Raw genomic sequence first — 115,343 nt, 5'->3', positions numbered from 1 at the left:
ACCATGACAGATTCATAAAATTACTTATAACCAAAAAGAGCCGCAGAGCGGCTCTATGGTATGAGTGTCGGTGATAACTAATGGGTTATTTAAACAAACTCAAGAAAAACATCTTGATGTAGTCAATAATTCGGCCGAAGAAACTCCCCTCATCAACCGACTCCAATGCAACCAGCGGTACTTGTGCAATTTCTTTGCCGTCGACTTCATAGAAGATATTGCCGACCACATCCCCCTTATTAATAGGAGCAACCAAATCGCCGTTTAATTCAACGCTTGCATTGAGTTTTTTCGCATCATTTCGTGACAGGGTCACGTATGTGTCGTCCATCGTACCTAGTGAAATCTCACTGGTATTTCCCATCCAAATCTTCTCATTAAGAAGCTCCTCTCCTTTCTTATGCGGTGTCAATGTCTGGTAAAAACGGAAACCATAATTCAATAGCTGTTTACTTTCAGCTTCACGGCTTTTGGTACTGCTTGACCCCATAACGACAGATATCAAACGCATATTGCCTTCAGTCGCCGAGCTGGCCAAACTGTACCCAGCACCACTGGTATAACCGGTTTTCATTCCATCAACATTAAGGCTTCGATCTCCAAGCAAGCCATTGCGGTTACGTTGCGTAATATTGTTATAAGTGAACGAACGCTCGCTATAAAGCTTATAGATATTAGGCAGATCATTGATTAAAGCCTGCCCCAGCAAAGCAATATCATAAGGCGTGGTATATAACTCATTACTATCAAGACCATGAGGGTTGGCAAATGATGTATTATGCATATTCAGCTTTTTGGCCCAAGAATTCATCAAGCTGACGAATGCACCTTCCGAACCAGCCACATGCTCTGCGATAGCAACACTGGCATCATTACCCGATTGAATTATCAGCCCTCTATACAGATCCATCATATTCACTTCGGTGTTTACCTCTATGAACATTTTCGATGAATCAGGAAAATTGCGAGCCCAGGCATTGCGGCTGATGACCACTAAGTCTTCCTCGCTGATATTTCCTTGCTTCATTTCTTGACCGGCCACATAACTGGTCATCAGCTTAGTCAAGCTAGCCGGGTTCAGGCGCTCATGCGCATTCTTTTCTACCAACACCTTACCGGTATGGTAATCCATCAATACATAGCCTTTAGCACCCAATGTTGGCGCATCAGGCACAACAGTAGGCGCCGCAATGGCGGCTTGGCTGGCAATTAAAGCAGAACTGACAGCGAAGGCAGTAACAAGAGAAGTCAATTTCCTTTTCATTTTCTTTAGCCACTAAGGTTCATTACAGCAATTAAACTTAACGCAGTATAACCAAGTAAATGGTTATCTTTTGTTAGCTTTACGAAGTCTTACGATATTGTAAATTCGTTTACATCTACTCTGAGAATAGAACCACGGCCTGAGGTCAATAATATTAATTTATGGGGCGTACTTCACACAAAGAACAGCAACCCTCTTAATGCATTATCATGCGTATATTTTGCTTCTCTATTTATCGGGCTTGTTGAAAAATACCATAAGAAAGGTTTACAGTGGTGTTTTCTGATACAAGTCAACATAAGGATGGGTAATGACTTTTTATCAACAATTAGAACAGCATTATAAAAAGATGGCGAAGCTAGAGCACCTTGCCGCAATATGCCGCTGGGACCAAGCAACAATGATGCCAGAAGGAGGTAACCAAGCCCGTTCTGAAGCATTAGCAGAGTTAGCCGTTCTTCATCATCAACAAGCAACTGATATCAAACTCAAAGTATGGTTCTCGGAAGTTGACAGAGAACCCCTATCGAAAGAGCAACGCGCCAGCGTCATTGAGATGAAACGTCAATGGCAACAAGCTAACTTGCTGCCTAGCGACCTTGTCGAAGCCCAATCGCTTGCCGCAAATAAGTGTGAGCATGCATGGCGCAGTCAACGTGGTAAAAATGATTGGCAGAGTTATAGTACCAACTTAGAAAAAGTCGTAAAACTTGCCCGCCAAGAAGCACAGATACGCGCAGATGCGACAGGACTAAGCCGTTACGATGCCTTGCTTGATCTGTACGAGCCGGGAATGACCAGCAAGCAACTTGATATTCTTTTCGATGAGGTAAAAAGCTGGTTACCTGAGTTGATTGAGCAAATCCAAGAAAAACAAATTCATGATCAGGTTATCCTTCCTCTAGGCCCCTTTCCTGTGGCGCAGCAACAACAGCTAAGTTTAGCGATGATGGAAAAACTCGGTTTCGATTTCAATCATGGAAGGCTGGATATCAGTACTCACCCGTTCTGTGGCGGAGTGCCGACCGATGTACGTATAACAACCCGCTATGATGAAAATGATTTTACTTCAGCGCTTATGGGCGTTATTCATGAAACGGGCCATGCACGCTACGAACAAGGTTTACCCGAAAAATGGTCAGGCTTACCGGTAGGGAAAGCCCGCTCAATGGGAATCCATGAATCACAAAGCCTATTTTTCGAAATGCAAATATCTCGTAGCGAAAACTTCATTGAGCTCATCGCCCCTGCTGCCGCTGAACAGTTTAACCGCATCGATGATCCCGCAATCACAGCCGAAAACCTGACACTGCTCAATACACGAGTCACACCTGGATATATTCGTGTTGATGCCGACGAAGTCACCTATCCAGCTCATGTTATTCTGCGCTATGAAATAGAACGCGATTTAATTAACGGCCATATAAATGTTGCCGATATTCCGGAGTTATGGGACAGGAAAATGTCTGAATACCTCGGATTATCAACTAAAGGAAACTTTACTGATGGCTGTATGCAAGATATCCACTGGAGTTTTGGCAGCTTTGGCTATTTCCCCTCTTATACACTGGGGGCCATGTATGCAGCCCAATTTATGGCTGCCATGTCGAAAGAAATGAATGTTGCTAATTTGATCCGTGAGCGCAATCTTCAACCGATTTTTAACTGGCTCGACCGCCATGTATGGAAACGAGGGTCAACAGTATCAACTGAGCAAATTTTAATAGATGCAACGGGCGAAAGCCTTAATGCTTCGTACTTTAAAGAACATTTAATCGCACGATACCTCAACTGATCTCCTCCCCTGGCCAATCCTTTTTGGTCAGGGATTCTTATGCTCGTCCAATTCAACTCACACTTATACAAGAACGCCCTCGACAATAGCACTCATTTTCGTGACCAATGCCACAGGTTGAGTATCCTTCATGGGTATATACTATTGATGATATAAAAGATATGGCTTAGGAGCGACATCATGAGATACGAAGCAAAAGATTTGAACTACAAAGGGGAATCTTGCGGTGTGCATAACTGGATCACCGATGAAGGCCATAGTTTTTACTGGCACCCAGATTGGCTACACATCGCTGAAGATCAAACCGGACTCCATGCCAAGCAGCAGTTAGATATTACTGATGATGAAAAAGGTACTAAGCAGCATGCCATCACAGCAATTATCAAACATTTGAATAACTGGATGGTTGACGAACTAGAAAAACACACCGAAATTCAAGATCAAGCAAAGCTCTACGATAAAGACTAACAAAAACGCCCTGACAATCTGTCAGGGCGTTCCTTTATTTGCTATTTGCATTCACAATGCAAGGCAAAGAACCCTACGCTTATGCGTAGTTTTTTGCGGTATTTTCAGCCAGCTTCACAATCACTTTTACAGCCTGCTCCATGCCTTCTACTGTAATAAATTCATGAATACCGTGGAAGTTATAACCTCCAGTGAAAATGTTCGGGCACGGTAAGCCTTTGAAAGATAGACGCGCACCATCTGTACCGCCCCGGATTGGTTTAATAACCGGCTTTACATCACACTCAATCATCGCTTGCTTGGCAAATTCAATAATGTGTGGATGTGGCTCAACCATTTCACGCATGTTTGAATAACAATCAACGATTTCTAGGCTAACGCGGCCTTTATCCAAACGAGTATTTAGTGCATCTACTTTCTCTTGGATCAGTGTCTTACGTCTTTCTAAGCCTTCTGAATCAAAATCACGTAGGATATAGTGCAACTTAGTTTTGGCTACGCTTGGCTCCATCGAGACAAGATGGAAGAAACCTTCGTACCCTTCAGTACATTCAGGTGTTTCTTCAGCCGGCATAGTCACTTGGAATTGAGCCGCAATATTCATGGCGTTGATCATTTTGTCTTTGGCTGTGCCTGGGTGCACATTGACACCATGGCAAGTCACATAAGCCGAAGAAGCATTGAAGTTTTCAAACTCTAGCTCACCAACCGGGCCGCCATCAATAGTATAAGCCCACTGCGCATTGAACTTCTCAACATCGAAAAGATTCGCGCCGCGCCCGATTTCCTCATCGGGTGTAAAACCAATACATATATCGCCGTGTTTAATTTCTGGATGGGCAATCAGGTAAGCCGCAGCTGTAATAATTTCAGCAATACCCGCTTTGTTATCAGCACCTAGCAAGGTTGTCCCATCAGTAGTGATGATGTTATGTCCGTGCAGCTTGTTGAGGTCTGGGTATTGAATCGGCGATAGCACTTCATCACCAACACCCAGAGCAATATCACCACCTTGATAATTCTCAACAATTTGTGGTTTCACATTTTTGCCCGATGCATCCATCGCTGTATCCATATGGGCAATAAAACCAATAGCAGGAACGTCATGCTCCACATTCGATGGCAAACGAGCCATCACATAACCGTTGTCATCCAAGCTGACATCAGCCAAACCTAGTTCAATCAACTCATCTTTGAGCTGCTGTGCTAATACACGCTGTCCTTCAGTACTTGGACACTGGGCATTGGCAGAATTTGATTGAGTTTCAAAGCGTACGTATCGTAAAAATCGCTCAATTAGCTGTTCCATATCCCACTCGTAATGTTCGATAAAAATCAATTCGCAGGCAAGTATCATAGCTAAACCGGCAAAATGAATTGCGATGAATCAGTTTTTTTTAAATTCGCAGAAGAAAATACACGTTTTGTTACATGTGCATACCCACCTTCACATTTTGCATGTGCAAGATGACATCATCGGGAGTCATTGATGGATCATTGAAGAAACGGAAGAGTTCACTAGAAACGGCTTTTTCGATCACCGAACTCACTGCCATCGAATCAATAATACTAGGCATTAATGTGCCGGTTTTCTCACTCGCCAAAAAGTCATCTCTCGCTTTTAGCGAACAAGAATTGAACCCCTCGACAGATACATCACGGAAGGCAGGAATTGAACCTTTACGTTGGTTGAATTTAGATAAAAAATGAGGGTCAGAGAGCAGATTTGCAACAGCTAATGCCTGCTCGGCACCAAAGGTGGGTTTCTTGAAAAAGGCAAAACTATCAATATTATAAATAAAGCCAGATTGATATGCAGGGGCAACATGACATTGGATAAACGATGGGAACTCGCCATTTAGAGCCATGAGCTCCCCTGCGACCCAATCGCCAGAGATCTGAAATACACGTTCACCTGCCATCAATGATCGCGTCGCTTCTTCCCAGCGCTGTTTCGTCATGTCAGGCAACACGATTTCACTAATTTGCCTAAATATAGTTAACGCATCGTAGGTTATCTGGCTTGTCAGCGTTGCTTCATCCATTTCAATAAATGCTTTTCGATAATAGCTCGGCCCACCTAAGCCAAAAGCTATGTTTTCAAAAAGTTGAACAACCTGCCAAGGTTCATTGCCCATCGCTAAGGGGGCAATCCCCCGCTGTTTTACTACCTTGAACGTCTTGACGACCTGAGGCCATGTTTGCGGAACAGACAGCCCTAGCCTTTTCAGTAGTGGCGTATGGATCCATAACCAATTCAAACGATGAATTGTCACCGGCAAGGCAACGTATTCATTATTGAGTTTATGAATATCCCTTATTGTTAATGGTAACTTTCGATCCCAATGCGCTTCATTAGCAACAGGGTTAACATTGTGCAGAAACCCCAACGCAGCCCAGGATTTAATAGCGGGCCCTTCTAGCTGTACCATATCTGGCGGGTTACCCGCTATTGCCCTTGCTTGAAGTATCGATTTGGCCATTTTTCCCCCACCGCCAGGCACAGCCACGCTTGCCAGCACAATGTCATGCTTTCCAAGCTGTACAGCCACTTCATTGGCGGCATCAACTTCTCCTTTTGATGTCCACCAATGCAAAAACTGTAGTTCTTGCTGGGCATGTACAACACTTACATACATGGTACTGATTAGAATCAGCCAGCTAATAGTTTTCATTACAGCTCCTTCGATAGCTGGATTGACACTTCGAGTCCGCCTTGCGAATGATTCTTTATCTGCAAATCCCCCCCGTGAGTACGGGCTATGCTTCTTGCTATCGTTAACCCTAACCCACTTCCATTGGCATCATTGGGATGTACCCTGTAATAAGGTTCAAAGACTTTTTCTAGTAACTTTGGATCAATGCCAGGGCCGTAATCTCTAACATTTAAAATCAAGCTTTTAGCCGTCTCATTAAAGGAAACCGATACATTGCGACCATACTTCACGCCATTTTCAATCACATTGTATATACAACGTTTTATCGCAACGGGTTTACCCATGTAGCTAGGGATATTGGCAATATCGTCAGCCAATTCAACAAGCGTCTCCTGCCGATTAAAATGATCCGCACATCCCATAAGAAGCTCTTCAATATCGATATCAATTGGGTCCTCGTGAATGTCTGTTTCCCGGATGCACTGTAGTGCCCCGTTTGTCATCATCTCCACTTCATTGAGCAATTTTTCAAAGCGTTCTTTCACCGCCTCATCCTCTAGCATCTCGGTACGTAGTTTTAATGCCGCTAGCGGTGTCTTCAAATCATGCGATATGGCACTAAAGAGCATTTCCCGATCACGGATATAGGATTTAACGCGATTGTTCATTTTATTGAATGCATGTACGGCGGCGCGCGTTTCCCTGCTACCCGATTCATCAATCGCCATCACCGACAGCTGCGTTCCCATCAACGTTGCAGCTTTGGCCAAAGCACGTATAGGCCGGAACTCACGTTGTAATAACCAGGCGGTACACAACATCAGTAGCAAAGAGGTCAATGCGAGGAATACCAACTGCCTTGCCTCCATAAACGACGTAGACAGCGAGGAAAACGGAATAGGCAGTACTGATGCTATATAGAACCACTCTTGAGGCGAGAGCTGAATTTGAATGACTAAAATCGGCAAGTCTAGCTCTCCAAGCACCAAACTATACTTGGTCCAGATCTCTGGTAGCTCATCAAGTTGAAGCGCAGAATTAAACACCCTAACCGACTCACGTTGGGTCACGGCAACCGCGATATTGGGCGGTGATTTTAGTTTTTCACGCAATGATGCAGCAGCAACATCCGACAGCCAATTAGTCAATGGTAAATCGGTGACGTTTTCATTCGGAATATAGCGATTATTGATCGAAATAAAAAAACGGCTACCGCCGGCATCCATTAATTGATTCAATATCAAATGACGGTAATTAACAGGAAGCAATTGGAAATATTGATAGGTCTCTATAACAGAATCAACCATGGTATGAATGATCTTATTGGCATTATTTTTTTTTACTTCTTCATTATCAAAATACCATACAGCGCCAGCAACAAGCTCGGCAATAACAATCACAATTAAAAGTGTGCTACTCAAACGAAACGTTATTGAATCAAAAAATCCGATTTTACCGCTTCTAAATTTCATAATTCTTGTACATATTCAACCGCCAACATATAGCCTTTATTTCTGATCGTCAGAATAATAGACCGCTGGTGGTCATGAAGATGCTTTCTTATCCGGCTAATTTGTACATCGATCCCACGCTCCATGGGTTCAGCATCCCGCCCCCAGACACATTGCGCTATATGATCACGACTAATTACCTTATTGGGTGATTGAAGAAGTAGTGTTAACAATGAAAAATCAGCCCCTGACAGTTGAACAACCTCGCCTGTGCGGTGTATTAGTTGACGTTTGACGGTATCAAAGGTCCAATCAAGAAAGGCAATCCGACGGCTGATTGCTTGGCTCGTATGATAGTGACTGCGCCTAAGCAGTGCTTTGATACGAGCTAGCAACTCTCGAGGGCTGAACGTTTTCGTTATGTAATCATCGGCTCCTATTTCTAATCCGGCAATTCGATCAGCCTCTTCGCATACGGCTGTTAACATGATAATAGGCACATGGGAATGCTGGCGAAGCTGGCCACATAATGTCAGGCCGTCATCGCCGGGCAACATGATATCTAAAATGATTAAATGCGGAGCTGTTTTACTGATTTTCTGCCACATCTCATCACCATCGGCAGCGGTGATGACCATAAAACCAGAACGACTCAGATAGGCGCTGAGTGCCTCCCTGATTTCTTCGCTATCATCAACAACCAGTATTATTTTCTGATCCATGTAGGTTCTCTTTTATTACCACACTCTATCTATATAAAAGCTCAGCTAAAATATAAAACCTTCAAGTTAATTAATTTGACCGAGATAAAATTTTATCTTCATTTGTAAGCAACCTCTTACAATGCAATAACCAAATGTAACCTTCAGCATTTTATTATTCGGTAGTCTGCATACTGAACATGAATAACCACATAAGGATAATGAATATGTTCAGTACAACTTTCGGTATTCTACAACGCATTGGGCGATCGCTAATGCTCCCCGTGGCCGTGTTACCAATAGCGGGGTTACTGTTGGGGATAGGTTCGGCTAATTTTAGCTGGATGCCCAACCTTGTCTCCGACATTATGGCTATGTCTGGTGATGCGGTATTTAGTAACTTAGCGCTCATTTTCGCAATAGGCGTCGCTCTGGGTCTAAGCGATAACGATGGTGTTGCCGGTTTGGCAGCAACTGTTGGCTTTGCCATCCTGACGGCCACAATGGGGGTAATGGCAAAACTTCACGGTATAGAAACAGCAACGGTCATCGGTATTCCAACCATTAACACTGGCGTATTTGGCGGCATCATTATCGGTGCTATTGCAGCAATGCTCTATAACCGTTTCTTTAATATAAAATTACCCGAATATTTGGGCTTTTTTGCTGGTAAACGCTTTGTACCTATAGTTACGGGTATTGCTGCTATCGCTCTGGGTATCATGATGAGTTATGTTTGGCCACCAATCGGTAATATGATCGATCAATTCTCCCACTGGGCGGCCTACCAAAATCCAACGCTGGCATTTGGTATCTACGGTTTCGTCGAACGCTCTCTGATCCCATTTGGCCTGCACCATATCTGGAATGTCCCCTTCTTTTTCGAAGTTGGTGAATATGTAAACCCAGAAACAGGGGAAGTCATCAAGGGGGAAATTCAACGTTATCTCGCGGGCGACCCAACGGCAGGTAATCTCGCTGGTGGCTATATGTATTCCATGTGGGCGTTACCTGCAATTGGCTTGGCGATTTACCGCTCAGCCCGCCCAGAAAAACGGGCTCTTGTAGGCGGTATAATGGCCTCTGCGGCACTAACATCTTGGCTAACAGGTATCACTGAACCGATGGAATTTTCCTTCCTGTTTGTAGCACCGGTACTGTACGTTATTCACTGTGTTCTCACTGGGATTGGGTTTGCTATCGTAAGTGCTCTCGATATTCATCACAGTGTCACTTTTGCTCATGGCGCCATTGATTTCCTTATCTACTACCCTCTATCAAGCAATGCTTGGCTGTTCATCTTAATTGGTCCGCTATGGGCTGTGATGTACTACGGCATATTCCGCTTCATGATCACTAAGTTCAACCTAATGACACCGGGGCGAGAAAACGAGCAAGATGAAATTAGTCAGGTCGCTGAAATTGGCAACGAGATGGCAGCACAATTGATAAACGCATTGGGTGGTAAGAGTAATATTAAAAATGTTGATGCGTGCATTACCCGCCTACGTGTTAGCCTTCATGACATCAAACAAGCCGATATCAAAAGAATTAAACAACTGGGGGCTCGTGAAGTTTTAGTGATTGGCGATAACCTTCAAGCTATCTTTGGGACTCAATCCGACCATATAAAAACAGAGATCAATCAGGTGCTACTCACGAGTTAGTGCCATTAACAATGGCAATTATTTCCCCCAAATAAAAACCCGAGCATGGCTCGGGTTTTCATAATATGAAGATTAGTCTCTAGGCAACCAAGGGGTTACTTTGACAATCTTTGAGGGAAATGTAATTTGTTCATCAATAGCCAAATCAGACAGCTTAATCACGGCTTTTTTCTCGTTAACCGGAATACGCTGTCCATTTGCTAAAGGAACAAAATCCAATGGCTGTTCGGCAAGGTGAACAACCACACCACTGACTTCTGGCATGAACCAATCTGAAAACATCCCACCGAGATCAGAGAGCAAACTTTGCATCTGAGGAACTAAACGTGTGACATCAGCTTGCGTCATCGTTGTTGAAAAACGGTCTTTTGCTATAACCTGCATTGACATATCACAGGTGATTCCATCATCAATAACAAAAGTCACATCAGGGTTCGCCTGACGCAAATTTTTATCAACAGGAACATCCAGCTCGTAAGAACTCGGAATCACCAACGCTTCATAATGCTCGTCTTTTTGCATCCAGCCACGATGTACTTTACAAACAGAGCCATCTTTTTGGTTTAACAAGAAGAACGCCATTTTGACATCGTCATGCCCTTCTTTAACGTTCTGCTTCAGTTTACCATACAAAGTGCTATAGCGGATCTGGATATCTTGAGCCGAAACATTTCCTGTATATACAATTGCACTCGTCGCTACCAAACCAACCATTAGCCAATGGTGTACTCTCATCCTTTATCCTTGGCGCCAATACTCATTATTATGGCGGATCATTGCCTGTATCTCTTCTACATAGGCACTACCGCGCTCTGAATAGCGAATCAGTCCTTCAGCCAATTTAATTCCAGTCACCGTTTCTCCCATCTGCCTTTGAGAGGCACGAATTTCACGCAACTCTTTATAGGCACGGTTGGTATTCACGTTGCTAAAATAGGCTTGAACAGACAAGTAAGGTGTCGCAAATACCGCTACTTCATGGTCGGCACCGTCATTACGGGCAGAAGGTACTAAACCGCAGCCCTTACGATAACACCATTGACCAAAATAGTTGTTCCCCTGAACTGCAAAGCGTGACGTACCCCAACCTGATTCATTAGCTGCTTGGCTAAGTACCAATTCTTGCGGCAAGGTGTCGACTCGGATCAGAACCTCTGACAACCACTCAGGTGTGACGCTGTCACCTTGAACCGGCAGTTTATATACCGCAGCCAATTTAATGGCATAGGCCAAATCTTCACCATCAACAGGCTTGCCTGCCTCAAGTGCTGTAACCAAACCAAGAAGAAATTGGCGTTCTTTCTCTATGCGTTGATTCTCATGGATAACCGCTGGGCGGAGAAAATCGAAGAAAGCCGCTTTTTTCTGTTTAACATCTTTATAGGCGGAAAAATCAGGTTTGCTACTTGCTGCCTCGGCAGCAAGTGGCAATTCTTCTGAAGGCTGGGACTTGTTTGGAGTGTCCTCACAGGCTGTGAGGCTGGTTAGAAATGCAATAAGAGCTATAGATTTTGTTTTATTATTTTTTATCACGCGTTGAAAACCTTAGGATCCTCCTGTTCGTCAGGAGCATCATCATCGTGACCTTTCTTAACGTTGGTCACTTGTAGTGTTATGCCAAAAAGGTTTCGGTAGATAATGGCCTTTACATTGAAAAAGAATGGAATCGTCCAGATAAGGCCAAGACCTGCCGTAGCAAATGATACAATAAACATTGTCAGGATAACGACAAAAATTGCAGTAAATGGCAGCAACTTACGGATTGTCGCTAGCAAAGAGAACTGAATTGCCTTCAGTGGCGATATTCTTTTCTCACATACCAAAATAATGGCCATGCTAAATGCCATCGTCAAAAATAGCCCTATCGGTGGCAGTAGATTACTTGCGATGCCTTGAATCGACGATGCCAGCAATACCGTTATAATACTAACTAACGTAAAGCTAAATCCTTTCACTAATTGTGTTGGCTTACTCGGCAAACCAACCGCATGATTCAGCGCCATCATGCTAACTCCGGCATACAATGGTGCGCTAAGAACATCAGCCCAAAAATTGGCCATGTAACCGGCATCAATAACATTAACCGGAATCTCTCCCCCGTTAACTACAGCATCGAAGAACACTGAGGCACTCCCAAGCTGTACATGCAGGCCAACCAGCAACAATGCAACTTGTGCCAAGAACAAACCAATCACGGCTGGAACAAACGTAAAATAATTTTTCGCTGTTATTCGCCAGGCTTCTTGCAGGACGTCTAAAGAGCGTAATTCAATCTCACCTTTCAACGCTTTTTCAATCGACCCGCCGATTTTGAATGTTTTGTTGTTCATGGCTTCCACTAAGTTTCATATTCAAGAACAAAAGATTGTACGACACAGAGACAGGATAGATAAATAGTCCGCCGTTCAAACTCTGTTCAACGAGGCGCGAATAATCCCAATCAGTGACAACATCTTATAGCAAGTACACTATGATTAATGAATCGTTATTCCGCAAGGAATACGAATTGGACATTGATTTTTAAGTACTTTTTAGTGTGTATAGGTAACGCTATTTCATGAGGTAATGACAGCCCTTCTTTTAGTGCAAAATTTGTCTAAAAAAAGGGAAAAAAACGCTTTAATTTGAACGTTTAGGGGTCTATCATGCGCCCCCTAAATTCATCCGAACAGTTGGGGGGATTATCTATGAAACCCCTAGGTGGAGAGCACGTAGAATTGAACGCTGCAGAAAACAATAAAGCGCCAGTCATTCAGCTTAAAGGGCTGAGTAAGAGTTTTGATGGTAAACAAATCATCGCTGGCCTAGATTTGAATGTAAACGATGGTGAATTCCTTACCATCCTTGGTCCATCTGGCTGTGGTAAGACAACTGTACTAAGGCTGATTGCAGGTTTTGAAAATGCAGACGCAGGTCAGATCATTATCGCAGGCAAAGATGTAACCGACATTCCTGCCGAGCAACGTAACGTTAATACTGTCTTCCAAAGTTATGCGCTATTCCCGCACATGACAGTGTTTGACAACGTTGCATTTGGTCTACGCATGCAAAAAGTGGCTGAGAGCGAAATTGAACCGCGTGTAATGGAAGCATTGCGTATGGTTCAGCTAGATAAGTTTGCCCCTCGCAAACCGCATCAGCTATCTGGTGGTCAGCAGCAACGTGTTGCGATTGCCCGTGCCGTAGTAAACAAACCAAAAGTTCTGCTACTTGACGAATCACTGTCTGCGCTTGATTACAAACTGCGTAAGCAGATGCAGATCGAACTTAAGCAGCTACAACGTAAACTGGGGATTACTTTCATCTTCGTTACTCACGATCAGGAAGAAGCCCTATCAATGTCTGACCGTATTATTGTTATGCGTTCAGGAAACATTGAGCAGGATGGTTCTCCTCGTGAAATTTACGAAGAGCCAGCTAACCTGTTTGTTGCTCGCTTTATCGGTGAAATCAACGTATTCGATGCCGTCGTTAAAGAACGTTTAGACGAAAGCCGTGTATTGGCTAATGTTGAAGGTCGCCACGCAATGATTCATTGCAAGCTTCCGGTTAATTCTGGCGATAAAGTCAAGGTGATGCTTCGCCCTGAAGATATTCGTCTAGAAGAAATCAACAATGGCGAAGATGGCAATGGCCTAATCGGTTATATCCGTGAACGTACCTATAAGGGCATGACTCTAGATTCTGTTGTTGAACTGGAATCAGGTACTTCAGTCATGGTTAGCGAATTCTTCAACGAAGACGATCCAGATGTGGACCACTCTCTGGGTCAGAAAGTTGCGGTTACTTGGGTAGAAAGCTGGGAAGTGGTGCTGGCAGATGAACAAGAAGCTTAATCTTCAGAACATCATCATTACCATCATCGTAAGTTGGTTGTTGCTGTTTGTCTTCATACCAAACTTGATGATCATCGGTACCAGTTTTCTGACCCGTGATGATGCCAACCTGATCGAAATGACCTTTACACTGGACAACTACATCCGGTTATTCGATCCGCTTTATGCGAAGGTCATGTGGCACTCATTTTATATGGCTCTGGTCGCTACCCTGCTTTGTTTAGCAATTGGCTACCCATTTGCCTACATGATTGCCAAGATGCCTGAAAAATGGCGTCCATTTATGTTGTTTTTGGTGATTGTACCTTTTTGGACTAACTCACTGATCCGTACCTACGGCCTGAAAATCATGCTAGGTACTCAAGGTATCCTTAATAAGAGCCTGATGTACTTGGATATTATCGACAAGCCGCTACGTATCATGTACACCGAATATGCGGTTATGGTTGGTCTGGTTTACATTCTGCTGCCATTTATGGTGTTACCGCTTTACTCGGCGATCGAGAAATTGGATAACAACTACATTGAAGCGGCGCGTGACTTGGGTGCAAACAAGATTCAAACCTTTATCAAGGTTATCTTCCCATTAACCATGCCGGGAATTATTGCAGGCTGTTTGCTGGTACTACTCCCTGCTCTAGGTATGTTCTATGTATCTGACCTTCTTGGTGGTGCGAAGAACCTACTAATCGGTAACGTGATCAAGAGTCAGGTACTGAACGCCCGAGATTGGCCGTTTGGCGCAGCGACAAGTATCGCGTTGACAATCAGCATGGCTATTATGCTCTATGCCTACTACCGTGCTGGCAAGTTGTTGAACCGTAAAGTGGAGCTGGAATAATGGGACGTCTATTTAAATTCAGTTTTATGTCGGTGGTATACGCATTCCTGTATGCCCCTATCATCATCCTGATTGTTAACTCATTTAATGCCAGCAAATTTGGTATGAAATGGGGCGGTTTTACCACCAAGTGGTATCACCAACTAGTCAGCAATGACAGCCTGGTTCAGGCAGCTTGGCACTCGCTAAATATTGCGGTGTTCTCAGCAACGGCAGCGGCAATCATCGGTAGCCTTACGGCAGTCGCCCTCTTCCGCTACCAGTTCCGCGGTAAGCATTTTGTCAACGGGATGCTATTTGTTGTAATGATGTCTCCAGATATCGTGATGGCAATCTCTCTGCTGGCCTTGTTTATCCTTGTTGGTGCTGAGCTTGGCTTCCTAACACTGTTGTTGGCACACATTACATTCTGTCTACCATTTGTTGTGGTAACAGTTTACAGCCGACTAAACGGCTTCGATGTGAAAATGCTTGAAGCAGCACGTGACCTAGGTGCAAGTGAGTGGGTAATCTTAAAGCAGATTATCCTACCATTGGCAAAACCTGCGGTTGCAGCAGGCTGGCTACTGAGCTTCACCCTCTCACTAGATGATGTGATTGTGAGCTCTTTTGTTACCGGTCCAACTTACGAAATCCTACCACTGAAGATTTATTCAATGGTTAAAGTTGGAATTTCACCAGAAGTAAATGCATTGGCTACACTTATGCTAATTGTATCTCTGGTGCTGGTGGTATCCTCTCAGCTATTGGCTCGCGAGAAGATCAAATAATTTAGGCAACATAATGCTTAAATGGCAGAAATGCCAACATGAGCAAGTGGCCTTCGGGCCACTTGTTTTGTATGAATACCCTAAACGGGTTTTGGAGATGATAATCTAATGAAAAAATGGTCCGCTTTTCTAACCGGTACTGCATGTGCAGCAGCTCTTTTCTCAACTGCTGCGATGGCTGAAGACAAGGAATTGGTGTTCATGAACTGGGGTCCGTATATTTCTACGGAGCTACGCGAACAGTTCACTAAAGAAACTGGTATTAAAGTGATTTATTCGACTTACGAGTCGAACGAGACTATGTACGCTAAGCTGAAAGCTCACCCACAGGGTTACGACCTGGTTGTGCCTTCAACTTACTTCGTTGCGAAAATGCGCGATGAAGGCATGTTACAGAAAATCGATAAATCAAAGCTAAACAACTTCAAAGAGCTTGATAAGAACTATCTGGACAAGCCTTTTGACCCAAGCAACGACTACTCCATCCCGCACGTTATTGCGATGACTGGTCTTGCGGTCAATACAGAAATGTACGACCCTGCTGATTTCGACAGCTGGGCTGACCTATGGAATCCTGAGCTGAAAGGCCAGATCATGCTAATGGACGACACTCGTGAAGTGTTCCATATTGCACTTCGCAAACTAGGCTATTCAGGTAACAGCACTGATCCTAAGCAGATTGACGAAGCGAACGAAGAGTTGAAAAAACTAATGCCAAACGTATTGGTATTTAACTCTGATAACCCAGCAGCTCCTTACCTTGCAGGCGAAGTTGGTCTTGGTATGCTTTGGAACGGTTCTGCGGCTGCCGCTCAACGTGAAGGTCTTCCTATTGAGCTGATTTGGCCAAAAGAAGGCGGTATCTTCTGGGTTGATAGCCTAGCGATCGCGAAAAACGCGAAAAACGTTGATGCTGCACACAAGATGATTGACTTCCTACTGCGCCCAGACGTTGCTGCTAAAATTTCTGAAGAGACGGGTTACCTAACAGCGGTTGAGAAATCAAACGCTAAATACAAAGACAACCCTACTCTGTTCCCACCACAAGAAGACCTAGATCGTGGTGAGTGGCAGAACTCTGTTGGCGATATGAACATCCGTTATGAAAACTACTTCCTGGAACTAAAAGCCGGTCAGTAATTTTTCTAAGCGCAACGGCCCTTCGGGGCCGTTTTTCATATCTAGCCTATCTGTTCTTCCTCTCTCCCCTTCCTTTTTTCTACGAGCAATATACAACCAAGCGGTATATAGATAGGGCAATAAAATAGTTTGCACTATTCATACTCAACAATTGATTGCCATAAGACATTGATAGTCTGCTATAATGTTTCACGATTAATTTGTTATCAGTCACAGAAAAGAGCCTAATTCTCTTTTCTTTATTTGTTAGGAGAAGCGGTAAGTATCCAGCCCGGCTCACGCCCCTTTGGTTACATTCGCTAAGAGAACCCTTAAAAATCTTCTTTATTGGAGCATAGAAAATAATGAAAAAATGGTCTTCTTTGATGGCCGGCAGCGTATGCGCAATGGCAATGTTTTCAGGCATGGCTACGGCAGCAGATGACGAGCTGTATTTCTACAACTGGTCTGAGTACATCCCTTCAGATGTACTTGAGCAGTTTACGAAGGAAACAGGCATTAAAGTAATTTATTCGACGTATGAGTCGAATGAAACCATGTACGCAAAACTGAAGACTCACGGTGAAGGTTACGATCTGGTTGTTCCTTCAACGTACTACGTGTCTAAGATGCGTGAAGAAAATATGCTCCAGAAGATCGACAAATCAAAGCTTTCTCACTTTAAAGAAATCGATCCTAACTTCCTGCACAAACCATTTGACCCTAAGAATGACTACTCCATTCCTTACATTTGGGGCGCAACGGGTATTGGCGTAAACACAGAAATGCTAGACAAGAGCAAAGTCTCTTCTTGGGCTGATTTCTGGGACCCTAAATGGGCTGGCCAGCTAATGATGATGGACGACGCTCGCGAATTCTTCCATATCGGTTTGCGTAAACTGGGTTATTCGGCGAACACTAAAAATCCAGAAGAAATCAAAGCTGCGTACGAAGAACTGAAGAAACTAATGCCAAACGTATTGGTATTCAACTCAGACTACCCAGCTAACCCGTACATGGCAGGTGAAACCTCACTGGGTATGCTATGGAATGGTTCAGCATACATGGCCCGTCAAGAAGGTGCTCCGATTGATATCGTATGGCCAAAAGAAGGCGCAATCTTCTGGATGGATAGCATATCTATTCCTGCTAACGCAAAAAATACCGAAGCGGCACACAAGATGATCGACTTCCTACTTCGTCCTGAAAACGCTGCGAAGATCGCTCTTGAAATCGGTTACCCAACACCAGTTGCAACGGCCAAGAAGCTACTTCCAGCTGACTTTGTTAATGATCCAAGCATCTACCCACCTCAAGAAGTGATGGACGCTGGCGAATGGCAGAACAGCGTTGGTAATGCAACACCACTTTACGAAGAGTACTACCAGAAACTAAAAGCTGGTCAGTAATCAAAACAAGCCGGGCTATCAAGCCCGGTTTTTTATTATCATTCAATAGTTTCTTACTTAATCTGGCAACAGGCTATTCAGTGCTTGGTTTAGCCAACTGGCGGCAGGCCCAAGACTCTCCCCTTTCTTTAGCAAGCATTCAATCGGTACCGCCCACTCTTTGTAATCGAAAGTAACGGGTAACAATTTTACTTTGCTGGCAAGAGCCAATTCATCCGCCCTGTGTTTGGGTAAATAAGCCCACCCTAACCCCTGAATCACGTAGTTTTCAAGCAGTCGAAGATCATTGGCGCTCCACTGCCGGGAAGATATCGGTTGGAGCTGGGTCTGATGGTAGCCATTTAAACCCTGGATCAATATTTGCCGATGAGGAACTAAATCTGTCGGGGTTACCTGTGCGAGCGATGACAATGGATGCGAAGGTGCTGCAACCGGCACAAATTTTAGATTACCGATGTAGCGAATATCAACATCGGTAACCAATGACATCTCGCTCAGCATCACCCCTAACAATGCGACACCATCACGTACTAAATGCGGGATATCCACACTTGCTGCCGTGAAGCAACGCAAAGATGTTGACGGAAACTGTTGTTCAAATTCAAAAATGATGTCGTAATAGCGCTGCTTCAGCAGGCTATCATCGACAACAAGACTGATCTGGCTCTCTTGCTGAGCGCTCAGAGCTTTAGCAGTACTGTCGAGTTCCCTTTTCTGCATGAGTATCGCTTCAGCAAACGATAACAAGTGCTTGCCCTGATCTGTGAGAGTCGGCTTACGCGTAGAACGGTCAAACAACTCAACATCAAGGTCAATTTCTAAGTTAGCAATACCCTGACTCACAGCGCTCTGCACTTTGCCTAATTTACGAGCGCAAGCAGAAAACGACCCCAGTTTCGCCGCGGTGACAAACATATTCAGTTGTTCAAGGTTATACATAAGTATCAGTAAAAGTGATGATAACTAACTAGATATAATCATATCTCAAGATATATTTGTTTTCACGATTATCATTAGTTCAGTGATTACCATGACAACAAAAGAACGAATTCTCCATTCTATTTTATTTGAGGTATTTGCCCTACTCATCCTTATGGGGCTCGCCAGCATCTTTACCCAACATAACCCAGCCGTTGTCGGAGGGTTAAGTGTTGCTATGTCTTTGATTGCAATGACTTGGAACTATATTTACAACCTGCTATTCGACAGAGCATTCGGTACAGATCGCCTTTCTCGCAAGCTGGGCCTGCGTATTATTCACGGTATTGGTTTTGAAGGTGGCCTGCTGTTTGTTTCCGTTCCCGTTCTAATGTGGGTGCTGAAAATGGATTTCTGGAGTGTGCTCATCCTCGATTTGGGGCTTGTCGCCTTCTTCTTGTTATACGCCATCATCTACAACTGGCTATACGATCACATTCGAGCCCGATTTTTCACGAAGCAGCCTGCTCAAACGGCCCAAGCCTGACCCATAAAAAAACGCCCGCTTATGCGGGCGTTTTTTATAACCTACTGAAATTCAACTGATTGCCAATAACTCCGCCACATAGGCCGGAACAATATCCGATGCTTGGCCATAACGCTTCTCAGCAAATTCATTTTCTACTTCGCTCGGCTCTAAATTCAATTCTATCGTATGTGCCCCATGCATTGCTGCTTCATGAACAAACCCCGCTGCGGGATATACCGCACCCGATGTACCAATTGAAATAAACAAATCAGCCTCCATCAAGGCTTGATGTATTCTATCCATACCAATTGGCATCTCACCAAACCACACCACATTAGGACGCAACGGTGCCGGGATTTGGCAGCAATGGCAATGGTCATCTAGCGAAATGTCCCCACTCCATTCGACGGTTTGCCCAGTGTTACTACACTGCGCCTTCAGCAGCTCACCATGCATATGGATGATATTCTTACTGCCTGCCATTTCATGAAGATTATCAATATTCTGCGTGACAAGTGTTACCGTGCCATCAAGTTGCTGCTCCAATAACGCCAAAGCTTCGTGGGCTTTATTAGGAAAAACCGAGCCACTCTCTAATTGCTGACGGCGTAAATTATAGAAATTCTGAACTAATACAGGATCACGGTAATACCCTTCCGGAGTCGCAACATCTTCAATACGGTGGCTTTCCCACAATCCATCTTGATCGCGAAACGTTCGAATGCCTGACTCTGCCGAAATACCGGCTCCTGTCAGAATGACAATATTACGATAGGGAAATTGCATGGCCGTGTCCTTTGCTATTCGTATTGACTTGCTTAACTTTATACCATTGTTTTTATACGGTTATAAGTACAGCGACTACGACATTGGTCTAATTCATTTAAAATAATAAAGTTATAGTGCATTAGGATTTGCGTTAATACCACTCACAATAAACAATTCGTCATTAATGCCGTAGGCAAAATGAAATAATGGGCAAGATGACAGATAAAAAAACAGCAGCCTAGGGCTGCTGTTCGTGACTCTTAAAAGCACAACTTACGCATTATTCTGCGAAGCACTGCCTTTTTTATCGGCTTCTTGTGCAGCATCATAACCTGGTTGGTTTTCAGGAAGATCTTTCACTTCGTTGTACCATAGGTCGTGGTGCTCTTTCGCCCATGTTTCGTCAACTTCACCTGTGATCATACCATCTAGCGCCGCTTCCATACCGAACAGACCGATATAGATGTGGAAGATAAAGCCACAAATCAGGATCAGTGCAGAGAACATATGCAGCAGGTTAGACAACTCCATATCACGGCGAGTCTGATCGAAGATAGGGAAATCCAAAACCAAACCAGAGATTGTGATTGCAATACCGAAGAAAATCAATAGCCAGAAAATGGCCTTTTCACCACCGTTAGAGAAACCGGCAGATGGATGCGTACCCTTATGCTTACCTACCATGCCGCCCATTTTCATGAACCACTTGATATCAACCATAGTGAACAGGCTCTTACGCCACCACTTCACCAATACCGCAACAAGTAGGATGCCAAAAATTGGCCCCATGTAGTTATGGTATTGCTTCGCGGCATAAATGATCCATCCCCACACCTCTGTCGGCACAACAGGCTTGATAAAATGTTTACCATAAACGAGTGTCAAACCACTAAATGCCAACGTAAGGAAGGTGAACGCCATACTCCAGTGAAGAGCGCGATCAAAACGGCTCCAGCGTTTGATCTTACGGCCAGTTTTTGGCTTGCTCAGTTTCAATGGGCCAACAACTACGTAAGCCAGTGCCACCATTGCCAAGCTACCGAAAATAGCCAAAGCACCTAGTGGTGACATCCACTTCTCTTTCAAAATGTACCATGTCTGGCCCGGCACACTAATCAATACACCGTGCTCTGGTGATTTTGACGTGGTGTAACCTTCTTGACCATCCTTGACCATGCGCCAATAGTCAGCACCAGCAAAGCCTGTAATTTCTTGCCTTACAACAGACTCGCCTAGACGCTCATTATCAGAATTAGCACTGGTCTCATTACTGGCCACCGCTGACACAGACAGCGTCAGCATAAATGTGGTTACCAGCATCGCAAGCCAATGTTGAATTCGCTTAGTCATAAAACTCCCGACTGTTATCAACAGTGTTTCTCAATCTTGAAATCAACCCACAGTGCGGGATGCAACTGTGGGTTGAAACTACCCCTGCATCAAGCAGGGATAATTAAAGGCTTATGCCTTTTGCTTGTCAGCAGCATCGTAAGCAAGGTCTTCAACACTTGCCCAACCCGCCTCTTTCGCACCACGAGCAACAACACGCTTACGGAAAATGTCAGAGATTTTCTCTGCATCACCCGCTAGTAGTGATTTTGTTGAACACATTGAGGCACACATTGGCAGCTTACCTTCTGCAATACGGTTAGCACCGTACAGTTTGCGTTCCTTCTCTGAACCAGGTTCAGTGTTTGGACCGCCAGAACAGAAAGTACACTTGTCCATCTTGCCACGCTCAGCAAACGCAGTTTGTTTAGGGAACTGCGGCGCACCGAACGGACAAGCAAACAGACAGTAACCACAACCGATACATAGATCTTTGTCGTGCTGAACAATGCCGTCTTCAGTTTGGCTAAAGCAATCTGCAGGACAAACGGCCATACATGGCGCATCACTACAGTGCATACAAGCAACCGAGATAGAGTTTTCGTTTGGTAGACCGTCGTTCAGAGTCACCACACGACGGCGCTGAATACCCCACTCTAGCGCATCGTCATTCGCGTTTTTACAAGCCGTAACACAACCATTGCATTCAATACAACGCTTAGAGTCACAAAGAAATTTCATACGTGCCATCTGATGACTCCTTACGCTTTACTGATTTTACAAAGGGTTACTTTTGTTTCTTGCATCTGGGTAACTGGGTCGTAACCGTAGGTGGTTGCTGTGTTAGCCGCTTCACCTGATACGTATGGTTCACAACCTTCTGGATAACGGTTACGCAGGTTTTCACCCTCGAAGTAGCCACCGAAGTGGAACGGAATGAACGCAAGACCAACTTGAACACGAGGAGTAACCATCGCCTTCACTTTGATGCGACCTTTCTCTGCACCTTCAACCCAAACCATGTCACCATCGCGAATGCCAAGATCGTTGGCATCTTTCAGGTTGATTTCAACAAACATTTCTTGCTGAAGCTCTGCCAGCCATGGGTTTGAACGGGTTTCTTCACCACCACCCTCGTACTCAACCAGACGACCAGATGTCAGGATGATTGGGTATTCGCCAGACATGTCTTTGTCCTGAATTGACTTGTAAAGCGTTGGCAGACGGAACATCGCCTCGCTGTCGTTCCAAGTCTGGTATTCAGGTAGCAGATCACGGCGTGGCGTGTACAGTGGTTCACGGTGTAGTGGCACTTTATCTGGGAATGTCCAAACAACAGTACGCGCTTTTGCGTTACCAAATGGGATACAGCCGTGCTTAATCGCTACGCGCTGGATACCGCCTGACAGGTCAGTCTTCCAGTTCTTGCCTTCAGCAGCCGCTTTTTCTTCTGCTGTCAGGTCATCCCACCAACCAAGCTGCTTCAGCATCTTGTCAGTGAACTCTGGGTAACCATCTTCAAGCTCACAGCCTAGAGAGTAGCTGTCGTCAGCCAATAGGCTTTCACCATTACGCTCAACACCGAAACGAGCACGGAAGTTACCGCCACCCTGTGCAACCGTCTTAGACGTATCGTAAAGAATGTGAGTACCTGGGTGTTGCATCTCTGGCGTACCCCAACATGGCCAAGGCAGACCGTAAGTTTCACCGTTCGCAGGACCACCTACCGCTTCTAGCGAGGTGTTGTCAAACGTATGCCAGTTCTTCTGGTGCGCTTTCAGACGCTCAGGGCTCTGGCCTGTGTAACCGATAGTCCACATACCCTTGTTGAATTCACGGGTGATGTCTTCGATTACTGGGCGGTTATTTTCAATCTTAATGTGCTTGAACAGTTGATCAGCAAGACCTAGCTTCTGAGAAAGCAGGTACATGATCTCGTGGTCAGGCTTAGATTCGAATAGTGGCTCAATAACCTGATCACGCCACTGGATTGAACGGTTAGTTGCCGTTACAGAACCCGTAGTTTCGAACTGAGTTGTCGCCGGTAGCAGGTACACGTTATCGGTACGGCCGTTCATCACAGCTGCAACACCTGGGTACGGGTCAACGATAACCATCATATCCAGCTTACCCATTGCCTTGCGCATTTCTGTACCACGAGTCTGTGAGTTCACAGCGTGGCCCCAGTAGAACATGGCACGGATGTTGTCGTTTTGCTCGATATTCGCCTTGTCTTCCAACACGCCGTCGATCCAGCGAGAAACCGGAATACCCGCGTTGTACATTGGCTTCTTGCCGTGGTATTCGTTTTGGTCAAAACGGCCTTTCAGCCATTCGTAGTCCACATCCCACACTTTTGACCAGTGCTTCCACGCACCTTCAGACAGACCGTAGTAACCAGGCAGGTTATCAGACAGTACGCCGAAGTCAGTTGCACCCTGTACGTTATCGTGACCACGGAAGATGTTTGCACCGCCGCCAGATTTACCCATGTTGCCAAGAGCAAGTTCAAGAATACAGTAAGCACGTGTGTTGTTGTTACCAGTAGTATGCTGAGTACCACCCATACACCAAACTACACAGCCAGGACGGTTTTCAGATAGCATTTTCGCTGTCTGGTATACGTCGGCTTCTTTAACGCCAGTTACGCGCTCAACTTCTGCAGGGTTCCATTTCGCCACTTCTGCGCGAACTTCGTCCATACCCCAAACACGCTGGCGGATAAACTCTTTGTCTTCCCAGCCGTTCTGGAAGATGTGGTATAGCACACCCCAAATGAAGGCAACGTCAGAACCCGGACGTAGAGAAACATAGTGATCAGATTTAGCAGCAGTACGAGTACGACGAGGGTCAACAACGACAATCTTACAGTTGTTACGCTCTTTCGCGATCAGAATGTGCTGCATTGCAACTGGGTGTGCTTCAGCAGGGTTTGAACCAATAAACAGAATCGACTTACAGTTATGCATGTCGTTCAGTGAGTTGGTCATTGCACCGTAACCCCAAGTGTTCGCAACACCGGCCACTGTGGTTGAGTGACAGATACGCGCCTGGTGGTCAACGTTGTTGGTACCCCAAAGTGATACCATTTTACGGAACAGGTAAGCCTGTTCGTTGTTGTGCTTAGCAGAACCTAGGAAGTAAACAGAATCCGGGCCTGACTCTTCACGAATTTTCAGCACTTGCTGACTAACTTCGTTTAGCGCTTGTTCCCAGCTCAGCTTCTGCCACTTACCGTTAACAAGCTTCATTGGGTACTTCACACGACGCTCACCATGGCCGTGTTCACGAAGTGCCGCACCTTTTGCACAGTGGCCACCAGCATTGAAAGGATGGTCAAAAGCAGGTTCCTGGTGGGTCCATACACCATCCTGTACTTCGGCATAAATACCACAGCCAACAGAACAGTGAGAACAAATGGTACGCTTCACTTCTTTTGGTGCATCATGCACGTCTTGAGACGCTGCCTGTGCCTTTTTCATCATGCCCGGTGCAAACATACCTGCACCAGCAATACCACCAGCCGCAGCCAGTGATGAATTACGGATAAAGGAACGACGTGAAATACCTAGCTGGTTCTCGTCCTTGCTCACGTTGTCGGAACGTTTAATCAGTTTCATTTATAGCTCCGCCTTACAAGGTTTCGTAGTAATCGCGAATGTGTTGTGTTTCGCGATAGCCTGTTGTTTTTTCATTTTTCTTCTCATCAGCTTGGACAACTTCGGCATGTACAGCCGTTGTTGCGCCCGCCGCAACAGCACCAGCAGCCACAGTCAGACCAATGTTTTTCAACAATTGGCGACGGCTTTGATCGGGTTTATTGTGCTCACTCATAAAAGCTAGCTCCTTTATCTTGTTCCTGTATTCACTAAGTAGCGGTCAGGAATCACTTTTTATTGCTAAATTTTTCTTAATCAAACAACTAGCCGCTTAAACATCAACGCAATCTAGTTGTGACGTCGTAACAGAAAACAAATTAGGTTGATTTTAGTTCACTTCAACAAAACGTGTTTTTTCGATGGTCAGGAATTGCAGTGCCAATTCACCAACAGCGCTATAAAACACAGCACTATTAGCTGATTTCATATCTAGGCACAGGCGTTCAAACCAAGCCGCAATGTGGCGATTAAAAAACGTTTTCTGCAAATGCGCATCACCCGATTCCACCAGCATTGCCATAACTTCAAGCAAAGCGGCAATGTGATCTTCAGGTTCTTTAACTGACTCATCTCGGGCAAAACCCAATTGAGCAAGATCACGACGAAGGTGAGCCAGAGGCATTTCCATCAATGATCCCGTCAGGTACCAACAACCGTAAGGAACAATTTCTCCACGGCCAATGCCGATAAACAGATCTTGATACTCTTCTTCTACCGAAAGCACAGATGTTTTCTGAGCTGCCAATTTAAGAACAGGCCAAGCACCGGCCATACCTGCAGACGCATTAGCATTGGCATCAACATCCAATTCGCTCAGCCAAGCAAGTACCTCTTGATCAGGGGCACAACGCAGCAAACGAGCTAACAGGGCGTAAATATCAACGCGCAGTACACTTTCTTCTTGTGTGTTCATTTGAGGAGATTCCAATTGCATGTCTTACACTCTTAGCTGGCTTTCTGGATCGTCAATAACTGATGAGAAAATATCTCGTACACGACAGTCTTCACACATTTGCAATCGACGAATTGCATCACCTTGGAAATGTGAGTGACCTTGTAACTTTTCAGTTAGCATTTTCACCATAGAAGCCGGTGCAAAAGCTTTACCGCAACTGGTACAGCAAGCAGCCTCTTCTTCATGAACGGTTTTCGCTTCCTGACGTGCTTTCTGATCCCATGAAATACCAGGAACCAGAGAAATCACTTTTTCAGGACACGCTTTTTCACACATACCACATTGAACACAGTCTTGTTCAATGAATAGCAATCCTGGACGATCACCAATTGCATGCAATGCACGAGTTGGACAAACCGCAACACAGCTCATGCACAATGTGCAATCTTCCGTACGACAATCTACCGAACCATAAGGTGCATTCTCTACAACGTCTGAACGCGCAGGTTTTTCAGGCGCATTAGCGTAAAGGGCATCAAGAACCGTAAAGAGTTTGGCTCGCTTATCCCCTTCTAGGCGGTTTTCCATTGTCAGCAATGCATCGTCAAACGCGGTAAAACGCTCGGCGTCTGCAAAATCAAACAATGTAATCCGTGAAGCATCAAAGCCAAGATCCCCTAGCAATGTTTGCGCAGTTGCCAATTCATTGCGAAGTACACGATCAATCGTTTCAGGAATATAAGACGTATTCGTAGCCAGAAGCACTTGATGCGCACCGTAAGCCAATGCACTAAACCAAGTATCAATACCCACAGTCGCCAATTCTTCCAGAGCAACTGGAATCACAGATGATGGGAAATGAGCCAAAGCACTACAAACAGCAGCTTCATCGCGATTACCGAAGAACAACAATGTCGGTGCTTCACCACCCTCTTGTTGATAACGGGTCAGCAAACGATGAACGAAATGCTGAGTATTGTCCGGATCAGGTAATGCATATGTAATGGCTTCTGTCGGACAAGCTGTTGCACATGTACCCACGCCTTGACAAAGGTATGGATTAATATCAATAGCATGGCCGTTACTGGTCAATGCACCAGCAGGACAAGCATCCAAACAACGATCACAACCTGATACGCCACGAGATGAATGGGCACAAAGATCTGGATTCAGACGGAAATACTTAGGTTTATCAAACGTACCGATCATAGCCGGTAGTTCTTCAATAACCGTCGCCAGTTTCGCTTTACTTGCACCGATGGCGTAATAACCAGGCGCTGGGATTTCAACATCCATAACGCCGTCGGCGGTCAGATCAACGATCAAATCAAAACAATCGCGACCAATAGCCACTTTTGCCAGATTGGCCTTTGTCAGCATGCCTTCTACTTCACATGTTGCCTCAAAGGCACCAAGGTAACCTTTTAGTGCAACATGACTCGCGAAATAAAGATTGTCACGCTTCTCACTGTTTTCTGCTTTTTCTGTGGCAAGTAGGGTTACCGAATTCAAAGCGGAAAATTGTGGAGCCAGTGTTGTAATAGCGTCTTCTGCACCAATGATCAGCAAATTACCACGGCTTTCATAAGAAACCGTAGGTGGGATCAGGTTCGCAAGCTCAACTGTCCCTTTCAGGGCAGCCAAACGAGCCTGACCATTGCGATCATCAATTGCAGTCTGTGCTTCTAGTGTACTATTTAACATTCTTATTCCTGTCTACTCGTCACCGCAAGTCAGTGCCGATTGAAACGAATACTTTTTAAAGTAATTTTTCAGGTACTTAGAAAAAATTTTCGTTTCGTACTCAGTAATAGAGCAATAACCGTTCCAACTTTTTACGGAATAAAATGACCTATAGGGAGCTAAAATAACTAAGAGACATTTTGCCTTAACCGATTAGGGACAATTTGTCCCAGTCAATTTTGCGTCATGCGCCAAAATGTCCCGTCTTTTTTTATGGGTATTATTCCCTTTTTGTCCCATTGTCTGTTTTTTCTGCGCTTCGAGTGAAGGCGGCCTTACTAAACTTATTATTTTTCATTAGCCTATTGGCTTTATCCGCCTTGCTGTCACGCCAATCTCTGCGTTATGCGGATTTACCTGTTGGTGTGGCACGCTCTTCATCAGAGAAATGTTCACTGGCCACCTCAGTAGCATCTGACTGCACAAGAGTATTTGCAGACTGTTCAGCCTCATACACACTCAAATCAGACGGCATAGCAATGCCAGATTCTATTTCTGATGCCAATGCACCCTGTCCACCAGCCAACGCTGTATCGGCTTTACCCTCGCCTTCTAGCATCGACTCCACATTTTCCACAGCCTCATTAACCCAATTACGCAATTGGGCTGTCACCTTGCTATCTAGCACAGGAACATTTGAAAAGTCCTCGGTGTGATCGTCCATATCGCTGACATAGTTAAACTCATCAGAATGGAACAATTTACGAAGTGCTGCTTTCTTTACAGACTTCTCAACACCCTTCTTCATGAAATCTGTCACGCCAGACTCATAACTCACGGCGGCTACATCTGCCAAAGTCAGCGCCGGAGTCTCAGTCTCGCAATCAGAGGCCTCATCTACGGTAGGCTCAGAACGGTGAACAGCATCGCTATGCGCTATAACCTCGTTATCAGCTGAATTATCAACAACCTGTAATGCCGATTCTTCCGTTTCAATAACTGGCTCAATATCCTTATTTTCTTCCCTTGCCTGTAGCTTTCGGCTTGACCAACGCTGGAAGAAATTAGTTGCCACTAGAACGCCCCTTTCTGTTCTTGTCTCTACAACGATTCTTACGGAATTCTATCTGTTCGCCATGTCGGCCAATATAAGCCTCCATCCATGCCTGAACCTGAATTGGTGTTTGGATATGCAGGACTTGGTAGTCACCGTCCATATAACCGCTGGCCAGTCCTTGAGATGCGGTGATCAACAATGGCGATAACTGCTCGTTTTCCTCTTCACACACAATGAAAAGGTGCGGGTCACGAGAGCTAAGATTGAAGCGGTAATCAGAGCGTTCATGGCGATACAACTCTAGAGGTAGAACATAGCCTCCCTCCACGGCAGCCAATGACTCTTTCTCCTCTTCACCATACAAACAAACGTCTTCAATCGACCAAGACAGTGTTGTCCAGCGACCAATCTTTTTTTCTTCAGAAACCAACCGGAAACCAATAGGCCAAATCGATTCATCTTTATGTAGTTCTGGCACGCTCGCTCCTTCTCTCTGGAAATGACGCAACATAGATGCAAAGACCACGCCAACTTTCTACGAATTGAAAAAATTGGAACGATGTTTGCTTACCTAACACCATGCCATCAAGTCGGCATCAGCGACAAATGCAAATCAAGGTGGTGCATTTATGAGATTAGCCCCCTTCTAGCATTTCGCGAATGTAGGCTTGAGACCCTATGGCCATTGTCGACATTGCTGAGTTCTCATCTCCACAAACCACCAGCACGACTTTGCCCTAATCTGGGTTACCCTTATATGTCAGTCTGTAAAAGCAGGAATTCTTTAATGAACCAATTGCCGAAGATCATTAAGACCCAATCGTCCGTCAAGCAAACCATGACCGTAGAAGTGATGGATGAATATGGCGACATGATGGAAAAAGAAATCGCCTGCGAGCACCCGCTAACGGTTTACCTCAACTGGATTGAAGTTGTTACCCTAATGACCTTGGGTGAGCGCCCTTCCGCTTTAGTGCTGGGTTACCTAAAGAACCAAGGGTTTATCGAAGATATATCCGCCATCGAGTCACTTATCATTGACTGGGATACCAATTCCGCCGCCGTGATCACCCGCGAAAATACGGAAGGCGTCAAAAAGCAGCTAGAAAAGAAGACGGTGACGTCTGGCTGCGGTCAGGGCACGATGTTTGGCAACGTCATGAAAAAACTTGAAGGGATCAGTCTTCCTACGCCGACAATTCCCCAGTCTCAGCTTTACGGCCTATTGGAATCCCTCACTCATCATAACGATACCTACAAGGCTGCAGGCGCGGTTCACGGGTGTGCTGTCTGCAAAGGAACCGAAATCCTCTCGTTTGTCGAAGATGTTGGCCGTCACAATGCCGTTGATACGCTGGCAGGCGAAATGTGGCTAAATGGCGAGACAGGATCCGACAAGATTTTCTATACCACAGGTCGCCTGACGTCTGAGATGGTGATCAAAGTCGCCCAAATGGGAATTCCAGTGCTTCTTTCTCGTTCTGGCGCAACTCAAATGGGCTATGAGCTGGCACAAAAACTCGGCATTACCATGATTGCCCGTGCCAAGGGTCATCGTTTCCAGATCTACAACGGCAAGGAAAACCTGATCCTCGATGTGAAAGGCGGCACAAACAACCACCAGCTTGATGATAGCCATAAGCCTACCCACAAAGGTGATACCGACTCTAGGAAAAAGGCTTAAACCATGACGCAGGAAAATAACCAGACGATGCCCAATACCGTGCCCAATGCATTTCCCGAGTTCATGAATGCCAAGCAAGTTGCCGAGTACCTGGATCTCAATGAAAAGAAAGTTTACGCCTTGGCGAATGACGGCTTGCTGCCTGCAACCAAAGTGACGGGGAAATGGCTGTTCCCCAAAGCGATGCTCGACAAATGGCTGCTTGAGTCTTGCCATAATGGCGCCATGAACGATCGGCTGTTGATTGCCGGCTCCGATGATCCTCTGCTTCAGCTCATTATTGGCGACATTGCCAATAAAATCGGCAGTACAGCAATGGTTGGCTATACCTCGACAGGAACCCGTCAAGGACTGGCGATGCTCAGTAAGGGCCACGTTGATATGTGCGCAATTCATTGGGGTCATGCTCACGAAGCCCCTTTGCGCCATCCTGCGCTTGTCCAGCAATATTCAGGGCACCGTAACTGGGTTCTCATTCATGCTTTTGAGCGTCAGCAAGGACTGGTTGTGTCGCAGGAAATCGCAGAGTGCGTCAATAACCGTTCGCTGATGCCCCAAGAGCTGATCGCTGCACGCTGGCGATGGGCGTTACGCCAAGAAGGTGCAGGCAGTATGCGTGCCCTCTCCGAGTGGCTGCACAATCATGCCTATACCATCGATATGCTAAACCATGTCGATACTTGCAATAGCGAACGAGAGCTCGCTTCTATGATTGCCCGCGGGCAGGCCGATGTTGGCTGTGCAAGCCAAAGTACCGCGGGGGAGTTCGGGTTAGGGTTCATTCCCTTGTGTACCGAAGCCTTTGAGCTGGTGATCCCGAAGAACATCTATTTTAGAACGCTACAACAACAGCTGCTAAGTGCATTAACCGATCCTCTTGTACAAGCCAAAGGTGATCAGCTCGGAGGATATAATTTCGAACGTACCGGACAACAAGTCTGGAGCGCAAACTGATCCTCAACTGATACCTAGCAGCATTCCCTTCAACGGCCAAACGTCAGTCTCCCTGACGTTTGGCCGTTACCTACAAACGCCCTAATGCCTAATAAATAAAACGTCCCCAACGCTCATTTCATCTTTTTATCCGAAAAACCAATTTGATTGCATATTTTTGTATCCGTCGTTATAGCCGTGCGGAGGAATACCATCATTTAATCTTTCACGAATATAAAAGTGCGAACATTTGCCATCTAAATAACCATGGCCATATCTAACTCTGCAAAACACTAGCAAAAGCAGCAGAGCATGCCGAGAAGAAATAGAAAAACCTATTAACAACAAGGTTTAATCCCCTTTATACCCTCTTAAATGCCTTTTTCAGCAAGGCAGGAAGCACAGTATTTTAACATCTGGCAGCCTCACGCATGAGATGCAAACTGGTCACTATTGACTATGTTGATGATTGAATAGAAGCAAATCATCGAGACCAGTCGCAAAAACAAATATGAACATAAAGACATATTGCCGATATTTCTCACTGGTCAGATGTGAAAGCTGTAACAGATGTTGAATTTATGTGAGCAAATACTCTAATTGGATAAATTCCCTTTAGGAATCTTGAACGGGAGCACATTTTGACTGGTTTTACTTTGAGTCACTGTGCGACAAGATGCACACTAAAGTTGGTCATCAGACCAGTAAATTACTCTGCACATGAATGTCTAATACCGCGTAAGGAGTGGTCATGAATTATTTCATTACCGGCGCAACTGGATTTATCGGTTCTCAGTTACTGCAAAGGCTGGCTAAGCGTCCTGGGGATATCTACCTTCTCACCTATGATCAACTGTCTGAAGATAGGCTCTCCGCACTAATCGAAAAGCACCAACTACCCAAAAACAAATTTCATTGCATTAAGGGCTCAATTACCGAACCTAACCTCGGTATTTCAGCCGAAGATACAAAGAGACTGACTGGAAAAATCACCCACTTCTTCCATCTTGCTGCCATCTATGATTTGACAGCGAGTGAAGAAGACATGATGCGTGCCAATATCGACGGCACCGAGTACACCCTGCGTTTTGCCGAGCGTATCAATGCAGGTTGCTTCCACTACTTCAGCTCCATCGCTGTTGCCGGACAATTCCGTGGCTGGTTCCGCGAAGACATGCTCAACGAAGCGACTGGGCTTGAGCATCCCTACTTCGCCACCAAGCACAACGCCGAAAAATTGCTGCAGGAAACCGCAACCATTCCTTGGCGTGCTTACCGTCCAGGTATCGTAATCGGTGATTCCAAGACTGGCCTCGCCGATCGTATCGACGGCCCGTACTATTTCTTCAAGGTCATTCAGAAAATTCGTCGTGCGCTCCCTGAGTGGGCTCCGCTACTCGGCCTCGAAGGCGGACGCCTGAATCTGGTTCCCGTGGATTATGTTGCCGATGCAATTGACCATATCTCTCACAAGGAAAACCTCGACAATCAATGTTTCCATATTGTCGACCCTGACCCTTACCGGGCTGGTGAAGTCATCAATATCTTTGCCGAAGCAGGTCACGCACCGCGTATGGCAATGCGCCTTGATATGCGTGTTTTCCGTATGGTGCCTTCACATCTATGGAGCCAACTTGGCCAGATCCCTGTCCTCAAACGCTTTATTGATGCCATCAGCCAAGAGATGGATGTCCCTAAAGACGCGATGAGCTTCTTTAACTATCCAACCCAATTTGATTGCACGAATACCTTGAACGCCTTGTCAGACAGCCAGATCACCTGTCCTCGTCTGCCTGATTATGCCGATAAGATTTGGGATTACTGGGAGCGCAACCTAGACCCTGAGCTATACGTAGAAAAAAGCCTTAAAGGCTGCGTTGACGGGAAAGTCGTTGTGATCACCGGCGCATCATCCGGTATCGGCTATACGACGGCACTTAAACTTGCCTCTACCAAAGCCAAACTGGTACTTGTTGCCCGCGACCTTGAACGCCTGCAACAAACCCGCAATGAAATAGAACGTCTTGGCGGCCAAGCATTTATTTATCAAAGCGATCTCAGCAAAGATGAATCTGCGCAAAAAGCCATTGAACAAATTAAGCGTGATCACGGCAAAGTCGATATTTTGATCAACAATGCAGGCCGTTCTATTCGCCGCTCGGTCAGCAAAGCCACTGACCGCCTGCACGATTACGAACGTACCATGCAGATTAACTACTTCGGCTCGCTACGCATGATCCTCGGCAACCTGCCTGAAATGATTGAGGCCAAACAGGGCCATATCATCAACATTTCGTCGATTGCCGTGTTGACCAACCAACCGCTGTTCTCAGCCTATGCCGCCTCTAAGTCCGCACTGGATACCTTCACCCGTACAGCCAGTATCGAGCTAGGTGGTCAGGGCATTAATTTCACGACGATTAACATGCCGCTGGTTGAAACTCGCATGATCTCCGAGCATTACCGCCATGAGGGGGGCATCCCGCTGCTCAGCCCAGAAGAAGCCGCTGATCTCATTATCAAGGCTATCATCGAGAAGCCGAAGCGTATTGCAACCAAACTCGGCCTGCTCGGCGCCTTCGTTCACGGCGTCTACCCTAAACTCGGTGAACTGCTGATGGCAACAGGTTATAACCCTGACCACGGTAACGCCGATGAAGGTGAAGACAGCGAACGCAAAGAGCCAACTGCAGACGTGGTTGCTTTGAATAGCATCATGCGCGAAATACACATGTAAGGAGCAGATCATGCAAGTTACAGCGATACATGACTACAAAGAAGACCTTGATACCCTGCTCCGGTATTTCAGCGAAGAAGCGCTGATCATCGACAAATACACCAAGCTCGGTGGCAAGCAGGTCAAGGTAGTTGGGCTGGAAGAAACCGAAGACGGCTTTACCGTCACCACCCAACGAGAAATGCCGGCTAATGTTCCACGCGTCCTCAAAAGTTTGCTGGGCAGCTTCAACACCATCAAACAAGATGAAACGTGGCGCTGGCAAGAAAACGGTGGCCTCCAGTGCAATTTCGATGTCGAAATTCTTGGGGTACCGGCAAAAATTCGCGGCAAGATGTGCTTTACCGAGCCGACGGATCGTCCGAATATCGCCACCGTCAACAAAGTCTATGTCGATGTCGATTCATCGGTTCCTTTGGTGGGCGGCACGCTGGTGTCTTTCATCTGTACAGATATCAAAGAACAAATGCAGGCTGAATATGCGTTTCTTTGCCAATCACTCCCTAAGCTGATTGCAGAAGAAGCCTAAACGCCGTATGGCAGTGGACGATAAGGCCGGGGCATCACATGCTCCGGATGTCGACCTCTGCCATTACGTTGGTTCACCATGTACAAGGAAAGCACGATGAAAACCAAAGACAGGATCTTATCGGTTAGCCTAGAACTGTTTAACCGCGACGGCGTCGCCCAGGTCAGCACTCTGATCATTGCGACAGAGATGGGGATCAGCCCGGGCAACCTGTACTACCACTTCCGCGGCAAGGATGAAATTATTGCCACGCTGGTTAGCGAATTGCAGAATTCACTGACAACCTTGAGCAACGAATATGCCGACAAAGTCAAAGATTTCGATGACTACTGGCCATTCATGCACACGGTGATGGCGCTATTCACCCACTACCGCTTTTTGTTTCGTAACTTAGACAACCTCAATGGCCACAACCCTCAGATCAAACGCAAAATTCGCACCTTGATTCTGAAGTTACGCCATATGTGCAATGAAATGCTCAAGCATTTGGTTGTTCTGGGTAAATTGAAATGCGACAGCGAGAGTCTCCCGCTCCTCGCTGATAACCTACTGCTGGTCAGCCTCAATTGGCTAAACTACCAAACACTGCTTGATGACCATTACAGCGAAAGCGAACTGGTACGCTCAGGGGTACTTCGATTGATATCAATGGTAGAACCCTACCTCGCCGAGAGCGCAACTTCGCCTTTCTTTACCCATGAAGATTTGGTGAAAGAGCTGGTAACCTGAGCCACTCGCCCAAAAAATAAATATCAACAAGAAGCCATAAACCAAACAGCCTGCAGATGCAGGCTGTTTCTTTTGGCGTTGATTTAATGCCGCTACACTAGCACGGATAATCTTCGTCTAGCACTCGGCACCTTGTAGACGAAGCCGGTCTTTTTCTGCTTTGGTAAGCTTGGAAGCCACCAGCTTGTAAGAGCGCGATGCCAGATCCTCCAGCATAGGAACAGGTACATCACCAGCGAGCTCGACAGTGATCCAATGCTGCTTATTCATATGGTAACCCGGAATAATCCCCTCAAACTGGCTAACCAGCAGCGAGTTATCAACCGGCATGCCTTTTAGCGTGACTCGCATTTTTCCTTTATGCTCTGCCACCAGCGCGAACATCTTGCCCATCACCTTGAATACCTCGGCATCCGGGCCAAACGGATAGCTACTTTCCGCAGAAGGAAACGAAAGCAAATACTCGACCATTGTCTTAGGCTGCATAATAAAAACCCTGTGAATGAATACACTCAAGATCTGATTTTTACCACAAATGCACCCAACGCGAAATTCTCTTGCCCCCAGAGTGCTTTCAATAACCCAATTCAGATGTAGATCGGAAGGTTATTGCAACGCAAACATGAGGGGCTAAGAAAGCATCAGGTTCCAAGACAACAAAAACTATTAAGGCAAGACTTGCCTGCTCTTAACAACAATTCACAGGCAACAGACTATTACGAACACGAGACATTAAAAACGGAGCAGGACATTTAGAAAATTTGCAGATCACAAAGACAATTCTTCGTAAAGTTAGCATTGCATTCGTAGAACAAAACTAACTCGCCCGCTTGGTATCAACCGCCTTCGCTTGCTTGAATTTCTCTGCAACAAACGCTGTCATCAACTTGATCGCCTCTCTCGCCTCATTCAGTTGATAAAACAGCGGATAGACATGCGGGACACCTTTGACAATATGAACCGTGACATCGTTTCCGGCTTCTCCCATTCGTTCCGCGAGATGGATAGCATCATCCATCAAAAGCTCTTCGGTGCCCGCAGTAATGAAGACCGGCGGTAAATCATGATGATCGGCATAGTAAGGTGAAATATCTGGGATACAGGGATTCTGCAAACCAATGTAGTTGTTACGCATTAACAGCAAAGTACCAAGATCAAAAAACGGATCATCCTTGCTCTTCAAAAATGCCGATTCCCCTGTAACCGCCATATCAGAGACCGGCGACATCATCAAAGCACCAGCAGGCATCGGTAGTTTGGCTTCTCGCAAACGCAGCATAGTAGTGAGAACCAAGTTGCCACCCGCTGAATCGCCCGCAAAGAAGATATTTTGAGGAAGGTACCCTTTCACCAACAAAGCGCGATAAACGGCGTAACAGTCATCAGGAGCGGCAGGATATGGGTTTTCAGGGGCCAGTCGGTAATTGACCATCAAACCACGAGAGTTTGTCGCACCGGCTAGGCGGGCAAGAAAGGCATTATGAATACGGGGGCTATGAAAACAAAAACCTCCGCCATGAAAATACAGGATTATTTTGTTGCCACTACTCGTTGGCATGTCAACCCAGTCACAATCGACATCGGCAAACTTGGTTGGCGTGACTTCCATTCCCTTCGGAGCCGAAATAAACGGCCCGTAATTGTCAATAGACAAAATCAAGCTGCGCATTTCTTCCGTTGAATGGCAATTTGCCAATCTCTGCCGCATGATCCGAAACAAAACCTTGTTGAAAGCCCTATTACGCCAACTATCCATAACTGCCACCTGTGTTACAATTCATTTACAAACTTAGAATTAAACTATGCATTTGGTCAATACCTATCAGAAAATGAATTATCTATTTTCGGTAAAAATACACCAACTTCTGCCAAAAGAGACAAACATGCATGTTTTTATTCTTTTACAATCACGTGACATGTGGCTTTGAAGTCACGTCGTTAAAAACAGTAAAAGCTAAATGGCAAAAAAGTTGCGCGTGCATGGCCCACGCGCAACCTAAACGGTATCACCACCTGCAGACTGGAATTAAGGCAGTAACACCCCAGAGCTACTTATTGTCTGGCTGGCTTAGAACGTAGCTCTGTATTGGCAGTTACTCTGCGGCTGCCAATTTCTCTACAGCATGGGTCAGCTTGTCAATTTTCTCATCCATACGCTCAAGCTTTTCACGATCAACCCCGCTTAGGCGGTAGAACAAATCATTCATACCCGCTTCCACTTCTTCAGAGGCTTTTTCGCTATTACGACCAATGCATTCTTTGGCCTGTACTTCTACTTCCTTACCACGCTCAACCAACTCGTCGAACAATTGGTTAGTTTTGTCATTAAGCTGTTGCGCTTCTTCTAGGCTGCGGCTGTACAAACCCAAACCTGCCAACCAGATGTTACGTGCAACACCTTCCCCGCTTTCAACGACATTCTTGGCCGCTTTTACTACTGTATTGTCACTCATATTCATATCCCCCTGCGTCGCTACGCTGGATTAATGTGTCAGCCCATTTACCGCATAGGTAAGGTGGGTATTCCTCAGCTCTTAAACCGCGATACGGTGCGAGCAATTAATTAGTTGTTTCTTTCTTAACTTCTGCCGCTACTGCTGGCTTTGCCGCTTCAACAGGTTTTGCAACCTCTTTCTGCTCAACCTTAACAGGCTGTGCTACCACTGCTTTTTCAGCCTCAGGTTTTACCGCATCGTTCTTTGGAGCGTCATTCTTTGGTGGTACAGGCTGTGCCGCTTTCACATTTTTACGGCGAGCAACACTTGCTTTTTTCGCCACAGGCTTGCGAACCGGCGTCTTGCCACTTTCTTGAGCTGCTTTTTGCTTCTCTAGCAGCACTTCAATACTGGCAGTGAGTTGATCAATCTTGTCGTCTACGCGATCCAAGCGTTCATTATCGATACCGATACATTTCTGAACCATGCTGTGCATGCGCTCTTCGATGGCTACCGATGTTTGGCTGCGTGATGCATGCACACGCTCCTTGGTCTTGGATTCCAGCGCACGGCCACGTTCGATCAATTCATCGAATAGACTTTTGCCTTTGTCTGATAATTGGTTTACTTCCTCACGACTCTTTGCATAAGCCCCAAGGCCAGCCAACCAAATGTTATAAACCATGGCATCACGAATTTGCTCTTTCTTCGGCTCTGCCTTGTTGATGATTCCCATTGCAGTCCCCTCCATTCATTCACATTCCCAGGCGCTTGATTTACCTAGTCAATCTGTCATTTGTTATAGTTAATGTACGATTTTCGATTAGAATCCTCTCCCTAAATCCCATAAATATCGTGCTCTGGATCAAATTTTAACGCTCTCACCACCAACGCTCTCCAGTAACGAAAACAAACCTTTAATATCAACAATTTAAACACGTAGGTAAGATCATGGACAAAAAAAAGAGGCCCAAAGGCCTCAATAAACATGGGGTTTTTAACTAAACCAAAAGAGAATTTCTGTTATTGCCCAGCCCGTTGGCTGCACACTTACGCTTTTTATTCAATGAACGTCAGCCCACCAGCAACAATTGATCCAACCGTTCGCTGATATTCTGCTCTATTGCTCCAGCAAAAAGACTGGCGGCAAAGCCAAGCTGAAGTTGAATGGTGATCTTACCTTCTTCTGCATGCAGATAGCCTTTCGCCGAAGCATGGTTAATGTGCAAGCGATTCTCTTGCCATACCCAACTTAAGCCAAATTCCTGCTCCAGCTCCCCGGCAATTTTCTCAGTAAGACTCGTAATATCTTGCTGATCTTTATCATGATGTCGTTCGATATAAATTGTCACAAGCTATCCCACAATATCATCCACAAATTAGTGCTTTTACTCAGTCACTATTTATTAACATATATTCATAGTTATGGGATTTCTGTGGCAAAGATCCAACTATTAGTAATTTGATAGGTTACTGCGGCCCTCATTAACTCCATTTTGTGGAGGATGAAACACTAACGGATACGCCTTAGCACAGTTGATATCACTATCGCCGTGCCCGCAACCAATTGTGCCCCCTTGACTGCCCGCTCATACGGACTGTTTTCTACTGAACCAACCAGAGCACCACAAATCAACCCCAAACCTGCCAGTTTCACAACCGGATTCAGCGCACTAACGGTGATATAGCCACCAGCTACGGTAACCAATAACCGCTGTAACTGCGTACACTCCTTCGTCAGGCCATGCGCTTCACGAACGAATTGCTCGCAATTTTGGCTAAACAAATTATAACGACGCCCTATTTGGCTCAGGGCATAATCCAGAGCCTGCTCTGGATCTCGGCCTTGTATGTCGCTCAGCACAATTTGCCGACCTTCCGAGAACTCCGCCTCTGTTTCGCGAGTGACTTGCCGCCACTTTTTGGAATTGTGCACCACATAACCGTGGCCATCCGCCATGCCATAATGCCAATACGTACTACAGCGCACTTTAACTACCGTACCCGGTGCATAATGGGTCATCACACTCTTCCCGATTAATGATCAGTCTATTTTTAAGGCTAGATCAATTTCACAGTTGCGCGATTCTGTCCTTTTCAGCATTGCGATAAGGTTATGCCACGATCTCATGTTGAATACATAACTCATCTAACATGTTGTTTTATTGATTTAATTCTCTTATAGCTGAACGCATTATCAAGTAAACACCTTGTAATAGACGGGGTTGCCACTGGGCTCATTACCACGATTTGGCTCATTTACTGCTACGCTTTTATGAATGGTCAAAATAATGACAAAACAAAAAGCAAATATTTCATAGCTGTATTGTATTTATGAATAAAATTATTATTAGCGCTATTGTCTTGATATTACTAAGCGGTTGTCAGACTACGAAAGTGTCAGAGCCTGTTGCGACAACCAACACCCCCGAGCCTTTAACAATGGACCTGGATCTCTCCTGCTCCATCAGCCCGGAGAGCTTCAAGGGAACATTTATTGCCACAGATTCTATCGAACGCCTTCCTATTGAAAATAGCCACGATGCGCCAAGTTTATGGGATCTCATGGTTAAAGATTTTCAGTTTAGCCAACAGAGCAATGGCCGTATCAACTACTATCGCCGCTGGTATATCAATAACCCCTATCATATTGAGCAAGTCACCCAACGTGCCGAACCTTTCCTTTTCTATATCTACCAACAGGTAGATGCTCGCGATTTTCCGATTGAAATCGCCTTGCTACCCTTCGTTGAAAGTAGCTTCGACCAATTTGCCTTCTCATCGAAAGGGGCATCCGGGCTATGGCAAATCACAGCCCCAACAGGCAGAACCTTCGGGCTAAATATTATTCGTGGCTATGACGGACGCAGAGACATCGTCCAATCAACCGATGCGGCTCTGGATCTACTGGCTTATCTACATGACAAATTCGATGGAAACTGGCTTCATGCCATCGCCGCGTACAACACCGGGGAAGGAAGGGTCAAAAAAGCCATCAAGAAAAACAAAAAGGCAGGTCGGTCGACAGAGTTCTGGGCATTGGAGTTACCAAAAGAAACTCGGATGTATGTGCCAAAACTCCTTGCTATGGCAGAAATCGTCGCCAAACGTCATCAACTCAATCTCCCTTTTTCCGACATCAAAGCACATACGGTTATTGAACCCGTCATCGTAAAAAATAAAATTAAATTAAAAACGATTGCCCAACATTCAGGAGTACCCAGCAAAATGCTATACCAGCTCAATCCCGGTTACACCGCAGGGGTAACTCACAGCAAAGGTGACAATTATATTTTACTGCCATCCGCGAATATCACTGAGTTCTATGCCAACAGCCACGAATCCCGATATGCGAAAGAAAAATTCACCGTTTATGACATCAAACACGGAGATTCACTCAATGAACTGGCATGGCTGAACAATATCTCCGTTGATGAAATTAAACAGCTCAACCGACTCAATGATTCATTCATTCGGGTTGGCCAAAAATTACTCCTTCCGCCATCGCAATAGCCCTGTAGCCAACTCCCATTATGATCGGTTACACCGTCTTTTAACTTAGATTATGACACTATTATGAATAGTGTTCAGTTAGTCACATTTCCGAACACGCCTCAAAACAATTCACTTTTTCCAGTTCTTCCGAAACGTTTTTTGATCTATTCTTAATTATGCTAATTCACTGAATTTTATTATTTCTGTCATAAAAGGATCATATATGCAGCATCAAGAAATGATTAACCCTAATCACTGTGGCATCATCACACGTACGGTTCTCACTGCCCTTGGCGCAATGTTCATCGGCCTAATCCTCATGTAGCAGGCAATACAACAGATAAGCAGACTATGATTATTCAATATCAATCTGTCATCACACTGCAGCATTAAAAAAGGCATGACTCTCATCATGCCTTTTTATTTGCTATCTCAGCCCCAAATCTCGACCACTAAATAGCTTCAAGCTCAAGTGTATCAATTTTATCCCCTAGGGCTTTTTCTGGTAAGAAAACTGAAAATGTCGAGCCTTCGCCTAGCTGTGATTCAACGGTAATTTCACCACCGATACTGGTGATAATCCCCTGGCTCACCGACAGGCCAAGCCCAGTACCACTTCGTCGGGTGGTAAAAAACGGATCGAATATTCGCTTAAGGTTCTCGTCACTAATACCACAGCCATGATCGCTAATCATTACCACGGCCCCCAGTACTTCTCCTTGCTCTCCAATCCAATCGGCTGTTTTTACCACCAGCCGTCCCGAATCATCCATCGCATGAACCCCATTCATCATCAGGTTCACCAATACTTGCAACAACTGATGGCGGTTTACCTCTACGCTGCAACGAGCCTCAAGGTGAGCGTCAATCACAACATCGTACTTTTTAGTACCGGTTCTGACCAACGTCAGGCTTTCCTCGACAATCGGATTGAGATGCTGCCAGGTGATCTCGTCCTGAACGCCCCCTTGGCGACTGTATTGGAGCAGACTGCGGGTTATATTGCGTATGCGGTCAATCTGCTCGTGAATTGCATCCAACTCTTCCCTTACCCGCTCGGTATCCTCTCCCAACTCATACTGAAGTAATTCCACGTTGCCAAGAATCACAGCCGTCGGGTTATTGATTTCATGGGCAATACCTGCGGTAAGCTCACCCAATGCCGCCAACTTTTCACTGTTCACCAACTTGCTACGAGCCAAGTTAAGCAGCTTAATATGCTGTTCCAACTCTTCGGTTTTCTCGCGCAAGCTATGAGTTCGGTCCTTAACTTTATCTTCTAGTTCCAAAGAGGCTTGCTTGATTGTCTCATTGCGCTGGTGGAGCTGATCAAGCATGGTATCAAACTGCTGACCGAGTATTTGCAACTCATGCCCATCGGTTAAATCCAAACAACCGATACGACGGTCAAGCCCCAGCTTCACTGCCATCACCACTTGGTGCATTCGCTCGATAGGCCTGAACAAATCCCGCGAGCCGCGATAAACGATCCCTCCGGAAATCAATAGCACCGCCACGATACCAAAACCTAGCTCTATAATATTAGTCAGATAGATTTTGATCATCGGCCACTCTAAATACCCGGTATAGAGCATGCCGATAATATCGCCTTCTTGATTTTTCAACGGCTCATAGGCTGAGACATACCAATCATCATACACAAAGGCACGGTTAACCCAGGTTTCTCCGTCTTCAAGTACCAATTGATGAACATCTGGCGACACTCTGGTACCGATAGCACGCCCATTAAGCTGACGACTATCCAACGGCACATTGGTACTGACCCGGATATCATCCATAAACAGGGTAACCGTTCCGATCGACCCTTTGGGCAAGGTGTTAGAGGCGTAGACCAAATCGCGGATCCGATCCACCAGCCGCGTACTGTTATTAAGTAGCATGCCTCCGTCGACTATCCACTGAAGCTGGCCCTCTTCGTTAAAGATCGGCAACAAACTTCGACTCACCAAACCCCGAGTGATGATCCCCGGTTCGTTGAGCAACGGGATCTGGGCTCGAATCGGCAAATCCGAATTCAATTTACCAAGCTGATACCCTTCCAAGGTCTGGAAAAATGTCTGTTCGGTTCCTTGGGTCAGCAACCGTCGGCTCGATTTGGAAAATTCCCCTAACGCCGAGGCCGGATGCACTGCCACGAAATCCAAGTCGTAATGCTTTGCCTGCTGGTGGGCCCAATCAATCAACTCGCTTTCGTTATTCCGAAGCAACATCTGAAAATCATAAGATTCAACCAAGGCATGCAATTGCATCCGTTGTTCTTTTTGCAGCAATTCCATGCTGTGATGGGCAACCGCCAGATCGGCCCGGACATTCATCAAGGCGCTCTGCCAGGTATAACGCACGGTCCAGTACATAGTCAGCGCAATCAAGGCCAGCAACGTGATAATGATCGGCACCGAGGTCAACATCAAAAGACGATAACGAACCATAGTGCGAAAACGCCGGATCCACATCAGAATAAACTGCTTCACAGACATGCCCTATTCTTCCGGCGACAATTCAGATTCATCAGCCCACTCCTTGAATTTTCGCTCAAGGGTCTTGCGTGCCACGCCAAGCTGACGGGCAGCTGCTGACTTATTACCACCGTTGTAGTCCACTACCTGCATAATGTGCGCCTTTTCCACCTCTTTTAGAGGCCATTCGCTCGGATAACAGAAAATAACCTCATCGCTATCATGTTCGTGACAGCGGCATGGCCGATCGTCATCGCTATAATTCGATAATGGCAAAGATTGAGATACGCCTGCCTCTGGGGCCTCACTCTCTTCGGCTTTTACCGCCGAATCGGCATCACTGCTTGCTTCCCACTGCGTGACACCGTCACCTAGTTCGCGCCAATAGTCCGCAGGCGGTTTACCCAACAGCAAACAGCGTTCCATCATATTACGCAGCTCACGAATATTACCCGGCCAATCGTATGCCTGCATCGCTGCAATATCTTCATGGGTCCAATTGACTGGCTGTACCCCTAATTCTTTGGAAAGTTGTACCGTAAAGTGATGAGCCAAAGCAGGGATATCTTCTAGTCTGTTCCGAAGTGCAGGCATATCGATGGTGAGCACATTGAGTCGATAGTACAAATCTCGGCGGAAGCGCCCTTCTTCGACTTCTTTTTTAAGATTGCGGTTCGTCGCTGCCACAATACGGACATCGACCTGAACCTCACGCTCCGAGCCAACCGGACGAATCGCCTTCTGCTCAAGGGCGCGCAGCAAAGAGGATTGCATCGACAATGGCATTTCGCCAATTTCATCGAGGAACAAGGTTCCGTTATTGGCAACCCGGAACAGTCCCTCACGGCCTTTCTTTGCTCCGGTAAACGCTCCTGAAACATGGCCGAACAATTCGCTCTCCAGCAGGTCTGGAGCAATCGCCCCGCAGTTTAACGGTACAAACGGCCCGCTCCGCTGACTGAGCTGATGCAACGCACGGGCAACCAACTCTTTCCCGGTCCCAGACTCACCTTCTACCAATACTGCAGCCAATGACGGTGCAAGTTGACCAATAATCTTCTTTAATCTCAATGTACTTTGCGCATCACCAATAATATCTATCGGATAGGTACGCTCAACGTCACGCTGCAAGGCAAAATTCTGGCGTTCCATTAAACGGCGTTCAATACAGCGCTGCACCGACTGCATCATCTGATCAAGATTGAAAGGCTTGAGAATGAAATCAGATGCCCCCGCACGCAACGCTTTAATCGCAGTATCCAAATCCGCATAACCCGTCATGAAAATCACATCACTACGGCGGGTACTCGGATCAAAAGCTTCGTGCCATTCAATACCGGAACGTCCTGGTAAGTTGATATCAACAATCAACAGATCAAAGTGACAACGTTTCCTGAGCTCTTCGGCTTCTTCAATACTGCCGGCGACATCGACCTGAGCAAACTGTTTACTAAGCGCTTTTTTCAATATGGCTCGCATCCCCGGCTCGTCATCAACAACAAGCACGGAAACGGCAGACCAAGAGTTCACGGTATTTTCAGACATAAATTGTATGTTCACTTAAGAAATCTGTGCGACATTTTGTCTCACAGTCATAATCCCTGTCAAAATTGTTTGCAAAAGATTCCGCCTACGTCATAACAATATTTATTTATATTGTTTATAATCATTAATTTAAATGCCTTTCAGCTATCACTACAGGCATCACTTTTAAAGTTGGCACGGCATTTGCTTTTGGATGCTCGATGATGGCGCAACTGTGCGCTTTTTCTTTTAATAGCTATAAATGACTAACCGTCAGGAAGACCTATGAAATTTATAAAAACAACAATTGCAGTTTTGGCACTAGTATCAGCGACAGCATTGCATGCCGCTGAAGATATGACTGTACGTTTGGCGACCACTACCAGCACATACCACTCTGGTTTGCTAGATTACCTACTACCTGAATTTAAGAAAGATACAGGTTACACCGTTGAAGTTCTGGCGGCAGGTACAGGCAAATCTCTACGTATGGGTGAAAACGGCGACGTGGATCTAGTTATGACCCACGCACCAAAAGCTGAGGCCGTTTTCGTTGAGAAAGGTTTTGGTGTTCTGCCTCGTAAACTGATGCACAATGACTTTGTGCTGGTTGGCCCTAAAGCGGATCCAGCCCACATCGACGGTATGACTGATGTTGCCAAAGCTCTAACAACTATCGCCAAAGAAGATGAAGGCTTTGTATCTCGCGGTGACGATTCTGGTACCCACAAGAAAGAGCTAAACCTGTGGGCTCAGGCGAAAATCGAACCTCATTTCACTAACTACAAAGCCGTTGGCCAAGGTATGGGTCCAACATTGAACATGGCATCTGAACTGCAGGCTTACACCCTGACTGACCGCGGTACTTGGCTGGCCTACCAAAACAAGCTTGACCTGAAAATCGTTTTGCAGGGCGACCAACGCCTATTCAACCCTTACCAGGTGATTCTTGTTAACCCTAGCCGTTACCCAGACATCAACTACCAGGGTGCTAAAGTATTCAGCGACTGGTTGGTAAACGCCAAAGCACAACACCTAATCAACGATTACAAGCGACACGGCGAGCAGCTGTTTGTTGCGGATGCTATTGCTCAATAAATGGATATATGGCAAACCACACACCAGGCGATCCAACTGCTGTTTAGCGGGGATACCGCCCTTTGGGGGATCGTCGGTGTTTCATTCTCGGTTTCATTGCTGGCAATAGCGATTGTGCTATTGCCTTCAATGCTGATCGGCTTTGCCCTCGCCTACGGGAAATTCCCGGGGCGATGGCTTATTTTATCTTTGTTCAACACCTTCCAGTCTATTCCAACTGTAGTGATCGGTCTGCTGCTCTATATGCTGCTTTCACGTGCCGGCCCACTCGGTGACTGGAAACTACTGTTTACCCAGCAAGCGATGATCCTCGGTCAGATTCTGATCTGTTTTCCCATTCTTGTCTCTATGATGCACGCCGCTTTTCAAAACAGTGACCGTCGCGCCTGGGAAACCTCACTCACTCTCGGAGCCAGCCTGCCTCGAGCCTTCATGAGCCTGATGTGGGAAAGCCGCTTTCCGCTGCTTGCCGCTGTCGTCACCTCATTCAGCCGAATCATTACCGAGGTCGGTTGTTCTATGATGGTGGGTGGAAATATTTTAAACTCTACCCGAAATATTCCGACGGCCATTGCTCTGGAAAGCTCCAAAGGCGCATTCGCCCAGGGGGTAGCATTAGGGATGGTACTGCTGGTATTGGCATTGGGACTAAACTTCATCTTATCTGTCGCACATGGCAAGGCCCATTTGCGTACTAACTAAGCGGGAATTTTGATGACTCAACTCTCGATACAAGCCAATGATTTGTCTGTTCGGTTTAAAGAGCGGCTGCTGTTTCACATCCCGCACTTGGTACTTGGCCCCAAAGATGCCATCTACCTTACCGGCGACAATGGCGTGGGGAAAACCACCCTGCTCAAAGTGCTGAGCGGATTGCAAAAGCCATCAACCGGCGATATTAACCTAAGCCATAACTCGTGGATCCGCCGTTTGTTCTGTGCCCAAAGCAACAGCGGCGTCATTTACATGCACCAAACACCGTATATGTTCGACGGCAGTGTATTGGATAATGTGTGTTATGGCCTAAAGTTCTCTCTGCGTGATCGCCGAAAGCGCCGCACCGAGGCAATCAATGCCCTGCGGATGGTCGGACTTGAAACGCTGGCAGACGAACATATCTCCGTGTTATCAGGCGGTGAACGCCAGCGGGTTGCTATGGCGCGCGCATGGGTTCTGAACCCAAGCGTGCTACTGATGGATGAATCCAGCGCCAGCCTTGATCAGGAATCCATAGAGCGTATGGTGGTATTATGCAAAGACCTACTTGCGCGCGGTACCAGTTTGGTGATCACCAGCCATCAGAAAAATGCTCTGACCGAACTTTGCCGTCGGCAATGGACAATTACAGATTCGCAATTGATTGAACGCGCCACACTTCAACTTGTAGACGGGGACAACGACACCTATGCCTACGCCTGAACAAACCCATTGGGTTATCCTTGCCGGCGGGCAAGCCAGCCGAATGGGCGGCAACGATAAAGGGCTGGTCACACTGGCCGGCCAAGCCATGATCGAACACGTTATTGGCATCCTCAAGCCGCAAACCAACAACATAACGATAAACGCCAACCGCAATCAGGAAACATACCAGCAGTATGCCCCTGTCTTTGGCGATCATATCCAAAACTACCCCGGCCCACTCGGCGGTATGCATGCAGCCTTACATCACATTGATAGTGAATGGATTGGCTTTGTTCCATGTGACTGCCCGCAGCTTCCCTATGATCTAGTGGATCGAATGAGCCGAGCCTGCGATGAAACAACAGACATCGCCGTTGCCCATGATGGCGACCACATCCAGCCCGTTGTTACCTTAGTCAACCGCCGTATTCTGCCAAAACTCGAACAATTCCTTGCAGACGGTGACCGAAAGATTATTTTGCTATATCGTCAATGCAACATGATCACGGTTGATTTTAGCGATCAGCCCAATGCATTCGTGAACCTCAATACTCCAGAAGAACTAGAAAAATTCGGACAAGCGCTATGAGCCAAATTACTGCAAACCTCCCGCTTCTTGGCTTTGCAGCCTGGAGCGGCACCGGCAAAACTACCCTACTCGAAGCCATGCTGCCTAAACTGGTCGAACGTGGCATTCGTGTTGCTGTGATCAAACATGCCCACCACAATTTCGATATCGATAAAGAAGGCAAAGACAGCTACCGCCTGCGCAAAGCCGGTGCGAACCAGATGCTTATCTCTTCTCGTTACCGCAGCGCAATGGTTACGGAAACGCCCGAGCAAGAAGCTACACTGCCGCAACTCATTAATCAGCTCGACCAAACCCAGCTCGACCTTATCTTGGTTGAAGGATTCAAAAAAATCGATTTTCCTAAAATCGAACTGCACCGCGACGAAATAGGCAAGCCTTGGCTCTTCCCTGAAGACAGCAACATCATTGCCGTTGCCAGCGACAGCCAAGCACAAACCGAACTGCCTACACTAGATATCAATGATCTGGATGCGATTACTGAGTTTGTCATCAACTTCGCCAAGTCCCCCAGCCAACAACAAGAGACATTGAGCTGCAGTGACCTGGACCCGTCTGGCATGCTGTCCGTCGAACAGGGCCGCGCACAGATATTGGCACAAATCGTCGCACCAACCACCAAGGTAACCGTTGATCTGAAAGCTGCATTGGGACAAATTGTCGCAGACGATATTCTTTCGCCGGTTAATGTACCTCAGCACACCAACTCAGCGATGGATGGCTATGCCATTCGCGGCGATGACCTCAACCGAGACAGCTACCAGGTTGTCGGCCAAGTGATGGCAGGTCATAGCTATGACGCCCCACTGGAGCAAGGCCAAGCGGTTAGAATTATGACCGGAGCCCCTGTTCCCGACAATGCCGATACGGTCATTATGCGTGAACAAGCACAACAAGACGGTGACACCGTCACGTTTGACCTTACCATGGGAGCTATTCGCCAAGGGCAAAACGTCCGTCAGGCCGGTGAAGATCTGGCTATAGGCCAAGCTGCCGTCAATGCAGGCAGCCTAATCACCGCTCCTGAGCTGGGTATGATTGCCTCGCTAGGCTTGCCATCGGTTTCTGTTCGCCCACAACTGAAAGTGGCCATCTTCTCAACAGGCGATGAAGTCCAGCACCCTGGCGAAGCCCAAAAACAAAACTGCATTTACGACTCCAACCGCTACACCCTGCATGCCATGCTTAGCAAAGCAGGCTGTGAGGTCGTCGATTTGGGCATTATCGAAGATAACGAGGCTTCACTTGAAGCAACGCTAAAGACAGCCAGTGAACAAGCCGACGTGATTTTGTCATCCGGTGGTGTCTCGGTCGGTGATGCTGATTACATCAAGACCATCCTCAGCAAGCTGGGCCAAATCAACTTCTGGCGCATCAATATGCGTCCGGGCCGCCCACTCGCCTTTGGCCAAATCAACAACAAACCATTCTTTGGCCTACCCGGCAACCCTGTCGCGGTTATGGTGGCCTTCTTGCAATTTGTCGAACCCGCTCTGCGCAAGATGCAAGGTTACACCACTTGGCAGGCACCGGTTATGCTTGCGACGGCAACAGAAAAGTTGCGCTCTCGCCCAGGACGCACCGAGTACAGCCGAGGCTGCTACCAATTCGATGCCAATGGTCGCCTGACTGTTAGTGCGACAGGCAAGCAAGGCTCAGGCATTTTGCGCTCGATGAGTGAAGCAAATTGCCTAATTGAAATCCTACCTGAACAACCTAATGTTGAAATGGGTGAACAGGTCCGAGTTATCCCTCTCATCAATCGGATTTAGATGGATAATCTCTCGCAATGAAAAAAGGCAGCCAATTGGCTGCCTTTTTTCGCTTTACTTATGAGCATTGGGGATTGGGCTGTACTGCTGCTGATTTTTGGCACTCAGCAAACAGCGCGAACGCTGTTTACCGAGTGCCTCTTTTTTTAGTGCAGCTTCCGTGCTACTTATGTTTTCCGAGCTTCTACACGCTAGAAGATGAATGTATCCCCCTTAGGGTATACAACTTTTCCGACACTCAGTTAAAACTAAAGCAACCCCAGCCCTGTTCTTTTAATCAAGAACCTGTCTGTCAAACAGCAAATTCACTTGTAACAATTAGTAATTTTTAAGGTTTTATTGTCACATTTGCCATTATGTCCATGATACTACCAGAGTTTCGAGAAAATTCGCACTGTTAATTTATGACTTAGTTAACAAAAATCACTCTTCGTACAATACGATACACAATAAATGACTAAACCGCTGTTTTTTCCATTCTTGTTTACAAAGCAAGAACAATGCCGTATATCTATTGCTCTGTCAGTACAAACCTGAACACTTATTAAACAAACCACTGGCTAGACCATTTAAACGAAACAGATCAGGTAAAATGTACGTAGTTAATTAATCCCTATCAGAACGTGAGTTATGTTTTTAGATTCTTATTACTCTGAACAGAATGGTGTTTTCTCTTTTAACCGCGAACAGGCAAGCCATTTTGCAAAAAAGATCGCTGGCGACTACAACCCCATTCATGATGTAGACAACAAACGTTTCTGTGTACCGGGCGATTTGCTGTTCTCTGTTGTACTGGCCCGTGCAGGTATCAGCAAGAAGATGCGCTTCGAGTTCGCCGGCATGATTAACGATGGTATCGGTCTTTTCGCCAAACATAGCTGTTTTAATGACTTTGCCGTTATCGACGATGCTGGTAAAGAGTATCTCCACGTGACTCGCGAAGGCGATATCACCACGGATAAAACCCTGATTGAACAGGTCACCAAAAGCTATGTTCAGTTCTCTGGCATGAACTTCCCGCATATCATGGTGCCACTGATGAAATCAAAAGGCATTATGATCAACACAGCTCGCCCATTGGTGATCTATGAAAGTATGGAACTTAACTTCACCCGCTTGGATCTGACTTCACCAACCGTTGAACTGAGTGAGTCAGAAATCGATGTTGATGGTAAACGAGGCAGCGTCACCTTGAACTTCTGCTTCAAAGAAAATGGCGAAGTTGTCGGTACAGGCCGTAAACGCATGCTAATGAGCGGCCTAAAGCCGTACAACCAAGATGATATTGATGATCTGGTTGAACGCTTCAATGCACGCAAGGCTGAATTTGCCAACATTGCGGCCTAATGTTCTATCCCATAAAAAACCGATGCCTACGCATCGGTTTTTTCTTTTTATCAGGACTTTTCTCTCACTCACGTAACAAACATTTTTTCGCGCAAAACAGCCTTTCAAAACAACATCCTCGCTCGGAGTCCGGGATGATTGTCCCCCAGCACCAATGATCCGGAATGACGCTTCACCACCGCATTTACCAACGCCAAACCAAGTCCTTCTCCTTGAGTCGAGCGGCTACTGTCACAACGGTATAACGGTTCGCAAACCCGCATTTTCTCTTCCGCTGCAATGCCATTGCCCTGATCACAAACCACCAACCCAAATGGATCAATAACCACCTCAACCTGTCCCCCTTCAGGGGAATATTTAACGGCATTTTCGACCAGATTATAAATGGCACGAAATAACAAACTCGGCTCTCCCTGTATCACGCAGCGACCATCTTCTCGCATCATTACAACCAGTGACTTCTGCTCGGCAATCGGCTTGATAAAATCCACCACATCGGCACAGACCATAGCCAGATCAACCGCTTGCTTTTCGATCTGCGCCTTACCGCTATTCAAACTGGCAATTTCTAGCATCCCATTAAATAGGCCCAGCAACAGCTCAACATCATCATGACACGCCTCAATCGCCCTTTGCTGTGACGTTGATAATTTCGCCCCATCTTGTGACAACAAGGCATCAAGCCGCAACCGGATACGAGCAATAGGGGTACGCAGATCATGTGCTAAACCTACCGTCAATGATCGCAAGGAGGCTTCTTGTTTCTCCACTTGTTCTATCAAAAAATTCAAATGAATAGCCATTAAATCAAACTCATCGTTGTGACTGCTAACAGGTAGCTTGACCTGTTTCTCACCACACAACACCCGGTTCATCGCCTGATTAACCTCTTGCAACCGCTTGATGATTCTTAGCGCAATAAAAGCAACTATGCCCAACATCAATACCGCAGGCAGCAAAACACCGGATATCATTACCGGTTCCATCTCCTCGCGGTATTTATCCTGAAGCTGGCGGCTAATTCCTATGATCAGCTTATGCTGGTCATCTATCGCTATACCCGTCCTCGGATTCTCAACCACCAGCCCTTGCTTATCCGTCAACCCGGCCAATACCGCTGGATAATTACCGGCCACAGGCTGCAAATACCGATTAGCTTCAATTGAATAGGAAAATGGCGATCCTTGCTGTTGGCGAGAACGGATCAATTGGTGGACAGCATCCTTTCCTCCCAGTGTGAACTGGCGGCTAAATAACTCTCTTTCTGTCACCAACTCACGTTCGAGCTGAGTGCGATAAAAGGCATTCGAACCCAAATACACCAGTTGGACAATCAGCCCATACATCACCGCAATCAGGGTGCACACCAAGAGCAAGGTTTTGAAAATAGACGAACGATAAAGAACATCATGACTGACGAAGGACATACCCAGCCCCCCTTACGGTATGAATCAGCGTTTCACCGCCATTTTCATCCAATTTTCGGCGAAGGTTCGCAATATGAACATCAATCACATTGGTTTTGGGATCAAAGTGGTAACTCCATACCGCCTCAAAGACCTGCATTCTTGAAACCACTTGCTCGGCACGCTCCATCAGGTATTGGAGGATCAAGAACTCTTTCGGCTGCAATAACAGCTGAGTCCCGGCCCGCCACACCCGATGCGTACGCAAGTCCATGCTCAAATCGGCATAGGTATATTCCATTACCACAGATGGCGCGGCCTTATTCCGCTGAGTCAAAATTTGAGCTCTGGCGATCAACTCAGCCAAGGCAAAAGGCTTAATCAAATAGTCATCGCTCCCCGCAGTCAATCCTGTCACTCTGTCATCCACACTATTCAAAGCACTAAGAATCATGACTGGCACTTGATTGCCTGTTGCCCGGATAGCCGCCAGTACCTTGAGACCATCCAGCCCCGGTAACATTCTATCCAGAATGACCAATTGATAGTCACAGCTTGCCGCCATTGTCAGACCTTCTATTCCGTCACGCGCTTCGTCCACAACGAAATACTGCTGACGAAGTCCGGTAGCGACAAAATCCCGCGTAGTATTGTCATCTTCGATAATCAGTACTTTCACCCTGTGCTCCCGCTATCCTTGCCCTGAAAAATCATCCTCTAGTGTATCGAAATTATTTTACGACTCAGATCGTTGCATCTTGCCAGTTTGCACTGCCTCGTAAAACTGCCATTAACTTTCTGTCTTGCGACCTTCTTGACTATCTTTGCCAAATGAAACGCGGCCAGCTTATAGAGCTGGCCGCATACGGTTTAGGGGGAAACCGTATTGTCTACTAAATCGACTTCATCGCACCGGCCAAGGATTCAGCCGCCGTACCGACAACAACCTGTACATTGTTCTCGCCGACATTAATAACGCCTTTGGCTCCTAGCTTGGTCAATAGTGGCTTATTGATTTTGCTAGCATTGACAACCGACAGACGCAATCGCGTAATACAAGCGTCAATATCTGTCAGATTGTCTTTGCCGCCCAATGCTTCAAGATACTGCAATGCCAAATCCGAACCGACAACCGCCGCACTGTCTTCAACGCGATCTTCTTCTCTGCCCGGCGTTTTCAGATCCCACATCCGAATAGCCGCAACAAAAATCACAAAGTAAAGCACGCCAAAGACCAATCCCAATGGTACGAGCATCCATGCATTCTTGGCAGCTGGCGCATTAAAGTTAAGAATGTAATCGATAAGGCCCGCAGAGAAGCTGAACACTAAATGGACATCCAACGCCTGTGCTATAACCAAGCTAATGCCCATCAGCACTGCATGCACCACGAAAAGTGCAGGAGCAAGGAACATAAACAGGAATTCAAGCGGTTCGGTAATCCCTGTCAAAAAGGCCGTGAAGGCAACACTGGCCAGCATACCGGCCACCTTCACTTTGTTCTCAGGTTTGGCTGTCACATAAAACGCGGCAGCTGCGGCAGGAAGGCCAAACATTATCACGGGGAAGAAACCACTGAGCATGACCCCAGCCTCAGGATCATTCGCCCAAAAGCGAGAAATCTCCCCAGTTGCCCCATTGAACTCACCAAATACAAACCAAACCATCGTATTTAAAATGTGGTGCAGGCCAAACGGGATCAACAGGCGGTTAGCAAAGCCATAGGTGAACGTCCCGGCCGGGCCGCTTGACAGCATCCACTCACCTAATTGGTTGATGACAGCTTGAATCGGGGGCCAAACAATACTGAATAGGAAAGCCAGCAACAATGCAGAAAGACCGGTGATAATCGGCACAAAACGCTTGCCGGAAAAAAAGCCCAAGAACTCAGGCAAAGCAATGGTATGGAACCGATTATAAAGGTGGCCAGCCATAATACCTGAAATGATCCCTCCTGCGGCTCCCGTATCGATATCCGCATTCATCACCGTAAGTGATGCATTCATAACAAAAAAACCGACAACGGCGGCAACCGCAGCGGCAGCTGAACCATCTTTCGATAACCCGGCTGCTACCCCCATCGCAAACAAGAGGGGCAAATTATCAAAAATGGCCTGTCCAGCCTGGGCGATAAAGGCAATATCAAGTAGATCTGGTTGGCCAAAACGCAGTAGCAAGCCCGCAACCGGAAGCACCGCGATGGGGAGCATCAAGGCTTTACCTAATTTTTGGAAGTATCCCAATATATTCATCGTAATTCTCCATGAATGACAACATGTCATGGCTATACGATAAGTGATTGAGCGTTAACAATACCTTTTGAAAACATTAAGAATACTTAATGTCGTCCTGCGCCTTCTATACTTACTATGCCTTTTATCAACAATGGGCCGCCCATGATGCCAATTTCAAACAAAGTGGAGAAATAATCATGGTTAATTGTTTTAAACGCTCGTGCCTACTTTCTGCCATCCTCGCTGGCCCGCTGTTCATCACGCCAGCTTTCGCCGACGACAACAAGATGTCCGAAGACTTGATGACAGAAAAAATCGGCCGGGCGAAATCAGCAGCACCAGCCTCTATCAGTGATGATGCGACAGTGATTGTCGATGGCAAGGTCGTCGTCAAAGGCAGTAATGGCTGGACCTGCCTACCGGATACCTTCCCCGGAGACGGGATGCCAATGTGCAACGATGCCGTATGGATGGAAATGCTCGATGCTATGGTCAACAAAAAGGATTTCAAAGCGACCAAAATAGGCATTTCATACATGCTGCAAGGTGATCGCGGTGCGGGTGTCAGCAATTCCGATCCCTATCATCCCGAACCCAAAAAAGCGAAGGACTATGTCGAGACTGGGCCTCACCTGATGATTATCGTCCCCAAAGAAATGCTGGCCGGAATCACCGACGATCCGAGCAGTGGTGGCCCTTACGTAATGTGGAAAGACACGCCTTACGTTCATATTATGGTGCCGGTCGCAGAATAGTGTCTGATATAGCTTAACAGCCCGGTATTGCTATCGGGCTTTCTTATTTTTCTACCAATCATATGTGCGCACTTCGACTTTCATGCCGCCATCAAGAGCACAAAATCCAACAATCTCCATCCTTGAGTAATTGAACAATACCGCAAAGATAAGACATAGCCCTCATCGAAAGCTGAATAAGCTAATGAATGTCCTATTGGATGACTGCATCGAATAACCTTTAGTGTTTGGCTTTGTCAGGGGTGGGCTCTATCTGTGGCGATACTCAAAAAATTCCTATCTCATCAGCTCGTTTTTGTCTTGGGTTCCTTAGGGCTATTCTCCTTGCAGGGATGTGACGAGCAACAAACCACCTCCCCGCAGGCTCCCCAATACGATATCGGCTATATGATTGTCGAATCTCGTCCCGTTGAGCTAAAAGACGAAATGCCCGGACGTACCCTCGCCTCCTACGAAGCGGAAGTCCGCCCTCAAGTCGGGGGCATTATCCTCCGGCAGTTATTCGAAGAAGGAACGATGGTCCAAAAAGGCCAGCCTCTCTATCAAATCGATCCCGCACCGTTCCAACTGGCACTCGACCAAGCACAATCTGACTTGCGAAAAGCCCAAGCTAACCAGTCGACGGCTCGTAACCGGGCCGATCGCTATCGCAGGCTGGTTAAGGAAAGAGCCGTTTCAAGGCAGGACTTCGATGATGCTGTTGCAACCTATCAGGAAGCCCAGTCCGATGTCACCAGTGCCCGGGCTGCGGTAGAAAATGCCAAAATCAACCTCAACTACACCAAGGTCTACGCCCCAATCAATGGCAGGGCTGGTCGCTCAACCGTCACTGCCGGGGCGTTAGTTACCGCTAACCAGGCATCACCGCTGGTCACCGTGCAAACCTATGACCCAATGTATGTTGATCTCACCGCATCCAGTGCTGAACTGCTGCAGTTTCGCCGCGAATTGGCTGCCGGCCAATTTACCCGTACTCAAGCCGAATCCAAAAACATTACGCTCTTCCTCGAAGACGGCACAGCTTATGATCGACGAGGATCAATTCTGTTTTCAGACATCAATATTGATCAAACCACAGGATCATTCGTCCTTAGGGTCAGCTTCCCCAACCCCGATCAAATCCTGTTACCGGGGATGTTTGTCCGTGCCTCACTCCCCCGAGGGATCGTCGATAACGCTATTTTGATACCTGCTAAAGCACTTAGCCGAACCCCGAAAGGCAGTGCCCAATTGAGTGTGATCACCGCCGATAACAAAGTCGAGCTACGGACCGTGGAAACCAGTCGTATGGTCAACAATGAATGGTTAATCACCAAGGGCATCAAGGCGGGAGAGAAAGTTATTGTAGAAGGCCTGCAGTTTGTTCGCCCCGGCAGCCCCGTCGCCAAATCCCATGAAATATCCGGCTCGGCAGCAACTAACGGCAAGACTAACCAGTAGGACGACGATATGGCCCATTTTTTCATTGCACGCCCAGTTTTTGCTTGGGTTCTGGCGATTCTGGTCATGCTAGCTGGCGTCATTGCCATTATTTTGCTGCCTATCGCCCAATACCCGACCATTGCTCCACCCGCGATCCAGATATCGGCAACTTACCCGGGGGCTTCGGCAAAAACCGCTGAAGACTCGGTCACCCAGGTCATTGAACAGCAAATGAACGGGTTAGATAACCTGCTCTATATGTCTTCTACCTCTGATTCTTTCGGTAACATTACTACCACCCTAACCTTCGCCGCCGGAACCGACCCTGATATCGCTCAGGTTCAAGTGCAGAACAAGCTCTCAGCTGCAACCCCGCTGCTTCCACTAGAAGTACAGAATCAAGGGGTAAGAGTTGAAAAGGCAAGCAACTCGATCCTAATGGTGATCGGCTTTGTGTCCGATGATCCTTCCCTCGACAATTCGGATATTTCCGACTACATCGCCAGTAATGTGCTCGATCCTCTCAGCCGAGTTGACGGAGTTGGCCAAACCCAGCTGTTTGGTGCTGAATACGCCATGCGGATCTGGCTCAATCCTTACCAGTTGGAAAATTTTGATTTAATGCCGTCGGATGTCGTCGCTGCTATCGAAGAGCAAAACGCTCAGGTATCCGCGGGCCAGCTCGGCGCGGCGCCAGCCGCAAGGGGGCAGCAGCTTAATGCCACCATTACCGCTCAGTCTCGATTACAATCGGTTGAACAATTTAAGAAGATTCTGCTCAAAGTTAATCCCGATGGATCACAAGTTCTGATGGCAGACGTTGCCGAGGTCCAACTCGGATCAGCGTCATACCAAACCGACTCGTCCTATAACAAACAGCCCGCTTCAGGGATCTCGATTGCCCTCGCGACAGGGAAAAATGCGTTGGAAACCGCCAATGCCGTCAGAGCCAAACTGACCGAGCTCCAACCCTTCTTTCCTGAAGGGATAAAAGTCGTCTACCCATACGACACAACGCCTTTTATTAAAATATCTATAGAGGAAGTGGTAAAGACACTGCTTGAAGCTGTATTTCTGGTTTTCTTAGTAATGTTGCTGTTCTTGCAGAGCTTACGTGCCACCTTGATCCCCACTATTGCCGTGCCCGTTGTGGTACTAGGCACTTTCGCCGTACTGCTCATACTCGGTTACTCCATCAATACTCTGACGATGTTTGCCCTTGTACTGGCTATCGGCCTGCTGGTGGATGACGCCATCGTGGTGGTCGAAAACGTCGAACGAATAATGGAAGAAGAAGGGCTCGAACCACGCGAGGCCACGGAGAAATCAATGCACGAAATCACCAGTGCCCTCATCGGGATCGGGATGGTACTTTGTGCAGTATTTATTCCTATGGCCTTCTTTGCCGGTTCTACCGGGGCAATTTACCGCCAGTTTTCAATCACCATTGTCACAGCCGTCGCCCTATCGGTACTGGTCGCTATCATCTTGACGCCCACGCTGTGCATCAGCTTGCTCAAAACCACCGACGGCCACAAAGACACTGGCTTTGCCGGGTGGTTTAACCGTCATTTCAACAACGCCACGGACAAATATACCAAGGCTGTCACCTTCATTACCCATCGGAGCGTGCGCTTCCTCTTAATCTACTTGGGAATAGGCGCAGTGATGGCCATGCTGTTCCTGCGTTTGCCCAGCGGTTTTCTTCCTGATGAAGATCAGGGGGTAATGATGAGTATGGTGCAATTGCCCAGTGGTTCGACCCAAGAGCAAACCTTGGAGATCCTTGATCAGGTCGAAGATTATTTCCTTGAAGAAGAAAAGAAAAACGTCAAGTCAGTGTTCTCCGTGGCCGGCTTCAGCTTTGCCGGTTCCGGAGCCAATACCGGCATGATGTTTGTGTCTCTGACCGACTGGGACAAACGCACCAGCGACAATGACAAGGTCAATGCCATTGTCAGGCGGGCGATGATGGCCTTTACCCAAATCCCCGAGGCGCTTATTTTTGCTTTTGCCCCTCCGGCTATTATGGAATTGGGTAACGCGACCGGTTTCGATATGTTTTTGCAAGACCGTGCCGGCCTTGGACATGAAAAAATGATTGAGGCTCGCAACCAACTGCTCGGTATGGCGGCACAAAATCCCAAACTAACCGCCGTTCGTCCCAATGGCTTGGATGATACCCCCCAGTACCATCTCAATATAGACCAGCTTAAAGCCCGTGCGCTCGGGGTCTCTATTAACGATATCAACAGCACCCTCGGCACCGCCCTTGGTAGCCGGTATGTCAATGACTTTGTCGATCGCGGCCGAGTCAAGCAAGTCTACGTCCAAGCCAATACCCCTTACCGCATGAACCCCGAAGACATCATGGAGTGGAAAGTCAGAAACAGCGAGGGGCAAATGGTCGCCATGCGCGTTTTCAGCGAGGGCGAATGGACTTATGGCTCACCGCGCTTGGAGCGATATAACGGGATCTCGGCGATGGAAATTTTAGGCGAGCCCGCGCCGGGGGTTAGTACCGGCGATGCGATGCTGGAAATGGAAAATATTGTCAGCCAACTACCCGCCGGTGTAGGACTTGAATGGACTGGCATGTCCTATCAAGAACGTATTTCCAGCGGACAGGCCCCCATGCTCTATGCGCTTTCTATCCTCATTGTCTTTCTGTGTCTTGCCGCACTATACGAGAGCTGGGCTGTGCCATTTTCCGTTATATTGATCATCCCGCTTGGGATCTTGGGGGCAGTTACCGCCACCCTTCTCTTCAATCTCGATAATGATGTCTATTTCCAAGTAGGATTGCTAACAACCATCGGGCTGGCATCAAAAAATGCCATCATGATTGTCGAATTTGCCAAGTCCTACCATGAAGCCGGTGAAGACATGTTCAAAGCCGCTATTCATGCCGCCAAAATTCGACTCCGACCAATATTGATGACCTCACTGGCCTTTGGTATGGGTGTAATCCCTCTTGCTACATCAAACGGTGCAGGCTCTGGGGCACAAAATGCGGTAGGGACTGGTGTGGTCGGCGGCGTATTGACAGCAACTTTCCTCGGTATTTTCTTTGTGCCGCTATTTTTCGTTGTTGTCACCCGCGTTTTCCAAGGCAAAGATCCTGAGCCCGATACGCTGCCTATCACCCCTGATAAGGAGGAGCCTCGCCATGACTAACCACCACGGCTTCACCCTATCCTTTTTGTGTCCAGCCTTGCTCTCTGGCTGTATGAGTTTCATTCCTGATTACCAACGCCCAGCAATGCCCGTAGAGCAAAGCTGGCCAAATCAGTCCGAAACAACTGATAATGCCAATTACTCCATCTATACGCCGGATACCACCACTTATACCGCAGAACCTCTGCTTCTCTCTAGCCATGCTACACCACCAGCCAAGCGAACTACGCCTAATTCGGTAAGCAACAACAAGATAGCAGCTGTTATTCCCGCTGATGACTGGCGATTGTTTGTCAACAGTGACAAAATTCGAGCCATCGTAGAGCTCGCACTGACCAATAACCGAGATGTTCGTATTGCAATCTTAAATATCCAACGAGCGGAAGCCCTGTTTGGTATTCAACGGGCCAACCGCTTTCCGAATCTGGATTTGACGGCAGGAGCGGCTAATCAACGCTTGCCTGAAAATGCCAATAACGGCACTTCGACGATCAGCCGTCAGTACAGTGTGGATCTTGGGGTAACTAGCTATGAAATCGACTTTTGGGGGCGGATTGCCAGCCTTGAAAAACAAGCTCTGGAACAATATCTCGCCACAATCGAAGGGCGTAAGAATACCCAATTGAGCTTAGTCAGTAGTGTGATCGAAACCTATCTGACCCTATTGGCCGATCAGCACCTGCTTCAGCTAGCCAAAGATACGCTCACCGTCCAACAAAGCTCACTGGATTTAACCGAAAAGAGTTTCAACAGCGGTGTTGCTACAGGATTGGATGTTGCCCAGGCACAAACAACTGTCGCCACCGCGCTAAAAGACGTCGCTCGCTTCACCAGCCAAGTCAATGTTGACATCAACGCACTGACAACGCTGGTTGGTACCCGTATTCCTCTACATTTATTGCCACAACGCGCTGAACGTATCCAGTTTGCCCCTATTCAGGTTGGGATGCCGTCACAGGTCCTGCTGCGCCGACCTGATATTGTTGCCGCTGAGCATCAGTTGATTGCGGCTAATGCCAACATTGGTGCAGCCCGAGCCGCATACTTTCCAGCTATATCCCTTACTGCAACGGGTGGCTTACTCAGTGCTTCAGCCAGCGACTTGTTCTCATCTGACAGCCGTAGCTGGGCTTTTACCCCAAGCCTTGTCCTACCCATTTTTCGCTGGGGAGAGCTTGATGCCCAACTAGATGTGGCCCGCGCCGACCAACAAATCGCTCTCAATGAATATGAAAAATCAATACAGACAGCGTTTCGTGAAGTTGCCGATGCACTGGCCAATCAAGAAACGCTCAAAGATCAGGTAGCAGCCCAGCAAATGCTGGTTGATGCCACAGGCGATAGCTTCCGCCTCTCTAATTTACGTTTCGATGAAGGCGTTGATGACTACTTTACGGTGTTGGACTCCCAACGCTCCTACTACACGGCACAACAGGACTTAATCAATACCAAACTCTCCGAACAGCTCAATTTCCTGACCCTGTACAAAGTCCTCGGAGGCGGCTGGGTTGAAACGGATGTTATTTCGCCAGAGCCGGGGAAATATGTCCCCAAAGAAGAGGTAAATACAGCCGCTATCAACGATTAGCCTTCCGGTTGATCTCGTTGTTACGATGAATGTTGGCAATAGGTTGGCGACAAATTAGAAAATAAGCCTATCATCCAATACGAAAAAACCGGCTCTCAACAAAAGAGCCGGTTTAGTATTAGAGCAACAATGAATATGCAGCCTGCATTATGATGACGAGCTGGCTACCTCACCTTGGTGCCATGACTGCTCTTTCACCGCTTCAGATTCATTCGCCTGCGCATGCATTTTCATTACAGCCATTGGACCCGTCAGCAATGTTGCAGCCAGCAATAACGATACAGGTACCGCAGTAATCACGATAAATGACTGCAAGGCATTGAGTCCCCCTTCACCCGCTACGAGCAAAACAGCGGCAATCACACCCATTGCGACAGCCCAGAACAAACGGTTTGCCTTTGACGGCTGCTGATCACCTGTTGTCACCATAGCAATGGAATACGCCATTGAGTCTCCAGTCGTTACTACGAACGTGGTGGTCAGCACCAAAAATGCCGGGATCAACAGATCGCTAAATGGTAACTGAGCCAACGATGCCAACAATACAGCAGGCAGACCGGAATCAGCCAATGGACCAGAAATACTTCCTGGCTGCATCAGCTCGAAATAGATGCCCGTTCCGCCAAGTACGGTAAACCAGAAATTCGTCACAATAGGTGCAGCTATCGCAATCGTCAGCACCAACTCGCGAACAGTTCGGCCAGCAGAAATACGGGCAATAAAAATAGCCATCATCGGGGCAAAACCAATAAACCAGCCCCAGAAGAACCATGTCCACCATTGGCTCCATGCTGGATCAGCCGCATTGACACTCATCGCAGGTAATTGCTGCAAGTAATGACCAAACGCCATACCAAAGTGCTCAAAAATAAATGCCGTAGGACCAAACAGCAACATAATCAGAAGCAGAGCAAATGCCCCGATAACATTGAAGCGGCTTAACCATTGCAGACCCTTGTCCATGCCGGTAAATGCCGAGATCGAATAGATACCCACAACCACAGCCAGAATGATCAACTGAGTGCTAGTACTATTCGTGACACCTGCAACCACTTCCAAACTATAACCCAGCTGCGAAGCCAAGAAGCCAATCGGACCAATCGTACCTGCCGCAACGGCAATGATCGAACACGCATCAATCACAGAACCAAGCCAGTGGTTTTCCAGACGCTTACCAACCAACGGGTACAGCAATGCACGTGGACGTAACTTAACCCCACCCTGATGGTGTGCATGCATCAATACAATGGTCGACAACGTCCCCAATGCCGCCCACGCAAGAAATCCCCAATGCATGAAACTTTGGCTCAGAGCAGGAACGACGGCTGCCTCGCTACTGGCTGCAATACCATCAAAGCTCGGAGGCGTAGTCATGAAATGATAAATTGGCTCAGCCGCTGACCAAAATACACCACCGCCCGCAAGCAAGGTACACATAATCATAGCTAACCAACGAAACGTCGCGATAGTTGGCTTGGCTTGCCCCCCCAAGCGTACTCGGCCGTATTTGCTCAAGGCGATACCAACAGCAAGTACCAAGTTCAAGACCATCAACCACTGCCAAAACTGACCAAACATTTCAGTCGATGCCGCAAACGCGGAATTGATCCATTGGCTAAAGAGGGTTAAATCATAGAAGGAGAAAAGAAGGAAGAGCCCTAAGAAACTAATCGTTAGAACAGAAACTTTTTTGTCGCTACCTTTATGGGGATTGCAGTACATAATTCTCTCACGGTTTGTGTGAGGGGCGGTACTTTACCAGCACATCACCTCCCTTTCCAGTGAAATATCTCTTAATATCCTGCAACTTACGGTAATTAAAACAATCCAGTAACATTGTTCAATATATTTATTCCAGCGATTTTAAGCAGTTAGCTGACGATTATTCCATTACAACTCTTTTGTTTTGAACTCAAAATATAAATAGTAAGAAGGAACAAAATACAACCAAACACGCGTTCACAAAACAACCAGGGCGGATCGATTTCTTCTTTTAGACGATCAAAAAGCCCAAGCATTTGCTTGGGCTTTCTGATCGCTATCGATGGGACATCTCCCCACAATCACTCTAACTGCTGAAGGATATACTGCGCCAGTCGATGGCTACGCAAGTTGCGTTCAGCCAATACCAATGGTAATTCACCGTCCTTCACTACTTGGAGCCAATGCTCAATCATTGCCGAGAAGCCTTTGCTCTCGAGCATCGGCGTCCAATCCGCCTGTTTTAAACGATACTCGACGCCATCTTCCCATTTAATACCATCGCAAAAACTATCAAACCGATAGCTCCTATTGACATAATTGGCGGACACACTCTCCATCGTAGCCCCATGGCAACGGTTCATTGACGCATGAAACAATATGCCCCCTTGCTGCCACTGCACATCTAACCGAGCTAAAAGGGTGTGGCCATCACTGCCGGTGATCCTTTGCTGTGATATATACAGGTCTTGAGGATTGACACAACAAGGTTGATTGACGCTGTCCAATGGGTGGATGAAATCATCGAACACAAAAGTTCGAGCATGTCCCGGTAAATTGTGGCGATGTTTTTCCCACGTTAGTGATCGAAGCCCACTCGCCTCTAGTCCTTCGCCTTGTGCACCTATCGAGTTCAAACCAACCAAATGCTGTTGATATAGAGGAATGTAACGACGATTAAAGCCAACAAACAAAGGCTGCTTCTTTTTCTCGGCCAAGTCATACAGCGCATCGCACTCTTCATAAGTGTCACACAGAGGCTTATCGACGAAGACAGGAATACCGGCATTCAAAAAATAATGAGCAATCTCATAATGAGATACCGTTGCGCTGTGCACCATCACGGCATCAACGCCCATTGATGGCAATTGACGATAGTCCGTTGCAACCTGTGAAATCCGATATTGGCGGGCCAGCAACTCAACCACTTTGGGTTGCCGAGAACACAGAACCCACTCCACATCCATCCGATGCATAAGCACAGGAAGATACGCTTTTTGAGCGATGTCTCCCAACCCGATTAACGCTATTTTCATATATTCCTCTCTCCCAGAGCCATACTGAAAATAGCGGAATATTTTCACGACGAAAATGACATTTTTTTTACGTTGTGAGCCGTATCCTTTGCTAACATCATTCTTTCTTTGAAATTCTTTTAGAGCATGACAACAATGCGTGCATATTTTCACCAAAAAATTCCAGGACTCATCTGTTTACTGACATTCGCCACACTGATGTCTGGTATTTTGATGATTTACCCACAAGCCAACCTAACAGGCTCGGTATCCGATGTTACTGGCAGTCTATTTACAGCTCTAACCCACTCAGCCGGCAACCCCGGATTTTTAATCACCGTTAGCTTACTGCTGCTGATTCCCATTGCCCGAAAAAGCACAAAGCAAGAAGTCATGAAAGTGGCCTGCCAATTTGCCATACTGCTCATCATGAGTTTTGCCACCAAGACAACCCTCAAACATATTACTGAAGTAGCTCGTCCGTATACCTACGAATTGCAAGCATTAAACCTGATTGATTCTCCCGAGTCATTTTACGCCCTAGACCAAGCACAAAAGGATAAAGTCGTAGAATTAGCACAGGCTTCGGTAAGTCATTGGCGTATTGCGCACTGGCAAGGTGAAACCAACTACTCGCTGCCTTCTGGCCACTCTATTTTTGCAGCGGTATGCATTGCATTCTGGGGAGGATATCTTCTGCGTCGCAAACACTGGATTGCAACTGCGGCAATCATTACTTGGGGGATCGGAGTGGGCTTTAGCCGTATCTGGCTAGGTATGCACTGGCCTTCAGATATTATTGCATCCATTTTAGCCGCCGCCCTGCTATATCTATTCACACCTGAGTTCTTAAATACGCCTTTGTTTAATCCCAGGCAAGCACCGGCCGTGAACGGCAATTCATAACACTAAAAAGCCAAAAGCCCTCCATAGAGGGCTTTTTAATGGTAACGCATAAATGCAGGCCATTCATGCGCGGCCAGCCAAATGCTAACTGGCGTTAACATTGTGCACATATTCAACCACAATTTGATTACCGCTATAGTGAACAGACTTAATATCACCATCAACGATAAACTTATTGGTTAATGTAACCGAACCCGGCATATCCCCACCCATCTGGTGGCGCAATGATGGCAGGGTCAGAACCGGATCAACACCAATATACGTACAGAATTGATTCACAAACCGCGACTCCAGCGGCATTTTCCCTCGCAAAATATCGGAAAACACCAACTGGCTAACACCCAGTTTTTTCGCCATTTCAATTTGAGTTACGCGCATTTTTGCCTTGTAGCTCATCCATGTATCATGAAGGACCTGCCGGTCTTGTTCTGTATATTGCATCCCAAAATTTCCTAGCACTTGGTATTTTTTAATTGCATGTATTTAACCTGATTCATCCTATCAAATTGTCAGGGCTCCGTTAGTCTTGATAAAGTCTGAACCCATGTAGCACAAGGCCGTAGACGTGATTGCCTACTAACAAAGGCAAAAAGAATAAACTGGCCTGATAAGATTCATGAAACCATTTTTGTAGAAGTTATTTGCGTAAGTTTTTTGCAATCAGCTAACTCGACCATTGTCGAATATCGCTAACCTTGTCTATAATGTCAGCCTACTACTTCTTAAGGCTTCCTATGTTTTTACATCAAGTTATTGCAAAATCTGTCGCAGTGCTGATTGCAATCACGATGCTATTTACATCGACGACCATTACATCTGTCGCACAACCCTTAGGAAATATGTCGGCAGGAATGCCTTGTCATTCATCGCAGCAACTTCCTATAGCAACGGACTGCTGCGCTTCAGCCAATTCCACCAGCTTTTCTACATGTCATTATCCCGGTATCGATAACTCGTCAGATGTATCGATCTCTTGTTGCAATGATCTGAATTGCCACCAGATTGGAAGTGCCTTTTTGGCCGCTATATTGCCATCTACTCTATCATTCGAGTTACTGCCAACAGGACACACCTTTGACGCTCAAAGCGGAGATCGCATCAGCAACAAGCCGGTGATCTATCGCCCCCCAATGTACGCCTAAACCATTGTCAATCACAACGACGTGACAGGGTCACAAACCGTGCCATTACACGTCTGTCTATCAATGTTTTAAATTTTGTACTTTGAGGAAATCGATATGAAACGCCAAACACAGACTCTGCTTGCCCTATCCCTGCTTACAACTAGTGCATTTGCTTCAGCCACAGCAATCAAAGGGACAAACTACCAATCCCCTTACTGTGGTTGCTGTAAGGAATGGGTCAAACACATGAATGAAAACGGCTTCGAACTGGAAATGGCTTATGAAGAAAACCTAACGCCAACCAAAATCAAGCTAGGTGTTCGCCCTGAATACGCATCATGCCATACCGCTGAAATTAACGGCTATACCTTTGAAGGGCATATTCCGGCCAGCGACATTAAGCGCTTTCTTGATAGCAAGCCGACCCGCATGATCGGCTTGGCTGTGGGTGGAATGCCAATGGGCTCGCCGGGTATGGAATACGGCGATCAGAAAGATCCTTACAATGTGCTCGCTTTCGATAAAAACGGGCGCACAATGGTCTACTCCAAGCACAACCAGTAATACACTATAAAAAACATAAAGCAGGCATTACATATGCCTGCTTTTTTCGAAATCTGATTGCTGATAAACCGATAATCATGAAGAGTCGGCCTATCATCATAAGTAGCGTACTAAGGCTTATTCTAGAATAGACTCAATGATCGCGGCGGGATCAGCCATAAAACACTCCCACGAACCAAGAGTTTTATACTCTTCATGCTCATAATCCAACGTTCCCAGACACCTCTCTCGCACATTCCAAACCAAAAATCCGGTCGAATCAAAATTGTCGACCTCATGAAGCAAATCAATAAGTTGCTCTCCTTCCCACTCAAACTCTTTACAGGTGACAAGGTTGTTGAAAACGACATATCCAACATCATAACTATCATCGATTTCAACTTTACGCGTCATGCCCTTCAAAAATTCAACGCATTCCAGAGAAACGCCCAAAGACAGGAAATAAGCGGATCTTTCACCAATATCATGCCACTGGGCGGGCTCTAGTGATTTTAAATATACCTGCATCTCAGCATTATCATTTTGGCAGGCAATGGTAAAAGGCCTATCTCCGTACACATTCTTTATTGTGACATCTGCACCATGCTTAACTAGCAGCTTAACGAGTGACATATCACCTTGTTCAACGGCAACCTGAACGGGAGTGGAATTATAAGGAAAGATACTATCTGGTTGACTCAGGTTAACATCCACACCGGTTTCAATTAATAATTCCACCGCCTGATGAAATTGCCGGTAAACTGCCAACCTAAGGCTTGACCCATCTGCTTTTAAGTCATAACCGTTCGCAATCACCCACTTCACCAAATCAATTTTGTTGGCATAGATTGCTGCTTTTAGCGCACTCTTTCCAATCGGTTTCGAGATAGCATTAATATCAGCGCCATGTGTTAGTAATATTGACAGGAGCTCTGGCGAGCCATGCTGCGCAGCGATCACCATTGACGGTGAACCCTCATCATTCAAATTCACACCTTGTGAAATAAGCCAGCTAATAACGCTCTTTTTTCCTTCAGATATTGCCAACTGAAGTGGTGTTCCAGCGGTATAATCAGAAAATTTAATGTCATCATTGATATTCAGAGCCGAAAACGCTTTCTCTAGGCCATCAATATCTTCATCCATTATCAATCGCGCGATATTACTCAAGTTTTCACCACTACTTAATATCATTTGTCAGTCTCTAATTAAAATATCCATTTATTGACTAAGTTTGCATCAGAAATCAAACTCACTGAAGTATAACTGACTTCACTACACTAAATTGCTTGTTTCTTATCAACTTAACTCTTTATTGATATAAGGCATAACGATGAGAGATTCACAAAAAAAGCAGGCACATAATGCGCCTGCTTCTTATATTTTTAGTTATTCAATAAAACCACCTGTTTTCAGGTAGCCTTATCAGATCTGTCGTAGCCTTTCTACACTGACATATTTTTGATTGGCATTTTCATGATAAATATCAAACAAATATGATGCTAACACCCCTTCTTCCAACTCAGAGGGAATAATCACATCATAGACCCTAACTCGCATGGATGTATCTGATTCAATGAATAACAACCATTCCCCTTCCTTACGATGCACTGAGATTATCTTGCCAAATACATTAAATTTAATCCCAGCCATAACGTCCCTCGGACAACACAGATTAAACTAAACAGTATTGAGAATATTACATCGAAAACACCGGAGATATACCGTGATCCTGCCCACTCATTAACAATAGGCCAATCACCACCAGCAATACACCCCCTAGAAGCTGAAGGGAATAACCTGCTATTTCCCATCTCCCCTTGCAAGAACGGCTACCTATGATCAGATAACGTTTGACTAAATGCTTACCTGATAATGTCATCATCGCAATAATAGATGTCGTGAGTGCGGTCCCTGCCGCCATCACCACCGCACTCACGACACCCATCCAGTACAGCTCTACCATATTGGCAAACAGAAGTACCATAATGGCCCCAGTACAAGGCCTAGCCCCAATAGACGCAACAATACCAATATACTCTCGCCAAGTAGAAGCCCGATTAATTGCATCAGCATCTGCAACATGCTGATGACCACACCCACATCCATCATGATGGTAATGATGAGAAGATTGCTGTGCGTTAAATGAAATTGCAGACGTAATTTTGGCGTTCAATATTGACGGTTTCATTGTTTCAGATGATTCGGCCATCGGTATCAGCGTTCCCATCTCAGGCTTAAGACTGCATATTGAACGATACATCTGCCGAATCGATTTCCAGCATATCCACCCTCCCAACATAACAACCAACACAAAGCTCAAGGACACAAAAAACATCGCCTTCTGATTTACGATACGCATTGACGCACCGAATCCCCACACCAACACACTCACCAAAGCAATTGCCACCAAGGCCTGGCATAAAGCCGATACGACCGTCAGTATCAAGCTCGCTTTAACCTTGGCTGGATGTGTCGCAAGGTATGTCGTCACAATGACTTTGCCATGGCCAGGCCCCAGCGAATGCAGCATGCCATAAAGAAAACTGAAACCAGCAAGGTACCCACCAGCAACCCATGGATTTGTTTTTGCATCATATAATAAATCAGCTAGCTGGGTATTTACCTCACGCTGCCACTGAATACTGGCAACCACCAGTGATGGCCATATCAGCCACAACTGATACACCTCGAACGCTAAAAGTAACATGGCGATGGTAGCCATACACCAACGTCTTTGCTGTTGATGCCTTTTCCGCTTGTTTCGCTTTGGATCAATCAATCTCGGTTTCATTGTTCTTTACTTGTACCTAACGCGGCAGGAATACTCGCACAGTAAATTTTGACAGTTTGAGTAAATAACTGCCCTAACGCATTATCTGGGTCGGCATCTGCAGGCAGAGACATGGCATAACTCATTTGTTCCGAAGTCGGATTCGGTTCAATCAGTTCTAACTTGCATTGACGGGCGAGAGCGTCAGATAAAACAACATCCGCTTCTTGTTTCCACGCCATATCAACATAATAGCTAGGTTCAAAGATAAGCAGGCGCAACGTATCTCGCGTAACGGCTCTAGGAGTAGAAAGTGGAAGTTCAAAGCTGAGTACTAATCGAGATCTATCTCGAGTGAGTTTCTCGCTGTGAGCGACTCGGTACTTAACGGGGCTATCACCATCATAAAAGTAGGTGAAGTAATGTTCATACTTCATATTTTCCAACACTGATGCCGACAGCTTGCGGAATGTCTCCTGCTCGTTTTCAGGTGAAACATCTTCACCATCTAACATATATGCTGAGGTCATAGCATCAAACGACCACTCCATTCGAAAACCGGTGATCATTCCATCACCTCCCTCAATGTACGTTTTCATCTCAATCCAAGAATGAGGATGCGCCTGAACGGCTGGAGCAAAAAAAGCCACTATCACCCACAGCCAACCTTTTGCACTCAAGCCCCTTGAATGATAATTGGCTATGTGTTGCCAAACATTGCTCACTGGATGAAAGACGTCTTTCGATGTTGGGATACGGTATCGTACTAAATGAACGAGATGCTTTATCATGCTATTAACTGAACACTTCCTTACCTTTGTTGTTATGTTATAACATAATGATGGTTAAAAATAAAAAGTACAATAAATCTGCGGTATCGCTAAGGCCCCTTTCCATACTAAATGATAGGTGTTTCTACGAGCCCTCAACCGCCTCAATGACTGTTTCGCAAACTGCCAGACACAAGGAAAAATAGAACTGTATCTTGATGGGGAAATACTGTCTGTTAATACAATTCAAAACCAACAGCTACCAGAGTTACGCAGGAAGATGAAAGTTGCCTCTCACTCTGAATATTTCGTTAAAGTGTCAGTCTCTTTTCAGCAAACATCTGCTTATAAGACTGGGTTTGAAGTGCCGATTCCGTTAAGCCAAATTGTTTCGCCAGCGCTTCAAGCTGGGACTGGTATTCTACCAACATCGACTCATCGTTTGTCATAATGGCAAATTCAGCAAAATCACCAATGCCCTCTAGTGAATCAACTGTGATATGGAACTCTCCGACAAAGTAGATACTGCGTGTTTTCTCGGCTTTGAGCACAACCTCAAAACCCATCGTTTCCAGCATACTCTTCGCATTAGAGGCATCGGTAATATTCGTTGCCTCACACCTATCCGGCTCTGGGCCTTTTACAATCCAGAGCTTAATGCCCGATGGCTCCATGCTACGAATGCAAAGACTTTTATTTTCAGATTCGAGAGATTTATCGGGCCGGTCAAAGTACCAATCGCTTTCAGTGTTATCTTGCAGCATGACCTCATGGGGCATACTTGCCAATGTTTCCAAGAAGGTAGATTTTGAATGTAAACGATACTTTAGCTCTACTTCATACTTACCTTGGAAATGTTTATTCGTCATAAATAGAATCCCTGTTTAATATCTCAAACGCTATTTGCCAGATGACAGCAACATGATGAGCGTTACGACAATCTCTTCATATAGTGCCCAACGACGGGCACTATCATTATCGTTTCAAACTAACTGTTAACCCGGAATATCGGCGTCCGTTGGACCATCCTGTAATGAACCAGAAATCAGTATTGAATGCCCCAAGAACAAATCACCATCATCATGCCAAAACTCAAACTCACCATCAGGATGAACCGTAATTGAATCCAATCTCATCGCATTGATAAAATCTGTCTCTGTTAATTCGTGCTGATCTTCCATTAGCCAATTATCATTCTTTAGTTCGAGAAGTGACGATACCGCATAATCCGTGATTTTTTTGGACCAATTTCTTGCATCACCACACAAGGCTTCCAGCGTCCTAAGACTCCCCTCCGGAGAACCTGTATCGTCATCAATAGACACGGACACCCTGATACTATCACCTAACCAGTTAACGGTACCGTCAAACCAATCCACTGATTTATCAAGAGTTAAGGTTCCAAATTCAGGGTGCGTGATTTCCACGGGTTCTTTGAATTTTTCAAGGGCCGCTTTTAAGTCAACCTCATCCGGAGCGTCTAAAACAGAAATAAGCTGTGCTCTAGCGTCACCAAACGGGCTTACTTTTGATAGCTTAACGTTGAATTGAACCAAAGACTCTTTCTTAACCCGGATCTGAATCTCTCTTAGCTCATTGTCCGTCACTTTCTTGGATAGAAGAAGTGGCGATTGATGAAGCTCACCGCCAAGCTCCTTCCATGCAATAAGAGAAAAACTTAAGTTCCAATATTTATCTTTAGGATTCCTTCCCGCGCCTGGCCCACTTGCACCAACAACACCAACGATTACCGTTTCAGGTAATTCGAGAAATTCTTTTTCAAGTCTCTCCATTTTTATTACGGCATCTTTATATATATTTTCCATTTTCATTCCTAAAAATAACGACCATCCAGTTAGAGATCAGCAGCGTAATACCAGAACAAATAGTGACTTATAACGTAAAGAGAATTAACAATAGAATACAACTAATTGCCAATCACATTTAAACAATGCATTCTTCATATTCAGAATATAATAAAATAAGACTGTTTCGGTATACACCAACGATAATCAATGGCAATTCTACATAATATAAAATTAAGCTCTAGTATTTTTTACTATTACTAAATACAGGCTAATTACAAATCATGACAGCATCAACAATATCCCGCTAATTGCCGTATATTCATGCTCTATGACAACCGCCAACCAATGCCCCTGAATGATAAAGTGCAACATCGCAATAATCACCAATTTGCACACTGATCACTACTGTACAGTACTGCTCATGAAACTACTGTATAGATACTCATCCTACTGTGTGCTCCATCTCGAAATTATGAATGAATTCATTTACCGATTACAACCACTCACCAACCCAAAAACCATCAACCATCCGATATAAATCTTTTAAAAACAACATCTTAAATAAAAATACAAATGTTTCACTGCCTCATATCTTCCCTAAATCACCAAAAACAGACACTCAAAAAAGTCTTGCATCAATTAGCAAATAAAACTACTGTACACACATACAGCACTGTATATAAAAACACTGTTGAGGATGATGACTTATGGCTACACATTTCGAACACCTACATGCGGTTTCAGCTTCTCAGGCATATAAAGCAACATTCGCCTCTCACGAACATACGCCATCATCTTCAATCAAGGTGCAGTGCCCTATCGAAGTCAGTTTTAGCGATGATACACAGACACAATTGGCCTACTTCCTACGCCTGCTTAAACAAGCAAGCCAGCAAAGCCGCTGGGTAACCTTTATCGGCCACGAAGCACTGGTTGATAAAAATTTACTACAAAGTGCAGGTATTGATCTCAATAAAGTATTGGTCGTGTGTAATAAAAAAGGTCATAGTGTTCAAGAGCTTATGATCCAAGCCCTGCAGAGTGGAAATAGCAGCGCGGTTATCGTAACAGGCGATATTCTAGACTTTACCTCTGGTGCGATTCGTGATGCGGCGATCCTCAGCGAAAGTTTCGCCTTTGTGATCAACCGTCAGGCCAAACAGCAAATGACCATCCATTAATAAAGGCACAATGGCTCCGGAAACCAGCAAAACATCACCTATACTGAATGATGCTTATAAATAAGAAGCATGTGTATCTTGGGTATTTGATGATTTGATGGTTACCCGACAGGTGTCATATTTAGGATAAAATACATTTCACAAGCAGCCACTTAACCCATTTTACCGATGCAATTTTTTCAACGGATAGGTGGTTTATTGATCCAGTACATTTGAATGGTATTTTTATCTATAAATAAAGTGATCGGCATCACTTTGGCCGTGCAATCTACTATAAATCCATCATAATACACCCCAAAACTATAATTATTTAGACACTAAACCGGGTGAAACATGGATAAAAAACTGGGATTAGGCTCTTTAACCGCCTTAGTCATAGGATCAATGATAGGTGCGGGGGTATTCAGCTTGCCGCAAAACATGGCGGCGGTAGCAAGCCCTGCTGCAGTAATAATTGGCTGGACCATCACCGGTATCGGCATGATCTTCCTCGCTCTCTCCTTCCAATACCTCGCCCAACAAAAACCTCAAATTGATACTGGCGTTTTCGGCTATGCTCAGGCTGGATTCGGCGACTTCATCGGATTTTGCTCTGCATGGGGCTACTGGCTCAGCGCTATGCTGGCGAATGTCTCCTATCTCGTTATCGTATTTAGTACGCTAGGCATGCTATTCGATCAGCCAGACATGATTCTGTTTGGTGAGGGCAACACATGGTTGTCCATTATCGGATCATCCGTCTTACTATGGCTTGTCCACGCGTTGGTCATGCGCGGCGTTCAAACCGCGGCAATGATCAATCTCATCACAACCTGCGCCAAAATGATTCCTCTCTGCGTATTCATTATTTGCGCGTTTATTGCGTTTAAGTGGGATACCTTTGTTTTTGATTTCACCGGACTCCACTTCGGTGATGGACACGATCTCGTCGCCCAAGTCAAAAGCACCATGCTTATTACCGTGTGGGTATTCATCGGTATAGAAGGCGCAGTGGTCGTATCTAGTCGTGCCCGCAATCGTCGAGATATCGGCCGAGCAACCATTCTAGGGTTGCTAACAGCGCTAACCATCTACGTATTTGTTACCCTACTTTCTATGGGGGTGATTTCCACCCAAGAACTTGCCCATTACCAGAACCCTTCAATGGCAACGGTACTGACAACTATTTTGGGGCCTTGGGGCAAAATTATCATTGGAGGTGGTTTACTGATCTCTGTCTGTGGTGCATTCCTGAGTTGGACGGTACTGGCAGCCGAAGCGCCTTACCTTGGTGCTCGCAGCAAGATGTTCCCTGCCGTATTTGCCCAGCAAAATGAAGCGGGAAGTCCGATAAAATCCCTATTACTAACTAACTGCTGTATCCAACTTTCTCTTTTGTTTGTAATGGTCGCTGGCAGTACCTATGAAACACTACTGGCAATCGCTTCAGAGATGATTCTGGTGCCCTACTTCCTTGTGGGTGCCTATACACTAAAACTTGCCATTGAGCAGAAAAATCGTGGTGGCCTGCTTATTGTTGGAATGTGTGCAAGCCTGTATGGGCTATGGCTACTTTATGCTTCAGGTTTGAACTACCTGCTGCTCTCTGCGCTGCTTTATCTACCGGGCCTGTATTTCTACATTAAGGCTAAACAAGAGCTTAATACTCGCCCATTTGTAGGGAAGGAAATGACCGCAGCCAGCCTACTCACTGTAGCAGCCTTCTGCGCAGCCGGGATGCTATGGCAAGGTATGCTTTAACCTTTCATCATGATCCACAAATAGAAAAGCCAGCATTATTATGCTGGCTTTTCTATTTTCATACGCCTTCAAAATGTATGCCCTCCCAACTAAAGCAAATGGGCGCGTAACTCTTCACCGTCAGCATCGAGCTGAATAATCTTAGTGCAGGCCCTCGTTTCAATCTCTGACAATTGTTCCTCATCCAGCGCATATGGCAGTCGAATGATCAACTCATCAATATGCTCTGCCCGAGCCAAACGTAACAAGCGTATGATATTGTTTGTATCACTTACACTTGTCGACAACACCTTTAGCGCCTGCAACTGCAACTTCTCTGACCCGCTCATTCCATTTGGCATCGACGAAGACCACGAAATTTCAAAAGCGGGTATTAAGGTCTTCAATGCATCGACCAACGTCACACGTTTTTTGCATGATGCGGATAAAAAAGTCGTGTAATTAAATACAACGCTTTCATCATTTAAAAGTTCAACTGATGTTTCCATAACTATCCCTAAAAGAAACATGATGACAATTGGAAATAACTCATGCATCGAGTTGATTATGCTCTTCCTCTAATCAACTATACGGTGAACTTAATCATGATCTATGTCGAATTAATGAAAGTATGCTCTTGATCTGTTTTTTTCTGTCGAGAACATCAATATGAAAATAACCTCAAAACAATCAATTAACATAGACGCATCCTTGCGAACAACTTGTTCACCAAATGGAAATGCTATATGAATTTGCATATAGCATAAATTTGCTAACATCAAATACACCTGCACGATTAGCTCTATTATTGACAGTTGAAATAATAACGCATAACACCAAACGGTTTATGCGAACTTATCACCATCAGCAACAACAACTACACCTTGGGAAGAAAGCGAAAAATACCGTTTATCTTGTTGGGGATCTTTTCCAATAATTGTTCCTGGCGGAATGTTAACGTTTTTATCAACAATACAATTTTGCAAGATCGCTCCCTCGCCGACAGTTACACCTTCAAATAAAATTGAATTGAGTACAACGGCATTATTATTGATTTTTACTTTGGGAAATAATATTGAATTTTGGGCTGTTCCACCTTCGATAATCACGCCACTCGATACAATAGAATTGATAAATATCCCTTCATTTCCGGCTGGTGATGAAACGGTTCTTGCGGGTGGTAACTGTGGCTCATACGTTCTGATATTCCAGTTACTTTGATAGAGATCCATTGGCGACTGCAATGATAGCAAGTCCATGTTGGCCTGATAATAACTATCAAGCGTACCAACATCCCGCCAATAAGCGTCTTGGCTCACTCGACCAGCTTCGCTACCAAACGCATAGGCGTACACCCGTTTTCCGTCTATCAATCGCGGAATAATATCCTGCCCAAAGTCATGGCACGACGTTTTAGACAAAGCATCTTTTTCCAACTCTGTTTCCAGTGTTTCCATCGAAAAGATATAAATACCCATTGAAGCCAAACATTTATCGGGATTATCAGGTAATGGCTCAGGGTTCTGTGGCTTTTCTTCAAAACTCAATATTTGCTGTGCGCTATTTACCGCCATGACACCGAATGATGATGCCTCTGATTTATTCACCTCCATGCAAGCTACCGTCAGTTGTGCGCCTGTCTCGATATGCTGCTCAAGCATTGGTACATAGTCCATTCGATAAATATGGTCACCAGACAGCACCACTACATACTTGGCCCCACTACGGTTAAGAAGATATAAATTTTGATAAATTGCGTCTGCTGTTCCCTGATACCAACAGTCACCCGTTCGCATCTGTGCAGGCACGGCGGTGATATATTCGCCAAGTTCCGGATTAAAGACCGACCACCCATCCCTAAGGTGCTTCTGCAATGAATGTGACTTGTATTGAGTAAGCACCAGTACTCGCCGTAAACCTGAGTGAAGACAATTTGTTAGGGTAAAATCTATAATTCGATATTTCCCACCAAACGGCACCGCAGGCTTTGCTCTCTCTTTGGTCAAGGGTGCTAAACGCGAACCTACCCCACCCGCCAATATTACAGTAATGACATCATCCATTATTACCTGCTCCATTAAAATCCAGTTAATCTGTTCATAACAGAGCAATATCCAGACCAATAAAGCACAGATGTAAGCCAATGATCCTTATAGAGCCAATATCAAAACCCATCCCGCTCGCACCAAAACAGTGAAAAACAGAAGAAAAGCTGCACCAAAATGCGTCAAGTTCAATTTAACGGATAGGCAGAGACAAACTGAAAGGATCGCCGATGAGAAAAAGCGTGATGATATATTCAGCACGCTTATACCACTAATATAGGGATAGAATCACTCACAGATGCGTCAAAAATGACAGTATGTCTGCGTAATTTCAGTACAAGACGTAAAAGATGTCCCCTCCTGCTGCTCGACTTTGGCATCAAGCTCTGCAAGTTCTTTTTTCATCTGAAGCAACTCACGCTCCATATAGGCAATGTTCCTTATCAAAATCTGTCTGTCCATCCTTCATACCTTCTGTAAAACCATTAGTAACCCTGCTATCAAATCAGCATGGTTATCAATACAACGTACTTATTTTCTGCGACAAAACCGTATCTCGCACAGGCTACAACTATCACCAGTGGGTATAGTTTGTAAAAAACTCTTTTGTTTCTTTTTGTATTAATACCTACCCAACCACAATTATCGGTAAAGTGAATGTTGATTTTGGCATACAAGTGTCAGCCATAGCGTATTTGCTTACCATCAGCTCCCTGTTGCGAAACAACGCACAAAAACATGTGGTTACAAATGCACCATAAACGGCAATTTTACGACAAGCAAACAATTGCCTTGATGCATACATAAAATAGGTGTAAAAATAACTAGCGTATTTGAAAGTTTACTCTTAGAATCCGCTCTGCTTTGGGGAGTAGTCACCATTTAAGATCGTCTGTCGTCATCTCGAAGTCCAAGACTTCCGGCAGCCGAGGGTGGATTTGTTCCTGAGTTGTAGCCAACTCTTCAACACCATTCTGACGAGACCAACGCCATTATTTCATGCACTTATGTGTAGAGTCGTTAATGCGCGAAGGGTCATTGCAGAACACGTTTCCTGCCCCTTTCGCGCGATCGTGAAAGGAGAAAACCATGAGCCTTTTTAGCTATGAAGGGTTCGCTATACTTACCTTGGTAATGCTGGCGCTAGATTTATACCAAACCCGCGGGGGTAAGGTAACTATTAAAAAAGCCGCAATCTGGAGTTTGTTCTGGGTAGTATTGGCATTGGCTTTCAATGTCCTTATTTACATGTACTGGCCACAAATGGCTCCTGATAGCAGCTACACCAACAGTCAAGCTGCTACAGCGTTCCTAACTGGTTACTTGCTTGAAAAATCACTTAGCGTTGATAACCTATTTGTATTTGCCTTAATCTTCGGTCAATTTGCTGTTCCTGAAGCTATTCGTCCACGCGTGTTGATGTTAGGTGTGGTTGGCGCATTGATCCTTCGAGGCATCATGATCGCCGTAGGTGCCGAGCTGCTTACCCAGTTCCACTGGATCCTATATATCTTCGCCGCATTCCTGATGTATACCGGTTACAAACTATGGAGTGAAGACGAAGATGAACAAGAAGACTTTTCTCAGTCACTTCCTGTTCGTCTGGTAAAAAAATGCTTCCGTGTTACTGATGGCTACCGTGAACATAAGTTTTTCGTAAAAGACAGTGCAGGCTGGCTGGCAACACCACTGCTGATTGTTATCGCTGTTATCGCACTAACCGACGTCATGTTTGCTTTGGACTCGATCCCGGCTATTTTCGCCGTGACCAAAGAACCGTTCCTCGTCATGACAGCTAACGTATTTGCCCTACTGGGTCTTCGCTCTCTGTACTTCGTACTGGAAGGTATGCTTACTCGTTTCTGCTACCTACGTCCGGCTTTGGCGTTCATCCTAAGCTTTATCGGTGTGAAGATGCTGCTGATGGAAACAAGCTACGCGATCCCTACCGCTGTATCTCTGGGCGTGATCGTTGTAACGATTACAGTTGCAATTAGCGCATCGCTTTGGAAAACCCGCGAACCTCAGGCTTAATTTCTAGCTTGATCATGCAATAAAAACACCCCGTACCGACTATGCCGATACGGGGTGTTTTTTTATAGTTCAGTCAACTAATAACGATAATTTTTTACCGCAGAGTATTTATCATCCGCCGTGTGACGACTAGGCCGATCATACCCATAAATATCTTCACGCATTTGCAGATTACCCTGACTATCTACCCATGCTGTTACGTATGTCACATCAACATCAATCCGCCTTGGCAGCGATATCGTATCGGTTTCTTGGTTCTTGACTAACTGACTGTAGTTCCGCCAGCGTGGACGCCCTTGATAATCCAACACGTATTCGGCAAGCTCCGCCGCCTTCTCTACCCTGACACAACCAGAGCTTAAATTACGTCTGTCCCGGTTAAACAATCCCCGTGCAGGCGTGTCATGCAGGTATACAGAGTAATCATTCGGCATCAAGAATTTGACATTGCCCAAGGCATTACGGGGGCCTGGCCCCTGCATAAACTCATAAGGAAAGGTATCGGGATCAACATTACTCCATTCCACCAACTCCGGAGAAATTTCGGTTCTATCCCCCCAACTCTTAATCATCGTCAGATTTTTCCTCGATAGATAATCCGTTGACCGCTTCATACCGGGAATAATATCTTTCTTTTTTATCGTCTCAGGAACATTCCAGCGCGGATTAACGACCAATATATTCAGTTCCGACGAGAATAAATTTGTTGGCCGATCGGGACGGCCCACTATCACCTTGGATTCAAATACCACCTTGTCTTGATGTGTGATCACTAACTGATAATTTGGAATATTAACCGTAATGCTCGGCCTGTCTTGATTTTTTGCACCGAGTACACCGCGTTGCAGGTTCAACGCAATAACTCGCGCAATTTCTTGATACGGCAATGCGAGCTGGCGTCGTGTTGCTGGGCCGATGATACCATCACTGTTCAAACCATTACGTGCTTGGAAGCGACGGACAGCTTGATTGACATCACCACTGTTCACCACCCTAGGCTGCATAGACAAAATCTCATACTGTGCTTTGGGCAAATCACCTAAGCGATACATAACCTCCAGCAGCTCATAACCATTATCGACAACCTCCCCCGCTTTGGTTACACCACGTCCCTTAGAAGAAAAATGATGAGCAGGCAACTGATTGAAATACTCTATATAGTCGATAGCCTGTCGTTCGTTGTCGAAATCGGCTTTCGAGGGATAAAGACTGGAAATTAATACCGAGCTATTTAAGTCTGAGGCCATCACCCATGCAGGTAAGGTGGCAACAGTTTGCTCGTCAAGAGGAGGCAGGTACTGATGGCGAAACAAGATACTGGGATGCTCACTAAGCTGCTTTCTGTATACCAGCAGAGCCAAGTAAGAATCCGTCGCCAGCAAATCATAACCACGTTGATCTTGTTGTTCGGCTAGTTGCCCTAACTCGTTCAACCTAGGCCGCATAGTATCAAGCAGACCGGAATAAGATATTGACTTTAAAGCCAATAACAATGCCTCACGAGCTGATTCCTGCCCCCATAATGGCAGATAACCATTAAGAGCATAGACCTGCTCTAACTGCTTGCTAAAACAAAGATTAGACGTTGCACTCGGACACAACCGAGACGTACTGCTTATCTCCACCCCTTTAATTAAACCAAGATCTAATCGGGATGAAACTATCGGCTCTGCTTGTTGCGAAGCGGAAGATATTGGTAGCATATTGGATTGTATATCGGGTAGAGTTTCCACCGAGCCACTGGCTGTAAGCTCTGCAAAACTAGGTACTGATACCACCATCAATGCTGATGCACAGTAACAAGGGACCAATATACGACGTAAACAGTTAAGCATGGTGTCACCATTTTGCTGCACAGCAGCCACCTTAAATGGTTGATTTGCACTCCATCGCAACACAGTAATATTTCCTTGCGGTACCTATTTAATATTTAGTCAATAATGTGACACTATGACAACAAAATTATCATAATGTTGCATCATTGCCGACATGACTTCGATGAATTACCAACCACTTCGCTAAAATAAAAAATGGTGTTAAAAGCCAATAAATATTAATGCGACCTGCTTCGCCGGATTTCCATAATGGAAAAACACACTTAGATTAGTTTCACTTCAAGAAACAAGATATTAGACTTAATCTCTTACCCATATTATAAATATGGTTAATTACAATGACGTCTCAAACCAACTTCTCTAATATCGTTCGTGATCCACACCTGTCTGCAAAGCAAAAAGCCCATTATCTTGCTTTAGAAGCTGAAGCCAGCCTGCCATATATGCCGGTCAGTAAAGCCGTTCAAGATGCGTTGGATAACAATATTATTTGTGACATGTTTGAAGGTCATGCCCCCTACAAACCGCGCTACGTGCTACCGGATTACGCCAAATTTTTGAAAAACGGGTCTGAGTACCTTGAACTGGCACCCGCTCGCGATCTTGATGAAGCACTAAACAGCCTGACCATTCTTTATCATCACGTCCCGTCAGTAACTAGTATCCCAGTTTACCTAGGGCAACTTGATGACGTGCTTTTACCTTATGTCAAAGAAATAGACGAAGAGACGCTATATCGTAAACTTCGCCTGTTCTGGATGATGCTAGACCGCACTCTGCCTGATGCCTTCATGCACGTAAACATCGGCCCATCAGACAATATCGTTTGCCGCACTATCCTGCGCGTTGATGCCGAACTCAAGCAGGTTGCCCCAAACCTGACCTTTATGTACGATCCGGCTATCACGCCAGACAGCCTACTCCAGCAAGCCTGCCAAAATATTTGCGAATGCAGCAAGCCCCATATCGCCAACTACCCTATGCATGCCAATGCCTATGATGCCAAAGGGTTCGGTATTGTCAGCTGCTACAACTCGCTACCTCTTGCTGGTGGTGCCAATACATTAGTGCGGATGAACCTGAAAAAAGTCGCTGAAGACGCTGCCTCATCAGCACACTTCTTCAACGATGTACTGCCTTACTATAGCCAACTGATGTTCGAGCTAATCGACGCCCGTGCCGCCTTCCTGCATGAAGAATCCGGTTTCTTTAACAGCTTCCTCGTCCAAGAAGGCCTCATCGAAGAAGATCGCTTTGCACCTATGTTCGGTATCTACGGGATGGCTGAAGCGGTGAACCTGCTAATGAAAAAAGACGGAAAAGCCGAGCAGCAATATGGCCATGACAGCGAAGCCAACAAACTGGGGCATACGATTTCCCGCACATTAAGTGACATTGTCACCTCAACACCAGTGAAATATGGCTATCAGGAACGGGCTCTGCTCCATGCCCAAGGTGGTATCAGCTTAGATATCGATGTAACCCCTGGCGTTCGAATCCCATATGGTAGCGAACCAGATCCAGTACAACATGTTCAGGCATTGGCAGAACATCACCAATATTACACCTCGGGGATCAGTGACATTCTGACCATCGATGAAACGGTAAAGAGTAACCCTCTGGCCATGTTCCAGCTGTGTAAAGGCGCTCTTAATATCGGATTCCGCGAGTTCACGGCAAACGTGCACTCCAACGATCTTATTCGTGTTACAGGCTACATGATCAAGCTCTCTGATGTCGCCAAATTCAAAGAACAGGGATCACGCACCAACACGACGGGACTGGGTGCCGAAGCAGCAGCAAATACCGGTATTTTGGATCGCCAACCACGAGTAATTAGCCGTGAGCAAACTCCACGCTACTGCAACGGTCAGTAAGATACTCAATTTTTCATGTGTAGACGGGCCTGGCAACAGGCTCGTTATCTTCCTGCAAGGGTGCAATTATCAGTGCAAGAATTGCCATAACCCCCACACTATCGGTCTATGTGACCATTGCGGAGACTGTGCCATTCATTGCCCCACAGGATCGTTGCAATTAATTAATGGCAAAATAGCCTGGCAGGCCAATACATGTACCCATTGTGACAAATGCCTTGCTGTCTGCCCACAGCAGTCAAATCCGAAAACACAAACGGTTAGTGTTACCGACATGCTCTCGCATATCCGACAGCATAGCCCTTTTCTGACAGGCATCACGGTCAGCGGCGGTGAAGCGACATTACAAGCAGGTTTTATCCATGCCCTTTTCAACGCCATAAAGCAAGATCCTGCCCTGTGTCATTTAACCTGCCTGATTGATAGTAATGGCAGCCTGAGCGAAACAGGTTGGGAAAAGCTACTGCCCGTCATGGACGGAGCGATGATTGACCTCAAGGCATGGCAGCAAGAAACCCACCGCTGGATAACAGGACGAAGTAATCATCGTGTCATGCAGTCCATTGCCCTGCTAAAACAACATGACAAATTGGAAGAGTTGCGCCTACTCCATATACCGGGGATCACTGACTACGAACGTGAAATCGACGAGCTGGCATCTTACCTGAGGGAGCTTCCGCGTAGAACCACCATCCGTCTCAACGCTTTTCAACATCATGGTGTCACGGGTGAAGCATTAGAATGGGATACCTGCAGCAATTTGCAGATAGAGCACTTTGCCCACCAGCTTGAAACAAAGGGCGTACGTGTCACTTACCGAATGGGGATATAAAAAAACGGCATTATGCCGTTTTTTCTTCTTCAGAACGTGCCGCTTTAGATACCGCAACAATTTGTTCATAGAGCCAGCGCTGAGCCGGATCATTCATGCTTGGTTGATGCCAGACCACGCTATAGGCCACTTCACCATAATTAAACGGCAACGGCTTAACAACCAACCCCTTAGCCTGCAATGCCACATCGGCCCATTGTCGCGAGCAGGTAAACAGCAAATCACTATGATGGCACATTACCGCCGCACTACCGAAATCGGGTACATTCACGGCGATACGCCGCTTCTGATGATGCTGTGCCAGTTGCATCTCAAAGTAAGGCACATTGAGATCGCTATCCATGATCCCGATATGGCCATAGCTGAGATAGTCGTCGATCCCCAAAGGCTGATCTGCGAGCGGATGACTTTCCCGCATCAGACAAATCATCTCGTCATCAAGCAGAGTTTCCCATACCAAGTTGCTCTGGGCGCTAGGTGGCTGGCTCTTGTCATGGGGCAAAATAATAAAATCGAGCTGCCCTTTCGCCAAACTGTCCAAGCCCATGCTGTCGCGCGACCAGATTTCCAATCGCATCCCCGGCGAGGCTTCCAGTACCCTTGCCGTCAGCTTGGCAGCCAGAAGCTCAAAGGTGCTCTCTCGCATCGCCAAAGAGAAACGCCCCTCGTAGGAAGACGGATCAAACGCCTCCTGCGTCAGCATCTGATTCATCTCGTTAATCATCTGGTGTACTGTCGGTCCCAGACGACGTGCTAATGGCGTTGCAACAAGTTGGTTCCCATGCCGATAAAACAGCTCATCATTGAGGTTCTCACGAAGCTGCGTCAATGTCTTGCTAACCGAAGAAGGGCTCAGACAAAGTCGCTCAGCACTGGCGGTAACGCTCAAGGTATCAAGCATCACATGCAGTGTGATCAAGTGCTTCATGCTAATTCGGGAAAGCTTAATCAGATCCATACCATCTACTAGCGTGCGTGTTGATTAGAACAAATGACAAAAAAGCCAGCAGACAACGCTGCTGGCTTCATAGTATTAATATTGTTTATCACTGACAAACGCTTGTTCAGCGGATGCCGTGCAAAAATTCGGCACGGGTCGCAGGATTACGTTTGAAAATACCACCCAGTGCAGTGGTTGTCGTTTCGCTTGTTGCATCCATAACACCACGAGCCTTCACGCAGTAATGGGTAGCGTCAATCGTCACCGCAACATCCTCGCTTTCCAACAAGGTTTGCAACGCAACCAGAATTTGCTGGGTCATGCGCTCTTGAACCTGTGGACGTTGGGCAAAGAAACGAACAATACGGTTGATCTTGGACAAACCAATAATCTTGCCACGAGGAATATAGGCTACCGTCGCCTTACCGTCGATAGTTACCAAATGATGTTCGCACGTACTAGTCAGAGTAATATCTTTTACCCGTACCATCTCATCACAATTCATCTTGTTTTCGATAACGGTGATCTTCGGAAAATTGGCATAATCCAATCCCGAAAAAATCTCATCGACATACATTTTCGCGATGCGATGTGGCGTTTCAACCAAGCTGTCATCGGTCAGATCCAGCGATAGAAGCTCGAGGATCTCGCGCATATGATGTTCGATCTTCTCTTTTTTCTCTTCACGGCTGATCGACTGTTCAGTCATTGGGGTTTCAAGGCCACGATCTGCCAGTGCTTGGCGTACCTTCAACGCTGATTCGCTATATGTTGTCATTCTACTCCTCCAACTGGCTGGCCATGGATTTCAATGCCCTATTAGATACACAAAATCAATCATCAAATTGCATCTAACTGCCAGTAAACTGTGATGACGAAGGATACCTCTATCACCTTTTTAGCTCAAGCGACTTATTTTCCCTTAAAAAATGCATGGATAATTAAGCCGTGCACCACCGTAAACTCTGCAATCCCTCTGGCTAAAATAGCGACAAAGTCTGATTCAAGTTACAGCAGTTAAACGGATAATCCGTAGTATTCCTATTGGGGATTAGTGAACCTGCCCATTTTTTGTCATAATAATTGCTTACATAAGAACGAAAGACGGATACCTACTATGGGATGTTGTGACACACCGGGATTGATCCCTGTCGAAACTGCGCTAGGCAAAATTCTTGACCAGGTGAGCCCGCTTGAAACGGTACATTCTGTACCGCTAACCGATGTAATGGGCTTGGTACTGGCTGATGACATCTGCTCGCCGATCAACGTACCGCCATTTGCCAATTCGGCAATGGACGGTTATGCCCTTCGTATTACCGATCTCGAGCATACAGATACGCTGGAAATGGTCGGCAAATCCTTTGCAGGTATCCCATTTGAAGGAACCTGCCAGCCAGGTCAATGCATCCGTATTATGACCGGTGCAGAAATCCCCGCAGGGACTGACACCGTTATCATGCAAGAAGAAACGGAAGCCAACGGCAATCAAATCCGTTTTACCGGCCGTGCCAAGCAAGGAGAGAACGTTCGTCCTATTGGTGATGACGTGAAACTGGGTGAAGTCGTTGTGGCTAAAGGCAACCGTATTACGGCACGCGAAATGCCGCTACTGGCCTCACTGGGCATCGCCACCCTGCCGGTTTACCGCCGTCCGGTTGTCGCCTTCTTCTCAACCGGTGATGAGCTGCGCCCTGTTGGCGAAACACTGGATGCAGGACAGATTTACGACAGCAACCGCTACGGCATCCGTGCCCTGCTGGAAAAATTCGGCTGTGATGTGATGGATCTTGGTATCATTCCTGATGATCCAACAAAACTGCGTGACGCATTCAATGCGGCAACCCAAGCCGACGTACTGATCACCTCTGGTGGTGTCAGTGTGGGTGAAGCCGACTACACCAAAGATATTTTGGATCAAGAAGGTGAAATTGGCTTCTGGAAAATCGCAATGAAGCCGGGCAAACCATTCGCTTTTGGTACCATTAAGAACACTTGGTTCTGTGGCCTGCCGGGCAACCCTGTTTCTGCGATGGTTACCCTTTACCAGCTGGTACAACCTATGCTGGCAAAACTTGCCGGTCACAGCCAATACACGCCACCACAGCGTTTGGCAGCCAAGGCAACAACAACCTTCAAGAAACGTCCAGGACGTGCCGACTACCAACGCGGCATCTACCAGATCAATGCCCAAGGCCAAGTAGAAGTCGCCACAACCGGCAACCAAGGCTCAGGCGCATTCAGCTCGATGCACCAAGCAAACTGCTTTGTGGTTCTTGAACAAGAGCGCGGACGTGTCGAGGTAGGCGAAACAGTCACAATCGAACTGTTTAATCACACCATGTACTGATTCCGGGCATATCCGGAAATATCTATGCACACAGCCGCAGCCATTAATATGACGCGGCTGATATAACGAGATAGGATTTACTTCGTGGTAGAACTTTCTGATGCAGAAATGCTGCGCTATAACCGCCAGATCATTCTGCGCCAATTTGACTTCGATGGCCAAGAAGCCCTAAAAGGCGCATCCATGCTGATCCTCGGTGCTGGTGGCCTTGGCTGCGCATCCACCCAATATCTGGCAGCCGCCGGAGTCGGTAAACTGACATTAATCGATGACGATAAGGTCGAGGTATCAAACCTACAGCGTCAAGTCCTGCATTCAGACAGCACAGTGGGAATGCTCAAGGTTGAATCTGCCAAGCAGGCATTGCAGCGAATCAACCCATACCTCGAGGTTGAGACATTGGCACAACGGCTCGATGACGCCGCCCTTATGCCGCTTATCGAGCAGCATGATATTGTGCTGGACTGCAGCGATAACGTTGAGACCCGCAACCAGCTTAACCGTTTGTGTTTTGCAGCCCGTACCCCGCTAGTCTCTGGTGCCGCGATCCGCATGGAAGGCCAAATTAGCGTCTACACCTACCAAGATGGCGAACCTTGCTACCAGTGCCTCAGCGCCCTTTTCGGCCAACAGGCGCTCACCTGCGTAGAAGCGGGGATTATGTCTCCGGTTGTCGGTATTGTTGGTGCCGTGCAAGCAATGGAAGCGATCAAAGTTGTCGCCAATATGGGACAACCGTTAACAGGCAAGATCCTGATGCTCGATGCCATGAGCATGAGCTGGCGGGAAATGAAGCTGGGTAAACAGCCTACCTGCACCGTCTGCAGCGCAGAGTAATAGAAAGCCAGCCACCTCGGTCGCTGGCTTTTTATTTATAGAGGCATTTACGCAACTTTTTGCGCATGACTAAATAAAATAGACCTAAACTCAATACAATAACGCGCTTAGGGGAACCCTCATGCATGATCTCGTTACCGCAGGCTTTTCTGTCTTCATGGGCTTTTTTGCCATTATGAACCCCGTAGCCAACACCGCGGTTTTTATCGGCCTAACCGCCAAACAATCAGCCAGCCAGCAACGTAATACTGCCATCAAAGCAACCTTTACCGCCTTTTGCATCGTCGCCGCCTTCAGCCTGCTCGGCAAAGGGATCTTCCAAGTATTCGGAATCACCCTACCCGCGCTCAGATTGGCAGGTGGGATCTTAGTGTTCGTGGTTGGCTATCATATGCTCCAAGGCAACAGCTCTTCGATGCACAGTAGCGAACCCAGCGACGAAGGGCAGGATGTGTCTATTTCTCCGCTAGCCCTGCCCATTTTGGCTGGTCCCGGTACCATCGCTACCGCAATGAACTATTCAGCCGCCGGAAGTATGCTTCACATCCTGCTAACCATTACGGCCTTTGGCGTGTTGTGTCTAATCACCTTGGTGTGCTTTATCTACGGCCAGAAACTGGTCAACTTCCTCGGCGAGGACGGCATCAGTATCGTTACCCGTTTGATGGGGCTGATCCTTACCGTTATCGCCATGCAAATGGCCATTCAGGGCGTTCACGATGCGACTCTACTTTTCGATCAAGTAAAGCCCTAGCCCATTCATTAGCATTTATTAACTATACAGCGTTAAAAAAACAAGGCCCGCACTGGCGGGCCTTGTTGATCGGAAACTACAGCAATCTATCATCACTTTATAATATAAAGATCACGCGTATAGCGGGCCTCTGCGGCATTAGTCTTCGAGTAGCCCCCCACCTTGGTGCTCTTCAGTACCGAGCGGGTATAGTGATAGAGAGGAATTGCTGGCATTTCATCTGCGAATATTTGTTCAGCCTGCTGATAGAAGGCATTGCGGTTTTCGTTATCGGCCGCCAGTATAGCCTTCCCCATCACCTCGTCATACTCTGCGTTTGACCACTTGGCGTAATTCATCCCTGTTGATTCAAAATATGACAGAAATGTCGATGCCTCGTTGTAGTCCCCCATCCAAGCATAGCGGGCGACAGAAAAATCTTGCTGTACGAGTTTTTGCAAGAATGTCTTCCACTCTTGGTTTGCAAGATTCACATGTGCCCCTAGTGCCTTTTTCCACATAGAAGACATGACTACAGCTAGCTTCTTATGCGACTCCGAAGTGTTATATACAAGCTCAAACTCTAACGGGTTGTCCTTGCCATAACCGGCTTTTTCCAACAGGGCTACCGCCTGTTTCTCTCGTTGTTTCTGCTTAAGCTCCCCCCATGCGAGATCAGGAGCGTTAAAACCATCAACCGATGGCGGTGTCACACCATAAGCGGGCAGCTGCCCCTGCCCAAGGATCACCTTTGTGACAACGTCACGATCTATAGCGTACGCCAAGGCCTTACGCACATCAGCATTATCAAACGGCGGCTTATGAACATTAAACAAATAATAATAAGTACCGAGAGCTGGCATGGTGATCAATTCATCTGGGCGCTGCTTCTTGATGGCGTTGTACTGCTCAAGCGGAAAAGAAGAGGTAATATGAATTTCCCCAGTACGGAAACGGTTATATTCGGCTGTTAAGTCCGCCACAGGCAAATAGGTAACGTTATTAATCACCGTTTTATCGTTGTTCCAGTACTGTGGGTTACGCTCAAGCACAATACGTTCGTTCAATACCCATTCCTTGAGTTTATAGGCACTGCTGGTCACGATATTTTCAGGCTTGGTCCATGCATCGCCATGCGCCTTAATGGCAGGCGCATAGACTGGAAATGTCGACTCGTGCACCAGCATTTTGACAAAATGCGGAACAGGTTTATCAAGGGTGATTTGCACAACCTTGTCGTCGATCGCCTTCACCCCAAGCTGGTCAGGTGCAAGTTTACCGCCACTAATCGCAGCCGCATTCTGAATATGGGCCGTAGAATAATACCACGCATAAGGCGCACCGGTTTTCGGGTCGATAACGCGCTTGAAACTATATTCAAAATCAGCGGCAGTGATAGGCTCACCATTCGACCACTTTATGCCGTCGCGTAAATAAAAAGTATAAACCTTACCATCATCAGAGACATCCCAACGTGAAGCCAGAGCCGGTATTACCTCGCCCTCAGGGGTTTGGGTGACCAAGCCCTCAAACATATCGGTAATCACCCGAGAGCTGGCATTATCAGACGAAAAATTCGGGTCTAACGTCGGGACTTCGTCACCATTGCCCCGCACTAAGTCCTGCACACTGGCGAGCTCTACCCCTGTTGGAACATTGGCGGCCCAAACAGCTGGAACTGATAACATCGCAATTGCCGTCGCAATCACCGTTAGCTTACATCCTTGCATATCCATATCCTTATGGTCATCGAAAGCCACCAACATACACATTTTCAGACTGCCAGACCATATTAATGGTCAAAAAAAAACCAGTGATAATCACTGGCTTTTCTCTGTTTTTACAGCTTATTCCAACAATAATTAATTGTCGTTTAGGCGAATACCATCACGCTCGATAATGATCATGCCTTTCTTGTATAGGCCACCAATGGTCTTTTTGAACGTCGCCTTGCTGGTACGGAATTCTTTGAAGATCGCTTCAGGGGTTGACTTGTCGCTCAACGGCACAAAGCCACCTTTACGCTCAAGGGTAGAAAGGATCTTATCAGACAAATCATCCACCTTGGCACGACCAGCTTTTTGAAGCGACAGGTTGATCTTGCCATCCGGACGGATCTCTTTGATGTACGCCTTCAGCTTCTTGCCTGGGAACAGTTTACCGAACGACTCGGTCTTAAACAGAAGACCCCAATGTTGGCCTTCGATTACCGCCTTGTAGCCCAGATCCGTCACTTCTGCGATCTGTACTTGTACTTCGTCGCCCACTTTGTAACGCGCTGGGGTCTTGTCTAGGAAACGGTTAAACTTCGTTGAACCAACAATACGGCCTGATGCCTTGTCTGTATAGATGTGGACCATGATTTCCTGACCCACTTCCAAACGGCGGCGCTGCTCGCTGAACGGAACCAGCAGGTCTTTCTGCAATCCCCAATCAACAAAAGCACCCACGCCGCAGATACCTACAACGCGTAGCAGAGCAAAATCACCGACGATTGCCGTCGGCTTCTCGGTCGTTGCGATAACATCATCTTCAGAATCGAAGTAGACAAATACCTCAAGCTTATCCCCCAGTTCAGTGCCGGCAGGAACACCCGATTTTGGCAACAAAATATTGCCAAAGTCTTCACCACCATCAAGAAAAACGCCAAAATCTACCAGTTTGACGACTTCTAATGTGTTGTATTGTCCAATTTTGATCATTGCTTTCGACACTCTCGGAAACTTAGTTACACCAGCTCAAGGAATAGCAGGTATTCATCATAATATCAGGGAGCATATTATACGTGATGTTTGTTCAAGACGCCTGACCTATCTTCATTTTATTGTTTAGTTTTTCAACCACCGAGCATTCCGGCAACAAATACTGCTGCTATTTCACTGTTTATTCATCTAAAATTAACCCGAAAAATTTAAGCTCACTGTTATTAATGTTATCCAGAGGTATGGAAATAGAGTGATCACTGTTGAAAAGAAAGACGGCCATAAACTGAAAATCTCCCATGTCATTCAGGAAACCACCAACCGACAGCTTGACCTCTATATTTTTGTGCCAGGCGAGCTGGGACTCAACAGCCATATCATCACCGAGGATGAGTTTTTCCATAACGCCATCCAAGGTAAACGCACCTATTACAGTGATATAAACCACCTACCTCTTGTACACAGCCGCCTTGCCAGCCGAGGAAAGCTATCCACGGAGCAATACCGACTCAGCTTGAGCCTATATGCCTACCAGTATGCACTGGCACTGGAAAAAACTACCCAGCTCCTTCTTGATGATCGCGAAGAGCGTACGCTCGAAGAAGTGGAAGATGTTGCCAAGCTGACCCGCCGTATCCTCAAGCGACTACGCCGAAGCGTACCGACTGACGATAAACTGCAAAAGTACTACGAGAATATCGATAACTACCTCAGCTGGTACACAGAGCAACGATTGCTCGAGCTCGTTGCCCACCTGCCTCGCAGCAGCGATTACAGTGAAATCAAAAAACTACTGCTTGAGGTATGTGAAAAAGAGTCTACCCACCGGATAGAGAATAACTACAACTCTAGCCGAGCGATGGCCGACCCAACCCGGATGTCGAACAAAATGCGCTTACTGCGACGCTTGATTGAATACCCGGTCACGATGAAAGAGAAAACCATCGAGCTAGGCAGTACAACCCGTAAAGTTGTCACCGGCTTTGCCGCCGGTTTTGTGATGATTTTCGTTACCTTGATGCTCATTCAAGCGCGTGGTGTACTGGGCGATATTACCGCCTCGTTTATCTTGGTTCTTTCATTTATCTATGCGGCCCGCGAAGTCTTCAAAGACGACCTTAAATCGATGCTATGGCGTTGGGTACGCAAGGGTAAGCCAAAGTGGCGCAAGCAATTTTTCGACGTCAACTCTAACCAGCTCATCGGCCGTCAGCTGGAATGGATGGAATATTGCAGCTATAAGAGCTTGGATGAGGAAATCCGCAAAGTCCGACGCCACACGGTTTCACAGCGTGAAGAAACCATTTTGCACTATAAAAGCACAACTCGGATGTCTCCGACCAAGTTCTTGACCGGTTATGAAGAAACGCGAGAGTCAATCATGCTTAACCTTCGCGATATTACTCGGTTAATGGAAAAAGGCTCGCAGAAGATCTATCAGGTAAAAGACGGGCAAGTCACCCGGGAATCGGTCGAAAAACGGCATTTGTTTAACCTCATCACCCGCGAGAGAGATGAAGATCAAACCGTTCGAATCCAACGCTGGAAAGTGATCATGAACCGTTCCAAAATTGTCGATATCGAAGCGATCGAAAGCAAAGAGTCGGCTTGATAACCCTACAATTAGTCCGTTGTAACTGCTGCTATTCTCAGCCAAACTGAAACTGTACTTGGCTGAGAATAATAGCAGAATATGATGAAAACCTTGTCCCAATGGGTATTTAACAACACTTTCCTCACCTTGCCCGAAGGCTTTGGCACTCCGGTATCCCCACAGCCGCTCACCCAGCCGTTTCTGATCAGTGTTAACCCACAAGTGTGCCGAACCCTTGATCTCGACCCCAAATCTGCCAAGCATCCAGACTTTATCAATATATTTACCGGCAATGACCAACTGGCCGGATTCGCCCCATTCGCCATGAAATATACCGGCCATCAATTTGGGCAATACAACCCAGATCTGGGTGATGGGCGTGGGCTGTTAATGGGTGAGGTCATCAATAATGCAGGCGAGAAATGGGATATTCACCTCAAAGGCTCGGGTATCACCCCCTACTCTCGAATGGGTGACGGGCGTGCCGTTTTACGATCATGCATTCGGGAATACCTTGCCAGTGCCGCCATGCATGGATTGGGGATTGCAACAACCCATGCCCTTGCGGTGCTATCCAGCGACACACCGGTTTACCGCGAAGATGTCGAACGAGGCTCAACCTTGGTTCGAGTTACAGAAAGCCATCTTCGTTTTGGCCATTTTGAATATCTTTTCTATACCGGACAACATGACAAAATAGCGACATTGGCTGATTACCTGATCACGCACCACTTCCCCGATTTGGCCAAACTAGACTCCCAGAACCGATATCAGGCAATGTTCAAGTTAATCGTAACACGTACCGCACACATGATTGCCGATTGGCAAGCAGTCGGATTTGCTCACGGGGTAATGAACACGGATAACATGTCCGTGCTAGGGCTGACGCTTGACTACGGGCCGTTTGGGTTTCTTGATGACTATGAGCCCGGGTATATTTGTAACCACTCTGACTATACGGGCCGATATGCTTTCAATCGCCAACCTAGCATCGCATTATGGAATCTGTCAGCTCTTGGCTACGCGTTGAGCTCTCTTATCGACAAACAACAGATTGAAACGGTTCTTGATACCTACGAGCCCACCCTGCAGGCAGCATACAATATTAATATGCAGCGAAAACTCGGTCTTGATGCCCCGTCCGTTACAGATGCGCAGTTATATGAAGAGCTATTTGCACTATTGGCATCACAACACGTCGACTATACCCTGTTCTTCCGGACTCTAAGCCATATTGCCCAACCAGATATCCCACAGTCAGCCTCACAATTTCGCACGCTGTTTAGCCAACTCCCCCCTCTAGAACATTGGCTAAAACACTATGCACAAAGATTAACCCTACAAACAAGCAGCGACGAACAGCGCCGCAACATCATGCTGAATAACAACCCCAAATACATATTGAGAAACTACCTTGCCCAACAGGCGATTGAAAAAGCAGAGCATGGGGATGTCAGTATGATCAATGATCTCCTGATTGCGCTCAGCACTCCCTTTGATGAGCAGCCGCACTTCGAATCGCTGGCAGCAATGCCACCAGCATGGGGGAAGAAAATCATAATTAGCTGTTCATCTTGAAAACACGCCAAAATAAGAACGGTGTTAATTTATAAAATATAGAGTTGGTTCACGAAACGAAAAAAGAATCGAGGAATTTAAGAAGAATACAACCCAAAACATGGCGTATTGTTCTCAAATATTGGTAAATTCATGGCAGTTTTCTCTCAATCTTGACGCTATGAACACAAATCGTATTACCAGTTTTGATGCAGGCAGAGTCATTGCACTATTTGCCGTCATTACCATCCACTGCCAACTCTTTAAAACCGCCCCGCTGATCAATGGGGAGCCATGGGTTGGATTAGTCCTAAACCAACTCAGTCGTTTTGCTGTTCCCCTATTTTTTATTCTGGCTGGCTATTTTATTGCCCCAAAACTTAAAGATGCGCCTTTTCCAACGTTAAAAAAATATGGCCAGCCACTCCTTAAAGTCTGGCTGGCTTGGAGTGTGATCTACCTCGTTTCGCCATTTAATTTCGATACCCTGATCAAACAAGGCTACTTTGCCGAGCGCATGGGTTACTGGCAATATTTGCTTTCTCAACCACTTAATACCTTGTTTGAAGGCGGAATGGTCCACCTTTGGTACATTCCTGGGTTGCTATCTGGCCTGTTTGTTATCGCCCTTTGCTTTAAATACAAGGTGCCGCACACAGCAATCGTTGCAATTGCCGTCATTATTTACCTATACGGGCTAATGGGGGGCAGCTATACCGCAGTTTTCCATATTGACCCACCGATTTTCACCCGGAATGGTCCTTTTATGAGTACCTTGATGCTGGGTATCGGCATATGGCTAAGGATCAACAATACCCGCTGCCGTTTGGCCGTTGCGGCAACAATTACCTTAATTGGAGTCCTGCTTCATTTCGGCGAGGCTATGTTCCTGCTCCGCTTTGATATGCCATTCAACGAACACGATTTTTTATTTGGCACACCAATTTGGGCAACCGGGCTATTTCTAATGCTACTTAGCCGCCCTCAATTTGGATCATTTCCAGCACTCCCTTATTTAAGCCAACAGGTATTGGGCGTTTACCTTTGCCACATACTCATCATTATCTATTTGATGAACCTGCTGCCCATGCTCGGGGTCAGCGGCTATACCAATGAGATAGCTCGCTGGATACTCGCCTGCATTATCAGTTACGGTGTCGTCAGCCTGATCGACAAAACAGCACTCAAAAAACTTCTGCTCAGATAAAGCAGGATCATCAATGATCCCGCATGATCCAATGCAAATAAAAACCGGCTACTGCCGGTTTTTCTCATTCAGGGGTTATCTTCGCCACTTACCGCAGCTGCCCAAACATCACTAAGGTGTCATTACCGATGAAACACCATGATCTTTCAGCCATGACTGCAAATGTGCCGATGTTGTGATATGGCGACTTACAATGGAACACGGTTTATTTACAGCGTGAGTCGCCAATAGTAACTGCCTAACCAAAAGTAAAATGGCCTCATTGCGATCATCATATAAATAGTCGAGCTTGGGATGTGATTCATCAAGCCCCAGCGCAAACTGGGCCAATTGGTCAATATCAACCACTACACCATCAAAATATTGCAAGAACGTTTCCGCCAGCAACGCATTGGCTGGTAGCTGGGCACACAAATGTATTTTCAACCCGCCCACTCCGCGTGCTAATCCTTGCTCTGCCAATAAATCACAGACTGTCGCCGCTTCGCTAAAGGTACGAACAAAAGGTAGCACCAACTCTATACCGGTACTCCCCAGCTTGGATTGGGCTCGTTTAACCGCTTCGCATTCCAGTTCAAAGGCCTTACGTCGACTTTGTTCAGCAAAGCGAGAAACACCACGCAGACCAATCAGCGGGTTAATCTCTAACTCTTCCATTTCGGCTCCCAGCAATCCCTTGCGCTGGTGGGAGTCTGCGCCGCTCAGACAGACCAGCAACGGTTCTTCACCATACTGCTCTGCCGTGCGGATAATTTTCTGGGCTATTGCCTCTACCCAAAACTCCGCAGGGCTATTCTCGGTTTGCGCCAATAGCTGTTGCTGGGTAGAACCAGGCAATTGTTCGGGATATGCTATCGCATAAGGATGCATACCCACCTCTTGAACCAATCCATCCAGCGAGAGCATTCCTACCGGATAGTTTTCCTTCCCCAGTTGCACTGTTGAACACACTACTTTTTTTAACTGTATATCTGACTGAACACTGTTTGTCATAACGCACCGCTACTACTTCAGTAAAGGCTGCACAAAGGCAGGCTTAAGGACAGGGCTAATCAGGAAGAGGTTATATCTGGCAAGGGGGCATTGCCGCGCCAATCACCGCATATGCTCACCAACAATCGCAATACGGGCAATGATCCTTGCGCACGAGCTGTAACACTTCCATGTTTGCTGTATTGCAATCCGACAGGAGATTCATGCAAAACAGCGGCAACCTCAACATACCTAGACATAGCATTTGGTGCAAGTTGCCTCGGAGACAAAACAATGCTTATGCATTTGTTTTGCATCTATATCGCAAGAAAATGCATGCAACCACTCATTAAACGTCTAAAAAAGCATCGAATCATGAACTTGCTTGCTAAAATCAGTGTGTTGGCTGCATAAAACCAAATAAAAAATTAAGCTAAATCACAAGTTTGGTTTATTCCTGCCGACAATTGGGCTATCTTTACGCGTCATTAATTTTGTAACACCGAGATAGGCAACGAATATGCCAATGAAAACAGATGAACTCCGCACGGTCAGCCTTGGCCCAATGCCAACGCCTGCAGAGGTTGAAGCCGCTTACCCTACAACCGATGAAATAGCGCAGCATATTGCCAGCGCCCGTCGCCAAGTTGAAGCGATTTTAACCGGGAATGACTCGCGTCTTCTGGTGATCGTTGGCCCTTGTTCGGTGCACGATCCAGACGCCGCCCTAGATTACGCCAAGCGCCTGCTTGATATGCAAAAGAAATACAATGACGAGCTTTTTATCGTCATGCGTACCTATTTCGAAAAGCCACGTACGGTAGTTGGCTGGAAAGGGCTGGTTTCCGACCCTAACCTCGACGGCAGCCTAGATCTGGTCAAAGGCCTGCATACTGCCCGTAAGCTATTGGTGGATATCAACCAACTTGGCATGCCCACTGCTACCGAATTTCTGGATATGATCACCGGTCAGTACATCGCCGACCTTATTTCATGGGGCGCTATTGGCGCACGCACCACCGAATCTCAAATCCACCGTGAAATGGCTTCGGCACTTTCCTGCCCTGTCGGGTTCAAAAACGGCACAGACGGCAATATCAAAATCGCCGTTGATGCAATTCGGGCAACACGCGAACCACATATCTTTTGCTCGCCGTCTAAAAATGGTGAGATGACTATCTACCGTACATCCGGCAACCCTTATGGGCACGTTATCCTACGCGGCGGCAAGATGCCGAACTACCATGCCAGTGATGTTGAAACAGCCTGTACGACTATCGGCGAGTTTGGCTTGCCTGAACGACTGATCGTCGACTTTAGCCACGGTAACTGCCAGAAACAGCACAAGCGCCAGTTGGACGTTGCTGCCGATATCTGCCAGCAGCTTGAAAGCGGCAGCCGCTATATTGCCGGCATCATGGCCGAGAGCTTCATCGAAGAAGGCAATCAGGCAGTTGATCCAACCCAGCTTGACCAGCTAACCTATGGCCAGTCTATTACAGACCCTTGTATCCACTGGGCAGATACCGTCACCATGCTGGATATGCTAGCCAGCGCGGTAAAACGCGCCAATAATCAATAATGACTATTTGCCCAGTGGCTAATGACTGGGCTTTTCTCTAACGAACTAGGATTTTCCAATGCCATCTTTTGACATTGTTTCTGAAGTAAATACCGTCGAACTAAAAAACGCCGTTGATAACTCCAACCGCGAACTGGCAACCCGTTTTGATTTCCGTAATGTTGATGCCGAATTCAGCATCAACAAAGAACTCGTTAAAGTGAGTGCCGAGTCAGACTTCCAAATCAACCAGATGATGGATATCTTGCGCAACAACCTCTCCAAGCGTGGTGTTGATGCCCGAGCAATGGAACTTAAAGACATTGTTCACTCAGGCAAGACGTTCTACCAGGAAGTTCAGTTCAAGCAAGGTATCGACAGCCTGACCGCCAAGAAAGTGGTTAAGCTAATCAAAGACAGCAAAATCAAAGTTCAGGCAGCCATCCAAGGCGACAAAGTGCGTGCAACAGGCAAGAAGCGCGACGACCTGCAAGCGGTTATGGCTCTGCTACGCGAAGCAGATATGGGCCAGCCATTCCAGTTCGAAAACTTCCGCGACTAACCGCAGAGTGACACGATCTCAATCTAACGGGAGGCATTCGCCTCCCGTTTTCTTATCTTTATCCCCGCTTTAAGCCCTTTTTCCGACCAACTTGTTTTTTGGCGCATTTTTAGTTAAATCTTCACAATCCCGCGAAGTGCTTAACAAACCGTTATTTTTGATTATATTTGCCGTTAGCACTAATGATTAGGGTTCAACACATATGCATGTTATTTGCGCAAACAGACCAGCCAAGAGATAAATTCCATAGTTGAAGTACGGATAATCCCCTATACTTGCCGCCGTCCTATCTAGGGTTCCATTTGTAGATTTAAAGGTTAAATATTTAGAGATATCGGGCAGGAAAATAATAAGTAGCTTTGAACTGCATGGATAGAGCACCAATCGAATTAGGACGTCATGAATGATTTTCCAGATCATTCCCTCTCATATTGCTTCTTACCGTTCCATCTGACTGGCTGAAGCCGGTTCAGCTTTCTGCTCATATTCCTTTGTCGTCTATTGCAAACTAGCGGCAAAGCAAGGAAGAAACACAGCGAGAACCCTTTGAGGGCTATATATACACATACCTTAAAAGGAGATGTCCATAATGGACACTGTGAAAAACAATACTGTTCAATCACAAACAACATCAAAAGCCAAACTTGGCTGGAGTAAAAGCGATACAGTATGGGTTCTTGGCCTATACGGTACGGCTGTAGGTGCCGGTACGCTATTCCTGCCAATCAACGCTGGTGTGGGTGGTTTGATCCCACTACTCGTTATGGCGATTCTAGCACTGCCAATGACATACTTCGCACACCGTGGTATGACTCGTTTCGTGCTATCTAGCTCCAACCCGGGCGCTGACATTACTGAAGTTGTTGAAGAACACTTTGGTGCCGGCATGGGTAAAGTCATCACTTTGCTTTACTTTTTTGCGATTTACCCAATTTTGCTGGTATACAGCGTTGCACTGACCAACACTGTAGAAAGCTTCATGCAATACCAACTAGGTATCGAACCACCAGCCCGTATCTGGTTGGCGCTGATGCTAATTGTTGGCCTAATGGCGATTGTTCGTCTAGGTGAGCAGCTAATCGTAAAAGCAATGAGCGTGCTGGTTTTCCCGTTTGTTGCGGTTTTGGTTATGCTAGCACTATACCTAGTTCCTTACTGGAACGGTGCTATCTTCGACAACATCATCCCAGCTGATGGCGGTGTAACTACCATTTTCATGGCAGTTTGGCTAATCCTTCCTGTTATGGTTTTCTCATTCAACCACTCACCAGTGATCTCTTCTTTTGCTGTTGCCAAGCAAAAAGAGTACGGTGCGGATGCAGAAAAACAGTGTTCACGCATTCTGGCTCGCAGCCACGTAATGATGGTCGTAACTGTTATGTTCTTCGTGTTCAGCTGTGTGCTGAGCCTGTCTCCTGCTAACCTTGCAGAAGCCAAAGCACAGAACGTATCTATCCTGACTTACCTGTCTAACCACTTCCAGACACCTATGATTGCTTATGCAGCGCCTATCGTTGCTATCATTGCTATCACCAAGTCATTCCTTGGCCACTACCTTGGCGCAAGTGAAGGTCTAAATGGTTTGATGCTGAAAGTTGCTCGCAGCAACGGTAAAGAAGTTAGCTCTAAAACGCTGAACACTATCACCGCTGTATTCATGCTACTGACAACTTGGGCTGTTGCCACTATCAACCCAAGCATCTTGGGTATGATCGAAAGCCTAGGCGGCCCAGTTATCGCCATGCTGCTATTCATCATGCCAATGTACGCAATCAAGAAAGTACCGTCTATGCGCCAGTACTCTGGTGCAATCAGCAACGTATTTGTTGTGATTATCGGTCTGATTTCTATTTCAGCAATCTTCTACTCACTGGCACAATAAGTCATTGTGTAGAGACTGAACAAAAGTACTGATTAATAAGGCCATCATTTGATGGCCTTTTTTCTTTTTGTTAGTCTGCCTCTCTCTTATCGCTTACTGCCACTTCCTATGACTCAGCCCCATCAAACAGACAATCCGCTCACCTGGCCTCTTATGAGCCTGTTACAGCAGCAACCACAGGGGTGGAAAATCCATACTCTGGCTACCGCATTGCGCGAAAAAGATCTTCTCGGTTCCCTTGACGACGATCCGCTGCAAGACCTATTCAAAGCCAACTTCTTGATCATGAATGCCCTATTTCAGCTTAGGGAACTATTGCTTCCCCAACAGTGGCTCTCTATTTCATCCATGCAGATTGAGCTCTCCTCCACCGCAGATGGCCCATTACCGGCTATCGACGACCCACTCGCCGATTATTATCTCAACTGGACGCATTACAACACCGATAACCATGAGATAGATAAGCTACTGGATCACTTCTGGCAACGTTACCAGCACCATATTGATGGCTCAGGCAACATAACGGGCTGTTACTCTGTCGACGCGCGCAATGCCGATCTGGCCTCGCTCGACCTAGAGCCCGATGCATCATCAGAGACCATACGCCGCCAATGGCGCCGCTTGGCCCTGCGCTGGCATCCTGACCGCCCCAATGGCGACAATGACCGGTTCCGCCAACTGTGTGCCGCATGGCAGCGCTTGAGGCAAACCGCCTAAATGATCAAAGCCATGCGTACCAGAGTAAGCAGAGGTTTCAATCAACTGATGAATATCAGGCCGAATAATATTATGCTGATGCATTCTCAATAACGGACAAATTAGAAAAAATGACCGAATTCGAAAAGATGCTCGCAGGCGAAGACTTCGATGGCGGAGATCAAGGCATCAACCACATTCGCGACAACGCAGCCAACCTGTTGATGACTATTAATCAAACCATTGATGAATCTAAACGGGGCGAACTACTCGAACAATTAATGGGCAACATTTCCGCTTCTAGCATTATCCGCTCCCCGTTCTACTGTGAATTCGGTAAGACTATTTTTATAGGCGACAAAACCTTCATCAACATGAATGTCACGATGTTGGATGGCGCGAAAATCACTATCGGAAACAATGTGTTAATCGGGCCAAACACCCAATTCTACTGCGCCAGCCACCCTCTTGACTATCGCAGACGTCGCAACTGGGAAACCAGCTGTGCACCGATAACCATCGAAGATGATGTGTGGATTGGCGGCAATGTTGTTATCAATCAAGGCGTAACTATCGGCGCGCGGTCGGTAATTGCGGCTAACTCAGTGGTCAATGCCGATGTGCCGCCCGACTCTCTTTACGGTGGCACTCCCGCGAAGTTGATCCGCGTTATTCATGAAAATTCAGCCGACGCCTAAAATGCAGAAACGCCCAAAGGTCAGTCACTTTGGGCACTCTTCTCTTTATCGATAACATCTCGCTGGACAGAAGCGAGTTTCAAGTAGCCTAGTGAATGGTCGGAAGTAGCACGGAATTACCGCCTTTATCAACTAAATCCCTACTACGTTGCCCCCTGATAGTGATAAAATCTCCGCACCAGAATTACTGAGAAACTCTATGTTTATCCATCATGTTAACGGCATCGACTGGCTGGTGATTACAGCTTTTGAAGAACTGAAAACGCTATTTATCGAAGATGCGGGTGCGATTCCCTCTTGTTTCTCTACCGCCAGCGAATTGAGCCTAATTGACCAAGCCAAGCGCACTTATGGGTATTTACCTACGCTCAGCGGCGTAATCACCGATACCGGTACTTTTCAAAGCCAGGATAATGAAGAAGATTTGAACCCACAGCTTGCCTGTCTAGTTGAGGGGCGTGGTCGGGTATTTATCTATCACGGCGGTTTTGTGGCTTTTGTCGATGACGAGCAAACCTTTATTACCCGAATGGACTGAAAATTATTTGGTAGGTTCAAATCGACGAATTGTATCTACCACCACAAACAACACACCCATTAGTATATTGAAACGCACAGCTGAAATTTCATCGAATCGGTAGATGGCTTTTAATGCCACGACGTACAACATTCACGATTTCATGATACTTAGCACCTATTCTGCCAATCCATTTTGGATAGCAAATTCCAGCAAACTAGGTATGTCACCTTTTACCAAAATTGGCATTGCTTGTTCAATCGTTTCAACATCCCAATCCCACCATGCAAGCCTCAGTAGTATTTCTTGGTCAACATCATTAAACCTAGTCTTAACTACCTTTGCAGGATTGCCAACCGCTATGCTAAATGGTGGGATATCTGTTGATACTACTGATTTAGAACCAATAATTGAACCATGGCCGATGGACACTCCGGGCATAACAGTAACGTCATAACCTAACCAAACATCATTTCCTATAACAGTATCTTTGTACTTTTTAAATGGGTAGTCTGACAGCGGCAAAGCTTCTGCCCATTTACCACCAAAAACAGCAAATGGATAGGTAGTAATACCCGAAGTGGCATGATTAGCGTCAGGCATTATGAACTGAACGCCGTTAGCAAATGCACAAAATTTTCCGATATAAAGTGAGTTACCTGAAATACCAAAGTTGTACAAAACATTCTTCGTTAAAAAACTTGTCGGGTCTTCAAAATCACTGTAATAGCTATACTCTCCGACATGTACATTGATAACGTCGCTTTCAGCAACAAGTGGCTTCAATAAGACAGTGTTTTTAAAACCTTTAATGGGAAACATGTTGTTCTTATCCATAACTTTACACTCAGTATGATTTGTTTTAATTATCCCACATTCAGCGAAACAATCATTATTGTAACGACAACCACGCAAACAAAATGACAAACAAGGCATAACCATGACATATATGTCTTGATTATTTGTTTTGCGTAACAAACGGAAACGCCCAAAGTTATTAGCTTTGGGCGTTTCTTCTAGCAAACTGGTTACGACAAACCGAGCTTTAAAGTGTCATATGCAGAATTGGAAAAGGTTTTCCCATATCATCAAGAGGTGAGCGAGCAAAAACTTTAAAACCCATATGCTCGTAGAAACCTACTGCTTGTGGATTTTGTTCGTTAACATCGACTTTGGTTGCACCTAACTGCTTTATTGCGTATTGCAGTAGCATCTTACCAACACCCTGCCCTCTTGCCTCGCTTAAGATGAACAGCATTTCAACTTTTGAGTCGTGAATACCCACGAAACCTAAAATTGAACCACTTTCATTTTTTACACATCTTAACGTGACAGCAGGAAAAGCCTGCTCAATGATAATGGGTTTAAAAAACTCAATATCTTCTTCTGTTATGAAGTCATGAGTTGCTCGGACTGAATTTTCCCAAACATTAAGCATTTCTGCGTAATTTTCAGGAAGCACATTTTCTACAATCATCGGATTTTCTCTAAAGTTGACTGAAATTCATGTGCAGCCGCGAGCGAGCATTCTAGCCCCAAGATATACGTATTGTCCACAAATCGCATACCGCTCGATTAACTTGCTGCCAACTACGCAAGACACCAACAGACCACCGTAATCACCAAAGTCAAAGTGAGCTCAAAATGCCACAGGTTGGCAGTCAGGTTGAAGCGATTGTTAAATGCCGTCTACTCTTTCGCACAACCAGTCTTCTTCTACGCTATTTCGACTAGCTATACAACCTGGAGGCATAGTAGCTATCTCGTAAAGAGAAGTATCAAAGGAAACAGCTTGTTCCATACTTACAACAAGCGTATCTGAAGGATTACTAGTAGTACCACACATGAAAGCCCAAGAGTGATCATCCGAATAATGAATCACATGTAAAATGGGGAATCCTTGATCTACTACTTGCTTCGTTATCAATGCTGCTACGTTTTTATCTTGGTCAAAACTCCAAGTCATAATATTTCCTTAGGCATGTAACGAATGACATGGACTCTCCCTCATCCAGTTTCCACTCTTGGTGATCCTGAGTAAGAAAACGTTCGGAGGCCACCATGTCACTTTCAATCTATGGCATTGATTTAGCCAAACATTCATTCAGTATCCACGGCGAAGACGCCAATGGCAACACCCTGATTCACAAAACAATATCTCGAGCAAAGGTACTCACATTCTTTGCCAACTTGCCATCTGCCATTGTCAGAATGGAAGCCAGCTCGGGTTACCCGATGTATGACTAGGGGGCACCCAGTCTGGCCCTGAATAAAACTAGCAGGCAGCGGCGAGACCGCAGTAAGAGACATTCAATATGTATTTGTCGTAACCGACAATAATCGACAGAACGAAGTAGACAACTTTGTTGTTCGATTATATTGGCTGCTACGTAGCCAAGGGGGGTTAGGCATTTCCCACAAAGCCAACAAATTCCCATTGGGTTGCACGCTTTTCTGAGCTGTTATGCGGTTTTAAAACAACTGGCACTTCGACCCTATCATCCTCGTTGTATTCAACAACTATCGTCCAGTTATCTAATGTTATCCCCTCCCAACCATCAGGTAGCCTCTCTCCAGAAACATAGCCACCAAACGTTGCTTGTAGCATTGATTTTTCATCAAACCGCAGAGGAAGTTCTGGCAAACTATTATGTGACTCAAGAATATTTATCGAAGTATTAAGATCGTTAGAAAGTAAGTCGTCTTCTACGAGCTGAGTGCAATGAAGATGTGCTCTATCTGTCCACTTTTCACCTAAGCCATAGCGCTCTTTATAATCGAGAAATACTCGCTTCAGTAGGACGGGTTCATGGAAATATATTTGAAAGTTGATTTGAATGCCGTAGTCAACCCATTCGTCATAACAGCGGACGTTTTCTCCTATCAGCTTGACTGTAATCGGTTCAATTTCTTGCACATCATTTTGCGGAAGATTTTTTTAGAGATTAGGTCTTTAAAGCTAAAGATTAAACCCACGACAGAGCCTATGATAACAATTATTGGTTCTACATTACTCTCAGGATTTTTTATCCAATAAAGTGCAGAACCGATAATCAAAATAGCTGAAATAATTCTCAAATACACCATTTTCTCCAAACCTAACGACTTGCCATAAAACGCCAGCAACGCATTACGACAATATTTAATTAACTACCATAAACACCAAAGCCAGTTCATACCTAGAATACCAAGCATTGAGGGTCGTTTTGATGACCTTGTTAGCTTTTCTTACCACCAACACTAGATATAACTCTGACACCCAACATGTTTTTTATTGGGGTCAATTCCTTAGGAAAACTGGATTCCAAAGCCAATAAAGTTTGAACATTTTGCGGCTTACCCTGCGTACCAAGCATCGCTTCTGTTACTGCCTGATATTTAACACACTGGAACAAACCACGGTTTATATCTGCTGAGTCTGAAATTCTTGACTTTACTTCCACAGCAACCATTTGTTGTCGATAAGAGAACATTACATCAACAGAATCTCCAGACGGTAAACCAAACTCTATTTCTCCTTTGGGCCAACTATCAGACAAACCGATAGCTGCTGGGTTATTGGCAATATACTCTTTTAGCTCTTTATGTTGCTGACCTTCGCCACCACCTCTTTGCCTTTTTGTAAATTTAGGTAGTTTCGGGAAGTCTGGATACTCAATTCCAAGCTCATCTAAAACCCACAACCAATTAGAGTAAGAAAAAATATTTGCAAGCTGGCTATCAATAACAACTTTTTTCTGCTTATTACTTAATTTCTTGAAGTCTTTCTCGGAGAGAAACCAACCAAAACCTTCACCCGGAAGTTCTGTTGCTTTATTTACGACTAAGCATTGAATTGGTGGAATCTTCTCATCCACTTGTTTTGAAAGCTCAATTAGAGTTGTTCCAATGCAACCTAATACATAATTAAGGTTCCTTGCGTTAGGCATTTCTAGCTCATCGGCAAGATCAGAATAAAATATTGTCTCTCCAATTAATGCTTGTCTTACAATGAGTGGAAGGGCTTTTCTTGCTCTCTGTTGATATAGTTTATCACCCCAAAAACTCTTAGATACTTCTGCTGTTTCCATATTATTTACTCTCTTGAAAAGCTAACGAATGACATGGACTCCCCCTCATCCAGACTCTGCCACACTTGGTGAGTCTGAGTAAGAAAACGTTCGGAGGCCGCCATGTCACTTTCTATCTATGGCATTGATTTAGCCAAACATTCCTTCAGTATCCACGGCGAGGATGCCAATGGCAACACCCTGATCCACAAAACAATATCTCGAGCAAAGGAAATATTGCGTTTGCGCGTAAAGGACTTTGATTTATCGGCCTTCATACTTTCAACCACCTCACCATCTCCTACTTGATGGTTGTTCAACTTTTTCAAACAAGCTGTTCGTTTTTGCCCCCTGTTTGCATCGCACGTTGCTTTCTACACTACAGAAAAGACCCTATTTTGGAGGCAACGATGGCGATCCGGCGTATCAAACAAATCATTCAATCCCATCCATCATCTGATGGCGATGGCGTAAAAATCCAACGCGTACATGGCTTTAATAACCCCAGCTTTTCACCGTTCTTAATGATCGATGAACTGAAATCCATCAACCCTGATGACTATATCGGCGGGTTTCCGCCCCACCCTCATCGCGGTATCGAAACACTTACATATATGCTCAATGGCCATTTCCAACATAAAGACCATATGGGAAACATCGGGGAATTACGAGATGGCGGCGCGCAATGGATGTCTGCGGGAAAAGGTGTCATCCACAGTGAAATGCCGATGATGACAGACAGCTCGCTACACGGCTTCCAGATCTGGATCAATTTGCCTGCGGCCAAGAAAATGCAGCCTGCCCAATACACGGATTTTCAGCCAGAGATGATTACTGAAAAGACATTAGGCCAAAACGGCTTGGTTCGGTTAATTTCAGGCGATCTCACCATTCAAGGCGATACAATTAAAGGGCCATTGCAGCAAACGGGCGTGCCTACCACAATCGCAGACTGGCATGGTGTCAAAGGGGCGAAATTTACCAGTTGTCTCAACCCCGACTTCCAAGCGATGCTCTATGTCTACAAAGGGACAATTGACGTGGAAGGACAAGCGGTGAAAACCGGGCAGCTAGCATTACTCGAACACGGTGAGGGGCTAGCCATCACAAGCGCCAAGGACTGCGGTGTGCTATTGCTCTCGGGGATCCCAATCAATGAACCTGTAGTGCATTACGGGCCGTTTGTGATGAACAGTATGGAAGAAATTGAGCAGGCTATTGAGGATTACCAGCAAGGAATGTTGATCAGCAATGCCAACCCGTGATCGGTAAATAGCAAAACGCCCCAAAGAAAATACTTTGGAGCGCTTTGCTTTTAAGCACAAGATTAATCGTACAGTGACGCTTCGCCTTCCGGGCGGGTTTTAAAGCGTCGATGCAGCCACATGTACTGCTCGGGAGCCTCCATAATAGAACGCTCGATAGCCTTGTTGACATAAGCTGCCGCCGCGTCGGGATCATGATGCGGAAACGCATCTAGCGGCGGATAGACCTTCAAGGTGTATTTCCCAGAGTCAGACTGGCGAACCATGGCAAACGGCACCACTGCGCAATCAGACGCATCCACCAGCAAACTCGTTCCCGTTGTCGTGCAGGCTTTTTCGACGGCAAACAGAGGCGCAAATGATGAACGGCGCAAGCCATAATCGTGATCAGGTGCGTACCACAGCAATTCACCATGACGCAAGGCGTGAAGCATGCCTTTAACGTCTTTACGGTCCACCATGTATTTGTTGGAGCGCACCCGTCCCTTAAACTGGAAATAGTCGTAGCATGGATTGGTATTCGGGCGATAGACCCCCACCCCCGGAGTGCGCATACCGAAAGCACGAGCGCCAAGTTCGAGGTTCATCGAATGGATAGCAACCAAGAGCACCCCTTTTCCCTGAACTTGGAGTTTATGGATATGCTCGATGCCCTCAACTGTCACATGACGCTGGACACGAATATCAGGCCAAAACCATGCCATCGCCGTTTCAAAAACGGCCAAGCCCGTGTTGTCGATATTCTTTTTCACCATCTCGGCACGCTCATCGGGTGACAAGTCAGGGAAACACAATTCAAGGTTTCGCTCGATAACGGCTTTGCGCTTTTTCATAAAATGCATCGCCAATCGACCAAGCCCCTGCCCAAGCCGGAACTGTATAAAGTATGGCAACCAACTAAGCAAATACATCATGCTTACCAGTGCAAGAGCCCCCCAATATCTTGGGTGCAATAGTGACCTGCTAAATGTCGGTGCAGTGAACTTACTCATAAGATTCAATATCCCGTTATAATTATTATTCCGCATACTAGTTTAGCCTTATTGGCCAATAGCGTAGATGAATACTCTTGCGGTATTTTATATTTTATGTCACTGCATTCTATTGCGCCCTAAATATCGATGCAAGACACTGAACTTATGACGTTTAATTTTTCAGCTTGCATTAAGCTAGCGGCTAAAAACCACACAAAAAACGGCAGCAACCTTTCAGTTGCTGCCGTTTCTATGCTTTCTCAAATATCAATCAGATAGGCTGTTTACGCCGTTCGCTCCTTGAGTTCAGGCTCAGCCTTACTGTAAAGGCACGGTTCACCTTCAGGCCGAGTTTTGAAGCGGCGGTGTAACCACATATATTGATCAGGCGCTTCCATAATGGATTGCTCTACGACTTTGTTAACAAAAATAGCCGCATTCTCTGGATCATTACGAGGGAAGTCTTCAAATGGCGGATTGATTTTAATGACATATTGCCCAGAGTCCGATTCACGAACCATAACAAAAGAAGCCACTTCACTGCCACTACTGTCCACCAGCAAACTGGTACCGGTAGTGGTACAAGCCTTATCCACCGCAAACAGCGGAGCAAACGTTGAGCGGCGCAAACCATAATCATGATCTGGCGCATACCAAACCCGGTGGCCGTCTCGCAACGCATTCAGCATTCCTTTGACGTCTTTGCGGTCAATAAGCGTGCGGTTCGATCTTGAACGACCAAAATACTGAACATAATCAAACAATGGGTTATTGTTCGGACGATAAACTCCAGTCCCCGACTTATGAATACCGAACGCACGGGCGCCCAACTCCAAATTCATCGAGTGCACCGCTATAAACACTGCACCCTTGCCTTCTTTTTCGAGTTTCTCAATATGCTCCAACCCTTCAATACGCACATGGCGATTTACTCGAGCATCAGACCAAAACCAAGCCATACCGGTTTCGAAAAGCGCCAAACCGGTGTTATCGATATTGCGCTTCATCATCGCTTGGCGTTCGCTTTCACTGAGTTCGGGAAAGCAAAGCTCCAGATTACGCTCTATCGTGAAACGGCGTTTTTTCATTAGCCCAATGGCTAAACGACCGATCCCCTTCCCCAACCAGCGCTGCACTCGATACGGCAGCCAGCTCAATGCGTACATAACGAAAAGCAGCAGCCATGTCGGCCAGTATCGAGGTAAAAAAAAGGTCCAGGAAAACTCAGGGGCAATAGATTTGCTCATAGTTGGGAATATCGTCAGTTGGTTGCCAGCAGTACAGTATTCATGCTGTACAAAACCAGAAATTAAGAGGCAAGATAATACGCTTACATACATGGAAAAGACAGTACATTCACGCTTATAACACATTTTATTTCTGATATGTTATCTTCTTCGTAAAATTTCAAATAACCTTATGAATATTTAAAATATTTGGCAGTAAAACAATAAAAAAATGACAAAATTGACGCTTTTTCACTCTGCGTATTTTGCCATTTTTCTATGCTTTGCAACCATATTGACGCCGAATTGACATTAAAAACCCTCAACCCCCTTCATATCCGGCAATTGGTGGGCGATCCCCTTATGGCAATCAATACACGTTTTACTGCCATCTGCCAGTGAGCTTGAGTGCTGAGTCATAGCCCGCTGTGACTGCTGGGTAAAGTCCATATAACTGAACTCATGACAATTACGGCACTCCAATGAATCATTGACCTTCATCCTATTCCATTCTCGCTGTGCCATGTGCAACCGACGAGCCTCAAATTTCTCCGGTGTTGATATAGATCCGGTGAGCCAGGCCCACACTTCCTTGGATGCCTGCATTTTACGAGCCATTTTGTCCGTCCAGTTATGAGGAACATGGCAATCAGAACAAATCGCTCTTACCCCGGTTCGGTTAGTAAAATGTATCGTCCCCTGTATTTCCTGATAGACATTATCTTCATGGCAGCTCACACAGAATGTTTCCGTATTGGTAAACTCCATACCTGTATTGAACGCCCCCCAGAAGATCACCCCAGCAATAAATCCCCCCAGTGTTAACAAACCAAGGCTCAAATATTTAGCCGGCGAACTAATGACCTTCCACCATTTTTTCAACCATTGCCACATACGCCTCCCCCCTTACTTCGCATCGAGCAGCGTATTGAGATCGGTAAACGTTGAGCCAACCAGCACTTTGGCATCTGTCTGCACAACATGGCATTGCTCGCAGAAATAACGCCTTGGTGACAGTTCGGCTAAGAAGTTACCGTCTCTGTCCATATAGTGAGTGACACTGATCATTCTCGCCTGCGTATCTTCCACGCGGCTACGCGCATGGCACGACATGCATTTGTTAACCTTTAGGTCAACCTGATAGTTATCGATTTTGTGTGGGATCACCGGCGGCTGCATCGGATAATTCCGCTTGGGGATCCGATCTGTATTTAATGTTTTACTCATTACTGGCGGCTCAGGTTCACCGTTCAGGGCAAAATGACGCAATGTCGCCAAATCATCCCCCGGAACAACGGTGTCGCTCGCCGCAATAGCCGTCACCACGACTATGGGTAAGAATAAAACCAGCACAAGCGTGAGTAGATGTTTCATCGTCAGCTCCTTACCCTAGGCTTTCATCACTTTCACCGCACATTTTTTGAAGTCAGTCTGCTTCGAGAGCGGATCGGTGGCATCTAACGTGACTTTGTTGATCAACTGGCTGGCATCAAACCAAGGCACAAAGACCAAGCCTTGTGGCGGTTTATTACGTCCCCGTGTTTCAACTCGGGTAATTATCTCACCGCGCCTCGATACGACCTTGACCGCATCGCCACGACGAACCCCTCTTGCTTTGGCGTCTTCGGGATGCATAAACACCACCGCATCCGGAAAAGCCTTGAATAACTCGGGAACACGTCGGGTCATCGAGCCTGAATGCCAGTGCTCGAGTATCCGCCCAGTCGAGAGCCATAAGTCATATTCTTCATCAGGGCTTTCGGCGGCGGGCTCATAGGGCAAGGCATAGATCACAGCCCGCCCATCCGGCTTGCCATAAAAATCAAAGCCACTGCCCGGCTTTACATAAGGATCCGAACCTTCTCGGTAACGCCACAATGTCTCCTTACCGTCCACAACTGGCCAGCGCAAGCCTCGTGTTTGATGGTACATTTCAAAAGGTGCGAGATCATGGCCATGCCCTCGGCCAAACTGGGCGTACTCTTCAAACAAGCCTTTTTGAACATAAAAGCCATAATCTGTTGATTCATCGTTGCTTTGTCCTTCCGCAATCTGCTCCAACGGAAATTTGTTCACGTTGCCGTTAAGGTAGAGCACATCAAACAGCGTCTTGCCCTTATAATCGGGATTGGCATCAAGGATCGCCTTCGGCCACACTTCATCGGTGGTAAACCGTTTCGAGAACTCCATCAATTGCCACAGATCAGACTTCGCCTCCCCCGGGGCATCCACCATTTTGTGCCACAGCTGGGTCCGGCGCTCGGCATTACCAAAGCCACCTTCTTTTTCTACCCACATTGCAGCCGGCAGGATCAAATCTGCCGCCTGCGCTGTCACTGTCGGGTAGGCGTCCGATACCACAATGAAATTCTCGGGATTACGATAGCCCGGTAAGGTTTCTTCATTGATATTGGCACCAGCCTGTAAATTGTTGTTTACCTGAATCCAGTACACATTGATCTTGCCATCCTTGAGCATCCGGCTTTGCAGCACCGCATGCGCCCCAACCTTGCCGGGAACAACCCCCTCGGGTAAATTCCAGATTCTCTCGGCCGTCTTACGATGCTCGGGGTTAGCCACTAACAAATCGGCCGGCAAACGGTGGGCAAATGTCCCCACCTCACGCGCCGTACCACAGGCTGAAGGCTGGCCGGTTAATGAAAACGGGCTATTGCCGGGCGTCGAAATTTTCCCGGTCAGCAAATGAATGTTGTAGACCATGTTGTTACACCATACACCGCGTGTATGCTGGTTGAACCCCATCGTCCAAAACGAGGTGACTTTGGTCTTGGGATCAGCATAGAGCTCCGCCAACTCAACCAAACGGCTCTCTGGCACTCCGGACATTTTCGCGACTTTCTCTGCGGTATACTCCGAGACAAATTGCTTGAATTCGTCAAAGGTCATGGGCTCAGAATCACCGCTATCAGGGTTCTTGGCCTGTTTCTGAAGTGCATTTTCCGGCCGCAGACCATAACCTATGTCAGCCGCTCCACGCCGAAAGTTAACGTGCTTATCAACAAACTCTTTATTAACCCTGTCGTTAGTGATGATGTAATTGGCAATGTAATTGAGGATGGCAAGATCAGTTTGGGGGGTAAATATCATCGGGATATCGGCCAGCTCGAAACTTCGGTGCTCGTAAGTCGATAGCACGGCAACCTTAACCTTTGGATTCGACAGACGGCGATCCGTCACGCGCGTCCAGAGAATAGGATGCATCTCGGCCATATTGGATCCCCAAAGCACAAAGGCATCCGCCGCTTCTATATCGTCGTAACACCCCATCGGTTCATCAATACCGAAAGTGCGGATAAACCCCACCACCGCCGAAGCCATACAGTGACGGGCATTAGGTTCGATATTGTTCGAACGGAATCCCGCTTTCATTAACTTCGATGCCGCATAGCCTTCATATATTGTCCATTGGCCAGAGCCAAACATGCCGATAGCTTCCGGCCCTTTTTCCTTCAAGGTCGCTTTCCATTTTTCCGCCATAATATCGAAAGCTTGATCCCAACTTATCGGAGTAAAATCACCTTCTTTGTCATACTTCCCCTCTTTCATCCTCAGCATCGGCTGGGTCAGGCGATCATCACCGTACATGATCTTCGAAAGGAAATAGCCCTTAACACAATTAAGCCCCCTGTTTACTGGTGACTTAATATCACCGTGGGTCGCGACAACCTTGTCATCCTTCACCCCCACATTGACCGAGCACCCTACACCACAAAAACGGCATGGCGCCTTCTGCCATGTTATTTGTGTCTTACTTGCATCCGTTACAACATTGCTGGCAATAACAGGAATCGAGATCCCTGCAGCGGCTGCCGCTGTCGTCGCAGCTTGAGCCTTAAGCCATTGACGCCGAGAACACTTCATCACTGCCTCACTTTGCTTCTCGTCATTTATTGTTTAAATCTAGTTAGCTTCTGAGAATTTGCGTCAAAATTGCTTTTACCCAGGCAATGGAATGACTCGCGGCAATATCCAACTTAATGTACCTTGGGTATAGGATCTAACGACCTTAGCAAGCTGTAATAGCGCAGCACTGGCATTTGATGAAAGACGGAATAGCGGAATAACGGAATGACAACGAACAAAACCCAAAGCAGCTTCTACCGACGACTCTACATCGCCCATCTTATTGACCAAGGTGTGGCAACTGTTCCCGATATCATCAACGTCACAGGCATGCCACGGCGAACAGCCCAAGACACCATTAAAAGTCTGGCCGACCTTGGTATTATCTGCGAATTCCAACAGACCGAAGGAGCCCGAAACCGAACCGGGCGTTATGAAATTATTGACTGGGGCGCGATAAATAAGCGGTGGATCATAGACAACCTTAGCGAAATCAAAGCAATACTTAACTACCCTTAAGGCAATCTTTGCCGCTCTGCCTATAATTAAGGCGATATACCTAAGCT

At 46.2% G+C, this 115,343-nt stretch carries 106 protein-coding genes; 49 read left to right on the top strand and 57 right to left on the bottom strand.

Features of this window, described 5'->3' with window-relative positions:
* Positions 1 to 85: 85 nt before the first annotated feature.
* A complete protein-coding gene (locus ABT56_RS07010) occupies positions 86 to 1,264 on the bottom strand; it encodes a D-alanyl-D-alanine carboxypeptidase family protein (protein WP_047878126.1) in 1,179 nt (392 codons plus the stop codon).
* A gap of 310 nt (positions 1,265 to 1,574) precedes the next feature.
* On the opposite strand from ABT56_RS07010, the gene ABT56_RS07005 reads away from it, so the two are divergent.
* Entirely contained in the window at positions 1,575 to 3,059 is a 1,485-nt protein-coding gene (locus ABT56_RS07005) for a carboxypeptidase M32 (RefSeq protein ID WP_047878125.1), read from the top strand.
* A 177-nt stretch (positions 3,060 to 3,236) separates the two neighbouring features.
* Positions 3,237 to 3,527: a hypothetical protein gene (locus ABT56_RS07000; protein ID WP_047878124.1), complete on the top strand. Its 291-nt coding sequence runs from the start codon at positions 3,237 to 3,239 to the stop codon at positions 3,525 to 3,527.
* A gap of 79 nt (positions 3,528 to 3,606) precedes the next feature.
* On the opposite strand, the gene pepT is transcribed toward ABT56_RS07000, so the two are convergent.
* The 4 genes from pepT to ABT56_RS06980 form a co-directional block, all read right to left on the bottom strand.
* A complete protein-coding gene (gene pepT / locus ABT56_RS06995) occupies positions 3,607 to 4,836 on the bottom strand; it encodes a peptidase T (protein WP_047878184.1) in 1,230 nt (409 codons plus the stop codon).
* Positions 4,837 to 4,954: 118 nt separating this feature from the next.
* Positions 4,955 to 6,202 carry an ABC transporter substrate-binding protein gene (locus tag ABT56_RS06990; RefSeq protein WP_047878123.1) on the bottom strand — a complete coding sequence of 416 codons (1,248 nt, stop codon included), beginning with the start codon at positions 6,200 to 6,202 and terminating at the stop codon, positions 4,955 to 4,957.
* Positions 6,202 to 7,656, bottom strand: a complete 1,455-nt coding sequence (locus ABT56_RS06985; RefSeq protein ID WP_047878122.1) for an ATP-binding protein — start codon at positions 7,654 to 7,656, stop codon at positions 6,202 to 6,204. The genes ABT56_RS06990 and ABT56_RS06985 overlap by 1 nt, the downstream gene beginning before the upstream one ends.
* Positions 7,653 to 8,357, bottom strand: a complete 705-nt coding sequence (locus ABT56_RS06980; protein WP_047878121.1) for a response regulator — start codon at positions 8,355 to 8,357, stop codon at positions 7,653 to 7,655. The genes ABT56_RS06985 and ABT56_RS06980 overlap by 4 nt, the downstream gene beginning before the upstream one ends.
* Before the next feature lie 206 nt (positions 8,358 to 8,563).
* Between ABT56_RS06980 and ptsG the strand changes: the two genes are divergently transcribed.
* Positions 8,564 to 10,003, top strand: coding sequence for a glucose-specific PTS transporter subunit IIBC (ptsG, locus tag ABT56_RS06975; RefSeq protein ID WP_047878120.1), 1,440 nt, complete (start codon positions 8,564 to 8,566; stop codon positions 10,001 to 10,003).
* 72 nt (positions 10,004 to 10,075) lie between these two features.
* Here ptsG and ABT56_RS06970 read toward each other — a convergent pair whose 3' ends face one another.
* From ABT56_RS06970 to ABT56_RS06960, 3 genes are read right to left on the bottom strand one after another with little or no spacing between them, the layout of a single operon-like run.
* Complete coding sequence (locus tag ABT56_RS06970) at positions 10,076 to 10,738, bottom strand: DUF2987 domain-containing protein (protein ID WP_047878119.1); 663 nt, start codon at positions 10,736 to 10,738, stop codon at positions 10,076 to 10,078.
* A 3-nt stretch (positions 10,739 to 10,741) separates the two neighbouring features.
* The gene (locus tag ABT56_RS06965; protein WP_053062401.1) at positions 10,742 to 11,536 is read right to left on the bottom strand and encodes a glucosaminidase domain-containing protein; all 795 of its coding nucleotides are present in this window, start codon (positions 11,534 to 11,536) and stop codon (positions 10,742 to 10,744) included.
* Positions 11,533 to 12,333, bottom strand: a complete 801-nt coding sequence (locus tag ABT56_RS06960) for a membrane protein (RefSeq protein WP_047878182.1) — start codon at positions 12,331 to 12,333, stop codon at positions 11,533 to 11,535. The genes ABT56_RS06965 and ABT56_RS06960 overlap by 4 nt, the downstream gene beginning before the upstream one ends.
* Positions 12,334 to 12,690: 357 nt before the next feature.
* Here ABT56_RS06960 and potA point away from each other — a divergent pair, with 357 nt between their 5' ends.
* The 5 genes from potA to ABT56_RS06935 all read left to right on the top strand — a co-directional run bounded on the left by potA (position 12,691) and on the right by ABT56_RS06935 (position 17,978).
* On the top strand, positions 12,691 to 13,839 hold the full coding sequence (gene potA / locus ABT56_RS06955) for a spermidine/putrescine ABC transporter ATP-binding protein PotA (protein ID WP_420835120.1): 1,149 nt from the start codon (positions 12,691 to 12,693) through the stop codon (positions 13,837 to 13,839).
* Positions 13,823 to 14,680, top strand: a complete 858-nt coding sequence (gene potB, locus ABT56_RS06950; protein WP_047878118.1) for a spermidine/putrescine ABC transporter permease PotB — start codon at positions 13,823 to 13,825, stop codon at positions 14,678 to 14,680. The genes potA and potB overlap by 17 nt, the downstream gene beginning before the upstream one ends.
* The gene (potC, locus tag ABT56_RS06945) at positions 14,680 to 15,450 is read left to right on the top strand and encodes a spermidine/putrescine ABC transporter permease PotC (RefSeq protein WP_047878117.1); all 771 of its coding nucleotides are present in this window, start codon (positions 14,680 to 14,682) and stop codon (positions 15,448 to 15,450) included. The genes potB and potC overlap by 1 nt, the downstream gene beginning before the upstream one ends.
* 108 nt (positions 15,451 to 15,558) lie before the next feature.
* On the top strand, positions 15,559 to 16,590 hold the full coding sequence (locus tag ABT56_RS06940; protein WP_047878116.1) for an extracellular solute-binding protein: 1,032 nt from the start codon (positions 15,559 to 15,561) through the stop codon (positions 16,588 to 16,590).
* 344 nt (positions 16,591 to 16,934) lie between these two features.
* On the top strand, positions 16,935 to 17,978 hold the full coding sequence (locus ABT56_RS06935; protein ID WP_047878115.1) for an extracellular solute-binding protein: 1,044 nt from the start codon (positions 16,935 to 16,937) through the stop codon (positions 17,976 to 17,978).
* Between the two features lie 57 nt (positions 17,979 to 18,035).
* Here ABT56_RS06935 and ABT56_RS06930 read toward each other — a convergent pair whose 3' ends face one another.
* Positions 18,036 to 18,917, bottom strand: coding sequence for a LysR family transcriptional regulator (locus ABT56_RS06930; RefSeq protein ID WP_047878114.1), 882 nt, complete (start codon positions 18,915 to 18,917; stop codon positions 18,036 to 18,038).
* 91 nt (positions 18,918 to 19,008) lie between these two features.
* On the opposite strand from ABT56_RS06930, the gene ABT56_RS06925 reads away from it, so the two are divergent.
* The gene (locus tag ABT56_RS06925) at positions 19,009 to 19,443 is read left to right on the top strand and encodes a PACE efflux transporter (protein ID WP_047878113.1); all 435 of its coding nucleotides are present in this window, start codon (positions 19,009 to 19,011) and stop codon (positions 19,441 to 19,443) included.
* Positions 19,444 to 19,494: 51 nt separating this feature from the next.
* Here ABT56_RS06925 and cobB read toward each other — a convergent pair whose 3' ends face one another.
* From cobB to ABT56_RS06880, 9 genes are all read right to left on the bottom strand, one after another.
* The gene (cobB, locus tag ABT56_RS06920; RefSeq protein WP_047878112.1) at positions 19,495 to 20,211 is read right to left on the bottom strand and encodes a Sir2 family NAD+-dependent deacetylase; all 717 of its coding nucleotides are present in this window, start codon (positions 20,209 to 20,211) and stop codon (positions 19,495 to 19,497) included.
* Positions 20,212 to 20,466: 255 nt separating this feature from the next.
* Entirely contained in the window at positions 20,467 to 21,543 is a 1,077-nt protein-coding gene (locus ABT56_RS06915) for a formate dehydrogenase subunit gamma (RefSeq protein WP_047878111.1), read from the bottom strand.
* Between the two features lie 111 nt (positions 21,544 to 21,654).
* On the bottom strand, positions 21,655 to 22,272 hold the full coding sequence (gene fdh3B / locus ABT56_RS06910; RefSeq protein WP_047878110.1) for a formate dehydrogenase FDH3 subunit beta: 618 nt from the start codon (positions 22,270 to 22,272) through the stop codon (positions 21,655 to 21,657).
* Between the two features lie 11 nt (positions 22,273 to 22,283).
* Positions 22,284 to 25,142 (bottom strand): formate dehydrogenase subunit alpha, encoded by a 2,859-nt coding sequence (locus tag ABT56_RS06905; protein WP_047878109.1) that lies wholly within the window; start codon positions 25,140 to 25,142, stop codon positions 22,284 to 22,286.
* 13 nt (positions 25,143 to 25,155) lie between these two features.
* Positions 25,156 to 25,356 carry a twin-arginine translocation signal domain-containing protein gene (locus tag ABT56_RS06900; protein ID WP_047878108.1) on the bottom strand — a complete coding sequence of 67 codons (201 nt, stop codon included), beginning with the start codon at positions 25,354 to 25,356 and terminating at the stop codon, positions 25,156 to 25,158.
* A gap of 153 nt (positions 25,357 to 25,509) precedes the next feature.
* Complete coding sequence (locus tag ABT56_RS06895; protein ID WP_240478270.1) at positions 25,510 to 26,094, bottom strand: TorD/DmsD family molecular chaperone; 585 nt, start codon at positions 26,092 to 26,094, stop codon at positions 25,510 to 25,512.
* Positions 26,095 to 26,118: 24 nt separating this feature from the next.
* Positions 26,119 to 27,780, bottom strand: a complete 1,662-nt coding sequence (locus tag ABT56_RS06890) for a 4Fe-4S dicluster domain-containing protein (RefSeq protein WP_047878106.1) — start codon at positions 27,778 to 27,780, stop codon at positions 26,119 to 26,121.
* A gap of 382 nt (positions 27,781 to 28,162) precedes the next feature.
* A complete protein-coding gene (locus tag ABT56_RS06885) occupies positions 28,163 to 28,834 on the bottom strand; it encodes a DUF3306 domain-containing protein (protein ID WP_053062399.1) in 672 nt (223 codons plus the stop codon).
* Positions 28,824 to 29,327, bottom strand: coding sequence for a DUF3305 domain-containing protein (locus ABT56_RS06880; RefSeq protein ID WP_047878105.1), 504 nt, complete (start codon positions 29,325 to 29,327; stop codon positions 28,824 to 28,826). Before ABT56_RS06880 ends, ABT56_RS06885 begins: the two co-directional genes overlap by 11 nt.
* Positions 29,328 to 29,603: 276 nt before the next feature.
* Here ABT56_RS06880 and fdhD point away from each other — a divergent pair, with 276 nt between their 5' ends.
* From fdhD to ABT56_RS06855, 5 genes are all read left to right on the top strand, one after another.
* Positions 29,604 to 30,500 (top strand): formate dehydrogenase accessory sulfurtransferase FdhD, encoded by an 897-nt coding sequence (fdhD, locus tag ABT56_RS06875; RefSeq protein ID WP_047878104.1) that lies wholly within the window; start codon positions 29,604 to 29,606, stop codon positions 30,498 to 30,500.
* A gap of 3 nt (positions 30,501 to 30,503) precedes the next feature.
* The gene (locus ABT56_RS06870) at positions 30,504 to 31,454 is read left to right on the top strand and encodes a helix-turn-helix transcriptional regulator (protein WP_240478268.1); all 951 of its coding nucleotides are present in this window, start codon (positions 30,504 to 30,506) and stop codon (positions 31,452 to 31,454) included.
* A 730-nt stretch (positions 31,455 to 32,184) separates the two neighbouring features.
* A complete protein-coding gene (locus ABT56_RS06865) occupies positions 32,185 to 34,170 on the top strand; it encodes an SDR family oxidoreductase (RefSeq protein WP_047878103.1) in 1,986 nt (661 codons plus the stop codon).
* A 10-nt stretch (positions 34,171 to 34,180) separates the two neighbouring features.
* Positions 34,181 to 34,699, top strand: a complete 519-nt coding sequence (locus ABT56_RS06860) for a DUF2505 domain-containing protein (protein ID WP_047878102.1) — start codon at positions 34,181 to 34,183, stop codon at positions 34,697 to 34,699.
* A 96-nt stretch (positions 34,700 to 34,795) separates the two neighbouring features.
* Positions 34,796 to 35,428: a TetR/AcrR family transcriptional regulator gene (locus tag ABT56_RS06855; protein WP_047878101.1), complete on the top strand. Its 633-nt coding sequence runs from the start codon at positions 34,796 to 34,798 to the stop codon at positions 35,426 to 35,428.
* A gap of 117 nt (positions 35,429 to 35,545) precedes the next feature.
* On the opposite strand, the gene ABT56_RS06850 is transcribed toward ABT56_RS06855, so the two are convergent.
* The 6 genes from ABT56_RS06850 to ABT56_RS06825 all read right to left on the bottom strand — a co-directional run bounded on the left by ABT56_RS06850 (position 35,546) and on the right by ABT56_RS06825 (position 39,886).
* Positions 35,546 to 35,914: an MmcQ/YjbR family DNA-binding protein gene (locus ABT56_RS06850; protein WP_047878100.1), complete on the bottom strand. Its 369-nt coding sequence runs from the start codon at positions 35,912 to 35,914 to the stop codon at positions 35,546 to 35,548.
* A gap of 331 nt (positions 35,915 to 36,245) precedes the next feature.
* Positions 36,246 to 37,184, bottom strand: coding sequence for an alpha/beta hydrolase (locus ABT56_RS06845; protein ID WP_047878099.1), 939 nt, complete (start codon positions 37,182 to 37,184; stop codon positions 36,246 to 36,248).
* 337 nt (positions 37,185 to 37,521) lie between these two features.
* A complete protein-coding gene (locus ABT56_RS06840) occupies positions 37,522 to 37,881 on the bottom strand; it encodes a phasin family protein (RefSeq protein ID WP_047878098.1) in 360 nt (119 codons plus the stop codon).
* Between the two features lie 106 nt (positions 37,882 to 37,987).
* The gene (locus tag ABT56_RS24575) at positions 37,988 to 38,599 is read right to left on the bottom strand and encodes a phasin-related domain-containing protein (RefSeq protein ID WP_084722180.1); all 612 of its coding nucleotides are present in this window, start codon (positions 38,597 to 38,599) and stop codon (positions 37,988 to 37,990) included.
* A 337-nt stretch (positions 38,600 to 38,936) separates the two neighbouring features.
* Positions 38,937 to 39,215 (bottom strand): polyhydroxyalkanoic acid system family protein, encoded by a 279-nt coding sequence (locus ABT56_RS06830; protein ID WP_047878097.1) that lies wholly within the window; start codon positions 39,213 to 39,215, stop codon positions 38,937 to 38,939.
* A gap of 161 nt (positions 39,216 to 39,376) precedes the next feature.
* Positions 39,377 to 39,886, bottom strand: a complete 510-nt coding sequence (locus ABT56_RS06825) for a lecithin retinol acyltransferase family protein (protein ID WP_047878096.1) — start codon at positions 39,884 to 39,886, stop codon at positions 39,377 to 39,379.
* Positions 39,887 to 40,197: 311 nt separating this feature from the next.
* Between ABT56_RS06825 and ABT56_RS06820 the strand changes: the two genes are divergently transcribed.
* Positions 40,198 to 41,376, top strand: coding sequence for a transglycosylase SLT domain-containing protein (locus tag ABT56_RS06820; RefSeq protein ID WP_047878095.1), 1,179 nt, complete (start codon positions 40,198 to 40,200; stop codon positions 41,374 to 41,376).
* A 434-nt stretch (positions 41,377 to 41,810) separates the two neighbouring features.
* On the opposite strand, the gene ABT56_RS06815 is transcribed toward ABT56_RS06820, so the two are convergent.
* Together ABT56_RS06815 and ABT56_RS06810 are read right to left on the bottom strand one after the other, a co-directional pair.
* Positions 41,811 to 43,856: a sensor histidine kinase gene (locus ABT56_RS06815; protein WP_047878094.1), complete on the bottom strand. Its 2,046-nt coding sequence runs from the start codon at positions 43,854 to 43,856 to the stop codon at positions 41,811 to 41,813.
* A gap of 3 nt (positions 43,857 to 43,859) precedes the next feature.
* Positions 43,860 to 45,380, bottom strand: coding sequence for a sigma-54-dependent transcriptional regulator (locus ABT56_RS06810; RefSeq protein ID WP_047878093.1), 1,521 nt, complete (start codon positions 45,378 to 45,380; stop codon positions 43,860 to 43,862).
* A 264-nt stretch (positions 45,381 to 45,644) separates the two neighbouring features.
* Between ABT56_RS06810 and ABT56_RS06805 the strand changes: the two genes are divergently transcribed.
* The 7 genes from ABT56_RS06805 to ABT56_RS06780 all read left to right on the top strand — a co-directional run bounded on the left by ABT56_RS06805 (position 45,645) and on the right by ABT56_RS06780 (position 51,566).
* Positions 45,645 to 46,457 (top strand): ABC transporter substrate-binding protein, encoded by an 813-nt coding sequence (locus tag ABT56_RS06805; RefSeq protein WP_047878092.1) that lies wholly within the window; start codon positions 45,645 to 45,647, stop codon positions 46,455 to 46,457.
* Entirely contained in the window at positions 46,458 to 47,159 is a 702-nt protein-coding gene (locus ABT56_RS06800; protein WP_047878091.1) for an ABC transporter permease, read from the top strand.
* 12 nt (positions 47,160 to 47,171) lie between these two features.
* On the top strand, positions 47,172 to 47,876 hold the full coding sequence (locus ABT56_RS06795; protein WP_047878090.1) for an ATP-binding cassette domain-containing protein: 705 nt from the start codon (positions 47,172 to 47,174) through the stop codon (positions 47,874 to 47,876).
* Positions 47,863 to 48,447 (top strand): molybdenum cofactor guanylyltransferase MobA, encoded by a 585-nt coding sequence (mobA, locus tag ABT56_RS06790; protein WP_047878089.1) that lies wholly within the window; start codon positions 47,863 to 47,865, stop codon positions 48,445 to 48,447. Before ABT56_RS06795 ends, mobA begins: the two co-directional genes overlap by 14 nt.
* On the top strand, positions 48,444 to 50,219 hold the full coding sequence (locus ABT56_RS06785) for a bifunctional molybdopterin-guanine dinucleotide biosynthesis adaptor protein MobB/molybdopterin molybdotransferase MoeA (protein ID WP_047878088.1): 1,776 nt from the start codon (positions 48,444 to 48,446) through the stop codon (positions 50,217 to 50,219). Before mobA ends, ABT56_RS06785 begins: the two co-directional genes overlap by 4 nt.
* A 17-nt stretch (positions 50,220 to 50,236) precedes the next feature.
* Positions 50,237 to 50,551, top strand: coding sequence for a hypothetical protein (locus ABT56_RS24410; protein ID WP_205626052.1), 315 nt, complete (start codon positions 50,237 to 50,239; stop codon positions 50,549 to 50,551).
* Positions 50,552 to 50,849: 298 nt separating this feature from the next.
* Entirely contained in the window at positions 50,850 to 51,566 is a 717-nt protein-coding gene (locus ABT56_RS06780) for a DUF3581 domain-containing protein (RefSeq protein ID WP_047878087.1), read from the top strand.
* Positions 51,567 to 51,670: 104 nt separating this feature from the next.
* Here ABT56_RS06780 and ABT56_RS06775 read toward each other — a convergent pair whose 3' ends face one another.
* The 3 genes from ABT56_RS06775 to nagE all read right to left on the bottom strand — a co-directional run bounded on the left by ABT56_RS06775 (position 51,671) and on the right by nagE (position 55,224).
* Complete coding sequence (locus ABT56_RS06775) at positions 51,671 to 52,993, bottom strand: sensor histidine kinase (protein ID WP_047878086.1); 1,323 nt, start codon at positions 52,991 to 52,993, stop codon at positions 51,671 to 51,673.
* Entirely contained in the window at positions 52,974 to 53,651 is a 678-nt protein-coding gene (locus ABT56_RS06770; RefSeq protein WP_047878085.1) for a winged helix-turn-helix domain-containing protein, read from the bottom strand. The genes ABT56_RS06775 and ABT56_RS06770 overlap by 20 nt, the downstream gene beginning before the upstream one ends.
* A 214-nt stretch (positions 53,652 to 53,865) precedes the next feature.
* Positions 53,866 to 55,224 carry an N-acetylglucosamine-specific PTS transporter subunit IIBC gene (gene nagE / locus ABT56_RS06765; RefSeq protein WP_047878084.1) on the bottom strand — a complete coding sequence of 453 codons (1,359 nt, stop codon included), beginning with the start codon at positions 55,222 to 55,224 and terminating at the stop codon, positions 53,866 to 53,868.
* A 179-nt stretch (positions 55,225 to 55,403) separates the two neighbouring features.
* On the opposite strand from nagE, the gene ABT56_RS06760 reads away from it, so the two are divergent.
* From ABT56_RS06760 to ABT56_RS06745, 4 genes are all read left to right on the top strand, one after another.
* Positions 55,404 to 55,961, top strand: a complete 558-nt coding sequence (locus ABT56_RS06760; RefSeq protein WP_053062405.1) for a hypothetical protein — start codon at positions 55,404 to 55,406, stop codon at positions 55,959 to 55,961.
* A 255-nt stretch (positions 55,962 to 56,216) separates the two neighbouring features.
* Positions 56,217 to 57,401, top strand: a complete 1,185-nt coding sequence (locus ABT56_RS06755) for an efflux RND transporter periplasmic adaptor subunit (RefSeq protein ID WP_240478267.1) — start codon at positions 56,217 to 56,219, stop codon at positions 57,399 to 57,401.
* Between the two features lie 9 nt (positions 57,402 to 57,410).
* Positions 57,411 to 60,560: an efflux RND transporter permease subunit gene (locus tag ABT56_RS06750; protein WP_047878083.1), complete on the top strand. Its 3,150-nt coding sequence runs from the start codon at positions 57,411 to 57,413 to the stop codon at positions 60,558 to 60,560.
* Positions 60,553 to 62,148 carry an efflux transporter outer membrane subunit gene (locus ABT56_RS06745; protein WP_047878082.1) on the top strand — a complete coding sequence of 532 codons (1,596 nt, stop codon included), beginning with the start codon at positions 60,553 to 60,555 and terminating at the stop codon, positions 62,146 to 62,148. The genes ABT56_RS06750 and ABT56_RS06745 overlap by 8 nt, the downstream gene beginning before the upstream one ends.
* A gap of 147 nt (positions 62,149 to 62,295) precedes the next feature.
* On the opposite strand, the gene ABT56_RS06740 is transcribed toward ABT56_RS06745, so the two are convergent.
* Together ABT56_RS06740 and ABT56_RS06735 are read right to left on the bottom strand one after the other, a co-directional pair.
* On the bottom strand, positions 62,296 to 63,870 hold the full coding sequence (locus tag ABT56_RS06740; protein ID WP_047878081.1) for a BCCT family transporter: 1,575 nt from the start codon (positions 63,868 to 63,870) through the stop codon (positions 62,296 to 62,298).
* 341 nt (positions 63,871 to 64,211) lie between these two features.
* Positions 64,212 to 65,165 (bottom strand): Gfo/Idh/MocA family protein, encoded by a 954-nt coding sequence (locus ABT56_RS06735; RefSeq protein ID WP_047878175.1) that lies wholly within the window; start codon positions 65,163 to 65,165, stop codon positions 64,212 to 64,214.
* Positions 65,166 to 65,300: 135 nt separating this feature from the next.
* Between ABT56_RS06735 and ABT56_RS06730 the strand changes: the two genes are divergently transcribed.
* On the top strand, positions 65,301 to 66,050 hold the full coding sequence (locus ABT56_RS06730) for a phosphatase PAP2 family protein (protein ID WP_047878080.1): 750 nt from the start codon (positions 65,301 to 65,303) through the stop codon (positions 66,048 to 66,050).
* Positions 66,051 to 66,134: 84 nt separating this feature from the next.
* On the opposite strand, the gene ABT56_RS06725 is transcribed toward ABT56_RS06730, so the two are convergent.
* Complete coding sequence (locus tag ABT56_RS06725; RefSeq protein ID WP_047878079.1) at positions 66,135 to 66,491, bottom strand: helix-turn-helix domain-containing protein; 357 nt, start codon at positions 66,489 to 66,491, stop codon at positions 66,135 to 66,137.
* 797 nt (positions 66,492 to 67,288) lie between these two features.
* Here ABT56_RS06725 and ABT56_RS06720 point away from each other — a divergent pair.
* Complete coding sequence (locus ABT56_RS06720) at positions 67,289 to 67,738, top strand: DUF411 domain-containing protein (RefSeq protein WP_047878078.1); 450 nt, start codon at positions 67,289 to 67,291, stop codon at positions 67,736 to 67,738.
* 117 nt (positions 67,739 to 67,855) lie between these two features.
* On the opposite strand, the gene ABT56_RS06715 is transcribed toward ABT56_RS06720, so the two are convergent.
* The 6 genes from ABT56_RS06715 to ABT56_RS06690 form a co-directional block, all read right to left on the bottom strand.
* Positions 67,856 to 68,863: an ankyrin repeat domain-containing protein gene (locus tag ABT56_RS06715; protein WP_169753887.1), complete on the bottom strand. Its 1,008-nt coding sequence runs from the start codon at positions 68,861 to 68,863 to the stop codon at positions 67,856 to 67,858.
* A gap of 279 nt (positions 68,864 to 69,142) precedes the next feature.
* Positions 69,143 to 69,370: a DUF7661 family protein gene (locus tag ABT56_RS06710; protein WP_047878076.1), complete on the bottom strand. Its 228-nt coding sequence runs from the start codon at positions 69,368 to 69,370 to the stop codon at positions 69,143 to 69,145.
* A gap of 46 nt (positions 69,371 to 69,416) precedes the next feature.
* Positions 69,417 to 70,442, bottom strand: a complete 1,026-nt coding sequence (locus tag ABT56_RS06705; RefSeq protein WP_047878075.1) for a nickel/cobalt transporter — start codon at positions 70,440 to 70,442, stop codon at positions 69,417 to 69,419.
* Positions 70,443 to 70,507: 65 nt separating this feature from the next.
* A complete protein-coding gene (locus ABT56_RS06700) occupies positions 70,508 to 71,281 on the bottom strand; it encodes a DUF1007 family protein (RefSeq protein ID WP_084722178.1) in 774 nt (257 codons plus the stop codon).
* A gap of 290 nt (positions 71,282 to 71,571) precedes the next feature.
* A complete protein-coding gene (gene cyaB / locus ABT56_RS06695) occupies positions 71,572 to 72,129 on the bottom strand; it encodes a class IV adenylate cyclase (RefSeq protein WP_047878074.1) in 558 nt (185 codons plus the stop codon).
* Positions 72,130 to 72,255: 126 nt separating this feature from the next.
* Positions 72,256 to 73,086 carry a DUF2262 domain-containing protein gene (locus tag ABT56_RS06690; RefSeq protein WP_047878073.1) on the bottom strand — a complete coding sequence of 277 codons (831 nt, stop codon included), beginning with the start codon at positions 73,084 to 73,086 and terminating at the stop codon, positions 72,256 to 72,258.
* Positions 73,087 to 73,775: 689 nt separating this feature from the next.
* Here ABT56_RS06690 and ABT56_RS06685 point away from each other — a divergent pair.
* Positions 73,776 to 74,249: a cell division inhibitor SulA gene (locus tag ABT56_RS06685; protein WP_047878072.1), complete on the top strand. Its 474-nt coding sequence runs from the start codon at positions 73,776 to 73,778 to the stop codon at positions 74,247 to 74,249.
* Positions 74,250 to 74,582: 333 nt separating this feature from the next.
* A complete protein-coding gene (locus ABT56_RS06680) occupies positions 74,583 to 75,989 on the top strand; it encodes a basic amino acid/polyamine antiporter (protein ID WP_047878071.1) in 1,407 nt (468 codons plus the stop codon).
* An 89-nt stretch (positions 75,990 to 76,078) separates the two neighbouring features.
* On the opposite strand, the gene ABT56_RS06675 is transcribed toward ABT56_RS06680, so the two are convergent.
* From ABT56_RS06675 to ABT56_RS23875, 3 genes are all read right to left on the bottom strand, one after another.
* On the bottom strand, positions 76,079 to 76,477 hold the full coding sequence (locus ABT56_RS06675) for a hypothetical protein (RefSeq protein ID WP_047878070.1): 399 nt from the start codon (positions 76,475 to 76,477) through the stop codon (positions 76,079 to 76,081).
* A gap of 336 nt (positions 76,478 to 76,813) precedes the next feature.
* A complete protein-coding gene (gene glgC, locus ABT56_RS06670; protein ID WP_047878069.1) occupies positions 76,814 to 78,031 on the bottom strand; it encodes a glucose-1-phosphate adenylyltransferase in 1,218 nt (405 codons plus the stop codon).
* 285 nt (positions 78,032 to 78,316) lie between these two features.
* Positions 78,317 to 78,475: a hypothetical protein gene (locus ABT56_RS23875; RefSeq protein WP_157037789.1), complete on the bottom strand. Its 159-nt coding sequence runs from the start codon at positions 78,473 to 78,475 to the stop codon at positions 78,317 to 78,319.
* A gap of 627 nt (positions 78,476 to 79,102) precedes the next feature.
* Here ABT56_RS23875 and ABT56_RS06665 point away from each other — a divergent pair.
* Positions 79,103 to 80,047, top strand: coding sequence for a TerC family protein (locus tag ABT56_RS06665; protein WP_047878068.1), 945 nt, complete (start codon positions 79,103 to 79,105; stop codon positions 80,045 to 80,047).
* A gap of 77 nt (positions 80,048 to 80,124) precedes the next feature.
* On the opposite strand, the gene ABT56_RS06660 is transcribed toward ABT56_RS06665, so the two are convergent.
* Positions 80,125 to 81,945 carry a L,D-transpeptidase family protein gene (locus ABT56_RS06660; RefSeq protein ID WP_053062398.1) on the bottom strand — a complete coding sequence of 607 codons (1,821 nt, stop codon included), beginning with the start codon at positions 81,943 to 81,945 and terminating at the stop codon, positions 80,125 to 80,127.
* 275 nt (positions 81,946 to 82,220) lie between these two features.
* Between ABT56_RS06660 and ABT56_RS06655 the strand changes: the two genes are divergently transcribed.
* Both ABT56_RS06655 and ABT56_RS06650 read left to right on the top strand, forming a co-directional pair.
* Positions 82,221 to 83,759: a YjjI family glycine radical enzyme gene (locus ABT56_RS06655; RefSeq protein WP_047878067.1), complete on the top strand. Its 1,539-nt coding sequence runs from the start codon at positions 82,221 to 82,223 to the stop codon at positions 83,757 to 83,759.
* Entirely contained in the window at positions 83,725 to 84,591 is an 867-nt protein-coding gene (locus tag ABT56_RS06650) for a YjjW family glycine radical enzyme activase (RefSeq protein WP_047878066.1), read from the top strand. The genes ABT56_RS06655 and ABT56_RS06650 overlap by 35 nt, the downstream gene beginning before the upstream one ends.
* A 10-nt stretch (positions 84,592 to 84,601) precedes the next feature.
* On the opposite strand, the gene ABT56_RS06645 is transcribed toward ABT56_RS06650, so the two are convergent.
* Together ABT56_RS06645 and folE are read right to left on the bottom strand one after the other, a co-directional pair.
* Entirely contained in the window at positions 84,602 to 85,549 is a 948-nt protein-coding gene (locus ABT56_RS06645; RefSeq protein ID WP_047878065.1) for a LysR family transcriptional regulator, read from the bottom strand.
* Between the two features lie 106 nt (positions 85,550 to 85,655).
* Positions 85,656 to 86,309 carry a GTP cyclohydrolase I FolE gene (gene folE, locus ABT56_RS06640; protein ID WP_047878064.1) on the bottom strand — a complete coding sequence of 218 codons (654 nt, stop codon included), beginning with the start codon at positions 86,307 to 86,309 and terminating at the stop codon, positions 85,656 to 85,658.
* Between the two features lie 339 nt (positions 86,310 to 86,648).
* On the opposite strand from folE, the gene moeA reads away from it, so the two are divergent.
* The 3 genes from moeA (at position 86,649) to ABT56_RS06625 (ending at position 89,472) form a co-directional block, all read left to right on the top strand.
* Entirely contained in the window at positions 86,649 to 87,881 is a 1,233-nt protein-coding gene (gene moeA / locus ABT56_RS06635; RefSeq protein ID WP_047878063.1) for a molybdopterin molybdotransferase MoeA, read from the top strand.
* 84 nt (positions 87,882 to 87,965) lie between these two features.
* Complete coding sequence (moeB, locus tag ABT56_RS06630; RefSeq protein WP_084722176.1) at positions 87,966 to 88,718, top strand: molybdopterin-synthase adenylyltransferase MoeB; 753 nt, start codon at positions 87,966 to 87,968, stop codon at positions 88,716 to 88,718.
* A gap of 121 nt (positions 88,719 to 88,839) precedes the next feature.
* Positions 88,840 to 89,472, top strand: coding sequence for a MarC family protein (locus tag ABT56_RS06625; protein WP_047878062.1), 633 nt, complete (start codon positions 88,840 to 88,842; stop codon positions 89,470 to 89,472).
* A gap of 92 nt (positions 89,473 to 89,564) precedes the next feature.
* On the opposite strand, the gene ABT56_RS06620 is transcribed toward ABT56_RS06625, so the two are convergent.
* Together ABT56_RS06620 and ABT56_RS06615 are read right to left on the bottom strand one after the other, a co-directional pair.
* The gene (locus ABT56_RS06620) at positions 89,565 to 91,181 is read right to left on the bottom strand and encodes a peptide ABC transporter substrate-binding protein (protein WP_047878171.1); all 1,617 of its coding nucleotides are present in this window, start codon (positions 91,179 to 91,181) and stop codon (positions 89,565 to 89,567) included.
* A 132-nt stretch (positions 91,182 to 91,313) separates the two neighbouring features.
* The gene (locus tag ABT56_RS06615) at positions 91,314 to 92,153 is read right to left on the bottom strand and encodes a CvfB family protein (protein ID WP_047878061.1); all 840 of its coding nucleotides are present in this window, start codon (positions 92,151 to 92,153) and stop codon (positions 91,314 to 91,316) included.
* Between the two features lie 253 nt (positions 92,154 to 92,406).
* On the opposite strand from ABT56_RS06615, the gene ABT56_RS06610 reads away from it, so the two are divergent.
* The 3 genes from ABT56_RS06610 (at position 92,407) to ABT56_RS06600 (ending at position 96,511) form a co-directional block, all read left to right on the top strand.
* Positions 92,407 to 93,765: a hypothetical protein gene (locus ABT56_RS06610; RefSeq protein WP_047878060.1), complete on the top strand. Its 1,359-nt coding sequence runs from the start codon at positions 92,407 to 92,409 to the stop codon at positions 93,763 to 93,765.
* A 93-nt stretch (positions 93,766 to 93,858) separates the two neighbouring features.
* A complete protein-coding gene (locus ABT56_RS06605) occupies positions 93,859 to 95,325 on the top strand; it encodes a protein adenylyltransferase SelO (protein WP_420835122.1) in 1,467 nt (488 codons plus the stop codon).
* A gap of 160 nt (positions 95,326 to 95,485) precedes the next feature.
* Positions 95,486 to 96,511, top strand: a complete 1,026-nt coding sequence (locus tag ABT56_RS06600) for an acyltransferase (RefSeq protein ID WP_047878058.1) — start codon at positions 95,486 to 95,488, stop codon at positions 96,509 to 96,511.
* 111 nt (positions 96,512 to 96,622) lie between these two features.
* On the opposite strand, the gene ABT56_RS06595 is transcribed toward ABT56_RS06600, so the two are convergent.
* Positions 96,623 to 97,450, bottom strand: coding sequence for a putative PEP-binding protein (locus ABT56_RS06595; protein WP_240478266.1), 828 nt, complete (start codon positions 97,448 to 97,450; stop codon positions 96,623 to 96,625).
* 553 nt (positions 97,451 to 98,003) lie between these two features.
* On the opposite strand from ABT56_RS06595, the gene ABT56_RS06590 reads away from it, so the two are divergent.
* From ABT56_RS06590 to ABT56_RS06565, 6 genes are all read left to right on the top strand, one after another.
* Positions 98,004 to 99,065 carry a 3-deoxy-7-phosphoheptulonate synthase gene (locus ABT56_RS06590; protein ID WP_047878056.1) on the top strand — a complete coding sequence of 354 codons (1,062 nt, stop codon included), beginning with the start codon at positions 98,004 to 98,006 and terminating at the stop codon, positions 99,063 to 99,065.
* A gap of 58 nt (positions 99,066 to 99,123) precedes the next feature.
* Positions 99,124 to 99,606, top strand: coding sequence for a YajQ family cyclic di-GMP-binding protein (locus ABT56_RS06585; protein ID WP_047878055.1), 483 nt, complete (start codon positions 99,124 to 99,126; stop codon positions 99,604 to 99,606).
* 589 nt (positions 99,607 to 100,195) lie between these two features.
* Complete coding sequence (locus tag ABT56_RS06580) at positions 100,196 to 101,488, top strand: serine/threonine transporter (RefSeq protein ID WP_047878054.1); 1,293 nt, start codon at positions 100,196 to 100,198, stop codon at positions 101,486 to 101,488.
* A gap of 108 nt (positions 101,489 to 101,596) precedes the next feature.
* Complete coding sequence (locus tag ABT56_RS06575) at positions 101,597 to 102,205, top strand: DNA-J related domain-containing protein (protein ID WP_047878053.1); 609 nt, start codon at positions 101,597 to 101,599, stop codon at positions 102,203 to 102,205.
* Positions 102,206 to 102,315: 110 nt separating this feature from the next.
* Positions 102,316 to 102,882, top strand: coding sequence for a sugar O-acetyltransferase (locus ABT56_RS06570; RefSeq protein WP_047878052.1), 567 nt, complete (start codon positions 102,316 to 102,318; stop codon positions 102,880 to 102,882).
* A 199-nt stretch (positions 102,883 to 103,081) separates the two neighbouring features.
* Entirely contained in the window at positions 103,082 to 103,420 is a 339-nt protein-coding gene (locus ABT56_RS06565; RefSeq protein WP_047878051.1) for a hypothetical protein, read from the top strand.
* 156 nt (positions 103,421 to 103,576) lie between these two features.
* Here ABT56_RS06565 and ABT56_RS06560 read toward each other — a convergent pair whose 3' ends face one another.
* From ABT56_RS06560 to ABT56_RS06550, 3 genes are all read right to left on the bottom strand, one after another.
* Entirely contained in the window at positions 103,577 to 104,236 is a 660-nt protein-coding gene (locus tag ABT56_RS06560; protein ID WP_053062397.1) for a CatB-related O-acetyltransferase, read from the bottom strand.
* A 208-nt stretch (positions 104,237 to 104,444) separates the two neighbouring features.
* Positions 104,445 to 104,876, bottom strand: a complete 432-nt coding sequence (locus ABT56_RS06555) for a GNAT family N-acetyltransferase (protein WP_047878050.1) — start codon at positions 104,874 to 104,876, stop codon at positions 104,445 to 104,447.
* Positions 104,877 to 105,077: 201 nt separating this feature from the next.
* A complete protein-coding gene (locus tag ABT56_RS06550; protein WP_047878049.1) occupies positions 105,078 to 105,365 on the bottom strand; it encodes a hypothetical protein in 288 nt (95 codons plus the stop codon).
* Positions 105,366 to 105,460: 95 nt separating this feature from the next.
* Between ABT56_RS06550 and ABT56_RS06545 the strand changes: the two genes are divergently transcribed.
* Positions 105,461 to 105,646, top strand: coding sequence for a hypothetical protein (locus ABT56_RS06545; RefSeq protein WP_053062396.1), 186 nt, complete (start codon positions 105,461 to 105,463; stop codon positions 105,644 to 105,646).
* A gap of 157 nt (positions 105,647 to 105,803) precedes the next feature.
* Here ABT56_RS06545 and ABT56_RS06540 read toward each other — a convergent pair whose 3' ends face one another.
* Positions 105,804 to 106,316 (bottom strand): hypothetical protein, encoded by a 513-nt coding sequence (locus ABT56_RS06540; protein WP_047878048.1) that lies wholly within the window; start codon positions 106,314 to 106,316, stop codon positions 105,804 to 105,806.
* Positions 106,317 to 106,617: 301 nt separating this feature from the next.
* Positions 106,618 to 107,469 (bottom strand): hypothetical protein, encoded by an 852-nt coding sequence (locus ABT56_RS06535; RefSeq protein WP_047878047.1) that lies wholly within the window; start codon positions 107,467 to 107,469, stop codon positions 106,618 to 106,620.
* Positions 107,470 to 107,571: 102 nt separating this feature from the next.
* On the opposite strand from ABT56_RS06535, the gene ABT56_RS24405 reads away from it, so the two are divergent.
* Complete coding sequence (locus ABT56_RS24405; RefSeq protein ID WP_084722175.1) at positions 107,572 to 107,757, top strand: hypothetical protein; 186 nt, start codon at positions 107,572 to 107,574, stop codon at positions 107,755 to 107,757.
* Between the two features lie 101 nt (positions 107,758 to 107,858).
* Positions 107,859 to 108,713: a pirin family protein gene (locus ABT56_RS06530; protein ID WP_047878046.1), complete on the top strand. Its 855-nt coding sequence runs from the start codon at positions 107,859 to 107,861 to the stop codon at positions 108,711 to 108,713.
* A gap of 62 nt (positions 108,714 to 108,775) precedes the next feature.
* On the opposite strand, the gene lpxL is transcribed toward ABT56_RS06530, so the two are convergent.
* The 5 genes from lpxL to napA form a co-directional block, all read right to left on the bottom strand.
* On the bottom strand, positions 108,776 to 109,705 hold the full coding sequence (gene lpxL, locus ABT56_RS06525) for an LpxL/LpxP family Kdo(2)-lipid IV(A) lauroyl/palmitoleoyl acyltransferase (protein ID WP_047878045.1): 930 nt from the start codon (positions 109,703 to 109,705) through the stop codon (positions 108,776 to 108,778).
* A 266-nt stretch (positions 109,706 to 109,971) separates the two neighbouring features.
* The gene (locus ABT56_RS06520; protein ID WP_047878044.1) at positions 109,972 to 110,934 is read right to left on the bottom strand and encodes an LpxL/LpxP family Kdo(2)-lipid IV(A) lauroyl/palmitoleoyl acyltransferase; all 963 of its coding nucleotides are present in this window, start codon (positions 110,932 to 110,934) and stop codon (positions 109,972 to 109,974) included.
* Positions 110,935 to 111,225: 291 nt separating this feature from the next.
* Positions 111,226 to 111,807 (bottom strand): NapC/NirT family cytochrome c, encoded by a 582-nt coding sequence (locus ABT56_RS06515; RefSeq protein WP_047878043.1) that lies wholly within the window; start codon positions 111,805 to 111,807, stop codon positions 111,226 to 111,228.
* A 12-nt stretch (positions 111,808 to 111,819) separates the two neighbouring features.
* Positions 111,820 to 112,287 (bottom strand): nitrate reductase cytochrome c-type subunit, encoded by a 468-nt coding sequence (locus ABT56_RS06510; RefSeq protein WP_047878042.1) that lies wholly within the window; start codon positions 112,285 to 112,287, stop codon positions 111,820 to 111,822.
* A gap of 15 nt (positions 112,288 to 112,302) precedes the next feature.
* Positions 112,303 to 114,795 carry a nitrate reductase catalytic subunit NapA gene (gene napA / locus ABT56_RS06505; RefSeq protein ID WP_047878041.1) on the bottom strand — a complete coding sequence of 831 codons (2,493 nt, stop codon included), beginning with the start codon at positions 114,793 to 114,795 and terminating at the stop codon, positions 112,303 to 112,305.
* A gap of 207 nt (positions 114,796 to 115,002) precedes the next feature.
* On the opposite strand from napA, the gene ABT56_RS06500 reads away from it, so the two are divergent.
* Positions 115,003 to 115,296 (top strand): winged helix-turn-helix domain-containing protein, encoded by a 294-nt coding sequence (locus tag ABT56_RS06500; protein ID WP_047878040.1) that lies wholly within the window; start codon positions 115,003 to 115,005, stop codon positions 115,294 to 115,296.
* Positions 115,297 to 115,343: the final 47 nt, after the last annotated feature.

Source organism: Photobacterium aquae, from assembly GCF_001029445.1.
Taxonomy (GTDB): Bacteria; Pseudomonadota; Gammaproteobacteria; order Enterobacterales; family Vibrionaceae; genus Photobacterium; species Photobacterium aquae.
The sequence above is the reverse complement of the archived record's forward strand: the minus strand, read 5'-3'. Positions and strand labels throughout refer to the sequence as shown.

Bases quoted from the DNA above. Each gene is read 5' to 3' on its own strand.
- ABT56_RS07010 (WP_047878126.1), bottom strand. From the start codon at position 1,264: ATGAAAAGGAAATTGACTTCTCTTGTTACTGCCTTCGCTGTCAGTTCT.
- ABT56_RS07005 (WP_047878125.1), top strand. From the start codon at position 1,575: ATGACTTTTTATCAACAATTAGAACAGCATTATAAAAAGATGGCGAAG.
- pepT (WP_047878184.1), bottom strand. From the start codon at position 4,836: ATGGAACAGCTAATTGAGCGATTTTTACGATACGTACGCTTTGAAACT.
- ABT56_RS06990 (WP_047878123.1), bottom strand. From the start codon at position 6,202: ATGAAAACTATTAGCTGGCTGATTCTAATCAGTACCATGTATGTAAGT.
- ABT56_RS06985 (WP_047878122.1), bottom strand. From the start codon at position 7,656: ATGAAATTTAGAAGCGGTAAAATCGGATTTTTTGATTCAATAACGTTT.
- ABT56_RS06980 (WP_047878121.1), bottom strand. From the start codon at position 8,357: ATGGATCAGAAAATAATACTGGTTGTTGATGATAGCGAAGAAATCAGG.
- ptsG (WP_047878120.1), top strand. From the start codon at position 8,564: ATGTTCAGTACAACTTTCGGTATTCTACAACGCATTGGGCGATCGCTA.
- ABT56_RS06970 (WP_047878119.1), bottom strand. From the start codon at position 10,738: ATGAGAGTACACCATTGGCTAATGGTTGGTTTGGTAGCGACGAGTGCA.
- ABT56_RS06960 (WP_047878182.1), bottom strand. From the start codon at position 12,333: ATGAACAACAAAACATTCAAAATCGGCGGGTCGATTGAAAAAGCGTTG.
- potA (WP_420835120.1), top strand. From the start codon at position 12,691: ATGAAACCCCTAGGTGGAGAGCACGTAGAATTGAACGCTGCAGAAAAC.
- potB (WP_047878118.1), top strand. From the start codon at position 13,823: ATGAACAAGAAGCTTAATCTTCAGAACATCATCATTACCATCATCGTA.
- potC (WP_047878117.1), top strand. From the start codon at position 14,680: ATGGGACGTCTATTTAAATTCAGTTTTATGTCGGTGGTATACGCATTC.
- ABT56_RS06940 (WP_047878116.1), top strand. From the start codon at position 15,559: ATGAAAAAATGGTCCGCTTTTCTAACCGGTACTGCATGTGCAGCAGCT.
- ABT56_RS06935 (WP_047878115.1), top strand. From the start codon at position 16,935: ATGAAAAAATGGTCTTCTTTGATGGCCGGCAGCGTATGCGCAATGGCA.
- ABT56_RS06930 (WP_047878114.1), bottom strand. From the start codon at position 18,917: ATGTATAACCTTGAACAACTGAATATGTTTGTCACCGCGGCGAAACTG.
- ABT56_RS06925 (WP_047878113.1), top strand. From the start codon at position 19,009: ATGACAACAAAAGAACGAATTCTCCATTCTATTTTATTTGAGGTATTT.
- cobB (WP_047878112.1), bottom strand. From the start codon at position 20,211: ATGCAATTTCCCTATCGTAATATTGTCATTCTGACAGGAGCCGGTATT.
- ABT56_RS06915 (WP_047878111.1), bottom strand. From the start codon at position 21,543: ATGACTAAGCGAATTCAACATTGGCTTGCGATGCTGGTAACCACATTT.
- fdh3B (WP_047878110.1), bottom strand. From the start codon at position 22,272: ATGGCACGTATGAAATTTCTTTGTGACTCTAAGCGTTGTATTGAATGC.
- ABT56_RS06905 (WP_047878109.1), bottom strand. From the start codon at position 25,142: ATGAAACTGATTAAACGTTCCGACAACGTGAGCAAGGACGAGAACCAG.
- ABT56_RS06900 (WP_047878108.1), bottom strand. From the start codon at position 25,356: ATGAGTGAGCACAATAAACCCGATCAAAGCCGTCGCCAATTGTTGAAA.
- ABT56_RS06895 (WP_240478270.1), bottom strand. From the start codon at position 26,094: ATGAACACACAAGAAGAAAGTGTACTGCGCGTTGATATTTACGCCCTG.
- ABT56_RS06890 (WP_047878106.1), bottom strand. From the start codon at position 27,780: ATGTTAAATAGTACACTAGAAGCACAGACTGCAATTGATGATCGCAAT.
- ABT56_RS06880 (WP_047878105.1), bottom strand. From the start codon at position 29,327: ATGTTGCGTCATTTCCAGAGAGAAGGAGCGAGCGTGCCAGAACTACAT.
- fdhD (WP_047878104.1), top strand. From the start codon at position 29,604: ATGAACCAATTGCCGAAGATCATTAAGACCCAATCGTCCGTCAAGCAA.
- ABT56_RS06870 (WP_240478268.1), top strand. From the start codon at position 30,504: ATGACGCAGGAAAATAACCAGACGATGCCCAATACCGTGCCCAATGCA.
- ABT56_RS06865 (WP_047878103.1), top strand. From the start codon at position 32,185: ATGAATTATTTCATTACCGGCGCAACTGGATTTATCGGTTCTCAGTTA.
- ABT56_RS06860 (WP_047878102.1), top strand. From the start codon at position 34,181: ATGCAAGTTACAGCGATACATGACTACAAAGAAGACCTTGATACCCTG.
- ABT56_RS06855 (WP_047878101.1), top strand. From the start codon at position 34,796: ATGAAAACCAAAGACAGGATCTTATCGGTTAGCCTAGAACTGTTTAAC.
- ABT56_RS06850 (WP_047878100.1), bottom strand. From the start codon at position 35,914: ATGCAGCCTAAGACAATGGTCGAGTATTTGCTTTCGTTTCCTTCTGCG.
- ABT56_RS06845 (WP_047878099.1), bottom strand. From the start codon at position 37,184: ATGGATAGTTGGCGTAATAGGGCTTTCAACAAGGTTTTGTTTCGGATC.
- ABT56_RS06840 (WP_047878098.1), bottom strand. From the start codon at position 37,881: ATGAGTGACAATACAGTAGTAAAAGCGGCCAAGAATGTCGTTGAAAGC.
- ABT56_RS24575 (WP_084722180.1), bottom strand. From the start codon at position 38,599: ATGGGAATCATCAACAAGGCAGAGCCGAAGAAAGAGCAAATTCGTGAT.
- ABT56_RS06825 (WP_047878096.1), bottom strand. From the start codon at position 39,886: ATGACCCATTATGCACCGGGTACGGTAGTTAAAGTGCGCTGTAGTACG.
- ABT56_RS06820 (WP_047878095.1), top strand. From the start codon at position 40,198: ATGAATAAAATTATTATTAGCGCTATTGTCTTGATATTACTAAGCGGT.
- ABT56_RS06815 (WP_047878094.1), bottom strand. From the start codon at position 43,856: ATGTCTGTGAAGCAGTTTATTCTGATGTGGATCCGGCGTTTTCGCACT.
- ABT56_RS06810 (WP_047878093.1), bottom strand. From the start codon at position 45,380: ATGTCTGAAAATACCGTGAACTCTTGGTCTGCCGTTTCCGTGCTTGTT.
- ABT56_RS06805 (WP_047878092.1), top strand. From the start codon at position 45,645: ATGAAATTTATAAAAACAACAATTGCAGTTTTGGCACTAGTATCAGCG.
- ABT56_RS06800 (WP_047878091.1), top strand. From the start codon at position 46,458: ATGGATATATGGCAAACCACACACCAGGCGATCCAACTGCTGTTTAGC.
- ABT56_RS06795 (WP_047878090.1), top strand. From the start codon at position 47,172: ATGACTCAACTCTCGATACAAGCCAATGATTTGTCTGTTCGGTTTAAA.
- mobA (WP_047878089.1), top strand. From the start codon at position 47,863: ATGCCTACGCCTGAACAAACCCATTGGGTTATCCTTGCCGGCGGGCAA.
- ABT56_RS06785 (WP_047878088.1), top strand. From the start codon at position 48,444: ATGAGCCAAATTACTGCAAACCTCCCGCTTCTTGGCTTTGCAGCCTGG.
- ABT56_RS24410 (WP_205626052.1), top strand. From the start codon at position 50,237: ATGAAAAAAGGCAGCCAATTGGCTGCCTTTTTTCGCTTTACTTATGAG.
- ABT56_RS06780 (WP_047878087.1), top strand. From the start codon at position 50,850: ATGTTTTTAGATTCTTATTACTCTGAACAGAATGGTGTTTTCTCTTTT.
- ABT56_RS06775 (WP_047878086.1), bottom strand. From the start codon at position 52,993: ATGTCCTTCGTCAGTCATGATGTTCTTTATCGTTCGTCTATTTTCAAA.
- nagE (WP_047878084.1), bottom strand. From the start codon at position 55,224: ATGAATATATTGGGATACTTCCAAAAATTAGGTAAAGCCTTGATGCTC.
- ABT56_RS06760 (WP_053062405.1), top strand. From the start codon at position 55,404: ATGGTTAATTGTTTTAAACGCTCGTGCCTACTTTCTGCCATCCTCGCT.
- ABT56_RS06750 (WP_047878083.1), top strand. From the start codon at position 57,411: ATGGCCCATTTTTTCATTGCACGCCCAGTTTTTGCTTGGGTTCTGGCG.
- ABT56_RS06745 (WP_047878082.1), top strand. From the start codon at position 60,553: ATGACTAACCACCACGGCTTCACCCTATCCTTTTTGTGTCCAGCCTTG.
- ABT56_RS06740 (WP_047878081.1), bottom strand. From the start codon at position 63,870: ATGTACTGCAATCCCCATAAAGGTAGCGACAAAAAAGTTTCTGTTCTA.
- ABT56_RS06735 (WP_047878175.1), bottom strand. From the start codon at position 65,165: ATGAAAATAGCGTTAATCGGGTTGGGAGACATCGCTCAAAAAGCGTAT.
- ABT56_RS06730 (WP_047878080.1), top strand. From the start codon at position 65,301: ATGCGTGCATATTTTCACCAAAAAATTCCAGGACTCATCTGTTTACTG.
- ABT56_RS06725 (WP_047878079.1), bottom strand. From the start codon at position 66,491: ATGCAATATACAGAACAAGACCGGCAGGTCCTTCATGATACATGGATG.
- ABT56_RS06720 (WP_047878078.1), top strand. From the start codon at position 67,289: ATGAAACGCCAAACACAGACTCTGCTTGCCCTATCCCTGCTTACAACT.
- ABT56_RS06715 (WP_169753887.1), bottom strand. From the start codon at position 68,863: ATGGATGAAGATATTGATGGCCTAGAGAAAGCGTTTTCGGCTCTGAAT.
- ABT56_RS06710 (WP_047878076.1), bottom strand. From the start codon at position 69,370: ATGGCTGGGATTAAATTTAATGTATTTGGCAAGATAATCTCAGTGCAT.
- ABT56_RS06705 (WP_047878075.1), bottom strand. From the start codon at position 70,442: ATGGCTACCATCGCCATGTTACTTTTAGCGTTCGAGGTGTATCAGTTG.
- ABT56_RS06700 (WP_084722178.1), bottom strand. From the start codon at position 71,281: ATGATAAAGCATCTCGTTCATTTAGTACGATACCGTATCCCAACATCG.
- cyaB (WP_047878074.1), bottom strand. From the start codon at position 72,129: ATGACGAATAAACATTTCCAAGGTAAGTATGAAGTAGAGCTAAAGTAT.
- ABT56_RS06690 (WP_047878073.1), bottom strand. From the start codon at position 73,086: ATGGAAAATATATATAAAGATGCCGTAATAAAAATGGAGAGACTTGAA.
- ABT56_RS06685 (WP_047878072.1), top strand. From the start codon at position 73,776: ATGGCTACACATTTCGAACACCTACATGCGGTTTCAGCTTCTCAGGCA.
- ABT56_RS06680 (WP_047878071.1), top strand. From the start codon at position 74,583: ATGGATAAAAAACTGGGATTAGGCTCTTTAACCGCCTTAGTCATAGGA.
- ABT56_RS06675 (WP_047878070.1), bottom strand. From the start codon at position 76,477: ATGGAAACATCAGTTGAACTTTTAAATGATGAAAGCGTTGTATTTAAT.
- glgC (WP_047878069.1), bottom strand. From the start codon at position 78,031: ATGGATGATGTCATTACTGTAATATTGGCGGGTGGGGTAGGTTCGCGT.
- ABT56_RS23875 (WP_157037789.1), bottom strand. From the start codon at position 78,475: ATGGACAGACAGATTTTGATAAGGAACATTGCCTATATGGAGCGTGAG.
- ABT56_RS06665 (WP_047878068.1), top strand. From the start codon at position 79,103: ATGAGCCTTTTTAGCTATGAAGGGTTCGCTATACTTACCTTGGTAATG.
- ABT56_RS06655 (WP_047878067.1), top strand. From the start codon at position 82,221: ATGACGTCTCAAACCAACTTCTCTAATATCGTTCGTGATCCACACCTG.
- ABT56_RS06645 (WP_047878065.1), bottom strand. From the start codon at position 85,549: ATGGATCTGATTAAGCTTTCCCGAATTAGCATGAAGCACTTGATCACA.
- folE (WP_047878064.1), bottom strand. From the start codon at position 86,309: ATGACAACATATAGCGAATCAGCGTTGAAGGTACGCCAAGCACTGGCA.
- moeA (WP_047878063.1), top strand. From the start codon at position 86,649: ATGGGATGTTGTGACACACCGGGATTGATCCCTGTCGAAACTGCGCTA.
- ABT56_RS06625 (WP_047878062.1), top strand. From the start codon at position 88,840: ATGCATGATCTCGTTACCGCAGGCTTTTCTGTCTTCATGGGCTTTTTT.
- ABT56_RS06620 (WP_047878171.1), bottom strand. From the start codon at position 91,181: ATGCAAGGATGTAAGCTAACGGTGATTGCGACGGCAATTGCGATGTTA.
- ABT56_RS06615 (WP_047878061.1), bottom strand. From the start codon at position 92,153: ATGATCAAAATTGGACAATACAACACATTAGAAGTCGTCAAACTGGTA.
- ABT56_RS06600 (WP_047878058.1), top strand. From the start codon at position 95,486: ATGAACACAAATCGTATTACCAGTTTTGATGCAGGCAGAGTCATTGCA.
- ABT56_RS06590 (WP_047878056.1), top strand. From the start codon at position 98,004: ATGCCAATGAAAACAGATGAACTCCGCACGGTCAGCCTTGGCCCAATG.
- ABT56_RS06585 (WP_047878055.1), top strand. From the start codon at position 99,124: ATGCCATCTTTTGACATTGTTTCTGAAGTAAATACCGTCGAACTAAAA.
- ABT56_RS06580 (WP_047878054.1), top strand. From the start codon at position 100,196: ATGGACACTGTGAAAAACAATACTGTTCAATCACAAACAACATCAAAA.
- ABT56_RS06575 (WP_047878053.1), top strand. From the start codon at position 101,597: ATGACTCAGCCCCATCAAACAGACAATCCGCTCACCTGGCCTCTTATG.
- ABT56_RS06570 (WP_047878052.1), top strand. From the start codon at position 102,316: ATGACCGAATTCGAAAAGATGCTCGCAGGCGAAGACTTCGATGGCGGA.
- ABT56_RS06565 (WP_047878051.1), top strand. From the start codon at position 103,082: ATGTTTATCCATCATGTTAACGGCATCGACTGGCTGGTGATTACAGCT.
- ABT56_RS06560 (WP_053062397.1), bottom strand. From the start codon at position 104,236: ATGGATAAGAACAACATGTTTCCCATTAAAGGTTTTAAAAACACTGTC.
- ABT56_RS06555 (WP_047878050.1), bottom strand. From the start codon at position 104,876: ATGATTGTAGAAAATGTGCTTCCTGAAAATTACGCAGAAATGCTTAAT.
- ABT56_RS06550 (WP_047878049.1), bottom strand. From the start codon at position 105,365: ATGACTTGGAGTTTTGACCAAGATAAAAACGTAGCAGCATTGATAACG.
- ABT56_RS06545 (WP_053062396.1), top strand. From the start codon at position 105,461: ATGTCACTTTCAATCTATGGCATTGATTTAGCCAAACATTCATTCAGT.
- ABT56_RS06535 (WP_047878047.1), bottom strand. From the start codon at position 107,469: ATGGAAACAGCAGAAGTATCTAAGAGTTTTTGGGGTGATAAACTATAT.
- ABT56_RS24405 (WP_084722175.1), top strand. From the start codon at position 107,572: ATGTCACTTTCTATCTATGGCATTGATTTAGCCAAACATTCCTTCAGT.
- ABT56_RS06530 (WP_047878046.1), top strand. From the start codon at position 107,859: ATGGCGATCCGGCGTATCAAACAAATCATTCAATCCCATCCATCATCT.
- lpxL (WP_047878045.1), bottom strand. From the start codon at position 109,705: ATGAGTAAGTTCACTGCACCGACATTTAGCAGGTCACTATTGCACCCA.
- ABT56_RS06520 (WP_047878044.1), bottom strand. From the start codon at position 110,934: ATGAGCAAATCTATTGCCCCTGAGTTTTCCTGGACCTTTTTTTTACCT.
- ABT56_RS06515 (WP_047878043.1), bottom strand. From the start codon at position 111,807: ATGTGGCAATGGTTGAAAAAATGGTGGAAGGTCATTAGTTCGCCGGCT.
- ABT56_RS06510 (WP_047878042.1), bottom strand. From the start codon at position 112,287: ATGAAACATCTACTCACGCTTGTGCTGGTTTTATTCTTACCCATAGTC.
- napA (WP_047878041.1), bottom strand. From the start codon at position 114,795: ATGAAGTGTTCTCGGCGTCAATGGCTTAAGGCTCAAGCTGCGACGACA.
- ABT56_RS06500 (WP_047878040.1), top strand. From the start codon at position 115,003: ATGACAACGAACAAAACCCAAAGCAGCTTCTACCGACGACTCTACATC.